The organism is Cupriavidus necator N-1 (genome assembly GCF_000219215.1).
GTDB lineage: Bacteria > Pseudomonadota > Gammaproteobacteria > Burkholderiales > Burkholderiaceae > Cupriavidus > Cupriavidus necator.
The window spans coordinates 565,872-677,993 of the sequence record NC_015723.1; the positions used below are offsets into that span (position 1 = coordinate 565,872).

Sequence of the window (112,122 nt, forward strand, 5' to 3'; positions counted from 1 at the left end):
CGCACCTGGCCGCAGGTGCTGCACGGCTACCAGCTGGCGGTCCAGCAGGGGCTGTACGAGGACCGCATGCGGCCCGGCCAGCTTGAGCGCGTGTCGAGCCTGGTCGGCGCCATCACGCGGGAAGTCGATGGCACCAGCACCGTGATCGACATGGCGCTGGCCTCGGTCACGCTGGAGCGGCTGGACCGCAGCAGCTTTGCGCCACACGGCATTGCCGACTGCGTGCATGCGGCGCTGGAGCGCTACCCGTTCCAGGGCGAGGAGCGCGGCTGCGTGCAGGTTCGCGGCATCGACCAGGACTGGCGCTTTGTCGGCTCCGACACGCTGCTGGTCTATGTGCTGTTCAATCTGCTGAAGAACGCGCTGCATGCGATCAGGGCGGCCGGCGGCGGCCACATCGACATCACCGGCGCGACCGAGGGCCAGTACCACGTGATCCGCTTTCGCGACACCGGCCCGGGCATTCCGGCCGACGTCATGCCGCGCATCTTTGATCCGTTCTTCTCCACCAAGGCGCATGGCACCGGTGCCGGCCTGGGCCTGGCCTTCTGCCGGCGCGTGATCGAGACCTTCGGCGGGCGCATTGAGTGCGAGTCGGTGCCGGCCGTGCATACCACCTTCACGCTCAGGCTGCCGCGCTTCACCGCCATGGCCGACAGCCGACTGCGCACCAGCACCGCCGGCTGACCCACGGCCGGCGGTGCCGGATTCAGACTCGCACGGGGTCAGCCGCCTGGCTCAGCTGGCCAGTGCCGGCAGCACCAGTTCATATTCCCTGACCCGCTCGATGATGCCCGCCGGAAAGCGCGTGATGCGCTTTTCCCGGTCGGCGAAGACGATCTGCTGGTAGCCCAGCGACACCGGCTTGCCCCCCACGCAGAACCGGAACAGCAGGTAGGCCGAGCATTGCCGGACCTGGAAGGTGTTCAGGTAGCAATCCACGCGCTGGAACGGGAACGTCTCCTCGACATACTCCTGGTGCGCACGCTTGGTCACGAAGACGCCGCCCGCGGCCAGCAGGTTGTCGTGGATGCATTCATGGAACCACCGCTCCCGGCAAATGCCCTGCCACTCGAAGTAGCGGGCGAAGTAGGTATTCATAAAGGCATTGGAATCCTTGAGATAAATGTCGATCGCATGGTGGAAGGTCTTGTGCGAAGCCGTCTCGAACGCGTCGGGTGCCAGTTGGGCCGTGCCGCGGTTCAGGATTTGGGGGATCACGTCTCGCATCAACATAAATTGACTCCTTGAGATGGCCGCAAGCGGCAGCCACGCCTGCCCCCGGGAAGGTTGGGGCATGGTGGCATTCTGTCCGCTTGGGCAGTGGCAGGGTGGGCGCTGAAGTGGGGGTTCCTGCACGTTTCGGCGCGTGACGCCCGGTCGACAAACGCCCGGAATGCATGCCCGGGCCTGGCAAAACCGGAGAGGCATGGATCGGCGTTAACCCGAGTAGTCTAGGTTTATAGACTTTCATATAGTCATCCGACTTGGCTGCCTTTGGGCGGTCACTGCATCGCCCGTTTCCCGACCTCCCTTGCCGCATGGCAGACACCACCTCCAGCGAACTCCTCTCGCGCAGCCGCCAGCCGGTCTACCTGCAGCTGGCCACCATCTTCCGCCGCCAGATCGAAAGCGGCGCCTGGCGCCAGGGCGAGCGCATTCCCTCCCTGGAGGAACTGTGCCGCCAGTACGGCGTGGCGCGCATGACCATGCACCATGCCTTGTCGATGCTCGACGAAGAAGGGCTGGTGGAGCGCGCGCGCGGGCGCGGCACTTTCGTCAGGGCACCGTGCCAGGCGCGGCGGCAGGTGTCGCTGTCGACCAGCTGGGACGAGGCGGTGGCGGTGGGCGCGCAGCTGGACACCGAAGCGATGGTCGAGTCGGCCGGCAACGTGCCGCTGCCCGCCGATCTCGGCATGCCGTGCCCCGGTGAGCGCGCCGCCGACTACCACTTCCTGCGCCGGCTGCACCGGCTGGAAGGACGGCCGTTCGCGGTGGGCGAGGTCTATATCGAAGCCGGCGTCTTTGCGCGCGAGCCCGAGGCCTTCCGCCAGGGCGCCTCGGTGCCGGTGCTGGACCGCTTCCCCGGCCTGTCGGTCAGCACCGCGCGCCAGCGCCTGTCGATCGTCGCGGCCGGGGCCGAATCCGCCGCAGCGCTGGCGCTTGCCGTGGGCGCGCCGGTGGCTGAGCTGCGCCGCTTTGCCTGTGTCCCGGGCGAGCGCGGCGAGCTGATCGTCTACTACGCACGCATCGAATTCCCGACCGAGTTTGTCTGCCTGGATTTCGACCTGCTGGCGGCGCGGCCGCGCCCGGCCTGACGCCCCCAGTGCAACCAATGCCAACCTGCTGACCCAGAACCTGAGCGGAACCCGAGACATGGAAACTACCCAACCGATGAACGGCGCCGAGAGCCTGGTCAAGACCCTGCTCGCCAACGGCGTGGACACCTGCTTTGCCAACCCGGGCACCAGCGAAATGCACTTCGTCGCGGCGCTGGACCGCATCCCGGGCATGCGCTGCGTGCTGGGCCTGTTCGAAGGCGTGGTCACCGGCGCGGCCGATGGCTATGCGCGCATGGCCGGCAAGCCCGCCGCCACGCTGCTGCATTGCGGCCCGGGACTGGCCAACGGCCTGGCCAACCTGCACAACGCGCGCCGCGCGCAGACGCCGGTGGTCAACATCATCGGCGACCAGGCCACCTACCACCGGCCGCTGGACGCACCGCTGACCGCGGATACCGAAGGCTGGGCCCGTCCTGTCTCCGTGTGGACGCGCACGGCCACGCAGGCTGCGTCCGTCGGCGCCGATGCCTCGTCCGCGGTGCAGGCCGCATGCGCCGCGCCGGGCGGGGTCGCCAGCCTGATCCTGCCGTCCGATGTGTGCTGGGATGCTGGCGGCGTGGTGGCCGCGCCGCTGCCGCCGCTGGCGGTGCCCAAGGTCTCGCCCGACGCCGTGCAGCAGGCCGCGCGCGTGCTGCGCTCGGGCCAGCCCACGCTGGTCGTGCTGGGGGGCAGCGCGCTGCGCGAGGCGCCGCTGGCCGATGCGCACCGCATTGCCGCAGCGACCGGCGCCCGGCTGATCTCGCCCATGTCCAATGCGCGAGTGTCGCGCGGCAGCGGCCGCCTCGCGGTGGACCGCGTGCCATATTCAGGCGACGTCGCGCGCGACAAGCTGGCCGGCATCCGCAACGTGATCCTGGTCGGCGCACCGGCGCCGGTGACGTTCTTTGCCTACCCGGGCAAGTCGCCGCGCCCGTATCCGGAAGATGCCGTGATCCATGTGCTGGCACGTCCGGAGGAAGACCTGGCCGAAGCGCTGTCCCGGCTGGCTGACGAGGTGGGCGCACGCAATGCGCCACTGCCGGCTGCCGCGGCGCCCGCATCGGTGGAGCCCGCGCGCGGCGCGGTCACGTCCGAGGCGGTGGCACGGACACTGACCGCCTTGCTGCCCGAACAAGCCATCGTGGTGGAAGAGAGCATCAGCTTCGGCCGCGCCTTCTATCCCGGCACGGTCCATGCGGCCCCGCACGACTGGCTGCAGCTGACCGGCGGCGCCATCGGCGAAGGCCTGCCGCTGGCCGTGGGCGCGGCGGTGGCGGCGCCGGACCGGCGCGTGGTGGCACTGCAGGCCGATGGCTCGGCCATGTACACGCTGCAGTCGCTATGGACCATGGCGCGCGAGCAGCTCGATGTCACCGTGGTGCTGCTGGCCAACCGGAAGTACGCCATCCTGCTGGGCGAGCTGGCGGGCGTGGGGGCCAACCCGGGCAAGACCGCCCTGGACATGCTGGACATTGGCAATCCCGACCTGGACTGGGTCAAGCTGGCCAACGGCATGGGCGTGGAGGGCGCGCAGGCCAGGGACATGGAAAGTTTTGCCGACCTGTTCCGCATGGCCAATGCGCGCAAGGGGCCGTTTGTGATCGAACTGGTGATCTGAGCGCGGCGCTTTCCGCATTCAAAAATCCAGCCTTTGGCAGATGTGAATTGTTGCAATGCACAGACTGCGGCAAGCTCATTGCCGTGCCATGGAAAGCCCATGGCGGCACCATCAAAAGTGAAGGAGACTCCATGCCCCAACAAGAAGCGGCGGTGGGTCCGGACAAGGCTTATGCGGAGCAGCTCGCCGCTGGCCAGTTCCGCATCCAGCATTGCCAGGACTGCAAGCGCCACGTGTTTTTCCCGCGCAATATCTGCCCGCACTGCGGCGGCGACACGCTCGCCTGGGTCGCGCCCAAGGGTAGCGGCACGGTCTATTCCACCAGCGTGATCCGCCGCAAGCCGGAAGCCGGCGGCGACTACAACGTGGTGCTGGTCGATCTGGATGAGGGCGTGCGCATGATGAGCCGCGTGGAAGGCATCGCGCCCGCCAGCGTGCGCATCGGCATGCGCGTGCAGGCGCGCGTGGCGCAGGGCAAGGAAGGCGAGGCCGCTCTCGTCGTGTTCGATCCGGTGGAGGGCTGAAGCCATGAGTTTGTCCAATTTGCGTGGCAGCGTCGCCATTGTCGGGGTCGGCCAGTCGGGCATGGGCGAGGCCCACGGCAAGACGGAAATGGAAATCCTGGTGGAGGCCGCCAAGGCCGCCGTCAGGGATGCGGGCCTGTCGATGCGCGACATCGACGGCATCGCCACTGCCAGCGTCGGCGCCAGCATGTGGGTGATGCCGGTGGCCGAGTACCTCGGCATCAAGCCCAAGTTTGTCGACAGCACCATGATCGGCGGCTCCAGCTTTGTCTCGCACATGCTGCCGGCGATGATGGCGCTCGAATCGGGCCAGTGCGATGCGGTGCTGGTCTGCTACGGCAGCAACCAGCGCACCTCCACCGTCGGCCGCGCCGGCATCTCCAAGGTGCGCGCGGTGCTGGACCCGCAGCCGTATGAGCACCCGTACAGCCCGCTGCAGCCGATCACGTCGTATGCACTCGCCGCGGCGCGCCATATGCACCAGTACGGCACCACGCGCGAGCACTTGGCCGAGGTCGCCGTGGCCGCGCGCAAGTGGGCGCAGCTCAATCCGGAAGCGATGATGCGGGACCCGCTCAGCATCGACGACGTGCTCAATGCGCGCATGGTTTCCGACCCGCTGTCAGTGCGTGACTGCTGCCTGGTCACCGATGGCGCCGGTGCCTATGTGATGGTGCGCGCGGACCGCGCCAGGGACCTGGCCAAGCCGCCGGTCTATGTGCTGGGCAATGCCACCGCCACGTGGCACCGCCAGATCTCGTGCATGCCGGACCTGACTGTCACGGCCGCCAAGGAATCCGGCGAGCGCGCCTTCGCCATGGCGGGCCTCAAGCCGTCTGATGTCGATGTGGCTGAGCTTTATGATGCGTTCACCATCAATACGCTGCTGTTCTTGGAAGACCTGGGGTTCTGCGCCAAGGGCGAGGGCGGTCAGTTTGTCAGCGGCGGCGGCATTGCGCCGGGTGGGCGGCTGCCGGTGAATACCAATGGCGGTGGGTTGTCATGCGTGCATCCTGGGATGTATGGGATGTTCATCACTATTGAGGCGGTGCGGCAGTTGCGGGGGGAATGTGGGGAGCGGCAGGTGGAGGGTGCCGAAGTTGCCGTGGTGCATGGGAATGGAGGGACGTTGTCTAGTCAGGCTACGGCGATTCTGGGGACTGCGGCGACGGTTTAATTGTGTTTTGGGCTTGGTGCCATTACGGTCGCTTGTCGCCCTTGGCGGGCGTGGCTGTTTCGCCGGCGTAGCCGGCGAGTCACTTTTTGTCCGAGCGACAAAAAGTAACCAAAAAACGCGTCGCCAGAGCGGCTGGCAATCAATTCCACGGTGGTGGTAGTTCGCACGGTGGTGCTTTCCGTTTGGGCGTGGGTGCCCGTTCGACCCTGCTACGCCATGTGAGTCAGTGACAGTGCCTACGTTAACCCACTATTGAACGATCCCCATGCAGGGCGTAGGCCGCCTGCTGCCGACGGCATCGCGGGGACGCCTACGGCTGCTGCGCAGGCTCAAAATGCGCTGACGGTCATTGGGCGCTTGCGCGGAGCGCAGCCGAAGGCGTTGATGCGATATCGCTGGAGAGCGCGGGCCACCGCCCGACTTGGGGATCGTTCAAAAGCCGGTTATCGCAGGCACTGGCACACACGGGCCTGTCAGTTTTTTTGTGTGCAGGGCAGTTAAAGGCTCATCGTCATTTCGACCGGTGAGCCAGTATTATCTCAACGATGTGGATGGGTGAAGCGCTCCTCGTAGAGGATTGCAAACTGGTTCATGGCAGCCTTCCAGTCATGCGTTGAACTGCCCCACTTCCCGGTGATGTTGCGCAGGGCCAGCCACAGCAGCTTGGTCGCCGCTTCATCGCTGGGGAAGTGACCCCGCGTCTTGATGATCTTGCGCAGTTGGGCGTTGACGCTCTCGATCGCGTTGGTCGTGTAGATGATCTTGCGGATCGCCGGCGGGAACGTAAAGAACGGGATCACCTGGTCCCACGCGCGACGCCAGGACGCGGCGATCGGGGTGTACCGCTTGCCCCATTCCCCTTGCTCGAAGGCCGCCAGCTCGGCCAGCGCAGCCTCCACGGTGGGCGCGGTGTACACGGGCTTGAGCGCCGCAGCCACGGCCCGGCGCTCCTTCCAACTGGCGTATTCCAAACTGTTCCGGATCAGATGCACGATGCAGGTCTGCAGCGTGGTGTTCGGGAACACCGCGGCCAGGGCCTGTTCCATGCCCTTAAGACCATCGGTCACCGCGATCAGTATGTCCTGGGTGCCACGGGTCTTCAGGTCGTTGAACACCTTCATCCAGAACTTGGCACCTTCGGTGGTCTCGATCCACAGGCCCAGGATGTCGCGCGTGCCGTCCGGCAGCACGCCCAAGGCCAGGTAGACGGCCTTGTTGCGCACCACGCCGTCCTCACGCATCTTGACCCGCAGCGCGTCGAAGAACACGACCGGATACATCACCTCAAGCGGGCGGGCCTGCCAGGCAGTGACTTCGTCCATCACTGCATCGGTCACCGAGCTGATGAACTCGGGCGAGACCTCGGTGCCGTACTGTTCGGCCAGAAACGCCTGGATCTCGCGCACGGTCATGCCACGGGCGTACATGGCGATGATCTTGTCGTCGAACCCGGTGAAGCGCCGTTCGTGCTTGGGAATCAGGATCGGATCGAAGCTGCCATCGCGGTCGCGCGGGATGTCCACCCTCAGCGGGCCATCCTCGGTCAGGACGGTCTTGGCGCTCTTGCCGTTGCGCTGGTTGGCCGTGCCGGCCGGGCGCTCCGCGCCCGGCTGGTAGCCCAGGTGATGGCCGAGCTCGGCGCCCAAGGCGCGCTCGATCAGGGCCTTCTTGAACGCCATCGAGGCGTCCTGAACCGCCTCGGCGGTCATGGGGCCCTTCACGAAATGGGCGATCAGGTCCTCGGGAATGGCCGGCAGCTCACGGTCTGCGGCTTGGCTGGTTTTCGTCTTGCGTGGCATACATGCTCCTTATCGACATGTTATGCCCTAAACACAAAATTTCTGACAGGTCCGCACACACTCACATGGCGTTAGCAGGGTCGAACCGCGACCACATCCAAACGGCAAGCACCGCCGCCCATATGACCGACGCCGCGTAATTGATTGCTAGCCGCATAGGCGACGCGTTTCTTGCTTACTTCTTGTCGCTTGGACAAGAAGTAAGTCGCCGGCTACGCCGGCGAAACAGCCACGCATGCCAAGGGCGACAAGCGACCGCATGGCGCACAACCCAAGCCCACCTCAATCCGCCAACTCACTCCACCCTTGCTCACCCCCCAACCCGGGCAATAGTCGCACCACATATTCATGCAACCGCGACAATTCAAACGCAATCCCATCCGGAAACCCCTGCCGCCCACCCCGCTTATCGATCAGCAACTCAACCAGGAAAGCATGCAGAGCCGCCGGATTGGCAGCAAGCGCAGCCAACTGGTTGCCGATGCGTGCATATCGGCGGCATAGCTCCACGGGGCGCGCCTCGGCCGGCAGCGACGCCAGCCACCGCATGGCGACATCTGAAAGCAAGGTATCTTCCGGCGACGGCGCTCGCCGCACGCCGCTCCAGTCAGGCTCGGCTTGCAATGGCGGCGCACCGTCCAGTACCTTCTTTGCTTCCTCAACGGTGACGAATTCAAAAGAGAGGGGTTCCATGCCGGCTCCGGAATCAGACCAACGCGCACCGCTGCGCATTAACTCGCATTCTAGCGATTACGGCGCCTCGCAGGCTATCTTGACAGCCATGCCAGCCTCAGCCTTCGTGCGCCTTCTTCGCTAGCGCCTGTCAGCGCGCGGGGCATCCGGTCTCCCATGCGGGGACGAGCGCGCCGTCGCGCGCGAAGCGGAACTGGCCGTCGAGGTAGCCCAGGCCGAACAGCGTCAGCACCTGCGTGTAGTAGCCGGGCTGGCCGGTCTGCGTATCCACGCGTTCGGGCGGGAAGCCCTTGGCCGCCACGTAGTCCGCCAGCGGCGTGAAGGCGCGCAGCAGAGCGGCGCGCTGGGGCGCGTCGCTGGCCAGCATGCCGGCCCACAGGTAGACGCGGATCGCGTTGTAGGCGCTTTCGGCTTGCGTTTGCGCATCGGGCAGGAAGCCCCGCCCGGTCTCGTATTCCACCCAGTCCGGCGAGAAGCCGCGCGGTGCGGTGTCCAGCATCAGCCTGGCCGAACTGGCCACCAGTTGCTGCCAGGCCGGTTCATCGGGCAGCAACGTGGCCAGCCGGCGCATGACCTGCATCGGCACGTAGCTTGGGTTGAGGCGCCAGCGGCGCTCGCTCAGCTTGAATCCCTGCGTTCCGGGCAACACGGTGCGGCCCAGGCCTGGCAGCACCGCCGTTTCCTCGCGCAGGATGCGCCGGGCCATCAGCGTGCCGAGCGCGGTGAAGCGCCGCTCCTGCCAGAGCCGGCCGGCCTCCAGCAGGGTGTAGGCGAGCCACAGGTCGGCGTCCGAGGCCGGGTTGGCATCGATCACGCCCCAGCTGTCCGCGGCCTTGCCGGCAGACCTGGCCTGCTCCGGCGGCAGCCGTCCCCAGATCCAGGCCGGCAGGTGCGCGATCAGGTCCCCCTGAGCGAGGTTGTTCTCGGTCCACGCAAGCAGCTTGTCGAAGCTGGCGCGGTCATTGGCGGCGAGGGCAAATAACAGGCCGTAGGCCTGGCCTTCAGACACCGTGGCCTGGTTCTCGGTACTGGCGTCGATCACGCGGCCGTCGGCGCTCAGCAGGGTTTGCCTGAAGGCATCCCAGTCCGCCCACTTGCAGACCGGGGCGCTGGCAGCCGGGGCGGCCAGCGAGGCACAGGCCAGCGCACCGGCGAGCAGCCATCGGGTCAGGCCCGTCAGCGTGCGCCGCATGTCAGCGCCCGTTGCGCCGTGCCGCCAGCCACGAGGCGGAAGGCAGTGCGCCGTGACGGCGACCAGGAGCGGAGCGGGGCGGATCATATGCAGGATGCGGGTTCTTAGCATGCGTCCGGTTACAGGTGCCGCGCCGGCGAGGGCGTGGTGGCTGCGCTGCGCACGGATTTACCGGGAATTTCGAGCCATGTCCCGGCTCCGCCCGGCAGATACCCTGATCGCCACCTGCACTGCAACTCGGAGCAATGTTCAAGCCTGTGCGGGGCAGTGTAGACCTAGAAAGCACCGCGCGAGCCACATTTCCACCGGGTCTAAAAAAAGATTCAGGGGTGATATAGAAAAGCAGAAACGCCGCCCCTGGCAAGGGGGCGGCGTTTGCGGTTGGCAAACCGGCCGCTTCAGGCTACCTGTTGGCGGCGCAGCGGCAACCGCCTCACCCGCAGGTTCCGTCGGCCACGCACACGCCGCGCGCCACCATCTCGCCCATGAAGTCCATGGAAGCCTGGTCGGCAATCGCGTCGCGCAGCGCATCCAGCGCGGCATCATGGGGATCGCTGGCATTGCCGGCCTCGAGCGGCGTGTCATGCCAGCGCCGAGGTACGGCAGCGGGGTCGATATCGACCCCGGCTCCTGTTGCCAGCGCCGCCAGCACGGAGGACTCCGCTTCGGCCATGGCGTCGGCAGACAGGTCCCTGGCGCGCCCCTGTCCGAAACTGTCGAATGCCTGGCCCGGCGGCCCGCCCAGCAGCTTCCACAACGCCAGTTCGGTCAGCGGCGAGCAGTTCACGGTGCGCCCGCCCAGCACCAGGCCATGCAGCCGCAGGGGGTTCGGCTCGCCCTGCGCGAGTCCGCCCTCGCAGCGCACCATCAGCGCCCCGCCCGGCACCCGGGCCAGGCGGAATGCGCCCTTTGCATCGGTGCTTGCGTTGCGTACTTGTCCTTGCGCATCACGCAACTGCACGGTAGCGCCTGCCAGCGCGGCCCCGACCGCAGCCGTGCCGCTCACTTCCGGCACATGGTCATCCCCGCATGCTGCGACAGCCGCGACCCCGCATGCGAGCACGAGGTGGCGCCAGGATCGAAGGTCCTTGCCCATGGTTGCTCCGCCTAAGGTGCCAGGGTGGCCAGCTCGCGGCGCGAGCGGTTGAACAGGCCGCGCGCCAGCGGCGTCGGGCGGAAGTCAACGTCAAGCGGCGAGATCGTGATGAACTTGGCCAGGAAGGCCGGCGTCTCGGCAATCCGCGCCAGCGCTGCCAGTTCGGTCTCCGGCGCGCCCACGTCGATCGATACCGTGTTGTCGGCATTGCGCTTGTAGGCGGTGGTAAAGGAATCCACCGTGCCAGGCGTGGTCAGGCGCACGCCGGCAGGGGTTCCGCCGGCGACGATCGGGTAGTTGATGCTCAGCGGGTGGGCCACCGGCAGCAATGGCTGGCCGGCAGTGCGCGTGGCTTCCAGGCTGGCAATTACGCGGGCCAGGAAGGCCCCGGCCTTGGGGAACGCAGCCACGGTGCTGCCGAAGCCGGTGCGTGCTTCGGCAAAGTCCACGCCGACGCTCAGCGCAATGCCGGGCACACCGCGGCGCGCGGCGAACAGCACGTTCATCACCGTGCCCGAGTGCGGGATGGAGTCCGACAGGTTCTCGCCGAAATTGGCCCCGGAGACGACCAGGTCCGGCACGAAGCTGCTTTCCGGTCCGACGATCTTCAGGCCCATGGCGGTGGCGTCCACCGGCGAGCCGCTGCCCAGGTAGTCCGGGTTGGTGGCATTGAGCGCGCTGCCCGCGACAAAGGTGGTCTTGACCCGGTGCACGCAGAACGTGTCGGCGCTGCCGGCGAGCGGATCGACCACCAGCCGGGTGCGCCCGTCGGGCACGGCATAGGCAGCGCCCGAGCCGCTCTGGTTGCTGGCCGGGCCTACCGTGATGACGCGGTGGCCGGCGTCCTGCAGGGCCTTGCGGACCGCGCTGATGCCAGGCGCGGCGCAGCCGTCGTCATTGGTCAGCAGCACATTGAGTGCCTGGGCGGGGCTGGCCGCGGCAGCCAGTGCGGCGGCCGCGATACCGAGGGAAGCGAGCCGCAGGCAGGCGCGAAGTCGAAGCATGGGAACCTGTCTCCTTATTCTTATGCGTGGTGCAAGCAGTGCCCGGCCGCGCAGCGGCGCCGCCAGGCTTGATGGAAGCCGGGGCGGCACCGTCACGGCACCAGCAGGCCCCGTTTGCGCGCCAGCGTGATCGCCGTATCCTCGATCATGTCCTCCTGCCCGCCCACCAGCCGCTGCCGGCCGAGCTCGACCAGGATCTCGCGCGCGGGAATGCGGTACTTGGCCTCGGCGCGCTTGGCGAACAGCAGGAAGGACGAATACACGCCGGCATAGCCCAGCGTGAGCGCGTCGCGGTCGATGCGGATGGGGTGGTCCATGATCGGCACCACCAGGTCCTCGGCCACGTCGGCGATGCGGTATACGTCGACGCCGGTCTCGATGCCCGTGCGCTCGCACACGGCCACCAGCACTTCCATCGGCGTATTGCCGGCACCGGCGCCCAGTCCCGCGGCGGCGGCGTCGATGCGGCTGGCGCCGCAGGCAATCGCGGCGAGCGAATTGGCCACGCCCATGGCAAGGTTGTGGTGGCCGTGGAAGCCCAGCTCGGTCTCGGGGCGCAGCGCCTGCCGCACGGCGCCCAGCTTCTCGGTTACATCGTGCGGCAGCATGTGCCCGGCCGAGTCGGTGATATACAGGCAGTTGGCACCATAGCTTTCCATCAGCAGCGCCTGCTGCACCAATGTCTGCACCGGTGCCATGTGCGCCATCATCAGAAAGCCCACGGTATCCATGCCCAGCTTGCGCGCCATGCCGATATGCTGCTCCGAGACATCGGCTTCGGTGCAGTGGGTGGCGACGCGGATGGTATGCACGCCGATCTCATGCGCCATGCGCAGGTGGTCGACGGTGCCGATGCCGGGCAGGAGCAGCGCGGAGACGCGCGCCTGCTTCAGTTCGCCCAGCACCGCGCGCAGGTATTCCTCATCGCTGTGCGCGGGGAAGCCGTAGTTGACCGAGGCGCCGCCCAGGCCATCGCCGTGGGTGACCTCGATCAGCGGCACGCCGGCGGCGTCCAGCCCGCGGGCGATGCCTTTCATCTGTTCCAGCGAGATCTGGTGGCGCTTCGGGTGCATGCCGTCGCGCAGGGTCATGTCGTGCAGGGTGATGCGTTGGACCATGGCTGGCTCCTCAGGCGTTGGCGGCTTCTTGCGCGCTGCCGGCGCGCATGGCGGCGGCGATGCACTCGGCGGTGCGGGCGGCCGAGGCGGTCATGATGTCCAGGTTGCCGGCATACTTGGGCAGATAGTCGCCCAGGCCCTCGACCTCCAGGAAGATCGAGACGCGCTTGCCGTCGAACACCGGGCCGTTCTTCAGCGTGTAGCCGGGCACGTACTTGCGCACTTCGGCAATCATGTCGTGCACCGAGGCGGTAATCGCGGCAACGTCGGGCGCATCGTCGGTCAGGCAGTGGATGGTGTCGCGCATGATCAGCGGCGGCTCGGCCGGGTTGATCACGATGATGGCCTTGCCCTGGCGCGCGCCGCCGACGGCTTCGATCGCGCCCGCCGTGGTGCGCGTGAACTCGTCGATATTGCGGCGCGTGCCGGGCCCGACCGAGCGCGACGACACCGTTGCCACGATCTCGCCATAGGCCACCGGCTGCACGCGCGATACCGCGTACACCATGGGGATGGTGGCCTGCCCGCCGCACGTGACCATATTGACGTTCATCTCGTTGCTGCCGATATGGGCGTCCAGGTTGACCGGCGGCACGCAGAACGGCCCGATCGCCGCCGGCGTCAGATCGATCACGCGCACGCCGCGCGCGGTCAGCTTGGCCGAGTGCTCGGCATGGACGTAGGCGGAGGTGGCATCGAAGGCGATGCGGATATCGTCGGCCTCCAGGTGCGGCAGCAGGCCGTCGATGCCGTCGCTGGTGGTCTTCAGCCCCAGCTCGCGCGCGCGCGCCAGGCCTTCGGAGGACGGCTCCACGCCGACCATCCAGACCGGTTCCAGGATGTCGCTGCGGCGCAGCTTGTAGAGCAGGTCGGTGCCGATATTGCCGGGCCCGATCAGGGCACATCGGATCTTGTTCATGGGGTCTCGCTTGGCAGAGTCAGGAAGTCAGGAAAGTCAGGAAAGTCAGGAAGTCAGCAGAACATGGCGCTGCAGCCGCCGATGCCGGTGATATGCATGGACAGCCGGTCGCCCGCCTGCACCGGAATCAGCGCCGCCAGCGAACCCGACAGGATGGTCTCGCCGGCCAGCAGGGGAATGCCGAAGCTGCCCAAGGTGTTGGCCAGCCACGCCACCGCGTCGGCGGGATGCCCCAGCGCGGCGCTGCCAAGCCCGGTGGCCACGCACTCGCCGTTCTTCTCGAGGGTCATCGCGCATGCGCCCAGGTCCAGCGCGTGCGGGCAGACGCGTTCCTCGCCGAGCACATAGACGCCGCAAGAGGCGTTGTCGGCGACGGTGTCCTCGATGCGGATGCGCCAGTCCCGGATGCGCGAATCCACGATCTCGAAGCAGGCTGCCACCGCTTCGGTGGCGTCGAGCACATCGTCGCGCGTCACGCCCGGGCCGCGCAGGTCGCGCCGCAGGAAGAAGGCAATCTCGCCCTCGGCGCGCGGCTGGATCAGGGTATCGGTGGGGATGGGCTGCCCGGCTGCGTACTGCATGCTCTGCAGCAGGATGCCGAAGTCCGGCTGGTGCACGTCCAGCATCTGCTGGACGGCCTCGCTGGTCACGCCGATCTTCTTGCCGGTGATGCAGTCGCCGGCCGCCAGCCGGTGGGCGATAAAGCCTTGCTGGATGCGATAGGCAGCGTGGACGTCGAGCCCCAGTCCGCGGCCGCTGAGTGGCGGCACCGGCGAGCGCGTGACCAGCGCATGGTGGAGTTCATTGCTGAGCGTGGTGATCAGGTCGGCGTTCATGGCAGGGGAGGTCGGGCCGCGCTGCCGCGGCGGCAGCGCGCCGCGGCAGTTCGGGTCAGGACAAAGGTCAGAACGAATACTTGGCGTTGAAGGCTACGTAGTCGCGGTCAGCCAGCGGACGGTTGGCGATGTTGGCCCCGCCGATGAACGCGGCGTAGGTCAGGTTGAGCTCCAGGTTGTTCAGGTACTTGAAGGTCAGCCCGACGCTGGCGCGCTTGTCGCCATAGCCCATCAGCGTGCCGAAGGCGCCGGCCACCGCAGACTGGCCGCTGAACTGCTGAGCGTAGGTGAGTGGCACTGACATGTCCCAGCCATCGAACACATTGTTGTAGGTCAGCGACCAGCCCACCTGGAACGCCGCCGAGTTGCGGGTGTTCGACAGCTTGCCGAAGCCCATCACCGGGTCCACGCCCAGCACGTGCAGGTAGGCGACTTCGCCCAGCAGCGTCTGCGAGTCGGCCAGGAAGGTCGGGCCCACCGAGTAGATGGCAGAGAGCTGGCCCTGCAGTGCCCGGCCGCGTGTCGCGGTGGGCGAGCCGGCCACGTCTACCAGCATCGGCACGCCGTCCTTGTAGCTGACTTCACCGGCAACGTTGGCGCCCAGCACCTGCGTGGAGAAGCTGGCGCCGGTCAGGTTGATGCCGCCGTAGAACTTCTGCTGGTACTGCAGCGTGGGGAAGAGCGAGGTGACCACGCTCGGGTTCTTGTCGTGATAGCGCAGCTGGTAGAGCCCGATCTCGGTGCTTTCAAATACGCGGAAGCGCGCGCCCACGCCCCATTGCCCCCAGTCGGAGGGGCGGATATCCGGGCCGCGCGGGATATTGAAGCCGGGTCCGATAATGAACTCCGCGCCCGGGCCGACCACGTCGGAGGTGCTGAAATAGCTGCCCGGCGCGAAGATCTGGTTCGGCTTGTAGGTGAACTGGTAATAGCCCATCACGCTGAATGCCGGCGTGACCTGCAGCTGCAGCGAAGCCTGTGGCACCGGCAGCAGGATGTCCTTGACCTCGGCCCCCGGCACGAAGGCCTTGGTCGCATCGGCAGGCCCTTGCGCGCCGGCGATATTGGCGAAGAACAGGCTCTCGCCCCAGGCGACCACCTGGTTGCCCAGCTTGAAGCTCAGCTGCGTGTCGCCGATCGGCGTCGCGCCATAGACATAGGCATCGAGCAGTTGCGCGCGGTGCTCGTGATAGTCCTGCGCGGAACCGGTGAACTGGTTGAACGGGCCGCTGTGGTTGACCGTGAACGGCGCATTGTTCGAGTTGGTGCCGCTATAGGCCCAGTCCTGGAACACGCTGCCGCGCACCAGTGCCCCGAAGGCATCGTGCTTGACATGCGCTTCGCCCAGCAGCGAGACGCGGTTGGCGATCATGTCGCCGCGCTTGAAGTTGCGGTTGCCGTCGTCGCCGTTGATATTGGCCGGGCTCAGCAGCGTGTTGCTCTGGTGGCCGGTGCGCACCGCCGCCCCGTAGGAGGCGGTGACGCTGTAGTCGAGCGTGGTGTCATGGCCAAGATCGATGGTTTCGCCCGCCCTGGCCGGCGTTGCAAGCAGCGCGGCCAGTGCCGCCGCGGCAGCGATTGGCCGCAGCCGGTTGCGGCGTTTCAGTGGGCCGGATGGTGGATGGTGCATGGTGGTCTCCCCGTGGTGTCGGTGTTGGTTCATTGCCTGGCACTTCGAATGGCGCTCGCCTGGTCGCAAGCGTAGAGAGGGGCGGCCATGCACAAATCGGCAGAACGGACTAGGCGGTTTCCCTACGGGCGGTAGCCGCTCAGCTGCGATTGAGCGAAGCCGCGTTGAGGAAGGCCGGGCGCTCGCCGCCACCGTCGATCACAAGGTTGGCGCCCGACACGTACGACGCCTGAGGCGATGCCAGGAACAGGCACGCGCCGGCGATGTCGTCCGGGTGCGCGAGCCGGCCCAGCGGCACCGTCGCGGCCATGGTGCGCAACGCCTCGGGGTCGCCGTAGTGCTGCTGCTGCGAGGTGTCGGTCAGCACCATGCCCGGGCTGACCGCGGCAACGCGCACCTTGGGCGCCCATTCCACCGCGAGCGTGCGCACCGCATTGAGGATGCCGGCCTTGGCGGCGCCGTAGGCCGCCGTGCCGGGCGAAGGACGCAGCGCGCTGACGCTGCCCACGAACAGCTGCGTGCCGCCGCCGGCCTGTTGCTGCATGCGTGCATTGGCGCGCTGCGCGAGCTGCAGCGGCGCCACCAGGTTGAGCCGGATCACCGATTCCAGCAGCCGTGGCGAGGCCTCCGCGACCAGCGCGAACGGCGAGCCGCCGGCGTTGTGGATGACCACGTCGAGCGTGGGGCTGGCCTGCGCGATCTGCGCCAGCATGGCATCGGCCTGTTCGATGTCGCGGATGTCCGCCGGGATGAAGCGGGCGCTGCGGCCATCCGCGGCCGGCAGTTCGCTGTCGTCAGCGGGCGCGGTGCGGCCGCATACGAAGACCTGCGCGCCGGCGCGCAGGAAGGCCTCGCCGATGGCGCGGCCGATGCCGCGCATGCCGCCCGTGACCAGCACAGTCTGGCCGGTGTAGTTGAATCCTGTCATGGGTCCCCCTTGATGCATGGAGCACCCATCGTAGGAGAAGTGGCAGTCCGGCTCGTAGTCCGAATGAACGATGCCCGCGCTGGCGGCGCTGCGCAATATGCTGGGCAAACCACGGGAGACGCCCTCATGTCCGCTACGTCACAGCACACGCCTTTGTCCCCACACCCGAACCTGCCGGTCGGGCGCTTCACCACCACGTCAACGGGCCTGCGCCTGCACTGCCTGGACTCCGGCAGCGGCGAGCCGCTGGTCTTTATCCACGGCAGCGGGCCGGGCGCGAGCGGGCACAGCAACTTCCGCCACAACGCGCCGGCCTTCGCCGAGGCGGGCTTTCGCACCGTGGTGGTGGACCTGCCCGGGTATGGCCTGTCGTCCAAGCCAGACGATGTCGAGTACACCCTGGACTTCTTCGTCGCCGCGCTGCGTGAGCAGTTGCTGGCACTGGAGCTGCCGCGCTGCGTGCTGGTGGGCAATTCGCTTGGCGGGGCCATCGCGCTGCAGTACGCGCTGGACTTCCCGGAGCATGTCAGCCGCCTGGTGATGATGGCGCCCGGCGGCGTGGAAGAGCGGGAGACCTATTTCCAGATGGAGGGAATCCAGCGCATGGTGTCGCTGTTTACCGGCGGCCACATGAACCCGGACACCATGCGGCAGCTGCTGCAACTGCTGGTGCATGACGCCAGCCTGGTCACCGACGCGCTGGTCGACGAGCGCATGGCGGTGTGCAGCGAGCAGCCGCGCGAGGTGCTGGCCACCATGAAGGTGCCCAACCTGACCGCGCGGCTGGGCGAGATCCGGTGCCCGGTGCTTGGCTTCTGGGGCACGGAGGATCATTTCAATCCTGCCTCGGGCGCCACCAAATTCCTGGCCGGCTGCGCCGACGCGCGCTTCGTCATGATCAACCGCTGCGGCCACTGGGTGATGGTTGAGCACGCCGCCTATTTCAACCGTGAATGTCTCGGCTTCCTGGCGGATACCGCCCAGGGCGGCGCGGCATAATTGGCTCGCACGCCCACACAACAAGACCCAGGAGACATCATGGAATACCCGTATAGCCTGTTCGACCTGCGTGGCGAGGTTGCAGCCATCACCGGTGCCGCGCGCGGCATCGGCGCGGAAACCGCCCGCGTGCTGGCAGCTGCCGGCGCGAAGGTCGCGGTGCTTGACGTACTAGAAGCCGACGGCAAGGCGACCGCGGAAGCCATCTGCGCCGAGGGCGGCGAGGCCGCGTTCTGGAAGCTCGACGTCACCAGCGAAAGCGACGTGGCGCGCGTGTTCGCGGAGATCGCGGCGTGCTTTGGCGGCCTTGGCATCCTTGTGAACAACGCCGGCATCGAAGGGCCCAATGCGCCGACCCATGAGCTGGCGCTGGAGCAATGGCAGCAGGTCATGGCAGTGAACGTGACCGGCACCTTCCTGTGCACCAAGCACGCCATCGGGCACATGGAGCGCACCGGCGGCGGCGCCATTGTCAACGTGTCGTCGATGTACGGCATCGCCGGTGGGCCGGACGTGCCGCCTTATCACGCGTCCAAGGCCGCGGTGCGGATGATGGCCAAGACCGATGCCATGCTCTACGCCGGCAAAGGAATTCGCGCCAACTCCATCCATCCCGGCTATATCCGCACGCCGATGCTCGAACACGTGGCCCAGGCCTCGGGGCAGAGCGAGGCGCTGTTTGACTACCTGGGCGGGCAGACTCCCGCGGGCAAGGTGGGCCAGCCGCGCGACATCGCCGCGGGCATCCTGTACCTCGTGTCCGACGCCGGGCGCTATGTCACCGGCGCCGAGCTGGTGATCGACGGCGGCTACACCGCACGCTAGAACCACAAGGAGAACTCCATGCCCGATAGCGCCGCGATGAAAGCCACGCTGCTCGCCTATGTCGATCGCTTCAATGCCGGTGACGCGCAGGGCGTTGCCGCGCTCTACGCCGACGATGCCACCGTCGAAGACCCGGTCGGCGCGCAGCCGATCGCCGGTAAGCCGGCCATCCTGGCCTTCTACCAGCACACCACCGCGCTGGGCGCGCGCCTGGAGGTGGTGGTGCCGCCGCGCGGCTCGCACGGCGACTCCGCCGCGCTGACCTTTGCCGTGCGCGCCCGCCTGGAAGGGCGGCCGGCCCGCATCGACGTGACCGACATCATGACGTTCGGCGCGGATGGCCGCATCCGCAGCATGCGCGCCCACTGGGGGCCGGACGACGTGCATTTCCTGTAGGCCGGCCGCGCCCATGGCCCGCCACACCCGCGAGGATGCCGCCGTCACGCGGGCGCGCATCCTGGCCAGCGCGCTGCAGCTGATCCGGCACCGCGGCCTGCATTGCGTCACCGTGGACGACGTGGCTCGCGCCATCGGCATGACGCGCGGGGCCGTCTATGGGCATTTCCATTCCCGCACCGAGTTGCTGGGCGCGCTGCTGTCGTGCGCCGAAGCCGACTTCACCGCCCGCCTCGCGCTGCTGGCGCAGGGCCGCGCCGGCAGCGGGCCAGGCACGCTGGAGCAAGCGCTGGCCGCCTTGCTCCATGGCGATGACCTGGCGCGCCACGTCAGCCTGCTGGCGGCGCTGCTGCAGCACAAGTGCGGCGACGACTGCGAGCTTTGCCCGCTGCGCGCCCGCGTGCTGACGGGCGTCGAGACGCTGCGCGCAACATTCGCTGGCCTGCTGCCGGCCCCCGGCCTGGCCAGCCTGCTGGTGGCGCACCTGTGGGGCCTGCTGAGCGCGCACGCCATGCACCTGGCCCCGTCCGGGCTGTCCGGCTGTGCCGCAGCGCTGGCCCGGCTGTATCAAGGACCTGATGTGCCGCCGCATCCGTCCCTGTCCGCTATCCCTTCCTGTCGACCCGACGCCACTTTCGATCCGGCGCTGCTGCGGGATACCCCCTAGTCTGCTCGGACGAAGAGTTTCGGGCCGGCGCTGACTACGATGCTTTCAAAAGTATGGGAACCCAGCAAGGGTGCGAAGGAGACAGCGATGAAGCGGCTCGGATTTCGTTGGGCGGCGGGCCTGGCCGGTGCCGGCGCCGCGATGGGCGCGGCCTGGGCGATTGCCGTGGGCGGCGACCTTGCCACCGCGCATGGCAGCCAGGGCGAGATGCCCGCTGTCAGCGTGGCCTCCGCCGACGCGGCGCAGGACCACTGCAACGACGCCTGCGTGCGCAGCCGCGGCACCGCGGCGTTGGTGGTGCTGAGCCAGAGACCTCCGCAATGACCGGTCGATCGGCCTGCAGATGCAGGCCGATCGACCAGCATCTGCCTGTCAGCGCCGGCCAGCCTGCCGTTGCGCATTCAGCGCTTCCGCGCGCGCCTTGACGTCCCGTGCCACCTGGTCGAAGCCCTGCTTCACCCAGGCACCGTGCTCGCGCATGATGGTCTCCGCGTTCAGCCCGAGGAACAGGTCAGTGGTGAAGTAGCGGGTGCGCCCGGGTCCGGCGGCTTCCAGGTACTGGTCGCGCCGGGCGGCATCCTTGTTCTCGTCGGTGGGGCGCTGCTCCCACGAGAGCAGGCGCTCCGGCTCCCACGCAACCAGGTACTCGTTGACCGGGATGACCTGGTCGGTGCCCGGGATACGCACCTGCATGTACACCATGTCGCCGAGACGACCGGTGGTCTCCAGCCCCGGGCAGAACGTATTCCATTCCGCGTAGCGCGCAAAGTCGGTCAGCACTTCCCACACCAGCGCTACCGGCGCGTCGATCTCCACCTGGATCGACGTCACGAGATTCTCCGCTTTGGCCATTGGCCCCTCCTTCATGAAAGTCATTGGGAAGGGACACACTAGAGCCGTGCATGTGGGCTTCGCATACCCCGAACGGACGAGTCCGGGTGGACGAAGGCGAAGTCGTCGAGGTCATGCAGATTGAGGCTTGCCCCGAGGGCGCGCTGTCCGGCGGCGGCGGCGCGCGGCGGGGTCTCAGTCTCCAACTGCTGTGAGCTTGGTGCCGGCCATCCGGGATGGCTGGCATTTTTTTTGGTTCAACGCCAAACTCCGGGGTGGCGGCGCGGACCTTGAGGAAGAGCCGTCTCTCGCAAACGTCGGGCCGCGCGCAGGCCTACATACTTCAGGAGAACTCATGTTTGACCACGTCAAATTCGGAGTCAGCGACTATGCAGCGAGCAAGGCGTTCTTCCTCAAGGCACTCGAACCGCTCGGCGTAGCTGTTGCCTCGGAGGGGCCGCCAACGTATGGTGTCGAGCTTTGCCCAAAGGGGAAGGCTTCATTGTGCTTGTTCCAGACCGAGGAGAAGCCGGCGCATCTACACCTGGCGTTCACGGCCGAGAATCGCCAGCAAGTCGAAGCTTTCCATCGCGCGGCCCTGGAGGCGGGTGCCAAAGACAATGGTGCGCCTGGTCTGCGCCCGCACTACCACGCCAACTACTACGCAGCGTTCGTCATTGGTCCGGACGGGCACAACATCGAAGTGGTTTGCCACCAACCCGAAGCCTGACCCTTCCATCGAGGGACGATTATTTCCCTTCCGGGTATCCCAGCTTCGGATACCAGTCCGCCCCCCGGCCTTCCGGCGTGGTGTCCAGCAGGGTCCACAGCGGATCCAGGTCCGGCGCGCCGCGCGGGTCCTGACCCGGGTCGGCCGAGAGGGCGTACATCTCGCTGCTCCAGAAATGGCGGATCTTGCCGTCCCGGCGCGTAAAGACCGAGTAGGCGGGGACGTCGGCATCCTCGGCGCTGACATAGTCGCGGGTGAAATCGCCATCCACGTCCGCATAGACCTTCAGCTTGGTCCAGCCTCGTGCCTTCTTGGCGGCGACAAGGCGATCGATGGGTGAGCGGGCGATCATCGCCAGCGCCACGCGCTGCTCGATGTCCGGAACCTTGTGATCCCACGACGCCATCACCGATGTGCACATGGGGCAAGGCTGTTCCCGCTGCGGTCCGAACATATAGCTGTAGATGACCAGGGTGTCCTTGTCGCCGAACAGTTCGGCCAGCGTGACCGGACCGCGTTCTCCCTGGAAGGTATAGCGCTTTGCGACCTCGCCGCCCGCGGGCAGGCCGCGGCGCTGTTCGGCCACGCGCTCGATGTGGCGCCGCAGCTCGATCTCCTCCGCAAGCAACGCATTGCGCGCCTTGCGGTACTCCGCGCTTTCATTGGGAAACCGGACGGGGTTTTGTTGCGCCAGCTCTGTTGAGGGAATGAGTTTTGCAGTGGTGTTCATTTCGGTCCCCCTGCCAGGATAGCTACCGCGAATGGCCAGGAAATGTGATGCCGTCGCGCTGCTACGACATTTCCGCGGCCCTCTCGTAGTTCGTGTCAGCCCGGGCCGAAATGTGCCGCGCCATGCAGGGCCGATGCTGCCTGTCCCTTTCCATTTGAGAAAGGACGGTGGAGAAAGCCGCGATTCCAGCCCGGCCTGCCTTCCCCTCATCATGTCTGTGGCGCAATAGCGCGGCAGATGCCTGCCGCCCTTCGACCGCAGCCCGTCCTTACGCGCCAGTGCGATGAGCCGTGCCTCACATCGGCACGCTGCGGCCGACCCGCAAACCTGGAAGCCATGCAATGAAGATCGTATTCCTGGACCGTTCCACCATCTCGCCGCAGACCACGCTGCGAGCGCTGCCGTTCCCGCATGAGCTTGAACTCTACGGGGAAACGGCTGACGAGGACGTCGCCGCGCGCATTGCCGCCGCGGACGTGGTCATCATCAACAAGGTGAAGCTGGATGCCCGGCAGCTTGAGCAGGCACCGAACCTGAAGCTCATCGCCATCGCGGCAACCGGCACCGATGTCGTCGACCTGCAAGCCTGTGCCGCCCGCGGCATCGTCGTCTCCAACATCCGCAACTATGCCGTCCATACGGTGCCGGAACATACCTTTGCCCTGATCTTCGCGCTGCGGCGAAGCCTGGCCGCCTACCACGATGCGGTCCGGCGCGGCCGCTGGCAGGAATCCGGATCCTTCTGCTTCTTTGACTACACGATCAAGGACTTGCACGGGTCGGTGCTTGGCATCATCGGCGACGGCGTGCTCGGCCAATCGGTGGCCAGGATGGCGAGTGCGCTGGGCATGCGACCGCTGTTTGCGGCCCACAAGGGACGCGAGGGCATGGGCCCGCTCTACACGCCTTTCGACGAGGTGCTGCGTCGTAGCGACATCATCACCTTGCATTGCCCGCTGGTGGCGCAGACACGCAACCTGATCGACGCCGCTGAGTTCTCGAAGATGGAACGGCGTCCGTTGCTGATCAACACCGCCCGAGGCGGGCTGGTCAATGAAGCGGCGCTGGTGGAAGCGCTGCAATCCGGAATGGTGGCCGGGGCCGGCTTTGACGTTGCGACGCAGGAGCCGCCCGGCGCGGAACACCCGTTCCATCAGTTGAAGGATGCGCCGAACTTCATCCTGACCCCGCACGTTGCATGGGCCAGCGACGAGGCCGTGCAAGGCCTGGCCGACCAGCTTATCGACAATATCTGTGCCTTCGCGCAAGGAGCGCCCAGGAACGTGGTGGGCGGATGAGGTGCCCCGCCAACGATGGATGGAGCCCAAAATGAAATCAGCAGGACTCAAGGTGCTGGTTGCGCCTGACTCGTTCAAAGGCAGCCTCTGCGCGACTGAGGTGGCGGATTGCATCCGCGCCGGCATCCGGCGCGCGGTGCCTGGTGCGGATGTCACCGTGGCACCGATTGCCGATGGCGGCGAAGGGACCGCCGAAGTCCTGGCGGCCTCGCTTGTGGGCGTGTGGCAGGAGGTGGTTGCCACCGATGCCAATGGCGTGCCAAAGCCGGTGCGGTACTTCCGCGGCCGGACGCAGGAGTTTGGCGAGCTCGCGATCGTCGAGGTGGCTGAGATTGTCGGCCTTCCGCACGCCCTGGTGGCGCCGGGGCAACGCACGACCAGGGGAATCGGTCATGTCATCCGCGGGATCGCTGAGCAGGGTGTCGATACCATCGTGATCACTGGGCGGATCTTCCACCAATGACGCAGGGGCCGGCCTGCTGGCGGAAACCGGTTTTTGCTTTACCGATGCGCAGGGCAACGCATTGTGGCCAACCCTGGATACGCTGGACGCGATCTGCGCCGCAACGTATCTGCAGCCTGCGCAGCTTGGCCGAGTCCGGCTGCTGGGCCTGTCCGACGTCAACAATCCGCTCTGCGGGCCAAACGGTGCGACCTTTGTCTTCGGCCCGCAGAAGGGCGTGCAAGACCTGGCCGCTGCGGATGCCCGGCTGGAGCGGTTTGCAAAGCGATGTGCGGCCGTCGTCGGGCAGGATGTTGCCGATGCGCAAGGCAGCGGCGCTGCCGGCGGCATCGGCTTTTCGTTGCGCCTGCTCGGCGCCGAGATCGTTCCCGGCGCGGACTTTGTGCTGGGAGCTGCCGGCCTCGATGCCGGACTCGGCGCCTTCGACTGGGTCATTACCGGCGAGGGACGGTCCGATGCGCAGACCATGATGGGAAAAGGTCCTGCCATGATCGCGCGCATGGCGCGCCAGGCGGGTGTGCCGGTGACGCTGCTCTCGGGGGCCGTCGAGCCCGATGCCGGGCTGGCCGACGCCTTCGACGGGTGCATCTCGATCCAGCAGGGGCCGGTATCGATCCGCTTTGCGATGGAGCATGCGGCGGCATTGCTTGAGGATGCTGCGTGCCAGCTTGCCCGCCTTTACCTCGCGGCCAGCCGCCAGGAAAACCGCCCGGGCGTATAGCAAAAAAGTCTCCCCACCTGGGGAGACCTTCCACGCATCGACGATACTTAGTCCGCGCGAATATTCGATGCCTTGACCACACGCGACCAGGATGCCAGTTCCTGATCGATGAACTTGCCCAGCTCCTGCGGCCCCATGTAGGCAGCGAAGGCGCCTTGTTCCTCGATCTTCTTCCTGTACGTGTCGCTGGCCACGATCTTCTTCACCTCCTGGGACAAGCGCTCGACGATGGCCGGCGGGGTATTCGCCGGCGCAAACAGTGCAAACCAGGACTCCACCTCATACCCTGGCAGGCCAGCCTCCGCGGTGGTCGGCACATTGGGCATGGAGGGATGGCGCTTCGGTCCGGCATAGGCAAGCGCCTTGATCTTGCCCGCTTGCACATGCCCGATCACGCTGGGCGGGGTCGTGATGAACATGTCGACCTGCCCGCTGATCAGGTCGGTGATCACGGGCCCGGCGCCCTTGTACGGTACGTGCGTCATCGGCACCCTGGTCTGCCGCGCCAGCATCTCGCCGGCGATATGCTGGATCGAACCATTGCCGGACGAGGCATAGAACAGGCCTTTGCCATTGCTTTTGCCGTAGGCGACCAGTTCGGCTATCGATGTCACGGGCAGCTTGCCGCTGACGGCGATGACGTGCGGCGCGCGCATGACCAGCGCCACCGGGACGAAGTTGGACGGCTTCCAGCGGATCTGCGGGAACAGCGCCGGATTGCCGACGTGGTAGCCGGAATACTGGAGCAGCAGCGTATAGCCGTCCGGCGCGGCCCGCGCCACGGCTTCGGTGCCGATATTGCCGCTGGCACCGGGCTTGTTGTCCACCACCACGGGTTGGCCAAGTGCGGCCTGCAGTTGTTCGCCAACCAGGCGGGCCACGATATCGGTGGATCCGGCCGGTGCGCTGGGCACCACCAGGGTGACCGGCTTGCTGGGGTAGGCGTTGGCGCTATGGGCCGGGGCGGCCGCAGCCAGGGCTGCCAGGGCGGCCGCGGCGATCGTCATGCGTTTCATGGGGGTCTCCTCCATCGATTTGTCGGGTTGGCCGATCTTCAGTCGACCAGTTCTGATATCTCGATCAGGTTCAGGTCCGGATCGCGCACGTAGACCGAGCGGATCTTCTGCGTGGCGCCGGTGCGCGCCACAGGTCCTTCGACAATGGGCCACTGGCATCGCTGAAGATGGGCGATGACGCCGTCGAGCGGGACCGAAGCGATAAAGCAGAGATCGAGTAGCCGGGAACGGGCAGGTGTGCCTTGGGCTCGAACTCGGCGCCGCGCTGGTGGAGATTGATCTTCTGGTTGCCGAAGCGGAAAGCCAGGCGACCGTTGCCGAAGGTTTCAGGCTGCATCTGCATGACTTCGGTATAGAAGTGCCGCGTGGCTTCGAGGTCAACACAGGTGAGCACCAGATGGTCAAGATGATCGATCAGGGACATGATGGTTTCCAGGCAGGTGTCAGGGTTGGAAAGCCCGCTGTTCGGGGATCGCGTCGGCGGCAGGCATCGGATGCAGGTCGAGGCGGCGGCCGGCCTTCAGCAGCTGGCTTGGGACGTCATGGCCGATCAGGCCTGGCAAGCGCGCGGCGGCATCGAGGATGGCCGCCAGGTCGACGCCGGTGTCATAGCCGTCCAGTTCAAGCATATGGACGAGTTCTTCGGTGCAGACATTGCCGGTCGCGCCCGGCGCATACGGGCAGCCACCGAGGCCGCCCAGCGAAGCGTCGAAGCGGTCGATGCCCTGGTCCAGCGCGGCGAGCGTGTTGGCCAGCGCCAGGCCCCGGGTATTGTGGAAATGCAGGGTCAGCGCCAGGCTGGGGAACTGCCGCCGCGCGGCTTCGCACAGCCTGGCGACCTGGGACGGAAACGCCATGCCGGTGGTGTCGCACAGCGTCACGCCGTGAGCCCCCAGGTCAGCGAAGCGCTGCATCCAGCCCAGCACGTTTTCCAGCGGCACGTCGCCTTCCATCGGGCAACCCATTGCGGTCGACAGCGAGATGTTGATCGCGGTCGGCGTCTCCCTCACCACGCGGATGACGTCGGCAAGCTGGGCAAACGATTGCTCGCGCGACATGCGCAGGTTGGTGCGGTTGTGGCTTTCGCTGACCGACATCACCAGGTTGACCTCGTCCACCTGGCAGGAAAGCGCGCGCTCGGCGCCGCGCACATTCGGCACCAGCACCGTGTAGACCACACCCTCGCGCCGCGCGATGCGATGCATCACCGCTTCTGCGTCGCGCAGCGCGGGAATCGCCCTAGGCGAGGTGAAGGAAGTCACCTCGATCCTGGCATAGCCGCATGCGCTCAGGGCGTCGATCAGGGCGACCTTGTCATCGGTCTCGACAAAGCGGGCCTCGTTCTGGAAGCCGTCTCGCGTGGCGACTTCATGTATGTAAACCTTTCTGGCAGTCATGCCGGTCTCCTTGTCAGATAATCCCTGCCGCGCGCCATGCCTCGCGCTGCGCCGCGCCGATGCCAAGGCCTTCCAGCACCGCGTCGGTATGCTGGCCAAGCGCGGGGGCGGGGTTGGGCAGTGCGCCGGGGGTGGCGCTCAGCTTCGGTACGATGCCGGGCAACTGGACGGGTGTGCCGTCCGGCAATTGCGCGTCCAGGATCATGTCGCGCGCGCGGTAGTGCGGATCGCTGGCGATATCGGCGATGTCGTAGATCTTGCCCGCGGGGATGCGGGCGCCATTGAGGGCGTCGAGGGCCGCTTCGAGGCTGCGCTGTGCCGCCCATTCGCCAATGGCGGCGTCGAGCATCGCAACCTGGCTGACCCGGCCGTCGTTGTGGGCCAGGGCCGGGTCGTCGCGCAGGTCGGGGCGCTCGATCATATCCATCAGCCGCCTGAAGATGCCATCGCCATTGCCGGCGATCAGCACGTACTTGCCGTCGGCACAGCGGTACGCATTGGTGGGCGCGATGCCGGGAAGACTGCTGCCGGCCGCTTGCCGCACGGTGCCGAACACCGAGTATTCCGGCAACAGGCTCTCCATCATGCTGAACACCGACTCGTACAAGGCCACATCCACGACCTGGCCCTGGCCGCCGTTCTGCTCCCGGTGCCGCAACGCCAGCAGGATGCCGATCACACCGTGCAGGGCGGACAGGGAGTCGCCGATCGATACCCCCACGCGCACCGGGGTGCGGCCCGGCTCGCCGCTCAGGTGGCGCAAGCCGCCCATCGCTTCGCCAATGACGCCGAAGCCCGGCCGGTCGCGATAGGGCCCGGTCTGGCCATAGCCGGACACGCGCAGCATCACCAGCCCGGGGTTGGCCGCCCGCAGGCTGTCCCAGCCCAGGCCCCAGTTTTCCAGCGTGCCCGGGCGGAAGTTCTCGATCAGCACGTCGCTTTGCGCGGCCAGCTTGCGCACGACTTCCTGGCCTTGCGCCGTGCGCAGGTCCAGCGTGACGGACTGCTTGTCGCGGGACTGTGCCTCCCACCAGACCGAGGTGCCTTCATGCAACAGCCGCCACTTGCGCAGCGGATCGCCCGTGCCGGGCGGCTCGACCTTGATGACTTCCGCGCCGAACGCCGCCAGCATGCGCGCGGCAAACGGCCCGGCGATCAGTTGCCCCAGTTCCAGGACGCGTACGCCGGCAAGGGGCTTTGACTTGCTTGTTTCCATCTCCATAGCTCCTGCTGTGTGCTGGAGATAGTGGGTCAAAAGCCGTTGCCTGGTAATCGATGGATTCTCAACCGTCCTTTCCTTGCAGGAAAAGGTGGCCCGTGTTGCCGCTAGGGAGCCCCGCGACCGGCACAACCCGCCGCTTTGCCAGCTATCCCAGGCGGATCAAGGCTTGCATTGAGATGCCGGGGGGCGGGCGTGCCATTTGACAAGGCGCGATCGGCTTACTAGCCTTTCCTGACTTTCAACCCGGTCAGCGCGCTTCGCCAGTGCAATACGATGATCAATCCTGCCCATTTCGATCTCCAGTCCCTGCGTGTCTTCCAGCTGGTGGCCCAGTGCGGCGGGCTGACGCAGGCGGCGAACAAGTCACACATGACGCTCTCGGCCCTGAGCAAACGGATCGCGGACCTTGAGCGCACGGTGGGATGCGCACTGTTCCTGCGCGTTCGGCGTGGGCTTGAGCTGACGCCCGCTGGCCATGAGCTGGTCCAGCATGCGCGCATGGTGCTCGACAAGGTCAACCAGATGGCGGGCGAGATGAGCGACTTCGCCACCGGCGTGCGCGGACACGTCAAGGTCTGGGCCAATACGTCAGCCGTGATCCAGTTTCTTCCGCACGACCTGGCAAGCTTCCTCGTCTCGCAGCCGCTGATCAGGATCAGCCTGGAGGAGCGCCTGAGCCAGGACGTGGTGGTGGCGCTACTGTCCGGTGAAACCGATATCGGCGTGTTCGCCGACAACGTGCCGGCTTATGACATCAGGAAGTCCGTCTATCGGCGCGACCGCCTGGTCGTCCTGGTGCCTGCCGGACATCCGCTGGCCGGGCGCTCGGAAGTGAGTTTCGACGAAACCCTGGAGTACGACTTTGTCGGCCTCAACCAGGGCAGCTCGCTGCTGCAGCGTCTGACCGCCGCTGCATCGGCACTGGACAAGGTCGTGCGGCTGAGGATCCAGGTCAGCAGCTTCGATGCGATCTGCCGGATGATCGAGGCGGGGTTGGGCATCGGCGTCCTGCCAGATGGCGCGGTCCGGCCCGAACTGCTGGGTGCCGGGCTGCATGCCGTCTACCTGTCCGACGCCTGGGCATCACGCATTCTCTGGCTGGGCGTGAGGGACGAAGCGGGTCTCCTGCCGGAGGCAAGGACGCTCCTGGAGCATCTGCGCGCAGCGGGGTCGGCCAGCGCGAGTTGTTGATGACATGGATGTGCCGTGATGCCGGTCACCGACGGCCCACAGGACGCATTTCACCGTCAGCACGGCCTGCCAGGAGATGACGGTGCGCCTAGCGGCGGCTAGTCACGCAAATGCTCGTCCATGAATTTCCGGAATATTTCCATGCTCGGTGCCTCGGTTCGCCCCGCCAGGGTGAAAAAGGCATAGCGGGGGCCGTCATCGACCGCTGGGGTAGTGTCCAGTTCGCATAGTTTTCCTGCGGCAATCTCCGCACGCACTGCCGCGACGATGCTGAACAGTATCGCGTCGGAATCCAGCACAGCTTCGACCAGGCTCCGGACATTCTCGCACCTGAGGCTCAGGCAATGCTCCGGATCGGCGCGCGGTCCGAAGCGCTTCACGAGGTTGCGCGCGACTTCCGTGCTGAGCGGGGCGGAAGCCAGCGGATAACGCATGACATCGTCAAACGTCACAGCGTCTCCGCCGGCGGCCTGTTGCACAAGCGGATGTCCTGTGCGGCAGATAAAGCGACCCTGCAACGCGTTCAGCAACTCGTGGCGAAGGTCCGTTGCTGGCGCCACGCTGCTCACCTCCACGACGACTGCATCAAGCGATCGCTGACGCAGTTGGATCATCAGCGCATCGGAAGTACCAAGCGACACGCTGACCTGTATGCCGGGATGGTGCCTGGCCATGAATCGCAGAAACGGCGTCGCCAGCACTGCGCCCGGCCCGGCGCCCAGGCCGACGCGGATGGCACCCAGGTGGTGGTGGTGGAACAGTTCGACGCTGCGATGCAGTTCCGCTTCCTCGAACACGATGCGCCGGGCCCGGTTGGCAATCAGCTCCCCCAATGGGGTCAGCACATTGCGCTTGCCGTGCCGGTCGATCAGGCGGCCTCCCAGTTCATCCTCCAACGTCTGGATGCTCCGGCTCAGCGCGGACTGGGTCAGGTGCAGGCGTTGCGCCGCCTGGCTGAAGGATGCCATATCCGCCACCATCAGCAGATGCTTGAGATGTTTAAGATGCATTGCGCACTTTGTAATGAGATTTTTGAATAAATTTTAGACTGATAATGCATTGGACGCATGATGGATGGCACTTTACGATCCGATTCCACAAGAACACGGATTGAGGAGACAGCCATGACCCGATTCAAGAACGTCGGCCGCCGTTGGCTCGGCGGCTTGGTTGCAGCACTGCTTTTTGCCGGCCTGGCGCCGGCACACGGCTTTCCTGACCGGCCGGTAACGCTGATGGTGCCGTTCCCGGCGGGCGGCCTCTCCGACGTTGTTGCCCGGAACCTGAACGGGCCCCTCGCCCGGCAGTTCGGGCAGCCGGTCATCGTCGAAAACCTCGGGGGAGCTGGTGGAGCAATTGCCGCGCAGAAGGTCCTTCACGCACCGGCCGACGGCCATTTGCTATTGCAGGCAGGGCCCGGCGAACTCATCACTACGCCGCTGGCCAATGCCGCAATCAAATTCAGGAGCGAGGATTTCCGGCTGGTGCATATGGTCGGCGCTGTCGATCTTGCCATCCTGGTGCGCAGGGATCTGCCGGTAAAGGATGTCGACGAACTGGCCGCCTATGCCGCGCAGGCAGCCAAGGCCGGCAAACCACTGACGTACGCGAGCGTCGGCATCGGCTCGCTCTATCACCTCCTGGGGGCGCATATGTCCCAAACCATCGGAGCGCCGATGACTCACGTGCCATACAAGGGCGGCGCGCCCGTGATCCAGGACCTCGTTGGCGGAATCGTCGATATCTTTATCTCGCCGTTTGGCAAGCCTGATATCGAACGCATGCGCACCGGCCAGGTCAGGATGCTGGCGGTCCTGTCGCCCACACGCGTGGATGCAGTGAAGTCGGTGCCCAGCGTCAATGAAAGCAAGGCGCTGCGGGGCTTCAACTATTCAACCTGGGCCGGGATCTTCGTGAAGAAGGACACTGCCGAGCCGGTTGTGCAAGCAGTGCACAACGCGATTGTGCATACGCTGGCCGACCCCTCGGTGCGTGCCAGCCTGGATACCGCGAACCTGCCTGCGTCCAAGCCGGTGTCGCTTGCAGAAAGTCAGAAGGCCTATCAGCAGAGCATCGAACAATACCGCGGCATTGCCCGCGCCATCGGCTTGCAGCCGCAATAAGGACGCCATGCATCCCATCCTGGCCGCGCTGCGGGACAGCGCCGAAGAGTTCGTAGCAGTTCGCCGTGACCTGCACCGGCATCCGGAACTCGGCTTCGAGGAACATCGCACCAGCGACATCGTGGCCAGCCTGCTCGCCGAATGGGGCTATGAGGTCGAGCGCGGGCTGGGGACAACGGGTGTCGTCGCCCGCCTTCGACGCGGTACGGGCAACCGCAGCCTTGGCATCCGCGCCGACATGGATGCCTTGCCGATAGAAGAGGCCACAGGGCTCCCCTATGCCAGCTGCCATCCCGGCGTAATGCACGCCTGCGGGCATGATGGGCATACCACCATGATACTTTGCGCAGCAAAGTATCTCGCCCGGCGCGGCGGTTTCAGTGGAACCCTGAACCTTATCTTCCAGCCGGCAGAGGAGGGGTTGGGCGGTGCAAAGAAGATGATGGAGGACGGACTGTTCAGGAAGTACCCTTGCGATGCCGTCTTCGCCATGCACAATGTACCGGGCACCGCATCGGGCCGTCTGCTCTTGCGTGAGGGCGCGGCGCAGGCTTCGGCCGACAACGTGACCATTACGCTGGAAGGCGTCGGTGGCCATGCAGCGATCCCACACCACGCGGCCGATCCTGTCGTGGCCGGCGCCTCCATCGTGATGGCCTTGCAGACCATCGTGGCGCGCAATGTCGATCCGCTGCAAGCGGCGGTCATTACCGTGGGCGCGTTCCAGGCCGGTACCGTCTCCAATATCATTCCCTCGCATGCCGTGCTCAGGCTGAGTGTCCGCGCACTGGACCGCGATGTGCGAGAGCAGATCGAACAGCGTGTCAGGGATCTGGTATCGGCGCAGGCGCAGAGCTATGGCGTCACGGCGCAGGTCGATTATCAGCGCGGGTACCCAGTCCTGGTGAATACGCCGGCTGAAACGGCGTTCGCGAGCCAGGTCGCCCTGGAGTTACTGGGCCCGAGCCACGTCAATTGCCAGGCGTCGCCCATTGCCGCCAGTGAGGACTTTGCCTTCATGCTGGATGCCGTGCCCGGCTGCTACCTGTGGATTGGAAACGGCGAAGGCGGAAAGGTCGGAGGCTGCTCGGTCCACAATCCCGGCTACGACTTCAATGACGGGAACATTGCTGTCGGTGCGGCGTATTGGGCCCTGCTATGCGAACGTTTCCTCGTGGACTAACGATCGGCCGGCGGGATGCACAGTCTTCCATCACCGGCTGGGCCGCCAGCGTTCGTCGTCCCAGCGCCACCTACGGTGATCAAATGTCGAAGTAGAGTTGGAATTCCCACGGGTGCGGCCGCACCTTCAATGTATCGATCTCGCGCGTGCGCTTGTAGTCAATCCAGGTGCTGATCAGGTCTTCAGTGAAAACATCACCTTTTCGCAGGAACGCTGAGTCGGCTTCCAGCGCACAAAGCGACTCTTCGAGGGAGCCTGGTACCTGCCGGATGCGGGCGGCTTCCTCCGGTGGCAGATCATAGATGTTCTTGTCGAGCGGGTCGCCGGGGTCCGTCTGGTTTTCAATGCCGTCCAGGCCGGCGAGCAGCATTGCCGAGAAGGCGAGGTAGGCATTGGCCGACGGGTCAGGACAGCGAAATTCAACGCGCCTGGCGCTCGGGGAATCCGAAACCATTGGAATCCTGGCCGCGGCGGATCGGTTGCGCTGCGACATGGCCAGATTGACAGGCGCCTCGTATCCGGGCACCAGTCGCTTATAGGAGTTTGTGCTCGGTGCGCAGAAAGCCATCAGCGCGGGGGCGTGGCTGAGCAAGCCGCCTATATACCAACGGCACATCTGGGACGTCTGCGCCCAACCGTTCTTGTCATAGAAGAGGTTCTCGGCGTCGCGCCAGAGGCTCTGGTGGCAATGCATGCCGCTCGCGTTGTCGGCAAACAGGGGCTTGGGCATGAAGGTGGCGACCTTGCCGTGGCGGCGCGCAACGTTCTTGCAGATGTACTTGTACATCATCACGTTGTCTGCCATGCGCATCAGTGGCGCAAAGCGCATGTCGATTTCGTTCTGGCCGGCCGTGGCGACCTCATGGTGATGCACCTCGACCTGGATGCCGGCCTGCATCAGCGCGAGCACGATTTCGGAGCGGATGTCCTGCAGCGTATCGCTCGGCGGCACGGGAAAATACCCTCCCTTGTAGCGCTGCTTGTAGCCGAGATTGCCGCCACCATAGGCGCCTTCGTCACGGCCCGAGGTCCATTCGCCTTCGGCGGATTCGACATGGTAGTAGCCAGAGTGCTGGTCCTGTCCGAAGCGGATGGAGTCGAAAATAAAGAATTCCAGTTCGGGGCCAAGGTAGCAAACCGTGGCAAGACCGGTTTGCCGGAGATACAACTCTGCCTTGCGTGCGATGTGGCGCGGATCGCGTGAGTACGGCTGGTGCAGGACAGGGTCCAGCACGTCGCAGATCAGCGCCAGCGTTGGTGCTGCGCAAAACGGATCGATGAATGCCGTGGCCGGGTCAGGCCTGACTAGCATGTCGGACTCATGGATTTCCTGGAACCCGCGAATGGAAGACCCGTCGAAGCCGATGCCGGCCGAGAACAAGTCGTCGTTGACTTCCGGCAGCGTGATCGAGAAGTGCTGCCACACGCCGGGCAAGTCGGTGAACCTGAGGTCAACGACCTGGATTGCGTGCGTCCGGATCAGATCGATGACTTCGCCGGGATTTTGCGGCGGCGCAACGTGATAGCTGCCGGGTTCTATTGAGACCATGCCCATATCCGCCTCCATCGTCCGCCAGCAACATCATTCAACATTAGCCTGTCAGATTCCGAATGGAAAGCGCCTCACCAACCTGCAGCCATTGCCGAATGGCTGTGGTCGCCAGCCTGACTCAAGCCGGCTTCCCCAGACTTTCGTTTGGTTCGCCTATTGTTCCCGCGCAGGCGATAGCACGAGTAGCGTAGACGTGCCATGGGCCAGGACGCGCCCGTCCCTCGCAAGCACGCGAGCTTCCGCGGTAATGATTTGACGGCCGTGGCTGACAACGCGGCCTTCGACACGGACCCTGCCTGTATCAGGCTTGATCGGCCGGGAGAAATTTCCCTTGGTTTCGACAGTGGTGTAACCAGTGCCGGCGGGAAGAAGGGAGTTGGCTGCGCACGCGGCTGCGCTGTCAATCAGCGTCAGAGGCCATCCGCCGTGCACCGAACCCATTGGATTGAGCAGTCTGGACGACGGCTCGCCTTCGAACGCGGCGAATCCGTCGCCGACCTCAACTAACCAGAAGTCGAGGACCTGTGAGATAGGCGGCTGTGGCAGGTGACCGTCCACAATGGCTTGAAGAATTGCCCGGCCGTTCATGTTTGCGACGTCGGCGGGTGAGGCAAGGCCATATCGATATTCCATCTCGTCAGATCTCCTCTTCGTTGGTATTATATGCAGATACAAACAATGCATCTGCATATAGTATCGACATGGAAAAGCGAAGGCAAGGAGCCAGGAGCCTGCGCGCAGACGCCGCTGCGGTTCTCGATGTCGATCTCGGCTGGTGGTCGCGCCTGTTGGCGCGCAGAATTACAGCGGAGCTGGATGAGGCCCTGGCTTCGTCTGGCCTGTCCAGCACGCAATTTGGATTGATGTGCCTGATCGCGTCAGCAACAGACGACACCCTTGGCTCGTTGGCGCAACGAGCCGGACTGAATCAATCGACAATGTCGAGGAATGTGGATCAGCTTGTCAGCACGGGGCTGGTGGAAGTCGTCACGTCCGAAGCGGATCGCCGCCGCCGCGCGGTGTGGTTGACAGAGGCCGGCGCCTTTAAGTTGCAGCAGGCTCTGGCGCTGTGGCAGCCCGCCCACCGCGCGTTGCGGCAAAAGCTGGGCTCAGAGTTGCACGACATGGTAGGCGAGGTCGCGGCAAGGCTGGCAGAGTAGCGGCAGGGCGCCTGACCGACAACGACGCTGTTGTGGCATCCTTCCATTTCCAAAAAGAAAAAGAAGGATAGGGGTCAACATGTATAAGGGCTTGCTGGTAGTTGCGACCGTCGCGGCCGCCTTCATCTATTACAAAACGCACGCGCCTCTGGTAAATCCCGTTGCCCAGGCCGAGCCACAGCAGATCGAGGTTTCAGCCGTGGCAGCCACGGCGGAACCGGCATTTCGCTGCGAGGGCAAACAGCACTGCAGCCAGATGGCATCCTGCGCGGAAGCGCGCTTCTATCTGAAAAACTGCCCGGCGGTAAAGATGGATGGGGATGGCGACGGTATTCCATGTGAGACGCCACCCCTCCAGTGTATGTTTTGACGCGCCGTTGCCGGGCCACGCTCTGCGGCTCACGCCTGCACGGCGACATTACTCATGAAGACAAGGGCAGGTCAGCGGTCGCATCAAGGCTGGGCTCATGCCAGGCAACGGCTAAACCGTTGCTCGGTGACCCGGGTTCCCCATTGCGTCCCCTCGGATTCGTCCACCAATTGAAAACCAAATGACTCGTATAGATGGCGTGCCGCATCCAATCCCTTGAACGTCCATAGGTAGGTCTCGCGATATCGCTCGTCGACAAATTTCATCGCGTGTGACATCAGTTGCCGTCCGACACCGGAACCACGCAATGTGTCATCCACAATGAACCAGCGCAAATGGGCGATGCCCTGTTCATCATCCCCGTCGATTGCGAGCGAGGCGAGCGACCGGCCGTTTTCGGCGTAGAGCCACAGCGCCTTATCATCGGCTGGCATCTTGCCGATAAACTCGGCAAGCTCTGTCGCTACCTTCTTTTCGAAGAACGCGCCGAAGCCCCAATGCTCCGAGTAAAACCGGGCGTGCAAGCTTGCCACGTCACCAATGCAGCCGGGTTGGTAGCCCTCCAGGATCCGTCCGGGCACGGCATCTGCGGGGGCGGTCTTGACCGCGTTGCCTTGCGTAAGTGCGTCGGCGTACAGCGCGAGAGAGCGGACCAGGGCCTGCTGGTCAGCCGGAACCATCCGCCGAAGCGCGTTGGACACCTGATCCGTTGCGAAGCGGTCGATCTTCTTTCTAAGCTTCTGCCCGGCCTCGGTCAGGTACAGCTCGGATGAACGTGCATCTTCGCTTGCGGTCTTGCGCTCCACGAGTCCGCCAGCCTCCAGCCTTGCGACCTGCCTGCTCGTGTTCGATTTGTCCAGGCGCAGGATGTTGCCCAAATCCTTTGCGCTGATCCCTGGCTGCGCCCCGATTTCCATGATCGCGTGAACCGCCGACGGGGCAAGGTCGCTATCGGCCAGGGTGGCTCGCATGAAACCGAGCTCGCGAACCAGTCTTCGGGAAAAGTCGCGAAGTTCGAGAATCGTCGCTTCTCGAGACTTGGCTGGAATATCGACAAGGTCCACCGGCGCCCTCCTATGAGTTGCGTTTCGCAACCAATATAGTTGTGAGTAGCAACTTAATCAAGGTCTTGGCTTGCCCGATCATCGATCACCTGCTGGAGCGCTTCAGGGAGACCCGGAACGGCCAACCGATTGGTCGTGGTAGAGTCGATCATCATTCCTTATCGCGCAGCCATATGTCGCCACCCGTTGAACATGGACCCGTCGGTTCAGCAGGCCATCAACAGGGCATGGAAAGCGCCGCTGATGCGCACAGCGTGACCATGCAGATTCCGGCAATCGTTCCAGCGAAAACTGCGCTGGTGGTCATGCATTACCAGACCGACATCCTGGCGTTATTTCCCTCGGTCGCGCCCGCTTTGCTCTCCAATACGCGCAAGCTGTGTGACGCTGCACGGGCCCGGGGCGTCAGCGTCTATTTCGCCAAGATCCACTTTGCTCCAGGCTATCCGGAAGTCAGTCCGTTGAACAGGAACGGGCAGGGAATCAAGCAGCTTGGTCTTTTCGTCGACGACCAGATCTCGCCGGAACTCGGCCAGCAGGCCACTGAGCCGCTCATCATCGCGCATCGTGCCAGCGTGTTCTTTGGTACCGACCTGCAGGTGCGGCTTTCCGCGCAGGGTATCGATACCCTGCTTATGGTGGGCATTGCGTCGACCGGTGTGGTGCTGTCGTCGGTCGCGTACGCGAGCGATGCGGACTTCCGTTTATTCACGGTCAAGGATTGCTGCTCCGACCCGGATCAGGTCGTGCACGATCATCTCTTTTCAACCGCGTTCGATTCGCGCACAACGGTGCTCTCGCTCGCTGATGCCTTGCGGTTGCTTGCCTAGCATTTGCTGGCATTTCGTCCTGCCCGGAATGCCGCCGTGCATCCCTCAGGCAGACGGCACGAGCAGATGATCGGTCAGGTTACCCCTCAGATCGAGCACCGCATAATTGCGGCGACTGAAGCGCCAGCGTCCCTCGACCTTTTCGAAGGCGTCATGATAGCGACCGGCCGCGATCACCTGCAGCGCGATACGGTCGGTTGCCTGAAGGACCGTATAGTACGATCTGACGGTCGCTGTCAGGCGGTCCGGAGCAATCTCAATGATCGGATTGCTGATGACATGCCTGGTTCTGGGCGTTCCATCTGCGTGCAATTTCACATAGGCTTGCCAGAGCTTCAGCATGGCCGCGGAACCTCGCTGCACGGCATCTCCGGTTTCGATCTCTGCGTGTTCGAACAGTGCAGCGACCCCGGGCAGATCACCGGCGTCCATGCGCTCGGCATAGATGTAGAGGAGATTGGCAAGCTGCACTGCATCGTCGGTCATCGACTTGTCTCCGGTAGATTGGGAGAATTAAAGCAGTCCGGCGATATTCCGGCATCGTCCGCTTGGAGTAAGAAGCCCTCACCCCATCCCCACCACACTGGACAGCAACATCTTCACCAGCACCGCCTGCCGCGTTGCCCCGGTCTTGGCAAAGATGCCCCGCAGGTGTGCCCGCGCCGTGTTCTTCTTGACGCCAAGCCGCATCGCGGCTTCATCCAGCGTTAGCCCGTCGACCATCAGTAAAGCCAGTTCGATCTCGGTCGGGGTCAGGTGGAACAGCTTGCGCAGGTTGGCGTGGGTGTTGCGCGGCGATCCTGCCGGGTCGCGGATGAACACCGCCACTGCGGGTCGGCGTGACTTGTCTTCGCTGCGATAGCTGAGCGGGATCGGCCGCACCAGCACGCTCAGGGGCGTGGGCGCGGCGGGCCGGCTCAGCGTGGTGACTTCGCTGCGCGGTGCGGCCAGCGCGTGGGCCTGGGCAGCGCCTTCCAGGATCTTGCGGAACCTGCGGTTTTCCACCGGGCAGTGCGCGTGCAGCGCGCCGTCTGACAGGTAGAGGCCGTCGCGCGCCTGCAGCAGGCGGCCGGCGACGTCGTTGGTCCGGATGGTCCTGCCGTGCTCGTCCAGGATCACAGTGCCGACCTGCAGCCGGTCGACGGCATCCGCGTACAGGGACCGTTCAGAAGCAAGAACGTCGAGCGCGGCATGCAGGTCCACTGCGCGCTTCAGGTGCGGCAGCAGGCCGTGCAGCAGTGCCTTGTCGGCCTCGCCGAAGTCCTGTCCCGCGTCGGTGCGGCTGATGAACAGCGCGCACTCCACGCCGTCGGGCGTGACCAGGTTGGCCGCCAGGATATAGCGCAGGCCCAGTGGTTGAAGGTATTGAGTGTAGAACGGATGCGCCAGCCAGCCGGCTTCGCCAAACAGTTCGTCGGCGCTGAAGAGCCGGTCCGGGTGCAGGTCCAGGAAGGGGCACAGCGCGTAGTACTGCTCGCTGTATGAGGGCTCGCCCGGCAGGTGCGGGCCGTAGTCGGAGGCATTGACGATCAGGCCCGGCCGGTCGGTGGCCGGGTGGCGCAGCACCAGCGTGACGAAGGTGGCGCCCAGGCGCTGGCGCACGCTTTCCAGGAAGCCGGCCCAGGGCACGGCTTCGGTCGGGCCCTGGTAGAGCTGGGCGAGCAGGGCGCTCAGCTCGGCGGCCGGCAGGGGGTCTGGCAGCATGATGGCGGTGCGACGGTTTGCTCCCCTCTCCCGCATGCGGGAGAGGGGCAGGGGGTGAGGGCCGGCGGTGGCATACCACCAGCCCGATCGTGGACATTCCCGCCCTCACCCCAACCCTCTCCCGCAAACGGGAGAGGGAGCATCCAATCGGTCATGCAAAGGCAATGACTTGCGCCAGACGTGGCGGCAGTCCAGGGCAGGAATCCCTGTCCCATCGTACCGACCCCGTCCGTCGCCTCATCGTCCGTTCGGCCTAGGGTTTCTCCCGCAGCCACGCCACGATCCGCTCCGCCGCCTGCTCCGCCGTGTCGACGGTGGTGTCGATGCGGATCTCGGGCCGCTCGGGCGGCTGGTACGGCGAGTCGATGCCGGTGAAGTTCTTCAGCTCGCCGCGCCGCGCCTTGCGATACAGGCCCTTGGGGTCGCGTTGCTCAGCCACCGCCAGCGGCGTGTCGATGAAGACTTCGACGAAATCGCCGTTGCCGGCGAGCGCGCGCGCCATGTCGCGCTCCGAGCGGAACGGCGAGATGAAGGACACCAGCACGATCAGGCCCGCATCGAGCATCAGCCTTGCCACTTCCGCCACGCGCCGGATATTCTCGACGCGGTCGGCCTCGGCGAAGCCCAGGTCCTTGTTCAGGCCGTGGCGCACGTTGTCGCCGTCGAGCAGGTAGGTGTGGTGGCCCAGCGTGTGCAGGCGCTTTTCCACCAGGTTGGCGATGGTGGACTTGCCTGCGCCGGAGAGCCCGGTGAACCAGACGATGCGCGGCGACTGGTGCTTGAGTGCGGCATGGGCGCGGCGGTCCACGTCGATGGCCTGCCAGTGCACGTTCTGCGCCCTGCGCAGCGCAAAGCGCAGCATGCCGGCGCCGACCGTGTTGTTGCTGAGGCGGTCGATGATGATGAAGCCGCCCAGCTCGCGGTTGCGCGCGTAGGGATCGAAGGCCACCGGCTGGTCCAGGTGCAGGTTGCACACGCCGATCTCGTTCAGCTCCAGCGTGCGCGCGGCCAGGTGTTCGAGCGTGTTGACATTGACCTTGTACTTGGGCTGCGCCACGGTCACGCCCACGGTGCGTGTGCCGAGCTTGAGCAGGTAGGGGCGCCCGGGCAGCATGGCGTCCTCGTTCATCCACACCAGCGTGGCCTCGAACTGGTCGGCCACCGCCGGCGGGTCTTCCGGGCAGGCCAGCACGTCGCCGCGGCTGATGTCGATCTCGTCCTCCAGCGTCAGCGTCACCGCCTGGCCGCGCATGGCGTGCTCGCACGCGCCGGCGGCGCCAACGATGCCGGCCACGCGGCTCTCGCGGCCCGAGGGCAGCGCGCGCACGCGGTCGCCGCGGCGGATCTCGCCGGCGCTGACGGTGCCGGCAAAACCGCGGAAGTCCAGGTTGGGCCGGTTGACCCACTGCACCGGCAGCCGGAACGATTCGCCCTGCACGGGCGCATTGTCGATCGGCACGTTCTCCAGGTGGGCCATCAGCGTCGGGCCGTGGTACCACGGGGTATTGGCGCTGGGCTCGGTGATGTTGTCGCCGCGCAGGGCCGACATCGGAATGCAGGTGATATCGGTCAGGCCGATCTGCCGGGCAAACTCCCGGTACTCGTTCTCGATGCGCGTATGGACCTCGCGCGAGTAGTCGACCATGTCCAGCTTGTTGACCGCCAGCACCACGCGGCGGATGCCAAGCGTCGCCACCAGGTAGCTGTGGCGGCGCGTCTGGGTCTGCACGCCGCGGCGCGCATCCACCAGCAGGATGGCCAGGTCGGCGGTGGAAGCGCCGGTGACCATGTTGCGCGTGTACTGTTCGTGCCCCGGCGTGTCGGCCACGATGAACTTGCGCTTGTCGGTGGCGAAGAAGCGGTAGGCCACGTCGATGGTGATGCCTTGTTCGCGCTCCGCGGCCAGGCCGTCCACCAGCAGCGCGAAGTCGAGGTTCTGGCCCTGCGTGCCCATCTTCTTCGAGTCGGCTTCCAGCTGGGCGAGCTGGTCTTCGAACAGCATCTTCGATTCATACAGCAGCCGGCCGATCAGCGTGCTCTTGCCGTCGTCGACGCTGCCGCAGGTGATGAAGCGCAGCAGGCTCTTGCTTTGCTGGGCGCGCAAGTAGTGGGCGATCTCGCCCGAGGTGCCGGTGGCTTGCGCGGCGTCTTGCGCAAGCGCGGGCGCGGTGTCGATCAGGGTTTCCATCAGAAGTATCCCTCCTGCTTCTTCTTTTCCATCGAACCGGCTGAGTCGCTGTCGATCAACCGTCCCTGGCGCTCCGAGGTGGTCGCCAGCAGCATTTCCTGGATGATGCCGCCGAGGGTGTCGGCCTCGCTCTCGATCGCGCCGGTGAGCGGGTAGCAGCCCAGCGTGCGGAAGCGCACCTTGCGCAGCTGCGGCGTTTCTCCAGGGCGCAGCGGCAGGCGCTCATCGTCGACCATGATCAGCGTGCCGTCTCGCTCCACCACCGGGCGCTCCTTGGCGTAGTAGAGCGGCACGATGGGGATGTCGTTCAGGTAGATGTATTGCCAGATGTCCAGCTCGGTCCAGTTGGACAGCGGGAACACGCGCAGGCTTTCGCCCTTGCGCTTGCGGGTGTTGTACTGGCGCCAGAGCTCGGGCCGCTGCATCTTCGGGTCCCAGCGGTGCTGGGCGGTGCGTACCGAGAACACGCGCTCCTTGGCACGCGACTTTTCCTCGTCGCGGCGCGCGCCGCCGAAGGCGGCGTCAAAGCCGTAGTGGTCCAGCGCCTGCTTCAGGCCCTGGGTCTTCCACACGTCGGTATGGACGGCGGAGCCGTGCTCGTGCGGGCTGATATTGCGTGCCAGCCCCTCGGGGTTGACATGCACGCGCAGGTCCAGGCCAAGGCGCGCGGCGGTCTGGTCGCGGAATGCGATCATCTCGCCGAACTTCCACGTGGTATCGACGTGCAGCAGCGGGAACGGCGGCCGCGCGGGGTGGAAGGCCTTCATGGCAAGGTGCAGCATCACGGCGCTGTCCTTGCCGATGGAATAGAGCATGACGGGGTTTTCGCATTCCGCCACCACCTCCCGCATGATGTGGATGCTCTCCGCCTCCAGTTGCTCCAGGTGGGTCAACATCGGGATCTCCTCTTGGTTTGCCGGCGCCGTGCAGGGATGTCGCGGCGGTCAGGCATGGACACAAGGTAGCGAGCCGGGGCCCTTCGCCACTTCGTCCGGGCGGACTAAGAAATGGCGGGACACGGCGCGCATTTCCTAGTCCACCCGGACGAGGCTGGGGCGGCCCCGCGCTGGGTATCGTTGCTTCGCCGACGAACCACGGGAGCAGGCAGATGGCGAACTCCGCCGAAGAACAATTGCTGTGCGGCCAGACCTGGGCCGAGTTTTGCGAGGTCCTCAAGCGCAGCGGGCAGCAGATCCTGCGCCCGGAGGCGCCGGCGGACGCGCTCACGCGCGCCGAGGGCTTCCGCTACCTGAGCCGCCTGCTGCGCATTGCGCTGGAGATGCATGTGGAATTCGCCGATCCGGCGTTTCCCGACTTCTTCTCACCGTCGCACGAAACCGCCAAGATCGGCGCAGACAATCCGGACAATCTCTATCGCTACGCACGCCTGGACGGCGGTGCCGAGTACCGCATCCGCGGCCGGCGCGGCACGGTGGCCTACCTGAGTTTCGGTACGCAGAAGGGCGGCTACGAAACCGACGGGCGCATGGTCCAGACCGGCTTTCTCGACAGCAACAAGCTGGCAGTGGCGGCGGATGGCAGTTTCGAAATCGTCCTCAGCGCGCGCCAGCACGAAGGCAACTGGGTGCGCATGGAGCCGGGCACCAATGCGCTGGTGGTGCGGCAGACCTTTATGGACCGCAAGGCTGAGACCCCGGCCGAACTGCACATCGAGCGCCTCAATGGCAGCGACAAGCCGCCCGTGCTCGATGCCGAGCGCCTGCACGGCGGCCTGCTGCGCGCCGCGGGCTTTGTCGAGGGCACCGCGCGCATCTTCGCCGACTGGGCGCAGGGCTATGGCGGCCATGTCAACGCACTGCCGCCCGCCGATCAGGCCGTATGCCAGGCCGCAGGCGGCGATCCCAACATCTTCTACTACCACTCCTGCTGGGCGCTGGCGGACGACGAAGCGCTGGTGGTCGAGGTGGACCGGGTGCCGGCCTGCGATTTCTGGAATTTCCAGATCAACAACTACTGGATGGAGTCGCTCGACTACCGCTACCACGACATCTGCCTGAACAAGCACAGTGCCCGGCTGGATGCCAGCGGCGGCGTCACCGTCATCCTCAGCGCGCGCGATCCTGGCCTGCCCAACTGGCTGGAGACCGCGGGCCACCGCAACGGCACCATGTGCTGGCGCTGGGTGGGGGCGGCGCAGCCGGTGCATCCACGCACGCGCGTGGTCAAGCTTGAATCGCTCAGGAATGAATGCAGGGAGAACGTATGAACACCATCGCATCCGAACACACCACGGTGCTTGACGTGGAGCGCTTGCTGGCACAGGCCAGCGAACAGGCCGGCGGACTGACTGACTTTGGCCCGGGCGACTACCGCGAGGCGCTGGAGGTGCTGTCCGACTCGCTTGCACGCGAAGCCGGGCTGTCGCCGCAGGGCGCGCAGATGCTGCAAGGCAAGCTGCAGGCGCAACTGGTGAATCGGCTGGTGATCCAGGACTACTGCCGGCGCCATCCCGAGATCCTGGAAGAGGGCGTCGACGATCCGCTGGTGATCGTCGGCCTGCCGCGCACCGGCACCACGCTGCTGCAGCGCATGCTGGCCACGGACGCGCGCTTCCACTCGGCGGCGTGGTGGGAAACGCGCTACCCGGCGCCGCTGCCCGGCGAGGACGTGCGCGACGCCGGCCGGCGCATCGGGCTGGCGCGCGAGGAAGTGGCGCAGATGATCCGCTTTATCCCGGACATCCTCGCCATCCATCCGCTCGACGCCATGGCGGCCGACGAGGAATTCATGCTGATGGAGCATTCCTTCCTGTGCGCGATGGATTCCTACGCCAACGTGCCGTCCTATACCGACTGGCTGGCGCGGCACGACCGCACCCAGGTCTATGCCTACCTGAAGACCATGCTGCAGTTCCTGCAGTGGCAGAAGCGGCAGCGCGGCGAGGCGCCGGCGCAGCGGTGGGTGCTGAAGACGCCGCAGCACCTGCATACGCTGGAAATCCTGTTCCGGGTCTTCCCCGGCGCGCAGGTCGTGCTGACCCATCGCGACCCCGCCCAGACCATTCCGTCGATGGCCAGCATGGCGCATACGCTGTGGAAGCTATACGCCGATGCGCCCGACGCCGTCACGGTGGGGCGGCAGTGGGGCGGGCAGATGCAGCGCGCCACCGCCCATGCCATGACGGTGCGCGACAGTCTGCCTGCCGACCGCTTCCTCGACGTGCGCTTCGAGGATACGGTGAGCGATCCCTTCGGCGTGGCGCAGGCGGTCTACCGCTTTGCCGGCATGCCGCTGACCGAGTCCGCCCGCGCCGGCATCTGGGCATGGATGGAGGGCAACCCGCGCAACCAGCGCGCGGCGCACGCTTATACGCTGGAGCAGTTCGGCCTGAGCCAGGAACAACTGGAACGCGATTTCGCCGGCTACCGCGCGCGGCACATCCTGAAGCAAAACTAAGACAGCGCACTGCGCATCACAGGAGACAACACCATGCTGTTGAAGGACAAGATCGTCATCGTATCCGGCATCGGCCCCGGGCTGGGCGTCAAGCTGGCCGTGGAGGCGGCGCGCGAAGGCGCCCGCGCCGTTGCCATCGCCGCGCGCACCGCGGCGAAACTGGACGACGCCCAGGCCCGCATCGACGCACTGGGCGCCGACTGCGAAGTGCTCAAGGTGGTGACCGACATCACCGACCGGGCCCAGTCCCGGCATCTGGCCAGCGAGACCATGCGCCGCTTCGGCCGCATCGACGCGCTGGTCAACAGCGCCTTCCAGCACGGCAACTTCCCCGAGCCGGTGGAAGCGGCCGACCTGGATGTCTGGCGCCAGGTGTTCGACACCAACGTGTTCGGCACCATGACCCTGACGCAGGAGGTGGCGGCGCTGATGAAGCCGCAGGGCGGCGGCGCCATTGTCATGATCAACACCCAGGCCACGCGCAAGCCGATGCCCGGCGAATCGGGCTACGCGGCGTCCAAGGGCGCGCTGGCAGTGGCGGTCAAGTACCTGGCGCGCGAACTGGGCCCGCATGGCATCCGCGCCAACAGCATCTTCATGGGCTGGATGTGGGGGGAGCCGGTGCAGGGCTATGTGCGCCACGCCGCGGCCGAGCAGGGCGTGAGCGAGGACACCGTGATCGCGCCGGTGGCCGCGCAGATTGCGCTGGGCCGCATGCCGACCGACGACGACTGCGCGCGCGCGGCGCTGTTTCTCGTGTCAGACTACGCTAGGGCCATCACCGGCGCTTCGCTGGATGCCAACGGCGGCGATTTCATGCCCTGAGTCCTGACCACACCTGCCATGACACGCTACTTTGCCTTCAACGGCGATGCCGACGGCCTGTGCGCCCTGCAGCAGCTGCGCCTGGCGGATGCCGGCGACGCCACGCTGGTCACCGGCGTCAAGCGCGATATCCGGCTGCTCGAGCGCATCGACGCCGGGCCGGGCGACACCGTGACCGCGCTGGACATCTCGCTCGAGCAGAACCGCGATGGCCTGATGCGGCTGCTCGGCGCCGGTGCGCGGGTGGACTACTTCGACCACCACCATGCCGGCGAACTGCCCGGGCATGCCGGCCTGCGCGCGCATATCGACGAGGGGCCGGAGGTCTGCACCAGTATCCTGGTCGACCGCCACCTGGACGGCTGCCACCGGCGCTGGGCGATCACCGCCGCGTTCGGCGACAACCTGGGCGGCGTGGCGCGCGCGCTGGCGGCGCAGGCGGGGTTGGGCGAGTGCGAAACCGCGGTGCTGGAACAGCTGGGCACGTGCCTGAACTACAACGCCTATGGCGAGTGCGTGGCGGACCTGCATTTCGATCCCGCCGAGCTGGCGCGGCACATGCTGCCGTTTGCCGACCCGCTGGCGTTCGCCGCGCAATGCGGGGCCTATGCGGTGCTGTGCGAGGGATATGAGGACGACATGGCCCGCGGGCGCTGCCTGGCGCCCGCGCACGAAGTGCCCGGCGCCGCGCTGCTGGTGCTGCCGGACGCGCCGTGGGCGCGGCGCGCGATCGGCGTGCTGGCCAATGAACTGGTGCGCGGCCGGCCCGGCGACGCCATCGGCCTGCTCTCGCCGAAGTCCGGCGGCGGCTTTGCCGTCAGCGTGCGGGTGCCCGCGCACAGCGCCACCGGGGCGGCCGATTTCTGCCGCGGCTTCGAGACCGGCGGCGGCCGGCGCCTGGCAGGCGGCATCAACCACCTGCCAGACGCCGAAGTGGAGCGCTTCACGCGCAGCTTTGCCGATTGCTTCGGCTGCCGTTCCTGACAGTTCAGCACGGCGGCACGAACTCGGTGACCTCCAGGTCGAAGCCGGTGACGGCGCGATACGGCACCGGATGGCTGAGCAGGCGCAGCTTGTGCGCCCCCACATCGCGCAGGATCTGCGCCCCGACCCCCAGCGCGCGTTGCGCGAAGGCCGGCGCCGGCGAGGCGCCGGCCGGCGCTGCCAGCCGGTCCAGCCGCTGCTGCGGCGATTCACGTTCATCCAGCAGCACCAGCACCCCGCAACCTTCGGCGCCGATGCGCGCGAGCGAGCGCTCCAGGTTCCACGCGGGCTGGGCCGGCGTGCCGAAGCCCAGCACGTCGCGCTGCATTTCCACGGTCTGAACGCGTGTCAGCACCGGCTGCCCAGGATCGGGCTGGCCCAGCACCAGCGCCAGATGGAGCGCATCGACCGGCGTGTCATGGTAGGCGTGCACGGTGAAGCATCCGTAGGGCGTGGCCAGTTCCGTCGAATGCGTGCGGCGCAGTGCGCTTTCGGTCAGCAGCCGGTGGTGGATCAGCCCGCTGATCGAAACCGCCGGCAGGCCATGGTGCCGCGCGAAGGCTAGCAGCGCGGGGCCGCGCAGCAGGTCGCCATCGTCATCGAGCAGCATCGCATAGGCGCCGGCGGCGACGCGCCCGGCCAGCGCCGGCAGGTCGGAGCAGGCCTCGGCAAAGCCCGCGCGGCGCAGCACGCCGTCGGGCTGCGCCACCACCGGGAAGATGTGGCCGGGCTGGACCAGGTCATGCGGCTGCGCGCGCGCTGCCGCCGCCACGCGCAGCGTGAGCGCGCGGTCGGCGGCGGAAATGCCGGTGCTGACGCCGCTGGCCGCTTCGATCGACACCGTGTAGCGCTCGCGCTGGCGGTGGTTTGCGGCCATCGGCGGCAACTGCAGCAGCGCGCGGCGCGCCTCGGTGATCGCCATGCAGACCAGGCCGCGCGCCTCGGCGGCCATGAAGTTGACATCGGCCTCGCTGGCGCGTTCCGCGGCAACCAGGACGCAGCCAGTGGCTTCGTCGGTCTCGTCTTCGATCACCAGCACACGCTGGCCCGCGACCAGCGCCGCGAGCACGTCGGCCATCGGCGGCAGGGGGGTGGCGGGGCTCATGCTGCCTCCTGTCGGGCGTTGCCACCAAAGGCCTGGCGCAGCGACGTAGCGGCAGCATCCAGCGCATCGCTGGCGGCATCGATCATCCCTTGCATGCTGATAAAACCGTGGAACTGGCCCGGCCAGCGGCGCACGGCGGCGCCGCCGCCCGCGCGCTGCAGGGCCTCGCCATAGGCCTCGCCCTGGTCGCGCAGCGGGTCGTATTCCGCGGTGATGATGGTGGCCGGCGGCAGGCCATGCAGCTCGCGCTGGTGCAGCGGGCTGGCGCGCACATCGGTGGCGTCGGCCGGGTTGGCCAGGTACTGGGCGCGATACCAGTCAAGTTCCGCGGCGCCGAGGAAGTAGCCCTGCGCGCATTCGCGATAGCTGGCGCTGGCGGCCGCGGCGTCGCTGCAGTCCAGGTAGGGGTAGAGCAGCAGCTGGTGCCGCAGCGCGATGCCGCTGCCGCGCAACTGCTGGCAGGCCACGGCGGCAAGGTTGCCGCCGGCACTGTCGCCAGCCACAGCCAGCCGGGCCGGGTCGGCGCCCAGTTGCGCCGCATGCGCGGCGGCCCAGCGCACGGCCGCGACGGCGTCGTCGGCGGCGGCGGGGAAGCGTGCTTCCGGCGCGAGCCGGTAGTCGACCGACAGCACCAGCGCGACGCTGCGGCGCGCCAGGCTGCGGCAGATGTTGTCGTGCGAATCGAGGCCGCAGAGGACAAAGCCGCCGCCATGGAAATAGACCACGAGCGGCAGTGCCGTGCTGTCGTCGGGCCGGTACAGGCGGGCCTGCAGCGGGCCTGCGGCGCCAACGATGGTGAGGTCCTGCTGCGTGGCGACGGTGTCGCCGGGCGCGAACGCGGGCATGGCCGCCAGCGCGGCGCGGTAGTCGGCGGCGCGCAGGGTGGAAAAGTCGGGGCTGGGCATGGCGGCCATGGCTTCAAGCACGGCGCGGGCCTGGGGATCGAGCGGCATGGGGTCTCCTGGATTGCAGTGGGGAAATCGGTGTCAGAGCGCGAACGCCGGCGGGGTGCCGGCGGCAATGCCTTGCGCGCGCGCCAGCGCCGCTTGCACGGCCTGCTCGTGCGGCAGGATCCAGAACCGGCCGGCCGAGACCCCGTCCAGAATGTAGCGCGCGACCGCGTCCGGCGTCATGCCGGCGGCAATGCCGCTGCGCAGCGCGCCGTTCATCTGGTCCACCTCCTGCGGCCCGCCGCCGTCCAGGCCGGCCGCGATGCCGGTGGCCACCGGACCGGGGCAGACCACGGACACGCCCAGCGGCAGGCCCGCAGCCTGCAGCTCCAGCGCGAGCCCTTCGCTGAGCGCCACCACCGCTTGCTTGGACAGCGTGTAGGGGGCCAGCCAAGGCCCCACGGCGAGGCCGGCCATCGAGGCCACGTTGACGATATGGCCGGCGCCTTGCGCCGCCATGCGCGGCACGAAGCAGCGCAGCGCGTGCAGCACGCTCCACAGGTTGACGCGCATCACGTGGTCGAACACCTCCGGCGGCAGCTCCCAGCAGCGGCCGGTGGCGAGCACGCCGGCGTTGTTGACCAGCAGGTCGACACGGCCCAGGCGCAGGAAACTTTCCTCGCACAGGTGCTCGATCTGCCGCACGTCGCAGACATCGGTAGGCACGGCGATGACGTTTGCCCCCTGGCCGGCAAGCGTCTCGCGCACCGCTTCAAGCGCGCGGGCGTCGATATCGGCCAGCGCCAGCGCGTAGCCTTGCGCTGCCAGGGCCTGCGCGAGCGCGCGGCCGATGCCGCTGGCCGCTCCGGTGATCACTGCGGCCTGCTGCCGCGGGTCTGCCGCCATGGTCATGGTTCTCCGTGAAAAGAAGGCGGCGGGGATCGCCGCGCATGGCTGACTTGTAACGGCAGCGCGGCGGCACGGCATCGTCTGTTTGGGTAGGAGGGCGGCGTCACATGGTGTCTAGGGGTTTGCCCTTGAACGCCCTGGATGGGTCTGTCCTTAGTCTGTTTGGAGTATGTGTTCGGCCCGCCGGCGCGTGAGGATTGGCCTGTCCCGCAAGACTAGTCCGGCCAGCGTTTGTAGCCGGTCTTGACTAGGGCAAACCATGAAGGCGGGGGCAAGCCGCGACCCCTATGCCGTCCCTATAATCAGGGCACAAAAAAGGGCCACAGAGCCCGTAGCAGGCCAGCGCCGACCCGGCAAGTCCGAAGCGCTGAGCACGCCACAATGGAGACAGAGGAAATGCTGATGGAGGTTAGCCAGAACCAGGCGACCGCACACCTGTTCGCACAGGCAACGGTGTCGCTGTCGGAGTTCAGCACATTGCTGGGCAATATCTACCAGGGCCCGATGGAGCAGGTGCCCTGGGGCAAGGCACTGGAACAGATCCGCCGCCAGCTCAACGCCAACTATTGCACCCTGATCCTGCGCTCGCCGGCCACGGACCGGCCCGGGCTGATGGTCAATGCGTCCGAGCATGGCTCGACCTTGCCCGGCGAGACCTCCTACAACAACTACTACTACGCGCTCGACCCGTTCATCGGCCTGCCGTCGGACCGGGTGGTGACCATCGATGAACATCTCGGGCCCGGCGCCTGGTGCCAGAGCGAGCTCTACCAGCAGTTCCTCAAGGACATCGGCATCCGCTACATCCTTGGCGCAGACCTGCGTACCGATGACGGCGTCGAATGCCGCTTCCGCGTGTGCCGCGAGCATGACGGGCGTGACTTCTCCGCCGCCGACAAGGCGCTGTGCACCGCGCTGCTGCCGCACCTGAAGCGCGCGGTGGACCTGCACTCGCGCATCGACGTGGTTGAATCGGAACGCACGGTGTATGCCAGCGCCATCGACCGCATGCTGGTCGGGATGGTGATCCTGGACGAGTCCGGCGCCATCATCAAGACCAATGCCGCCGCCGATGAAATCCTTGGCGCCAAGGATGGCATCCGCGTCGCCAAAGGCGGGCTGGACGTGGAATACGGCCAGGAGAACCGCAAGTTCCAGCGCCTGCTGCGCCAGGCCATGATGGGCCACCTCGGCACCACGCCGGCGCTGATGGAGGCGATGTCGATCACGCGCCCGTCCGGCAGCGCCAGGCTGGGCGTGCTGATCCGCACCATCCCGCTCAGCGAGTGGTCCGAGGACAACCGCAAGCGCCCCGCCTCCGTGGTGTTCATCCGCGACCCGGAGCGGCGCTCGCAGGCCTCGCACGAGGTGGTGCGCCAGCTCTTTGACTTCACGCCGGCGGAGACGCAGCTGGCGCTCCAGCTGGCCAACGGGCTCACGCTCGATGAGGCTGCGGACGAGCTCGGCATCAGCAAGAACACGGCGCGCGCGCACCTGCGGGCGATTTTCTCCAAGACCGGCGTGACCCGGCAGGCCACGCTGGTGCGTATGCTGCTGAGCAGCGTGATTTCGCTGGGCTAAGCGACGTAACGCACGTCAAGGCTTTGCGCTGAGCACCAGCGCAAAGCCTTCCGGCGTTTCCAGCACCGCACGCGTCTCATGCGGCCCCTGCGCCGCGGGCAGCGTCACGCTGGCGCCGGCACCGACCAGCCGCGCCATCGCCGCGGCGATATCGTCACCCTCATCCACCTTGAAGGCCAGCGCGGGCTGGTCCACCAGGCGTTCCTCGCCGGCCACCAGCGCCAGCGTCAGCGCGCCCGCGTCGAGCGCGCAATAGCGGCTTTCGTCGCGAAATTTCACCGGTAGTCCAAGTCCTTCCGTGAAGAACGGCAGCGCGGTGTCGATGTCCGCGACGGGGTAAAGCAGCAGCCTGGCTTGCATGATGTCCTGATCCTCCTGGTGAAAGCGGGCGTGATGCCCGTGGCCAATGATAGGGATGCTCCATGTCCTGCTCATAATCCAATCAGACGATGTTGCAACGCCTTGCGCCGACCACACTGCGATCACACAGGCCGCTTCGGGCCGGTGGCGCGGCAACCGGCGGCGCCCCGGCGGCGGTCCTGAACCATCAATGCCAGAGAAGGGGACTGCAATGCGTTTTTCACTGATCTATGAAGCCCAGACCGTCGATGCCTCGCGTGCCGGCGACCACAAGGTGTTCGATGAAATCATGGAACAGGTGGTGCTGGCCGAGGACATGGGCTTTGACGTGGTCTGGGCGGTCGAGCACACCGCACTGACCAACTATGCGCACATGAGCGCGCCGGAGACCTTCCTGGCCTTCGTTGCCGGGCGCACGCAGCGCATCGGCATCGGCCACGGCGTGGTGTGCCTGCCGCCGGCGATGAACCATCCGGTCAAGGTGGCCGAGCGCATCGCCACGCTGGACATCCTGTCCGGCGGCCGCGTGCACTTCGGCGTGGGCAAGGGCGGCACCCAGCAGGAGGCCGGCACCTTCGGCTACGACCTGAACAGCCTGCACCCGATGATCGACGAATCGATGTACCTGATCCCGAAGATCATGACGCAGGACGAGATCGAGCACGACGGCGAGTTCATCAAGATCCCGCGCCGCCCGATCCACCCCAAGCCGCGCCAGGACCCGCACCCGCTGATGTACCTGGCCTGCACCAATGCCGACACGCTGCAGCGCGCCGGCGCGCGCGGCATGGGCGCGCTGGTGCTCGGCTTTGGCGGCCCCGAGGATGTTGCCAGGAAGAACGAAATCTACCGTACCGCGTGGGAGACCCGCAAGCCGGAGGACCAGGTGGGCTTCCGCCCGCACCAGCACCTGGCCGCGCTGTGCCCGACCATCGTGCTGGAAGACGGCCTGGCCGCGCGCAAGATCGGCATCAAGGGCCAGCGCTATTTCATGGAGTCGCTGTCGTACTGGTATGCCGGCGGCGAGCGGCCGGACCCGTCCACCTGGGACGACGAGCATGTCACCGCCACGGACGCGCAGGGCAAGGCCGTCATCAACACGAAGTTCGCCTCCGAGAAGGTCTCGGTGGATTTCAGCGACCCGTCGATGATGATGCTCAACCCCAACCATGCCTACGGCACCGTCGAGGACTGCATCGGCTACGTGCAGCGCCTGATAGATTCCGGCGCCGACGAGATCCTGTTCATCTGCCAGATGGGCACGGTGCCGCAATGGGCGCAGCTGGAAACCATCCGCAATATCGGCGAGCACGTGATCCCGCACTTCCGCAAGCAGGGACGGAAGCTGCGCGCGCTGGCTTGATCACGGCTACGTAACGCTGCGGTTTTCTCCCCTCTCCCGCTTGCGGGAGAGGGGCAGGGGGTGAGGGTAGGCGGTGGCATACCGCAGGCCTTACTTCGCAGGACACGCCCGCCCTCACCCCAACCCTCTCCCGCAAGCGGGAGAGGGAGCACGCAAGCGGAAGCTGAAGGGCCTGAAGCACATAGCTAGTCCCAACAGACGATGGCACCCCGCCCCGCCGGTGCAAACATCGATGCCAGCCCAAGACAAAGCGACATAGCAACAAGGAGACCGCGGTGCATCACGACAACAATCCCAAGGAACTGGCGGCACGGCTGATCGCGCGTGCCGAACAGATGATTCCGGTGCTGGCCCAGCGCGCCGCGCAGGCCGAGGCCGAAGCGCGCATTCCCGCCGAGACCATTGCCGACATGCAGGCCGCGGGCTTCTTCAAGGTGCTGCAGCCCCGCCGCCACGGCGGCTACGAGCTCGATCCGCAGACCTTCTTCCGCATCCAGATGGCGCTGGCCAAGGGCTGCATGTCGACCGCCTGGGTCTATGGCGTGGTCGGTGTGCACAACTGGCAGCTGGCGCTGTTCGACGAGCGCGCGCAGCAGGAAGTGTGGGGCAGCAACCCTGCCACGCTGATCGCCTCGACCTATATGCCGGTGGGCAAGGTCACGCCGGTCGAAGGCGGCTATCGCTTCTCCGGCCACTGGAAGTTCTCCAGCGGCAGCGAGCTGTGCGACTGGATCTTCCTGGGCGGGCTGGTGCCGCCGGCCGAGCCGGGCGGCGCCTATGACTACCGCACCTTCCTGCTGCCGCGCTCCGACTACAAGATCGTGCGCAACTGGGATGTGCTGGGCCTGCGTGCGACCGGCAGCCACGATATCGTGGTCGAGGACGTGTTCGTGCCCGATTACCGCACCCACCGCGCCGTCGATGGCGCCATGGGCACCAGCCCGGGGCTGGCGGTCAATGACGCGCCGCTGTACCGGCTGCCGTTCGCGCAGATCTTTGTGCGCGCGGTGTGCACCGCCTGCATCGGGGCGCTGGAAGGCACGCTCGATGACTTTGTCGCCTATGCCGACGGCCGCGTCAGCAGCAACGGTGGCGGCAAGACTGCGGAAGACGGCGGCGCGCAGATGGCTTGCGCCAACGCGCAGGTGGCCATCGACGAGATGCGAACCATCCTTGAACGCAACTTCGACGAGCTGCTGGCCGTTGCGCGTGAAGGCGGCCAGGTGCAGACCCCGCGCCGCCTGCATTTCCGCTACCAGTCCGCGCAAGTGGCCGAGCGCTGCGCGCAACTGGCCAACGGCCTGCTGCGCTATGCCGGCGGCAACGGCATCTACCGCAGCAACCCGATGGTGCGCCGTTTCCTCGACCTGCATGCGGCCCGCGCCCACTACGCCAACAACCTGGACCGCTTCGGCCAGAACCTGGGCGGCGTGATGATGGGCCGCGCCAACACTGACTTCTTCATCTGAGCCGCGCGCCGGCACGGAGACCCAATATGAGCCAGAGCAGAGCGCGCATGCAGCCCAGCGAGTTTGACGTGGTGGTGGTCGGCTCGGGCGCCGGCGGCATGCTGGCCGCCTGCCGCGCCGCGGACCGCGGACTGTCGGTGGTGGTGCTGGAAAAGAGCAGCCAGTACGGCGGCACCTCGGCGGTGTCCGGCGGCGGCATCTGGATTCCGCTCAACCACCATATCGCGCCGGCAGGCGGGCGCGACGACTACGCCACGGCGCTGGAATACATCCTGGCGTGCGCCGGCGAGCACGGCGATCCGCAGCGCGTGCGCGCCTATCTTGAGCAGGCGCCCCGCATGCTCCAGTACCTGGAGCAGCAGGCCGGCGTGCGCTACTACACGCTGCCGCGCTACGCGGACTACTTCCAGAAGGTTCCGGGTGCGATGCCGGGTTACCGCGCGCTCGACCCGATGCCGTTCGATGGCGCGCAGCTGCGCGAGGAATTCTCGCGGCTGCGGCCGCCGTCGCCAGGCACGCTGGTGGGCGGGCGCGTGGCCGTGACCTCGGCCGAGGCGCATGCGCTGCTGTGCCGCGCGCCCGGCTGGCTGGGCCTGGCGGCGCGCCAGTTTTCCCGCTACTGGCTCGACCTGGGCTGGCGCCGCAAGACCCGGCGCGACCGCCGGCTCACGCTCGGCAACAGCCTGGTCGGTGGCCTGCGGCGGGCCATGATGGACCGCGCGATCCCGCTGTGGCTCGATACCGCGCTGCAGGACCTGATCGTCGAGGACGGCACCGTCCGCGGCGTGCGCGCGGTGCAGGACGGGCGCGTGGTGGAGATCCGCGCGCTGCGCGGCGTGATCCTGGCCGCCGGCGGCTTCGAGCGCAACCAGGCCATGCGCGAACAGTACCTGCCGCAACCGACCCAGGCCGCCTGGAGCGCGACGCCGCCCAACAACACCGGCGACGGCATCCGCGCCGCCCAGGCCGCCGGCGCCGGCGTGGCGCTGATGTCCCACGTCTGGGGCGCACCCACCGTGCATGTGCAGGGCGAGGAAAAGCAGCGCGCGCTCTTTATCGAGCGCGCCATGCCCGGCTGCCTGGTGGTGAACGGGCAGGGCCGGCGCTTCGTCAACGAGGCCGCGCCGTATTCCGAGTTCGTGCCCGCCATGTACCGCGACCACGAGAAGACCGGCAGCAGCGTGCCGGCGTGGATGGTGTTCGACGCCACCTTCCGCCACAAATACCCGTGCGGGCCGATCCTGCCCGGCTCGGTCATGCCGGACCGCAGCATTCCGGCAAGCCTGTCCGGCATCCTGGTGCGCGCCGACTCGCTGGCACAGCTGGCGCAGCGGATCGGTGTCGATGCCGGCGGCCTGGCCGACAGCGTGGCGCGCATGAACCGCTACGCGGCCACCGGCGTGGACGAGGAGTTCGGCAAGGGCGACAACCTGTTCGATACCTACTACAGCGACCCGGCAGTGCAGCCCAACCCGTGCCTGGCGCCGATCGGCAAGGCGCCGTTCTACGCCGTGCGGCTCGATGCCGGCGACATCGGCACCAAGGGCGGCCTGGTGACGGACGCCAGCGCGCGCGTGCTGCGCGACGACGGCACCGCCATTGCCGGGCTCTTCGCCATCGGCAATACCAGTGCCTCGATGATGGGCACCAGCTATCCCGGCGCGGGCTCCACCCTGGGCCCGGCCATGACCTTCGGCTTTATTGCTGCCGACGTGCTCTCCCAGAACGCGCGCCAGCCTGCCGCCGCGCCCCATGCTCAAACCGTACAGGAGGCCTTATGAGCGCCAACCTCGAACCCAGCACCGCGCTGCGCGATGACATGCTGATGGCGATGCGCCGCATGGCGCGCTCGGTGGCGGTGATCAGCTGCCGCCATGGCGAGCGCCGCTATTCGATGTCCGTGACCGCGGTCGATTCGCTGTCCGCGGACCCGCCTTCGCTGCTGATCTGCATCAACCGCAATTCGTCGATCTACCCGCCGCTGGACGCCGGCGCGGACTTCTGCATCAACCTGCTGGCAGCCGACCACCGCGATATCGCGGTGGATTGCAGCGGCCGGCTCAAGGGCGAGGAACGCTTCACCAGTGGCGAGTGGGAGGACGACCTGCTTGGCGTGCCGTGCCTGCGCGACGCGCAGGCGAATCTGGTGTGCCAGCAGGATGGCCGCTTCGACTACGGCACGCACGCAGTCTTCATCGGACGCCTGCGCGAGGTAAAGCTGGCTGGCGAGGTGTCGCCGCTGGTCTATGTCGACGGTGCCTATACCACGTCCGCGCCGCTTGGCGCACTGTGTTCGGCCTAAACCGGGAGCGCAAGCCAGCATGTACCCTCCGACCGATTCCGCCACGCCGGTCCACGCGCCGCTGCGCCTGGACGATCCGGCCGCACACCCGTGGCAGGCCGCCTGCGATGCCGTGGTGGTGGGCTTCGGCGCTGCCGGGGCCTGCGCCGCGCTGGAAGCCGCGCATGGCGGCGCGCGCGTGATCGTTGCGGAACGCTTCGAAGGCGGAGGCGCCAGCGCCAGGAGCGGCGGGGTGGTCTACGCCGGCGGCGGCACGCCCTACCAGTCCGCCGCGGGCTATGCCGATACACCGCAGGCGATGGCGGACTACCTGCGCCAGGAGACGGGCGGGGTCGTCAGCGATGCCACGCTGCAGGCGTTCTGCCAGCGCAGCCGCGAGATGATCGGCTGGCTGGAAGGCCTGGGCGTGCGCTTTGCCGCCACCGTGCCGCCGCGCAAGACCTCGTATCCGGCGCAGCCCTATTACCTCTACTACTCCGGCAACGAAGCGGTTGCCGCGTATGCGCAGCATGCCGCGCCCGCGCCGCGCGGCCACCGCGTGAAAGGCCCCGGCATGTCCGGCCGCATGCTGTATGGCGTGCTGCGCGCCGCCGTGCAGGCCCGGCCGGAGGTGACGGTGATGCGCCAGACCGCGGCACGGCGGCTGATTCTCGACCAGGACGGCGCGGTCGTCGGCATCGAGCTGTGGCAGCTGCCGCCGGGCCGCCACCAGAAGCGCCACGCCCGCCTGGCGCGCCTGGCCGAGCGCCTGCACAACGCAGCGCCTGCGCTGGCCGACCTGCTGCGCGAGCGCGTGCTGCAACTGGAACTGCGCCATGCGCGCCCGGTTGCGGTGCGCACCGGCGCGGTGGTGCTGGCCGCCGGGGGCTTTATCTTCAACCGCGCCATGGTGGCGCGCCACGCCGGCAAGTATCTGCAGACCTGGCGCCTTGGCGCGACCGGCTGCGACGGCAGCGGCATCCGCCTCGGCGAGTCGGCGGGCGCGGCCACGCGGCACCTGGAGCGGGTCTCGGCATGGCGCTTCATCAATCCGCCGTTCGACTGGGCGCGCGGCTGCGTGGTCGATGCGCAGGGTGCGCGCATCGGCAACGAGGAAACCTACGGCGCCACCCTTGGTCACGCCATCTGCGAACGGCACGGCGGGCGGGCCTGGCTGGTCCTGAACCGCGAACTGGCGCGCGCCGCTCTGCGCGAATGCCTGGGCGGCCGGCTGTGGGCCTTCCAGGCCTTGCCCGCGGCGCTGCTGATGTTGGCGGGGTCTCGGCGCGCCGCCAGCCTCGAGGCGCTTGCCAGCAAACTGGGCATGCCCGGCGCGGCGCTGCGGGCCACTGTCGATGCCTATAACGCCGCGGCCCGCGGCGAGATCCCCGATCCGGCCGGCAAGTCGGCGCCGATGTGCGCGTCGCTCGAAACCGGGCCGTGGCTTGCCATCGACATCTCGGCCAACAGCCGCGTCTTTCCGTGTCCTGCCATCACGCTGGGCGGCTTGTCAGTGGAAGAGTCCAGCGGCCGTGTATTGGCTGCCGCTGGCGGGGCACCCATTCCAGGGCTTTATGCCGTGGGCCGTACTGCCGTCGGCATCGCATCCAACCATTACGTAAGCGGCCTGTCGCTTGCCGACTGCATCTGGTCGGGGCGCAACGCGGGCCGCCACCTGACACGACAGCCTGCCGGCGACCGGCAGGCACACACCAACGAGGAGACTACCCATGAGCCAACGTACTGAAGGAAAGATCGCCATCATCACCGGGGCCGCCAGCGGCGTCGGCAAGGAAGACGCACTGCTGCTGGCGCGCGAAGGCGCGCGCGTGGTGCTGACCGACCTCAACGAGGAAGCGGGCCATGCCCTGGCGCGCGAGATCGGCGAGACCGCGCTGTTCGTGCCGCATGACATCGCCAGCGAAGCGGGCTGGCAGCAGGTGATGGCGCGCACCGAAAAGCAATTCGGCGCGCCCAGCGTGCTGGTCAACAATGCCGCCATCCTGATGCTGGGTTCGGTCGAGGACGCCACGCTGGAGCAATGGCAGCGCGTGATGCGCATCAATGCAGACGGCTACTTCCTCGGCTGCAAGTACGGCGTGGCCGCGATGAAGGCGGGCGGCGGCAGCATCGTCAATATGTCGTCGGTGGCGGCGCTGGGCGGCATGGGTGCGTTCTGCGCCTACAGCGCCAGCAAGGGCGCGGTGGCCGCGCTGACGCGCGCGGTGGCGGGACTCTGCAAGCAGAGCGGCTACCGGATCCGCTGCAACTCGATCCACCCGGACGGCATCCTCACGCCGATGACCGCGGCCTTCCTGCCGGGCGGTGCCACGGCCCTGCCGGAGGAGGTGGGCGGCGCCGAGCCGATGCAGCGCATGTGCCATCCGCGCGACGTGGCCAACCTGGTGCTGTTCCTGGCCTCCGACGAATCGCGCTTTATCAACGGTGCGGAACTGCGCATCGACAATGCGCAGACCATCATGGGCGTGGCCTGACCCCGCCCCGAGCAAGAGAAGGACATCATGGCGCCAGTGCAATTCCACCGGCTGCAGATCGCCGAAGTCGTCACGGAAACGGACCAGGCGCATTCGCTGGTATTCGCGCTGCCGGACGGCCTGCGCGATGCGTTTGCCTACCGTCCCGGGCAGTTCCTGACCCTGCGCGTGCCCGTGGACGGCGTGCCGCTGCAGCGCTGCTATTCGCTGTCGAGCACGCCTGAGGTGGACAACGCCCTGCGCGTGACGATCAAGCGCGTGCAGAGCGGGCGCGTGTCCAACTGGATCTGCGACCATCTGGGCGCGGGCGATACGGTCGAGGTGATGCCGCCCGCCGGGGTGTTCACCCCGCCTGCGCTGCATGGCGATTTCCTGCTGCTGGCCGGCGGCAGCGGCATCACCCCGGTGCTGTCGATCGCCAAGGCGGCGCTGCGCCACGGGCGCGGCGCGGTCACGCTGGTCTATGCCAACCGCGACGAACGCTCCATCATCTTCCGCGAGGCGCTTGCCGAACTGGTGCGCAGCCACCCAGGCCGGATGCGCGTGATCCACTGGCTCGACAGCGTGCAGGGGCCCCCGACGCAGCGCCAGATTGAGGAACTGGTGCGGCCGTGGAGTGTGGCACAGTGCTTTGTCTGCGGACCCGGCCCGTTCATGGACGGCGCCCAGGCCGCGCTGCAAGCACTGGGCGTGCCGCGCGGGCAGCTGCATGTGGAGCGCTTCGTGTCCTTGCCCGATGTGCCGGTGGCAAAGGCGCCGGCAAGCGGGCCGCCAGCGCGGGGGACACCCCCGGCGTCCCCCGCGCCCGCGATGCGCGGTGCCGCACTGACCGTGCAGCTCGACGGCGAGACCCACCATGTCAGCGTGGCGCCGGACGAAACCGTGCTCGACGCGCTGCAGCGCGCCGGCGTGGCCGCGCCCAACTCCTGCCGCGCCGGGCTGTGCGGCGCCTGCATGTGCCAGGTGACGCAGGGCGACGTGACGCTCGGCGAGAACCATGTGCTCGACCGCGCCGACCTGGAGGCGGGCTGGACCCTGGCTTGCCAGGCCCGCCCGTCCAGCGGCGAAATCCACCTGAAGTTCCCGGATTGACATGACCCCATCTGACATCATCGACGCCATTGCGGCACCGGCCGGCCTCGACCTCGACCTCGCCGCCGCCAACGACGACATTGCCGCGACCATTCCCGAGCTGGTGCGGCGCGCGGCCAGGCGCCACGGCGAGCGCATCGCCATCCAGGAAGACGGGCTGCGCCTCACCTACGCCGCGCTCGACGCCAGCCGGATACAGGCGGCCAGGGCGCTGATGGCGCTGGGCGTGCAGCCCTGCGACCGCGTTGCCGTCTGGGCGCCAAACTTCTCCGAATGGATCATCGCTGCGCTGGCCACGCACAGCATAGGCGCGGCGCTGGTGCCGCTCAACACGCGCATGAAGGGGGCCGAAGCCGGTGCCGTGCTGGCCGACAGCGGCGCGCGCCTGCTGTTCTGCGTCGACGGTTTCCTCGGCGAAAGCTATCCGCAGATGCTGGCGCCGCACCGCCCCGCCACGCTGGAACGGCTGGTGATCCTGCGCCCCGGGCAGGGCCGGGCGCCGGGCCCCGACGAGCTGGCATGGGAGGCCTTCCTCGCGCTGGCGCCACAGGCGGACATGGCGGCGTTCGCCAAGCGCGAGGAAGGCGTGCGCGGCGACACGCTGATGGACATCATGTTCACCTCGGGCACCACCGGGCGCCCCAAGGGCGTGATGACCGACCACGCGCAGAACCTGCGCGCCGTCGACGGCTGGGCCGCCATCACCGGGGTGCGGCCGGGCGACCGCTACCTGATCGTCAATCCGTTCTTCCATACCTTCGGCTACAAGGCCGGATGGCTCGCCGCGCTGTCGCGCGGGGCCACGGTGCTGCCCCACCTGGTGTTCGACGCCGAGGCCGTGATGACGCGCGTGGAGAACGAACGCATCACGGTGCTGCCCGGGCCGCCGACGCTCTACCAGACCCTGCTCAACGCGCCGCGCCTGCGTGAGTTCGACCTGTCATCACTGCGTGTCGCGGTGACCGGCGCCTCGGCGATTGCGCCCGCGCTGATCCAGCGCATGCGCGACGAACTGGGCTTCGACACCATCATCACCGGCTACGGCCTGACCGAGTCGTGCGGCTTTGCCACGCTGACCCGCGCCGGCGACGACGCCGAAACCGTCGCTGCCACCTCCGGCCGCGCCATGCGGGGCATCGAGATCCGCTGCATTGACGGGCAGGGGCAGCCGGTCGCCACCGGCGAGCCGGGCGAGGTGCTGGTGCGGGGCTACAACGTGATGCAGGGCTACTTCGGCCTGCCCGAAGCCACCGCCGAAGCCATCGACAGCGACGGCTGGCTGCATACCGGCGATGTCGGCACGCTCGATGCGCGCGGCTACCTGCGCATCACCGACCGCATCAAGGACATGTTTATCGTGGGCGGCTTCAACTGCTACCCGGCGGAGGTGGAGAAGCTGCTGGTGGCGCATCCGGCCGTGGCCCAGGTGGCGGTGGTGGGCATGCCGCACGAGCGGCTGGGTGAAGTGGGGCGTGCCTACGTGGTGCTGCGCCACGGCGCGCGCGTGGACGCCGAAACCCTGATCGCCTGGGCGCGCCGGCACATGGCCAACTACAAGGTGCCGCGCGAGGTGCTGTTCGTGACGTCGCTGCCGGTCAGCGCGGCAGGCAAGGTGCTGAAGTACCAGTTGCGCGAAGCCTGATGAACAAGGAACCGATCATGACCGACATTGCTGCCATTGCCGACCGCGTCGCGCGGCTTGAAGCCGCGGAGGCGATCCGCGCGCTCAAGCTACGCTACCTGCGCGCTTGCGATGACAAGGACCCGGACGCGATGCGTGCCTGCTTCGTGCCGGACAACGCGCATATCCACTATGACCGGATCGGCAGCTTTGCCGGCCGCGAGGCGCTGGTGCAGTGCTTTGCGGAGCTGGCGTGCCGGCCGACGTTGCGGGAGATGCATTTTGCGGGGCAGGCGGATATCCGTGTGCTGGATGACAACACGGCGCAGGGTAGCTGGGATCTGGCCTACCTGGCGCTGGATGATGCCAGTGGTTCGCGTACCTTCCTGACCGGGCGCTATGCGGATGAGTATGTGCGGGTTGATGGTGCCTGGCTGATCCGGTCGACGGGGTTCACGACGGGGTTGTTGTCGCAGGGAGGGTAGGAGGGCCGCGCTTGTTTGCTCCCCTCTCCCGCTTGCGGGAGAGGGGAGCGCATGCAAGAGGTGGTGGCAAGTTCCAACGCTCGCGCGCGCCCAATTCCTATTCCACAATCGCCGGATGCACCGGTGGCGGCCCGCCCAGTGCCTGCCGGTACGACGGCGGCTGCACCCCTTCGGCATCGACGATGCCATAGGCCAGCGCCGCCTCGGCGCCGATCAGCACGCGGCCGGATTTGTCCATCAACGTGGGATCGCGATACAGCGCATCGATAATGCGGCCCGTGAACTCCGGCGTCTCCGCCACCGGCGCGAAGCCCGCGTACTTGTCCGGATGCTTCTCCCATACCCGCAGCGTGCGGGCCGTGCGCAGTGGCCCCATCCACAGCGACACCGCCGCGACGCCGCAGGGCCGCAGGTCGACCGCCATGTCGTGCGCGAACTTGTCGATGCCCGCTTTTTGCGCCCCATAGGCCGGACCGTGCATATAGCAGTTGGCGCCGAATGACGAGGTGAACACGATCAGCCCGCGGCCCTGCGCGGCCATGATGGGCGCGGCATGCCAGCTGGCGACGTAGCCTGAGCGCAGGCCCACGTCGAGGATGCCGGCCATCTCCAGCGGCTTCTGCCAGAACGGCCCCGGCATGATGAGCTCGTCGTGCAGGAAGGTCGCATTGTTGACCAGGATGTCGATCCGACCGGATTCCTCGCGCACACGCCCGAACAGGCGCGCCACCTGCGCATCGTCGCGATGGTCGCACGCGACCGCGATGCCGCGCCCGCCCAGCGCATCGATCTCGCGCGCCGTGGCGTGGATGGTGCCGGGCAGCGGCGCGCTGCCTTCCTGCTCGGTGCGTCCGGTCACGTACACCGTAGCGCCTGCCGCGCCGAGCGCCAGCGCGATGCCCTTGCCGGCACCGCGCGAGCCGCCCGTGATGACGGCGACGATGGCCTGTTCCGCCTGCTTCATGTGTGTCTCCTGTGTCATTGATGTCATCGAAGCTTGGGGCGGGCGCGGCGTCGTTACATCCTTCGTTCGGACTACTCGGTACCCGGTCCGGATACTCCACGCGGACGATGGCCCCCGGCCCGGCAAGACCGACGATAGTCCCCATCCCAACGACTGCCCGCGCGGCGTATCGCGGCGCTGGCGGTCACAACAAGGAGTGAGACTGGCCATGTCCGAACTGGAGTGCAAAGAAGCCATCCATGCCCTGACCTGCCGCTATGCGCAGGCGGTGGACCGGCGCGATTTCCCGAAACTAGCGGCGCTGTTCACGGCGGACGCATGGCTGAGCGGGCCGGGCTTCCGCATGGACGGACCGCAGGCGATTGCTGACGGCATGGCATCGCTCGGGCAGTACAGCGCCACGCAGCATCACGTGCACCAGCAACTGGTCGAAGTCGATGGCGATACCGCGACCGGCGAGACCTATTGCGTGGCCAACCACCTGTACGAGCAGGACTGCGTGCCGCGCAAGCTGGACTGGGGCATCCGCTACCAGGACCGCTTCGTGCGGCGCGACGGCCAGTGGCGCATTGCCGCGCGCGAGCTGTTGGTGGACTGGACGCAGGACCTGCCGCTGCGGGGGGCATGATGACGACCCGTGTACTGGAAGGCAAGACGGCCCTCGTCACCGGCGGCGCCGGCGGCATCGGCGCGGCCAGCGCGCTGGCGCTGCTGCGCGACGGCGCGGCGGTGGTCCTCATGGGGCGGCGGCGCGAAGCGCTGGAGGCGGCACGGCGCAGCCTGCGCGCGCAGGTGGCCGGCGCCACCGTGGCAATCAGCGTCGGCGACGCTTGCCGCGAGGATGACGTGCAGGCCGCGCTGCAGCAGGCCTGGGAGCTGGAGCGGCGCCTCGACATCGTGGTCGCGACCGTTGGCGGCGGCGGTTTCCGTCCGCTGCTGATGCATGACGCGGCCTCGCTGATGGCGGAGCTGGAGCTGAACATCGCCAGCGCGTTCCTGGCGGTGCGCCACGCGTCGCCGCTGATGGCACCGCGTGGCGGCGCGATCGTCTGTATCTCGTCGAACGCGGCGCGCATGACCTGCCGCTGGCTGTCGGCATACTGCGCCGCCAAGGCGGGGCTGGAAGCGTTCGTGCGCGCCGCGGCCGAGGAGCTGGCGGGATGCGGCATCCGCGTCAATGCGGTGCGGCCGGGGCTCACCCGCTCCGGCGCGACCGGACCGATGTTCGACAACCCGGCCATCCTCGACAAGTTCGTCGCGCAGATGCCGCTGGGCCGCGCCGGCGAACCGGACGACATTGCCAGCGCGGTGCGCTACCTGGCGGGGCCGGAATCGGGCTGGGTGACCGGACAGAGCATCGCCGTGGACGGCGGCAGCGAGCTGCGCGGCAATCCCATCCTCGATGAAACCGTGGCGGCGGTGTATGGCGAAGCCGCGCTGCAGGCCGTGCTAGCCGGCAGGATTCCCGAAGCCGGCTGAAGCCGGCAACCCAAGGAGATAAGCAATGAATCAAGTCAGGGACAAGGTTGCGCTGGTCACCGGCGCGGCCAGCGGGGTAGGGCGCGCCGACGCGCTGCTGCTGGCGGCCGAAGGCGCGCGCGTGGTCATCAGCGATGTCAACCAGGAGGCCGGGCAGGCACTGGCCCGCGAGATCGGGGATGCGGCCATGTTCGTGCGCCACGACATTGCCAGCGAAGAGGACTGGCGCAAGGCCGTGGCCGCCACACAGGACCGCTTCGGCCGGCTCGACGTGCTGGTCAACAATGCGGCCATCTGTCCGCTCGGGTCGATCGAGGAAACCTCGCTCGACAGCTGGCGGCAGGTCATGCGCGTCAATGCCGACGGCTATTTCCTGGGCTGCAGGTTCGGTGTGCAGGCAATGAAGGGCAACCCCGCCGGGGGCTCCATCGTGGTGATGTCGTCGGTGGCGGCGCTGGGCGGGCTGCCGATGATGTGCGCATACAGCGGCGCCAAGGGCGCCGTTACCGCGCTGACGCGCAGCGTCGCCGTGCACTGCAAGCAAAGCGGCTACCGGATCCGCTGCAACTCGATCCATCCCGATGGCGTCTGGACGCCGATGACGCAGGCGCTGGTGCCGGACCTGGATCCGGCCGCGCTCGGCATCGGCACCGACCCGATGGCACGCATGTGCCAGCCGGAGGATGTGGCCAACCTAGTCCTGTTCCTGGCTTCGGACGCGTCGCGCTTTATCAATGGCGCCGAATTGCGCATCGATAACGCGCAGTTGATCTCGGGGCTGTAAGAGCCGCTGCGGCGGCCGGCGCAAGCAGGCCGCCGCAGCGCCGAGCTAGCTGTACTGCGCCACGATCTCGCCGACCGTGCGCAGGATGTCGCGGCGCCGATAGCCGAGCAGGGCGGTCTCGGCCGCATCCGGCTCGTAGTAGAGGGTGTTGCCCCTGCCGAAGCAGATGGCCGAGTCCGGCAGCAACGGGTGCTCCTGGTCGATGACAGGCGGCACCGGGCGGCCCGCGTCGCGGAAGAAGGCGCCGAAATAATCCTGGAACGACAGGTTCTCGTCACCTACCAGGTAAGCCTTGCCGTTTTCACCGCGCAACAGCGCGCCTTCGATCGCTTCCGAGAGCGAAGTGGCCGAGATGAAATTGACGCCGCCGGGCGGCGCGAAATCCGGCATCGGCGCAAAGTTGCCGCGGGCGTAGTCGGTATAGGCCTTGAACATCGGGACCATCAGGCCCGGCACCGTGCCCACGACGAACGGCGCGTTCACGCTGCTCACGCGGAAGGCATCGGTGGCCAGCGCGCGCACGCCTTCATCGGCCAGCTTGCGCGAGCGGATATAGGCGTTGTCCTCGGCCAGCTGCGGCTGCGCCTGCGGGTAGAAGCTGCCGACGTAGACGGCGACCCGGATCCCGGCAGCGCGCGCCGCGCGCAGGAAACGCGGCACGCCCTCGATGTTGGCGCGTTCCCAGTGTGCGGCTTCGTCGCCGCCAGGCGGCACGTGGCGCACGTCGTTGCCGGCGGCGAAGACCAGCGCGTCGAAGGCGCCGAGCTGCGCGGCCGGCACGTCGTTGGCGATGTAGTCGCAGCGCAGGAAGTCCAGCCCGCCCAGCGCCGTGCCAGCCGCGGGGCGGTTGCGCCCCGCGATGGTGACCTCGTGCCCGCGGCTGCGCAGGTGCAGGGCCGCGTGGCCCCCGATCATGCCGGTGCCGCCGACGATCAGTATCTTCATGCTTGTCTCCTTGGTGGGGTGGTGTGGCCGCGGTGCGCGGCCATCAGAGGTTCATGCCGTTGCCGCCGATGACCGGCATGTTGGTCCACGCGCCCTTGGGGTCGCGATACCAGCCGGCCGCGGCCAGCGCGCCGCCATTGACATGCAGCGCCGTGCCGGTGATCCAGGCCGCGCGCGGGCTGGCCAGGAACAGGATGCCGTCGGCAATGTCGCGCGGCGTGCCGAAGCGGCCCAGCGGAATCCAGCGCGGGATATGGTGCTGGTGTTCCGCCGCGACCATCTGCGACACCGGAACCTGCGGCGTTTCGGTGGTCTCGGGGGCGATCAGGTTGACGCGGATGCCCGCCGGCGCCAGCTCCAGCGCCAGGCTCTGCGTGAAGCCGGTGATGGCAGCCTTGAAGGCGCCGTAGACGCTGCAGTACGGAATGCCGCGGAAGGCCTCGATCGACGACACCGTGACGATGCTGCCGGCAGTACTGCGCCGCAGCAGTGGCAGCATGGCGCGCGTGACGGTGAAGACGTGGCCCAGGTTGGCGGCGTAGAGGCTGGCGATCTCGTCGTCGGCATAGAGCTCGAACGGCTTGGCGATGCGCAGGAAATCGCCGACGTTGTTGACCAGCACGTCCAGCACTCCGAAACGCTGTTCGACCTGCGCAGCCAGTTCGCGCACGATGCCGGCATCGGTGGCATCGCCCTGTACCACCAGCATTTCCGTGCCGGGCTTGTTCAGCAACTCCCGGGCCTGCTCGGCGCGCTGTTCGTCGATCTCGATCAGCGCCACGCGCGCACCCTGTTCCAGGAAGGCTTGCGCGGCGGCGAGCCCGATGCCGGCGCCGCCGCCGGTGACCAGCACGGTCTTGTCGGTGAAATCCATCTGAGTCGTTCTCCTTCGGTTGCACTGTGGTGTGCGGCCATTTGATCGGCGGCAGGCGCGATGGGCATCGTCCGATTGCAGGTCAGGGAAAACACTTAGATGGCGCGAACCAGGGCAAACAAGAGCGCCGCGTGACGGACATCGGCAGGCAGCCTCCCTATAATCTGCGCTGCCCAGGTGCCGCAGAGCACCGGTCAGTCCACGCATGGGGTGTGGAAACAGGAGACAGACAATGTTGATGGCGACCGTTGAGGCGCAAGGGGTGGCGTCGCCCTGGTTTGCGCAGTCCGGACTGAGCCTGCCGCATTTCAGCGCGCTGCTGGCGGCGGTCTATGAAGGGCCGATGGAACCCGTGCCCTGGGGCCGCGCGCTGGAAATGCTGCGCAAGCAACTTGGTGCCAGCTATGTGAGCTTCATCCTGCGCTCGCCCGCGAGCGACCGCAGTGGCATCGCGGTGCACGCGTCGCAGCACGGCACTTCGCTGGAGGCCGAGGCGTCGTACAACACCTACTACTACGCCATCGATCCCTTTATCAACCTGCCTACCGACCGGGCCGTGACGGTCGACGAAGCGATGGGCCCCGGCAACTGGTGCCGCAGCGAGATCTACCGGCAGTTCCTGCAGCCGCTTGGCGTGCGCTACCTGCTGGGCGCGGACATCCGCACCGAAGACGGGGTCGAGTGCCGGCTGCGCGTCTGCCGCCAGCACGACGCGCAGGACTTCTCCGAGGTGGACAAGGCGGCCTGCGCCACCATCCTGCCGCACCTGAGGCGCGCGGTCCGGCTGCATTCCAGGCTGGATGTGGTCGAATCGGAGCGCAGCCTCTATGCGGGCGCGATCGACCGCATGCTGGTGGGCATGGTCATCCTCGACGCAGCCGGCGCAATCCTGAAGAAAAATGCGGAAGCCGATGAGATCCTGGCGGAGAACGACGGCATCCGCCTCAATGGCGGCAACTTCGAGATCGCCTACGCACAGGAAAGCCGCAAGTTCCAGTACCTGCTGCGCCGCGCCCAGATGGGGCACCACGGCAGCGCGCCGGCGCTGGCCGAAGCCATGTCGATCACCCGCCCCTCGGGGCGCGGCAAGCTGGGCGTGCTGATCCGCACCATTCCGCTCAGCGAATGGTCGGAAGACCACCGGCATCGCCCGGCCTGCGCTGTCTTTATCCGCGATCCCGAGCGCAAGTCGCGCGCCTCGCACGAGGTGGTGCGCAAGCTGTTCGACCTCACGCCCGCCGAGACCGCACTGGCACTGGTGCTTGCCGACGGCATGACGCTTGACGAAGCCGCCGAGGCGCTGGGCACCAGCAAGAACACGGCGCGCGCCCACCTGCGCGCGATTTTCTCCAAGACCGGGGTCACGCGGCAGGCCACGCTGGTGCGCATGCTGCTGAGCAGCGTCGTGACGCTCGGCTGAGCGCCATGGCTTGATCCACGCACGCGTGTTCCAGGACGCGCGTAATGCCCTTATGGCCCGATGATCGGTCCTCCTAGTCCGAATGGAGGATGAGACCCGCCATCCGCGCCCCTAGCATGCATCCGACAAGCGGGCGCGGCACACGGACGGCACCTCAGACGGACGCAGCGGCGCGTGCTGTCCACGCCCGGTCCTGTTCTGCGCACGCATCAACCTGTCCGGCCCCGGCCGGCACCAGTACCAGGGAGCGTGGAGCATGGAAAAAGTCATCTATATCGTCTGGCGCGAATCTCAGACCGAGCCGGGGGAGTTCGCGCGCCGGCTGCGCACGACGCTTGCGGACAAGCTATTGGCGCTGGGCGCGCGCGGACTGCAGGTGAACGTGGCCGATGACGCGGTGTTGCCGGCCGCGGGCCTGCGCCAGGCGAATACCCGCCCGCAGATGGATGGGCTGGTCTCGGTCTGGATGGACAGCGCCATCGACTGCCTGCGGCAGCCGTTCGACCAGGCGATCGAGGCCGCCGTGGGCCGCATGGCCGGCTACCTTGTGACGGAGTCCCAGCCCATCCGCAATACACGTTTCCCGGCCGCGCCGGGCGAACGCACGCCCGGCTTCGCGCAGCTTGCCTTCCTTACCCGGCCGCCCCGGCTTACGCCGCAGGCCTGGCTGGACATCTGGCACAACCACCACACGCCGGTGGCGGTCGAGACCCAGGACAACTTCCTCTACGTGCAGAACGTGGTGGTGCGGCCGGTCACCTACGCCGCGCCGCACTACGACGCCATTGTCGAAGAGGGCTTCCCCGATGCGGCGATGACCGACCCGCAGGCGTTCTTCGACGCGGCCGGCGACGAAGGCAAGTTCCAGCGCAACCTGCAGGCCATGATGGAAAGCTGCCAGCGCTTCATCGACTTCGACAAGATCGACGTGATTCCCACCAGCCAGTACCTCGTGCGCCCGGCGGCGGCCTGACGCCCGCGCCGGACCGGCTAGTCCCACTGGACGATGTGCCGGGCCGCAGCGCACGGAAGAATGGTCCCATCAGCCAACAGTGGCAACGAACCTGAGGAGACCGGCATGTTGGATATCCGTGCGCTAGGCTACATCGTGGTCGAGTCCACCGACCTGGGGCAATGGCGGCACTATGCCGAACAGGTGCTGGGCATGGCCTGTTCCGGCGCCCCCGGCGGTGCGCTGTACGTGAAGATGGACGAGCGCGACTACCGCTACCTGGTGGTGCCGGGCGCGCGTGACCGCTACCTGGCATCGGGCTGGGAGCTGGCCGACGAGTCGGCCTACCGCCATGCGCTCGACACGCTGCGCCAGGCCAAGGTGGAGGTCGTGCACGCCAGCGCCGCGGAACTGGCACAGCGCCGCGTGCAGGCCATGGCCTGGTTTTCCGATCCCTCGGGCAACCGCCATGAGATCTCCTGGGGCATGCGCTCGGACTTCCTGCGCTTTGTCTCGCCGCTGGGCGTGCCGCGCTTCATCACGGACCCGATGGGGGCGGGCCATGCGGTCCTGCCCGCGCCGGCCTTCGACGAGACCTATGCCTTCCTGTGCGAGGTGATGGGTTTCGGCCTGTCCGACATCTTCCGCGTGCGCTTTACCAACGACCCGGCCGAACCGGAAAAGCGCATCCACTTCCTGCATTGCGGCAACGCCCGCCACCACAGTCTGGCGATCTTCGAGATGCCGTCGGAATCCGGCTGCATCCACGTGATGGCCGAGGTCCCCGACATGGCCGAGGTGGGCCGCGCGCTGGACCGCGTGCAGCAGCACGGCGTGACGCTCTCGGCCACGCTGGGCCAGCACTGCAATGACCGCATGACTTCCTTCTACATGAAGACCCCCGGCGGCTTCGACCTCGAATTCGGCCACGGCGGCCTGGTGGTGGACTGGAGCCACCACGCGGCCTACGAGGCCACGCGCGTCAGCCTGTGGGGACACGACTTCAGCATCGGATACCGCTAAACACACCATGACCAAGACAATCGACAAGACCATGAGCGCGGCCGACGTGGTCGGCCGGCTCGCCGATGGCATGACCATCGGCATCGGCGGCTGGGGCCCGCGCCGCAAGCCGATGGCGCTGGTGCGCGAGATCCTGCGCTCGCCGCTGAAGGACCTGAGCGTGGTCGCCTACGGCGGCCCCGAGGTGGGCATGCTGTGCGCGGCCGGCAAGGTGCGCCGGCTGGTGTTCGGCTTCGTCTCGCTCGACGTGATTCCGCTCGAGCCCTACTTCCGCCAGGCGCGCGAGCGCGGCGTGCTGGAAGTGACGGAGCTGGATGAAGGCATGCTGCAGTTGGGCCTGCGCGCGGCGGCCGCGCGCCTGCCGTTCCTGCCGACGCGCGCCGCGCTGGGCACCGACGTGCTGGACATGAACCCCCAGCTGAAGACGGTGCGCTCGCCCTATGCCGACGGCGAAGTGCTGGTGGCGATGCCGGCAATCAAGCTCGATGCCGCGCTGTTGCACGTGAACGACAGCGATGTGCTCGGCAACACCCGCATCGACGGGCCCGATCCGTTCTTCGATGAATGGTTCGCACGCGCCGCGCACCGCTGCTATGTGAGCTGCGAAACGCTGCACCCGCGCCTTGAGGATGAAGACCTGGCGCGCGCGCGCAACAACGCCTTCGAGCGCTCGCTGGTAAGCGGCGTGGTGCACGTGCCCGGCGGCGCCCATCCCACTTCCTGTGCGCCGGCCTACGGCTGGGACCTGCCCGCGCTGAAGGCGTACTGCGCCAGCGCCGAGGCCGAGGACGGCTTCCGCGCCTACCGCGACGAGGTGGTGGGCGCGAGCGAAGCGGCCTACCTGGAGCGCATCGGCGGCCTTGGCCATGTGCACGACCTGCCGCTGCCGGTACTTTGAACCCGCCAACCCAAGGAGCGACCGTGAGCGCCACTTATGAATTCACCCGCGCCGAGCTGATGATTGCCGCCGCCGCCCGCGAATGGCGCGACGACGGCGAGGTGCTGGCCACCGGCATCGGCACCGGCCCGCGCATCGCCGCCGGCCTGGCGCGGCTTGCGCACAATCCGGGCCTGCTGCTGACCGACGGCGAGGCCTACCTGGTGGAAACGCCGGTGCCGCTGGGCCCGCGCGAGCCGGGCTACAAGGTGCGCGCCAGCGGCTGGATGGGCTACTCGCGCGTGTTCGACTGCCTGTGGGGCGGGCGGCGCCACGCGCTGGTGATGCCGACGCAGATCGACCGCTTCGGCCAAACCAATATTTCCTGCTTGGGCGGCACGCATGCGCAGCCCAAGACCCAGCTGCTGGGCGCACGCGGCTTTCCCGGCAACAGCATCCACCACGCCAATTCCTTCTTCGTGCCGGCCCACGGCACGCGCGCGTTCGTCGCCGGTGAAGTCGACATGGTCTGCAGTGCCGGCTACAACCCGGCCCGCCAGTTGGAGGGCATGCGCAGCTTCGTTGACCTGCGCGTGATCGTCACCGACCTGTGCGTGATGGATTTCGGGGGGGCTGACCATGCCATCCGCGTGCGCTCGCTGCACCCGGGCGCGAGCTTTGACCAGGTGCAGGCGGCCACGGGCTTTGCGCTGGCGAATACACCCGGCGAGGCCCTGCCGGAGACGGCGCCGCCGACACCGGAAGAGCTGCGGCTGATCGCCCAGCTTGATCCGCACAACCTGCGCGCGGCAATCGTGCGCGGCAATCCTTCCGGACGCGTGTGAGGCCGACATGACAACGCCAGCTTTCGAAGCCATCAGTCTTGGCCCCAATGCCGAGGTGCTCTACCAGGTCGCGGACGGCATTGCCACCGTGACCATGAACCGGCCGCAGTTCCACAACGCGCAGAACTCCAAGATGACCTACGCGCTGGACGAGGCCTACCGGCGCGCCGCCGCGGACGACGCGGTCAAGGTGATCGTGCTGCGCGGGGCCGGCAAGCATTTTTCGGCCGGGCACGACATCGGCACGCCGGGACGCGACATCAATGTGTCGTTCGAGCGTGCCTCGCTCTGGTATGACCATGTCAACAAGCCGGGCGGCGAGTTCCTCTATGCCCGCGAGCAGGAGGTCTACCTGGGCATGTGCCGGCGCTGGCGCGAACTGCCCAAGCCGACCATCGCCATGGTGCATGGCGCCTGCATTGCCGGCGGGTTGATGCTGGCGTGGGTGTGCGACCTGATCGTGGCGTCGGACGATGCCTTCTTTGCCGATCCGGTGGTGCGCATGGGCATTCCCGGCGTGGAATACTTCGCGCATCCCTACGAGCTGCATCCGCGCATCGCCAAGGAGTTCCTGTTCCTGGGCGAGCGCATGGGCGCCGAACGCGCCGAGCGCATGGGCATGGTCAACCGCGTGGTGCCGCGTGACGCGCTGGAAGACACCGTCTACGGCATGGCCGCCAAGGTCGCGCAGATGCCGCGGCTGGGCCTGACGCTGACCAAGCAGGCGGTCAACCATGTGGAAGACCTGCAGGGCAAGCGCACCGCGATGGATGCCGTCTTTGCCTGGCACCACTTCGCCCATGCGCACAATGAACTGGTCAGCGGCGACAAGCTCGGCGGCTATGACGCGCGCGCCATGGCCGCTTCGCAACGCACCGGCGGCGAGGACAAGGCATGAGCACCGCGAGCCTGCACACCGTGCTGTGCGACCTGCTGGGCTGCCGCTACCCCATCGTGCAGACGGCGATGGGCTGGGTGGCGGATGCGAAGCTGGTGGCGGCCAGCGGCAATGCCGGGGCCTTCGGCTTCCTGGCCGGCGCCACCATTCCGCCCGGCGAAGTCGAGCGCGAGATCCTGCGCGTGAAGGCGCTCAGCGACCGGCCCTTCGGCATCAACTTCCACATGTTCCAGCCCAACGCGGATGAAGTGATCGAGATGGCGATCCGCCATCGCTTGCGCGCCGTCAGCTACGGGCGCGGCCCGGACGCGAAGATGATCGGCAAGCTCAAGGCGGCTGGGGTGGTCTGCATGCCGACCGTCGGCGCGGCCAAGCATGCGGCCAAGGCCGTGGCACTGGGCGCGGACGTGGTCACCGTGCAGGGCGGCGAGGGCGGCGGCCATACCGGCGGCACGCCGACGACGCTGCTGCTGCCGCAGGTGCTGGACAGCGTGAGCGTGCCGGTGGTGGCCGCCGGCGGCTTCTTCGACGGCCGCGGACTGGCTGCGGCACTGGCCTACGGCGCGGCCGGCGTGGCCATGGGCACGCGCTTCCTGATGTCGGCCGAATCGCCGGTGCCGGCGCCAACGCTGGAGCGCTACGTCAAGGTGCGCGACCCGGCCAGCATCCGCGTATCGCTGGCCATTGACGGCCTGCCGCAGCGAATGATCGACAACGACCTGCTGCTGGCCCTGGAGAAGGCCGGTCCGCTGCGGCGCACCTGGCTGGCGCTGGCGGCCGCGCGCAAATGGCAGGCGCGTACCGGCATGCGCAGCGCGCAGATGCTGGCCACCGCCTGGCGCGCGATGCGCGAGCAGGACTACAGCGCCGCCCAGACCCTGATGGCCGCCAACGCGCCGGTGCTGATCCAGCGCGCCATGGTGGAGGGATGCCCCGATGAAGGCGTGCTGCCCAGCGGCCAGGCAGCCGCGGCGATCCGGGCCATCGAATCCTGCGAGCAGATCGTGGCCGGCATGGCCGCGCAGGCGCAGGCGCGCCTTGCGGCGCTGGCTGGCGCCGCACTGGCTGCAGCGGCCTGACCCACAGACAGAGGAAACCATGCAAACGAACAAAAAGACCGGGCCGTTCCGCATCGACACCGCCGACGGCATCGCCGAACTGGTGATCGACCATGCGCCCGTCAATGCGCTCGACAGCGCCGGCTGGCATGCGCTGGCCGCCGCGATCGACCAACTCGGCACCGATCCCGCCGTGCGCGTGATCGTGCTGCGCGGCGAAGGCCGCGGCTTCTGCGCCGGCGTCGACATCAAGGAGCTGGCCGCGCACCCGCAGCGCATCGTCGATGTCAACGCCGGCAACTACGCCACCTTCCGCGCCGTGCACCGCAATCCCAAGCCGGTCATCGTGGCCGTGCACGGCTTCGTGCTGGGCGGCGGCATCGGCATCTGCGGCGCGGCCGACATCATCGTGGCCGCGGATTGCGCGCGCTTTGGCGTGCCGGAGATCGACCGCGGTGCCATGGGTGGCGGCGCCCACCTGCAGCGCATGTTCGGCGTGCAGAAGGTCAGGGCGATGTACTTCACGGGCGAGATGATCGATGCCGCCGAGGCGTACCGGCTGGGCGCGGTCGAGCGCGTGGTGCCGCGCAGCGAGTTGCGCGACGCCGCCATGACGCTGGCCCGCCAGATCGCCGCCAAGAGCCCGGCCATGCTGCAGCTGGCCAAGGAAGCGCTCAATGGCGTGGAAGACGGCAACCTGGAGGACAAGTACCGCTGGGAACAGGGTTTCACGCTGCAGGCCTATATGAGCGCCGATTCCGGCGAGGCGCGTGCCGCCTTCGTCGAAGGCCGCGAAGCCCGCTTTGCGCAGGGGGAGCGCGATGCAGCTTGAATACACCGACGCCCAGCGCGCCTTCCGCGCCGAGGTGCGCGACTGGATGGCCGCGCACGTGCCGCGCACGCCGCTGGCGAGCTTCGATACCGAAGCGGGCTTCGCCCAGCACCGCGCCTGGGAAGCCACGCTCAACCAGGGCCGCTGGAGCATGGTCACGTGGCCGGCCGAACTGGGCGGGCGCGGCTGCGACCTGATCGAGTGGCTGATCTTCGAGGAAGAGTACTGGCGTGCCGGCGCGCCGATGCGCGTCAACCAGAACGGCATCTTCCTGCTCGGGCCCACGCTGATGGAATTCGGCACCGAGGCGCAGAAGGCGCGCTTCCTGCCGCGCATGGCCTCGGGCGAGCATGTCTGGGCGCAGGGCTGGTCCGAGCCGAACGCAGGCTCGGACATGGCCGCGATCCGCTGCAGCGCGATCCGGCAGGGCGATGACTATGTGATCAACGGCCAGAAGATCTGGTCGACGCGGGCGGTGTGGGCGGACTGGCTGTTCGGCCTGTTCCGCACCGACCCGGCCTCGACGCGACACCATGGCCTGACCTTCATCCTGATGCCGCTGGACACGCCCGGCATCACCGTGCGCCCGATCCGCCAGCTCAACGGCCAGACCGGCTTTGCCGAGATCTTCTTCGACGACGTGCGCGTGCCGGTGGAAAACCGCCTGGCCGCCGAAGGCGCCGGCTGGCAGGTGGCCATGGCCACCGCCGGCTTCGAGCGCGGCCTGATGCTGCGCTCGCCGGCGCGCTTCCAGGAAACCGCACGCGCGCTGGTCAGGCTGTACCAGGCCAACCGCGAGGCGGCGGACCGCGACCCCTCGCTGCGCGAGGCAGTGCTGCGCGCCTGGATGGACGCCGAGGCCTACACGCTGTCCACCTACGCCACCGCGAGCCGCCTGGTGCGCGGCGGCCATATCGGCGCGGAGTCGAGCACGAACAAGGTGTTCTGGTCCGAGCTGGACATCCATATGCACGATACCGCGCTGGCCATCCTGGGGCAGGCGGCAGAGGTCGCGCCCGACGGCCAGCCGCCGGGTTCGCTCGGCCACTGGCTGGACGGCTTCCTGTTCTCGCAGGCCGGCCCGATCTATGCCGGCACCAACGAGATCCAGCGCAACATCGTCGCCGAGCGCCTGCTCGGCATGCCGCGCGCATGACGGCACCCCGGGGAAAACACCATGGATTTCGCATTGACCGAAGAACAAGAACAGTTTGCCGAGGCGATCCGGCGCTTCCTGATGACCGAGATGACGCCCGAGCTGACGCGCGAGCTGTGGGCCACCGAGTCCGGCCGCTCCGACGCGCTGTGGCGCCAGCTTGCCAACCAGGGCCTGACCGCGGTGATGGTGCCGCAGGAGCAGGGCGGACTGGGGCTGGGGGAGGTCGAATGGGCGCCGCTGGCGCAGGCCTGCGGCTACTTTGCGCTGCCCGAGCCTTTGCTCGACACTGCGCTGGTGGCGGCGGGGCTGCTGCGTGACGCGCTCGCGGCGGCGCCGAACGCCTCGGCGCGCGAGCGCTGCGCCACGCTGCTGGAGCGCATCGCCGCCGGCGATGCCCGCGTGGCGGTGGCGCATCCGCAAGAGCGGCTGGTCGCTGACGCCCATGTGGCCGACGCCATCCTGTGCGCGCACGAAGGTGCCGTGCACCTGCTGCGGCCCGACCAGGCCGTGCTGACGGCGCGCACCGGGCTCGATCCTTCGCGCCGTCTGTTCGAGCTGGCCTGGACGCCGGCCGCGGATAGCGGGCTGATTTCGTCCGGCAGTGGCCTGTGGGACAGCGCGCTGAACCGCGGCGCGCTCGGCGTGGCCGCGCAGCAGCTGGGCCTGACCCAGCGCATGCTGGACCTGGCGATCGACTACAGCGCGCAACGCAAGCAGTTCGGCAAGGCCATCGGCGCCTACCAGGCGGTCAAGCACCTGCTGGCCGACGTGGCGATCCAGCTTGAATTCGCCCGGCCGGTGCTGCTGCGCGCCGCCGCGGCGCTGGCGTATGGCCTGCCCGATGCGGGCCTGCATGTCTCGCACGCCCGCGTGGCAGCCGCGCGCTGCGCCTGGAGCGCGGCGCGCCAGGCCATCCAGGTGCATGGCGCAATGGGCTACACCTGGGAGCTGGACCTGCAGATCTTCACCAAGCGGGCCTGGGCCCTGGCGGGAAGCTGGGGCGACCGTGCCTTCCACAAGGCGCGCATTGGCGCGCACATCCTTGACGGCGCGCATGACATCGGCGCTGGCGCCACCTTCGCCTGAATCCAAAGAGAGCAAAGACCATGAAAGACGCCTATATCGTTGATGCCCTGCGCACGCCCACCGGGCGCCGCAAGGGCGGACTGTCGCACATGCACGGCGCCGACCTGGGCGGCTTCGTGCTGGCCGAGCTGGTGCGCCGCAACGGCATTCCCGCCGAGGACTATGACGACGTGGTGTTCGGCTGCGTCGACACCATCGGCCCGCTGGCCGGCAATATTGCCCGCAGCGCGTGGCTGGCTGCCGGCCTGCCGCTGACGGTGCCGGGCGTGACCGTGGACCGGCAGTGCGGCTCCTCGCAGCAGGCCGTGCACTTTGCCGCGCAGGCGGTGATGAGCGGCACGCAGGACGTGGTCATTGCCGGCGGCGTGCAGACCATGACCCAGATCCCGATCTCGTCGGCCATGCTGGCGGGGCAGGCGCTGGGTTTTGCCGACCCGTTCTCGGGCAGCAAGGGCTGGCAGGCACGCTTTGGCGATGCGCCGGTGTCGCAATTCCATGCTGCGCAGCGCATTGCCGATCACTGGAAGTTGTCGCGCGAGGCCATGGAAGTCTACGCGCTGGAAAGCCACCGGCGCGCCGCTGCGGCCATTGAAGGCGGCCGCTTTGCGCGCGAGATCGTGCCGTGCGAAGGCGTGAAGCATGACGAGACCCCGCGCCCTGATACCACGCTGGCCAGGATGGCTGCGCTGGAACCGCTGATGCCCGGCAGTTCGCTGACCGCGGCCGTGTCCAGCCAGACCGCCGATGCCGCCGCCGCGCTGCTGATCGTCTCGGAAGACGCGCTCAAGCGCTACCAGCTCAAACCGCGCGCGCGCATCGCGCATATGAGCGTGCTGGGAGATGACCCGCTGTGGATGCTGACCGCGCCGATCCCTGCGACCAAACGCGCACTGGAGCGCAGCGGCCTGCGCCTGGCCGATATCGACGTGGTCGAGATCAATGAAGCGTTCGCCTCGGTGGCGATGGCATGGCTGGCCGAGACCGGCTACGCGGCCGAGCGCACCAACCCCAACGGCGGCGCCATCGCACTGGGCCACCCGCTGGGCGCCACCGGCGCGCGCCTGATGACCACGCTGCTGCATGAGCTGGAACGAACCGGCGGGCGCTACGGCCTGCAGACCATGTGCGAAGGCGGTGGCCTGGCCAACGTCACCATCATCGAACGCTTGTAAGGAGACCGCCATGGGAATCTGCGACGCACGCACCGTCATCATCACCGGCGCCGGCGGCGGGCTGGGCCGTGCCTATGCGCTGGCCTTCGCCGCCGAGGGCGCCAATGTGGTCGTCAACGACATCCGGCTCGAGGCGGCCGAGGCCGTTTGCGCGGAGATCCGCGCGGCCGGCGGCAGCGCACTGGCCAGCGCTGACGACATCACGCAACTGGCCATCGCGCAGCGCATCGTCGATGCCGCGGTCGAGGCCTTCGGCGAGGTGCATGTGCTGGTCAACAACGCCGGCATCTGCCGCGACCGCATGTTTGTCAGCCTGACCGAAGCGGACTGGGACGACGTCATGCGCGTGCACCTGCGCGGCCACTTCTGCCTGGCCAACCTGCTCGCCAAACGGTGGCGCGATGCCGCCAAGGCCGGCCGCGCCGTCGATGCGCGCATCATCAACACCAGCTCCGGCGCAGGCCTGCAGGGTTCGGTCGGACAGTCGAACTACGCCGCCGCCAAGGCCGGCATTGCCGCGCTCACGCTGGTGCAGGCCGCCGAGCTGGGCCGCTATGGCATCACCGCCAATGCCCTGGCGCCGGCGGCGCGCACCGGCATGACCGAAGACGTGTTCGCCGACATGATGCGGGCGCCGGCCGCCGGCTTTGACTACTATGACCCGGCCAACGTCGCGCCGCTGGTGGTGTGGCTGGGCAGCGCCGCGTCCGCGCAGGTCAACGGGCGCATGTTCGAGGCGGCCGGTGGCATGGTCTCGGTGGCCGACGGCTGGCGCAGCGGACCCAAGACCGACAAGGGATCGCGCTGGCAGCCGGCCGAACTGGGCGCAGCCGTGGCGGAACTGCTGGCGCAGGCGCAGCCGCCCCAGCCGGTCTACGGCAGCTGAGCGCGACGGCCATGGACTTCTCCCTTAGCGTCGAACAGCAGATGGTCCGCGACAGCGCGCGCGACTACCTCGCCGCGCACAGCGATTCGGAGGCGGTGCGGCGCGTGACCGAGGTAGGCCCGGCGCACGACGAGGCCCTGTGGCAAGCGGTCGCGGGCGAACTCGGCTGGTGCGGCATCGCACTGCCCGAAGCCGTGGGCGGCGCCGGCCTGGGCGCGCCCGGGCTGGTGCTGCTGCAGGAACAACTGGGCCAGCGCCTGGCCTGCGTGCCGTTCTGGTCCGCCGTGTGCGTGGCCGCCCCCTGGCTGCAGGCCAGCCTGGGCCCGCGTGGCAGCGCGCAGTGGCTGGAACGGCTGGCCTGTGGCGAGCTTCGTGCCGCCGCGGTGCTGCCGGACGATGGCGGCTGGCAGTACGACGGCGCCGCGATTGGCGCGCAGGCAAGCACGGATGGCTTCGTGCTGCGTGGCTGCGCTGCCCAGGTGGCCGATGCCGTCGGCGCTGACTGGCTGCTGGTGCCGGCCCGACTCGAAGACGGCGTGCCTGCGCTGTTCCTGCTGGAACCGACAGCACTGGCACAGGATGCGCGATTCATGCTGGCGCCGCTCGATACGCTGGACCGCACGCGGCCGCTGGCCGCGCTGCGGCTGGACGGGCTGCCGGTGCCCGCCAGCGCCTGCCTGGCGCGCGCGGACGCGGCGGCCTCCGGCCTGGCCCATGCCTGGTGGCACGGCAAGCTGATGCTGGCGGCGGAGCAGCTTGGCGCGGCCCAGCAATGCCTGGACCTGACCGTGGCCTATGCCTCGGAACGGATCCAGTTCGGCCGCGCCATCGCTTCGTTCCAGGCGGTCAAGCACCGCTGCGCGCAGATGATGGTGCTGGTCGAGGCAGCGCGCTCGGCAGTGTATGGCGCGGCGCAGGCGTGGGAAATGAGCGATGTGGCCGATGGTACCGGCATCCGCCTCGACATCGCCGCCGCATCCGTGGCCGCCGACGATGCCCTGCGCTTCTGCGCGCAGGAGGCCATCCAGTTGCATGGCGGTGTCGGCTTCACTTGGGAGTACGACCCCCAGCTCTATTTCAAGCGCGCGCAGGCCGCCAGCCACTGGCTGGGCGGTGCCGGCGCGGCGCTGGCGTATCTCGCAGCAAATGGCCCGCACGCCTGGAGGACAGCATGACAGCGAATCACGAGGCGGCATTTCGCGCCGAAGTCGCGCAGTGGATGGCCGCCAACCTGGCCGGCGAGTTCGCCTGCCTGAAGAACCGCGGCGGCCCCGGCGACGAAGAGGCCTATCCCGAACTGCGCAAGGCATGGGAGCGCCGGCTGGCCGAAGGCGGCTGGACCGGCCTGGGCTGGCCGCGCGCGCATGGCGGGCGCGAGCTGCCGGTCATGCAGCAGGTGATCTTTCATGAGGAATATGCGCGGGCGGCGGGGCCGGGGCGCATGGGCCATATCGGCGAGGGGCTGATCGGCCCGACCCTGGTCGCCTTCGGCACCGAGGACCAGAAGGCGCGCCTGCTGCCCGGCATCCTGAATGGCACCGCGTTCTGGTGCCAGGGGTATTCGGAGCCTGGGGCGGGCTCGGACCTGGCCAATGTGCGCACGCGGGCGGAGCGCGATGCGGCCAGTGGCGACTGGCTGGTGAGCGGCCAGAAGGTGTGGACCTCGCTCGCGCACGATTCGGACTGGATCTTCGTGCTGGCGCGCTGCGAGCCCGGCTCGCGCGGCAGCAAGGGCCTGATCTTCCTGATGCTGCCGCTGGACCAGCCCGGCATCGAGATCCGGCCGATCCGCCAGATGGGCGGTGGCGCCGAATTCAATGAGGTGTTCTTCGACGGCGCGCGTGCCGCCGCCGCCGATGTGCTGGGCGCGCCCGGCGATGGCTGGCGCATCGCCATGGCGCTGCTGGGCTTCGAGCGCGGCATCTCCACGCTGGGCCAGCAGATGCAGTTCACGCATGAACTGGAATGGGTGGCGCAGACCGCGCGCGACAACGGCAGCAGCCGCGACGCGCTGGTGCGCCAGCGCATTGCGCGCGCCTGGGCCGGCCTGCGCGTGATGCGCGCCAATGCGCTGCGCATGCTGGCAGGCGCGGCGCAGGCAGGCCAGGACGGTGGCACCGCGCTGCAGCGCGAGGCGCTGATCTACAAGTACTACTGGTCAAACTGGCACCGCGACCTGGGCCAGCTGGCGCTGGACGTGCTGGGCCCGCTGGCCAATGTGCTGGACGCCGGCGACACGCGCCGCACGCGGCTGCAGCAGATGGCGCTGTTCTCGCGCGCCGACACCATCTACGCCGGCACCAACGAAATCCAGCTCAACATCATCGCCGAACGCGGCCTCGGCATGCCGCGCGAAGCACGAGGACAGCCATGACCCTGAACACCGAAATCCCCAGCGCCCCAGCCTATGTGCCGGGCCATCAGCTGCTCGCCGGCAAGAGCGTGCTCATCACCGCGGCGGCGGGCGCCGGCATCGGCTTTGCCGCCGCGCGCCGCTGCGCGGAGGAGGGCTGCCGCGCGCTGATGATCTCCGATGTTCACCAGAAGCGGCTGGACGAAGCGGTCGGGCGCCTGCGCGCGGAAACCGGCCTGCAGGCGATCCATGGCCAGCTTTGCGATGTGTCGGATGAAGCGCAGGTGCGCGCACTTGTGGCCGCCGCCGAAGAAGTTTTGGGCGGAACCGACGTACTGATCAACAACGCCGGCCTGGGCGGCTCGCGCCGCCTAGTTGATATGGACGATGCCGAGTGGTCGCGCGTGATCGATATTTCCCTCACGGGCACCTTCCGCATGACGCGCGCGATGTTGCCGCACATGCAGGCGCGCCGGCGCGGCGCCATCGTCAACAACGCCTCGGTGCTGGGCTGGCGTGCGCAGAAGGAGCAGTCGCACTACGCCGCGGCCAAGGCCGGGGTGATGGCGCTGACGCGCTGCAGCGCGATGGAGGCCGCCGAATTTGGCGTGCGCATCAATGCGGTGGCGCCCAGCATCGCGCTGCATGACTTCCTGAAGAAGTCGGCGCCGGCCGACCTGCTGCGCCAGCTCAGCGAGCGCGAAGCCTTCGGGCGCGCGGCCGAGGTGTGGGAGGTGGCCAATGTGATGGTGTTCCTGGCCAGCGACTATGCCTCGTACATGACGGGCGAGGTGCTGCCGGTGAGCAGCCAGCGGGCTTGAAGGGAAACAGTTGGGACCGGGAACAACGCAGGAACCAGACATGCCAAGAATCTTCCGTTCTGCCGAAGACATCCACGCCGCCGTCGGCCAGCGCCTCGGCGAAAGCGCCTGGACCCAGATCACCCAGGAACAGGTCAACCAGTTCGCCAATGCCACCGGCGACCACCAGTGGCTGCACGTGGACCCTGAGCGCGCCGCGCAGGGCCCATACGGCGCCTGCATCGCGCACGGCTACCTGACGCTGGCGCTGGTCAACCAGTTCCTGCCGGAACTGGTCACGGTCGAAGGCATGAAGTGGGGCGTCAACTACGGCTGCGACAAGGTGCGCTTCCCGGCGCCGGTGCGCGTGGGCGCGCGCGTGCGCGGCGTGGGCGAGCTGGTGCGGGCCGAGACCTTGCAGGGCGGCGTGCAGTCGGTGGTGCGCATGACCGTGGAAATCGAAGGCGGGGACAAGCCGGCCTGCGTGGCCGAGACCATCAGCCGCTATTACTTCTGAACAGGAATCCAGAATGAAAGAAGCAGTCATTGTCGCCGTCGCGCGCACACCGATCGGCAAGGCCTTCCGCGGTGCCTTCAACGACACCGAGGCCCCGGTGCTGGGCGGCCACGTGGTGCGCGCGGTGGTGGAGCGCGCCGGCGTGGATCCGTCCGAGGTGGAAGATGTGCTGATCGGCGCGGCCGCGCAGCAGGGCACCCAGGGCTACAACCTGGGCCGCCTGTGCGCGGTGGCGGCCGGTCTGCCGGACAGCGTGCCCGGCATGACCATGGACCGCATGTGCGGCTCGGGCCTGATGACGATCGCGGCGGGCGCCCGCGCGATCCAGTGCAGCGAGGCCGACATCATCGTGGCCGGCGGCGCGGAATCCATCTCGCTGACGCAGACCAAGCACAAGAACAGCTACCGCGCCCAGTCCGAAGCGGTGCTGGCGCGGCAGCCGGCAGCCTATATGGCAATGATCGAGACCGCCGAGGTGGTGGCACGCCGCTACGGCATCAGCCGCGCCGAGCAGGATGCCTACGCCTGGCGCAGCCAGCAGCGCACCGCCGAGGCACAGCGGCGCGGTGCCTTCGACGACGAGATCGTGCCGCTGGAAACGCGCCGCGCGCTGTTCGACAAGGCCGGCACGCTGACCGGCCACGAGACCGTGCGGCTTGCGCACGACGAGTGCAACCGGCCCGATACCACGGCCAGCAGCCTGGAGGCGCTGAAGCCGGTCTGGAGCGGCGGACAGGCTGTGGCCGCCGGCGAGCACATCACCGCCGGCAATGCTTCGCAACTGTCGGACGGCGCCGCCGCGGTGCTGCTGATGAGCGCCGACGAGGCCCGCCGCCGCGGCCTGCGCCCGCTGGGACGCTACCGCGGCATGGCGGTGGCGGGCTGCGCGCCGGACGAGATGGGGATTGGCCCGGTGTTCGCCGTGCCCAGGCTGCTCGAGCGCCATGACATGACGGTGGCGGATGTGGGCCTGTGGGAGCTGAACGAGGCCTTTGCCTGCCAGGTGCTGTACTGCCAGCAGAAGCTGGGCATCCCGGATGCGCGGCTGAACGTCAACGGCGGCGCGATCTCGATCGGCCATCCGTTCGGCATGTCGGGTGCGCGCATGACCGCGCACGCGCTGATTGAAGGCCGGCGCCGCGGCGTGCAGCAGGCGGTGGTGACCATGTGCATCGGCGGCGGCATGGGCGCCGCCGCGCTGTTCGACATCCTGTAATCACAAGCAGCCCCTGCAGGGACCGGCCCGCAACGAGGCCGCCTGCCATCACTCCAACCGGAGGAGACATCATGAAACGACTGATCGGCGTCGCCATGTCGCTGGCCGTGCTGGCCACCGCGGTATGGGCCTTCGCGCCGCGCCCGCTGCCGCCGTTCGCGGCTACGACGCTGCGCCCGGACGGCCTGCAGGTCAACGGCATCGCGCGCGCCGGCGAGCGCCTGGTGGCGGTGGGCGAGCGCGGCCAGATCCTGTTCAGCGACGACCAGGGCCGCAACTGGCGCACGGCCGTCGTGGATCATCCGCAAGGCGCCGCGCTGACCCAGGTGGTCTTTGCCGACAGCCGCCACGGCATGGCGGTCGGGCACAGCGGCTGGATCCTGCGCACCGAAGACGGCGGTGCCCACTGGCAGCAGGTGGCCTTCGACGCGCGCTCGTCCGATCCGCTGCTGGGCGCCTGGGCGCAGGCGGGCGGCCCGTGGTTCGCGGTCGGCAGCTTTGGCCGCTTCCTGGTCTCGCGCGACCAGGGCAGGCACTGGGAGGCGGCCGCAGACAAGGCCATGCAAGACCGCCACCTCAACGGCATTGCCGGCGATGGGCAGGGACGCCTGATGCTGGTCGGCGAAGCCGGCCTGGTGCTGCGCTCGCCCGACGGCGGCAGCCGCTGGGAGGTGGTGAAGTCCCCCTACGAGGGTTCGCTGTACGGCGTGCAGCCGCTGCGCGACGGCGCCTGGCTGGCTTTCGGCATGCGCGGCAACGCCTTGCGCAGCGAGGACTTCGGCGCCACCTGGCAGGCCGCGGACACTGGCCTCAAGACCTCGTTCTTCGGCGGCGTCGAGCTGCCCGATGGCCGCATCGTGCTGGCCGGGCAGGGTGGCACGCTGGTGATGTCCGCCGACGGCGGGCGCCAGTTCACCGCCTTGCCCGCCGGCAGCCCGCAGACCCTGGCCGCGCTGGCCCCTGCCGGCAAGGACACGCTGGCGCTGGGCGGCAATGGCGGCCTTGCCGGCGCCACGCTCGCCGCCAACCCCCGCTGACCCTGCCTGACCCTGGCTAACCGAATGCGAGAACGATCATGACCCGCCCCCATTCCTCCGGCCGCCTGGGCCGCCTTGTCGATGCCTGTGCCAGCCTGCTGATGCACCGGCGCCGCCTGCTGCTGGTGCTGTGCCTGGCCGTGACCGTGGCGCTGGGCGTCTCGGCCACGCGGCTGCGGCTCGATCCCGGCTTCAACAAGATGATCCCGCTGCAGCACCGGTACATGCAGGTGTTTACCAAATACGCGAGCACCTTCTCCGGTGCCAATACGGTGCTGCTGAGCCTGCGCTGGAAGGGCGACGGCGACATCTATAACGCGGCCTTCATGGACAAGCTGCGCCGCGCCACCGATGACGTGTTCTTCATTCCCGGCGTGGACCGGTCGCGCGTGTTCTCGCTGTTCACGCCCAATGTGCGCTACACCGAGGTGACGGAGGCGGGCTTTCGCGGCGACGTGGTGGTTCCGGGGCGCTTCTCCGGCACGCCGGCCGAGCTCGATAAGGTGCGCCGCAACGTGGCGCGCTCCGGCCAGATCGGCCGCCTCGTCAGCAACGACCTGAGGTCCGCGCTGATTCGCGCGGAGCTGCGTGAGACCGATCCGGCCACCGGCAAGACCATCGACTACGGTTCGGTCGCACGCCAGCTGGAGAAGATCCGCGGGGAATTCAGCGGCACCGACGTCGAGGTCAATATCGTCGGCTTTGCCAAGCTGGTGGGCGATGTGGAAGAGGGCATCGCCGGCGTGATGGGCTTCTTCGCGCTGGCCTTCGCCGTGACTGCGCTGCTGCTGTGGCTGTACACGCGCTCGCTGCGCATCACGCTGCTGTCGCTGGTGGTGGCGCTGCTGCCCGTGGCCTGGCTGCTGGGCCTGCTGCCGCTGCTGGGCTACGGCATCGACCCAATGTCGATCCTGGTGCCGTTCCTGATCTTCTCGATCGGGGTCTCGCACGCGGTGCAGATGACCAATGCCTGGAAGCAGGAAGTGGTGCAGGGGCATGGTGCGCTGGACAGCGCCAGCGCGGCCTTCCGCAAACTGTTCATCCCCGGCACGGTCGCGCTGCTGACCAACGCGCTCGGGTTCATGGTCATCATGCGCATCGAGATCGACATCGTGCGCGAGCTTGGCATCACGGCCTGCCTGGGTGTGCTGCTGATGATCGTGACCAACAAGGTGTTCCTGCCGATCCTGCTGTCGTACACGCGGCTGGAGCCGTCGGCGCTGGCATCGGCGCAGGCCCGGCGCGCGCAGGGAACCGGCGGGCTGTGGCAGAAGTTCGGCGCGCTGGCGCGCCCGGGACCGGCGCTGGGGGTGTTCGTGGCCGCGCTCGCGCTGCTGGCGGCCGGCGCCATCGATTCACGCGGCCTGAAGATCGGCGATGTCGGCAGCGGCGCACCGGAACTGCGCGCGGATTCGCGCTACAACCGCGATAGCGCCAGCATCGTGAGCCAGTACAACATCGGCTCGGATGCACTGACCGTGGTGGTGGAGCCCACCGGCTTCGACGACGGCTGCCTGCACTACCCGGTGATGAGTGCGGTGGAACGCTTCGAGATGCATATGCGCGGCGTGTCCGGCGTGCAGTCGGTAGTGAGCGTGTCATCGCTGGCCAAGGTGGTGATCGGCGCCTACAACGAGGGCAACCCGCGCTGGGAGGCGCTGCCGCGCAGCAGCGAGGGCCTGAGCCAGGGCGCCAAGGCCTTCGACCCGGACAACGGCATGAATACCTCGAACTGCCAGGCCATCCAGGTGCTGATCTACACGGCCAACCATGAGGGCGCCACCATCGCCCACATCATCCGCGAGATCCGCCGCTTCACCGCCGCCGACAAGACCCCCAACGTGGCGTTCCGCCTGGCCGGGGGCAATATCGGCGTGATGGCGGCCACCAATGAGGCCGTGGAGGAAGCCGAAGTGACCATGCTGCTGTCGATCTTCGGCGCGATCACGCTGCTGTGCCTGCTGACGTTCCGCTCGTGGCGCGCGGTGCTGTGCATCATCGTGCCGCTGACGCTGGTGTCGGTGCTGTGCAATGCGCTGATGGCGCGGCTTGGCATCGGGCTGAAGGTGTCGACGCTGCCGGTCATCACACTGGGCGTGGGCGTTGGCGTGGACTACGGCATCTACCTGTATGAGCGCATCCAGCACCAGATCCGCGAGGAAGGACAGGCCTTGCCGCAGGCCTTTGCCGAGGCCATGCGCCAGCGCGGTTCGGCGGCGCTGTTCACGGCGCTGACGATGTGCATCGGCGTGGGCACCTGGGCCTTTGCCGCGCTCAAGTTCCAGGCCGACATGGGGATCCTGCTGGCCTTCATGTTCCTGGTGAACCTGTTCGGTGCGGTGTCTTTGCTGCCGGCGCTGGCTGCGTGGCTGGGGGTGGAGGAAGAAGAGCGTGCACGCGTGGCCGCCGGTGGTGCCGGTGGCGCAGCGCGCGGCGAGACGGTGACGCCGGCGCACGCCTTGAAATCCGACGTGGTATAGGGCCGATGTCCCGGAGAAACAACATGCACGATAACCAGGCTTCCGCGGCGGCGGCATTCACGCCGGTCCGCATCGGCCCGCTCACGCTGCGCAACCGCTTGATCAAGGCCGGCGCCAACGAGGGCATGACGCCGCAGGGCCTGCCGACCCAGGCCCTGGTCAGGCACCACCGCGAGCTTGCCGCGGGCGGCGTGGGCATGACCACGGTAGCGTATGCGGCGGTGGCCGACGACGGCCTGACTTTTTCGCACCAGCTCAGCATGCGCCCGGAGCAGGTTGCGCCCCTGCGCGTGCTGACCGATGCCGTGCATCGCGAAGGCGCTGCGGCCTGCCTGCAGATCACCCATGCGGGCTCGTTCACCACCATGCGCCACGGCGGCAGCCGCGCGCCGGGCAGTGCTTCGGCCGGACTCAATGCCTTTGGCATGCTGCATGGCGTGTATTTCCAGCGTGCCATGCGCGAGGCGGACATGGCACGCGTTGCCGGCCAGTTCGCCGCGGCAGCGCGTCTGGCGCGCGAAGCCGGCTTCGATGCGGTGGAAATCCACATGGGGCACGGCTACCTGCTCAACCAGTTCCTGTCGCCGCTGAGCAACCGGCGGCGCGATGCGTTCGGCGGCGGCGTGGAGAACCGCACCCGCTTTCCGGCCGCGGTGCTGCGCCAGGTGAAGGACGCGGTCGGCGCCGAGCTGGCGGTCTGCTGCAAGCTGAGCGTCAGCGACGGCGTGCCGGGCGGCAACGAACCTGCGGATTCCGCCGTGACCGCGCGCCTGCTGGAGGCGGAAGGCGCCGACCTGCTGACCCTCAGCGGCGGGCGCAACGTGGAGAGCCCGTGGGCGCTGTTCGGCAGCCCCATGCCCACGGCGCAGATGAAGGCCGCCGCACCGACCGCGGTGGCGCGCTTCGGCATCACCATGCTGGAAAAGCGTACGCCGCGCGCGCTGGCCTTTCGCGAGCTGTATTTCCTGGAAGCGTCGCGCGTGGTGCGGCGGGCGGTGCGCATGCCGCTGGCCTATATCGGCGGCGTCAAGTCGATCGGCAATGTCGCGCAGCTGATGGAAGAGGGTTTCGACTGCGTCGCGCTGGCGCGCGCGCTGATCCACGATCCCGCGCTGGTCGCCAACTGGCGCAGCGGCGCGGTGGCGCATTCGGCCTGTGACAGCTGCAATGGCTGCGTGGCCCGGATCTACGATCCGGCCGGCGTCAGTTGCGTGCACGGCCCGGGCAATGATCCGGCTCTGACCAGGATTGCCGCGCTGCAGTAGTCCGATGGGACGATGAGCCGCCGGCCAGACGCTCTTATCTTGAAGGTCCCACGGGAATTCAAGGAGACAGACGCCATGACCGCTGACGGCAACCAGACTGGCTACAAGGCCGGCTACAAGATCGAATCACGCCCGCCCGAGGCCCGCTTCGCGCGGGGCTGGCATTGCCTCGGCCTGGCCGATGGCTACCGCGACGGCGTGCCGCACACGCTGAATATCTTCGGCCGGCGCCTGGCGGCATTTGCCGACTCGACCGGCGCGATTCGGGTGATCGACGGCTACTGTCCGCACATGGGGGCGGACCTGAGCACCGGCACCGTGCAGGGCGACAACCTGGTCTGCCCGTTCCACGGCTGGCAATGGGGCGGCGACGGCGGCTGCAAGTCCATCCCTTACTGCAAGCGCGTGCCGCCCAAGGCCCGCGTCGGCGCCTGGGAGACCTGCGAGCAGAACCGGCTGCTCTTCATCTGGCACGATCCCGAAGGCCGCCCGGCCCCCCCCGAGGTGGCGATCCCGCGCATCGAGGCCTGCTTCTCATCGGATTGGTCGGACTGGGCCATCGACGAGATGCTGATCCGCACCAACTGCCGCGAGCTGGTCGACAATATCTCTGACATGGCGCATTTCGGCACGGTCCATGGCGCGCCGGTGGACTACTTTGCCAACCTGTTCGAAGACCACAAGGCCACGCAGCTGATGATCGGACGCAGTGCTCGGCTCTCCGGCGATGCACAGCTGACGGCGCTGTCCACGTACTTCGGGCCCGCGTACCACATCACCGAGATGAGCGGACAGATGGGCGACCAGCAGATCCACTCGATCCTGCTCAACTGCCATGTGCCGATCGACCTCAACAGCTTCGCGCTGCGCTACGGCGTGCTGGTGAAGAAGATCCCGGGGCTGTCCGAGGAACAGAACCGTGCCATGGCGCAAGCCTATGTGGAGCAGGCCAAACAGGCCTTCTACGAGGACGTGGCGATCTGGGACAGCAAGATCCGCATCGACAACCCGCTGCTGTGCGAAGGCGACGGGCCCATCTACCAGATGCGTGACTGGTACCAGCAGTTCTACACCGACGTGGAACAGGTGCGGCCGTCCAGCGTGGCACGGCGCACGTTCGAGCTGAACCCGGGCGGCATCGAGCCGCCGGCGCTGCGGCATGTGTTCGAGGCCTGATCGACACCGTCATGGAACTCAACCACATGAAAACCGTAGTCATTACCGGAGCCGCGTCCGGCATGGGTGCGGCCGTGCGCCAGCGCATGCTCGCGGACGGCTGCCGGGTCATCGGCATCGACCTGCGCGATGCCGACATCCTTGCCGACCTGTCCAACCCGCAGGGCCGCGCTGCCGCCATCGACGCTGTACTGTCGCGGTCGGGTGGCCGCATCGATCAGCTGGTCTGCTGCGCCGGCCTGGGCCCGCATGTCGAACCCGCCACGCTGGTGGCATCGGTCAACTACTTCGGCGTGGTGGCGCTGCTGGATGGCCTGTTCGAGGCGCTGCGCCAGGGCTCGGATCCGTGCGCCGTGGTGGTGTCGTCCAATTCGGCCACGCTCCAGTCCTGGGAGGGCAGCCCGCTGCGTGATGCCTACCTTGCCGGCGACGAGTCCGGCGTGCGCGCGATGGTGGCAGCCGCCGCGGCGGCGGAAGCCACCCGGGACCAGGCTGGCTATATTGCCTATGCCAGCTCCAAGCATGCGGTGGCGGCGGCCGCGCGGCAACGTGCTGCCGCGTGGGGCCAGGCCGGCGTGCGCTTCAACGTGGTCGCGCCGGGCGCGGTGGAAACGCCGCTGCTGCAGGCAGGGCTGAAGGACCCGCGCTATGGCGACGCCATCCGCGATTTCCTGCCGCCGTTGGGCCGCCGTGCGCAGCCTGAAGAGGTGGCCGCGCTGATCGTCTTCCTGTGCGGGCCGCAGGCGGCCTACATCCATGGCAACGTGGTGTTCATCGACGGCGGCCTGGATGCCGCGCAGCGACCGCTGAACTTCTGATCTCCTGGTCAATGGGGCATCCGCCGCGGCTCGCGGCGGATGCCCCATTTTTATTTGATGGCGTTCCGGACTTACGCGACCACGACATCGTCCTGCATCCGGCGTTCGCGTTCGCCGGGATACAGGGCTTCCTTTTCGAGGTAGAAGCAACCGGCGCAGCCCGGGTTGCAATCGGAGCGGCTGGGCTTTGCCATGTAAAAACCCCCAAAAGTCGTCTCCGACTTCTGGGGGCAGTTCAGGGAGGGGAGGGGAGCGCGACCGGGCGCCAAAGGCTGCGCCCGGCCGGATATCACGATCGGATCAGGTACCCGACCCACGCGCGGCGTCCGGGGAGAAGAACGCCTCGTTGAATTCCGGACTGTTGTTCAGCGTTGCCATCGGGCCTTCGTTGGTCAGGCGGTCCGCCAGGTAGGCACCCGAAATCAGGTCATGGTAGAAGACCGTGGTCGGATAGTAGCGGCGTGCATCATAGGTGTACACCGAGGCCTGGAGATTGGTGCGCCACAACTGGCCGCGGCCATCGTAGTTGTCGGCCGCCAGGGCTAGCCAGCTGTCTTCGTCGAGATACAGGACGCGCTTCGCATACTGGTGCCGGAAACCGGACTTGAGCGTTGCTTCCAGTACCCATACCCGATGCGGTTCATAGCGCATGACGTCCGGATTAGCGTGGCCATTCGTGAGCAGCTCCTTGTACTTGACGGAAGTGCTCAGCAGCTTGTAGTTGTGGTACGGGACGAAGATCTCTTTCTTGCCGACGATCTTCCAGTTGTAGCGTTCGCCCGAGCCGTTGAAGAGCCGGTCGTCGTCCACGGTGCGGAAGCCGCCGGGGCCCTGGGGCTGGTCAAAGCCGAATTCCGGCGCCTGGCGCACCCGCCGCGTGCCCGGGTTGTAGATCCACGTGCGGTTGGTGTCAGAACCCTCCTGGTCCCAGACCGCGTAGCCAACGATCACCTGGCCGCGGTCACGCAACGGCAGGTCCGTGGCGGTGCGGAAGAAGGAGCGCTCGTTGATGGCGTTGTGCGGGTCGAACTTGCCGTTATTGCGCGGCGACAGGATGCTGTATGAGACGCGTCCCCACGCGATCGAGCCGTTCGGATAGACCACGGCCTGGTCGAACTGCGCCTTCTCGGTGCCGATGGCCGACGAGAAGCGCTGGTTCCACAACAGCTCCATCGCGGTTTTCGGAATCGGGTAGGGAACCTGGGGTCCCGCTTCCTTCAGGCCGTTGGCATCGCTCGTCATGCTGACGGTGGCGGCGTAGGTGCGGATGTCCTTGTAGACGGCGTCCTCATACCGGAAGTCGCGATGGCTGGGGTAGACCGGCATCTTGAAGGTGTCGGGGTACTTCTTGAACAGCGCCTTCTGCCCGTCGCTGAGCCGCTCGGCATACTGCGCCATGTTCTGCGCGGTGATGACGAACAGCGGCTTCTCATCGGCATACGGGTCCGGATAGCGTTCGCCGCGCTGGTATTTGACATGGGCCGGCGTGCCCAGCCACTTGCCGGACCATGCCGGGACCTCGCCGTCCTTGCTGGCGGCACGCTCGGCGCCCATCGGCGTGAGGGGGCCATCCAGTTGCTTGAGTTCCTCCGGGGTGACCTTCGCCCACGATGCCGCCGCCAGGGCCATGCTGGTGAGCAGCAGGCCACCGCGTATCAGTTGTCTTGTGCTGGATTTCATTGAAGTCTCGCTCCTTGTAAAGAGGAATTGCCGGCGCTGGCTGTGCCTGTGCCTGTGCCTGTGGTGACAGCGTAGTGATGGCGCGGCGGCGGGGAATCGTTGGAACGGACTAGTGGATTTCCCTAGCCTCCGGCGTGGCGGAGGGCTGGGTGTGGCGCGGGGGGCCAATCCGGGTGGCGTGCCAGCATCCCGCGAGGATTGCGGGAGCGTACCGGGGCGGTACGGGAAGGGGAGGGGGAGCGGGAGCTGAAACGGCGCGAGGCCGGGCAAGTGCCCGGCCTCGCGCCAGCGTGCGGCCAGCGGCCGCAGCCAGGGTCAGGCTTCCATCACTTCGCCGAAGCGCTGCAGATGGAAGTCGCTGTCGCCCAGCAACTGGTCCAGCATGGTCAGGCGCTTGAAGTAGTCGCCCACGGACAGCTCATCCGTCATGCCCATGCCGCCATGCAGCTGCACGGCCTGCTGGCCGACGAAGCGACCGGCACGGGCCAGCGTCACCTTGGCCGCGGACAGCATGCGGCGGCGCGTGGCGGGATCGGCCTCGTCCAGCGCCTGGACTGCGACGTAGGCCATCGACAGCGCCAGTTCCTTCTGCACCAGCATGTCGGCCATGCGGTGCTGCAGTGCCTGGAAGCTGGCCAGCGGCTTGCCGAACTGCTGGCGCGTGCCCAGGTACTCGGCGGTGATCTCGATCAGCTTTTCCATGGCGCCGGCGCCCTCGGCGCACAGCGCGGCAACGCCATGCTCCAGGCCCACGCCCAGCGCGGCCAGGCCGTCAGCGGGCTCGCCCACCAGCGCGCTGGCCGGCACGGTCACGTCCTGCAGCGACAGGTCGGCGGCGCGCAGGCCGTCGATGGTGGGATAGGCGGTGACGCCCAGGCCCTTGCTGTCGCGCGGCACCAGGAACAACGCAATCTCATTGCTGCCGGCCACGCGCGCGGTCAGCAGGTAGGCGTCGGCGGCACCGCCGTGCCAGACCACGCTCTTGATGCCGTTGAGCACGTAGCCGTCGCCGCTGCGCTCGGCGCTGGCGCGGGCCGATTCCGGGCGGTAGCGGGTGGTCGGCTCCAGGTAGGCCAGCGTGACGATGCGCTCGCCCGAGGCGATCGCGGGCAGCCATTCTTCCTTCTGCGCGGCGCTGCCGTGGGCGGCCAGGATGGCCGCGGCCATCACGCCGCTGGGCGTGACCGGCTCCAGCACCAGGCCGCGGCCCAGTTCGCGCTGCACCACCAGCTGGCTGGCGGGGCCTTCGCCGAAGCCGCCGAAGTCGGCCGGCACGGTCAGGCCCAGCACGCCCATTTCAGCGAGCTTGTTCCACATGCCGCGATCCAGGCTCTCGCCTGCGCGCGCGCTCTTGCGGCGGGCCTCGAACGTGTATTCGGTATCGATGAAGCGACGCAGGCTGTCCGCCAGCATCTGTTGCTCTTCGCTGTAGGTGAAGTCCATGTCAGCTATCCCTTCAGAAACCCAGGATCATCTTGGAGATGATGTTCTTCTGCACTTCGGTCGCGCCGCCGTAGATCGAGGTCTTGCGCATGTCGTAGTAGGTGGAGGCGGCAGGGGCGGCCCAGTCAGGGCCCGCCACCGGCTGCGTCGCGCCCGGCTCAAGCCAGTCCGGCGAATACGGCCAGGCGTTGGGGCCGGCCACTTCCATCATCAGCATGCCCAGGTCCTGCTGCACCTCGGAGCCGCGGATCTTGACGATTGATGCCTCGGGGCCGGGGGTGCCGGCGGCCTGCGTGGCGACGCGCAGCAGCAGCATTTCCAGCGCCATGATGTCCATCTCGACGCGGGCGATCTTGTCGCGCATGCGCACGTCTTCGATCAGCGGGCGGCCGGCGCCGTCGGTGGCCTGGCTGGCGTAGTGCTTGAGCAGGCGCAGCTCGCGGTGGCAGTGGCCGATGCCGGCAATGCCGGTGCGCTCATGGCCGAGCAGGTACTTGGCATAGGTCCAGGCGCGGTTCTCTTCGCCGACCAGGTTCTCGACCGGCACTTCCACGTCTTCGAACCAGGTCTCGTTGACGTCATGGCCGCCGTCGAGCGTCTTGATCGGGCGCACCGTCACGCCGGGCGACTTCATGTCGATCAGCAGCATCGAGATGCCTTCCTGGGCCTTGGCCTCCGGGTCGGTGCGCACCAGGCAGAAGATCCAATCGGCAAAGTGGGCCATGGTGGTCCAGGTCTTCTGGCCGTTGACGATGTACTTGTCGCCCTTGCGCACCGCGCGCGTCTTCAATGAGGCCAGGTCGGAACCCGAGCCCGGCTCGGAGTAGCCCTGGCACCAGAAGTCGTCGATATTGGGGATGCGCGGCAGGAAGCGCTGCTGCATCTCGGGGCTGGCGTACTTCATCAGCACCGGCCCGATCATGGTCAGACCGAACGGCAGCATGCGCGGCGCGCCGGCGCGGAAGGTCTCGATCTCGAAGATCAGGCGCTGCAGCGCGGTCCAGCCGGTGCCGCCCCATTGCCTGGGCCAGGTCGGCGCACCCCAGCCGCGGGCCTGCAGGATGCGGTGCCAGCGGATGTAGTCGTCCTTTTCCACGCGCTGGTGGTTGAGTACCTTGTTGCGGATGTCTTCCGGCAGGCTGGCCTGCGCGAATGTGCGGACCTCCTCGCGGAAGGCCTGTTCCTCGGCGGTGAAACGCAAATCCATCTGAATGTCCCCTGTGGTACGCGGGCCGCGCGGCGCTTTTGGCTCAGCCTGGTTGTGCAGTGCGTCAAAGCGGCGGCCCTCACTGTGCCGGCCGATTGTAGGGGCCGGGCGCGATTCCTTGCTTCATCAATGATAAAGCCGTCCTTCGTGGAGGCGGAACCACCTGCGCCGGGTGGTGGCGGGGCGGACGGCGGCTGGCCAGTGGCGTTGACGAACACGGCCTTAGTGAATTCCAAATGGCTCCGGCACGGGGCTTGCCGCAAACTGATGCAGCCAGTTTCATGTGGCCGGGTGCATTCCGCCGCATATCCGACTCAGCTTGCATCGAGAGACCCACCAGCACCATGTCTTCCTTCCGCCCCGAATATATCCACGACATCCCCCGCTACTGGGCCGCGCAGACGCCCGACGCGCCGTGCCTGCACGAGAACGGCGCCGTCATCAGCTACGGCGAGCTGTGGCGGCGCATCGAGGCCGCCCGCGACTGGCTGGCGGCGCAGGGCGTGGGCGAGGGCGACCGCGTGATGGTGGTCGGCGAGAACTGCAACGAGATGGTGGTCACGCTGTTCGCCAGCAGCCTGCTGCACGCCTGGCCGATCCAGGTCAACGCGCGCCTGTCCGCGCGCGAGATCGACAATATCCGCGATCATGCGCAGCCGGCGCTGGTGCTGTTCACCGGCCATGTGTCCGACGTGGCCGCGGCGCACGGCGAGCGGCTGGGCGCACAGGCCACCGGCTGCCCAGTGTTCGACGCTGGCATGCGGGTGGTGCGCGCGGCCACCCCGCCGCAGCGCGAGCCGGCCGGGCTGGCCCGCAGCGTCGCCACGCTGATTTATACCTCCGGCACCACCGGTGCGCCCAAGGGCGTGATGGTGCCGCATGCGGGCCTGACGCAGTTTGCGCGCATCTCCGCCACCTCGCGCGACATGGGCCCGGCCGACGTGGCCTACGGCGCCTTGCCGATGTCGCATATCTTCGGCATTGCCACGGTGCTGATGGCCACGCTGTATGCCGGCGCCAGCCTGTTCCTGCGCCCTCGCTTCGACGCCAATGAAGTGTTCGAGTCGCTGGCGTCGCCCGGCGTCACCATCCTGCAGGGCGTGCCGACCATGTTCACGCGCCTCATGGCGGTGGCGCCCACCGTCGGCGCGAAGCCCGGCGCCTATCCGCGCCTGCGCTACCTCTATACCGGCGGCGCGCCGCTGGACCCCACGCTTAAGCGCGAGGTCGAAACCCTGTTCGGGCAGGCGCTGCACCATGGCTACGGCATCACCGAATACGCCGGCTCGCTCTTCATCACGCGCATGGAAGCCCCGCGCGCCGACTGCTCGGCCGGCTATATCGTCGAAGGCGTGGAGATCGAGATCACCGATGCCGAAGGCAAGCCGCTGCCCGCCGGCGAGCGCGGCCAGATCCGCGTGCGCGGCCCGGGCGTGATGCTGGGCTATTACCACAACCCCGAGCAGACCGCCGAGGCGCTGCTGCCCGGCGGCTGGCTCAACACCGGCGACCTGGGCTACCTGGATGCCGACGGCGCGCTGTTTATCTCCGGCCGCTCCAAGGACCTGATCATCCGCTCCGGCTTCAACGTCTACCCGATCGAGGTCGAGTCGGTGATCAACGCCTTCCCCGGCGTGCGCCAGTCGGCCGTGGTGGGACGCACCACCGCCGACGGCAACGAGGAAGTGGTGGCCTTCATTGAAATGCAGGACGGCGCCGAGCTTGACCGCAAGGCGCTGGACACCTACCTGCGCGAGAGCCTGGCCCCGTACAAGCGCCCGGCCGAGGTCCGCACCGTCGAGGTGATTCCGACCACGGCGAGCGGCAAGCTGCTCAAGCAGCCGCTGCGCGCCTTGCTCGATTAAGCGCCCGCCGGGCATGCTGGCCCCGGGCAATATCAGCCATACCTGGAGGAGACAACAATGAAGACATGGACGACACTGGCAGCCCTGACCGCCACGCTGCTGCTGCAGGGCGCGGCGTGGGCCGCCGACGCCTACCCGTCGCGGCCGGTCAAGCTGCTGGTGGGCTACGCGCCCGGCGGCCCGGTCGACACCGCCGCGCGCATCTATGCCGAGCAGCTCGGGCGCGCGCTCAAGCAGCCGGTGGTGGTGGACAACCGTGCGGGCGCCAGCGGCGCGATCGCCGCCGACATGACCGCCAAGGCGGCGCCGGACGGCTACACGCTGTATTTCGTCGCCAGCCCGACCATGACCATGACCCCGCTGATCCAGCACTCGGTCAACTTTAACCCGGTCAAGGACTTTACCTATATCGGCCTGATCACCGATTACACCAACGTGTTGCTGGTGAACAAGGACTTCCCGGCGAAGAACGTGGGCGAGCTGGTCGACTATGCGCGCAAGCACCCTGAGGGGGTCTCGTTCGGCTCGGCCGGCATTGGGGCATCGAACCATCTGTCCGCGGAACTGCTGGCTCAGATGAACAACGTGAAGATGCTGCACGTGCCGTACAAGGGTAATGCGCCGGCCATGGCTGACGTGATGAGTGGCAAGGTGACGTTCATGTTCGACATTACCGGGACGGCCATCGGGCATATCAATGGCGGCAAGGTGCGTGCGCTGGCGGTTACGTCGAAGACCCGCAACCCGGCGCTGCCGAACGTGCCGACCATGATCGAGTCGGGGCAGAAGGACTATGACCTGACTGGCTGGTATGCGCTGGTGGGGCCGCAGAAGCTGCCGGCGGATGTTGTGGACAAGCTGGTCAAGGCGCAGAAGGCGGTTGGGGAGGATGCTGCTTTCCGGCAACGTATGACGGCGGGGGGGTATGACGTCAATATCAGCACGCCGAAGGCGCTGGGGGATCGGATTCAGCGGGAGCTGGCGCTTTGGGGTGGGGTGGTGAAGGCGGCGAAGATTCAGGCGGATTGAGGGGGGAGGGGCTGGATGGGGGTGGGGGTCTTGGCTGGCGTGTGGTTCTTGACTAGCGTGGGCTGTTTCGCCGGCGTAGCCGGCGACCTACTTTCTGTCCGAGCGACAGAAAGTAGGCAAAGAGCGCGTCGCCTGGGGGCGGCTGGCCATAAATTGCACGGTGTTGGTCATATGGCGGCGGTGCTTGCCGTTTTGCGTGGTTGCCCGTTGGGCCTGTCAGTTTTTTTGTGTGCAGGGCAGTTAAAGGCTCATCGTCATTTCGACCGGTGAGCCAGTATTATCTCAACGATGTGGATGGGTGAAGCGCTCCTCGTAGAGGATTGCAAACTGGTTCATGGCAGCCTTCCAGTCATGCGTTGAACTGCCCCACTTCCCGGTGATGTTGCGCAGGGCCAGCCACAGCAGCTTGGTCGCCGCTTCATCGCTGGGGAAGTGACCCCGCGTCTTGATGATCTTGCGCAGTTGGGCGTTGACGCTCTCGATCGCGTTGGTCGTGTAGATGATCTTGCGGATCGCCGGCGGGAACGTAAAGAACGGGATCACCTGGTCCCACGCGCGACGCCAGGACGCGGCGATCGGGGTGTACCGCTTGCCCCATTCCCCTTGCTCGAAGGCCGCCAGCTCGGCCAGCGCAGCCTCCACGGTGGGCGCGGTGTACACGGGCTTGAGCGCCGCAGCCACGGCCCGGCGCTCCTTCCAACTGGCGTATTCCAAACTGTTCCGGATCAGATGCACGATGCAGGTCTGCAGCGTGGTGTTCGGGAACACCGCGGCCAGGGCCTGTTCCATGCCCTTAAGACCATCGGTCACCGCGATCAGTATGTCCTGGGTGCCACGGGTCTTCAGGTCGTTGAACACCTTCATCCAGAACTTGGCACCTTCGGTGGTCTCGATCCACAGGCCCAGGATGTCGCGCGTGCCGTCCGGCAGCACGCCCAAGGCCAGGTAGACGGCCTTGTTGCGCACCACGCCGTCCTCACGCATCTTGACCCGCAGCGCGTCGAAGAACACGACCGGATACATCACCTCAAGCGGGCGGGCCTGCCAGGCAGTGACTTCGTCCATCACTGCATCGGTCACCGAGCTGATGAACTCGGGCGAGACCTCGGTGCCGTACTGTTCGGCCAGAAACGCCTGGATCTCGCGCACGGTCATGCCACGGGCGTACATGGCGATGATCTTGTCGTCGAACCCGGTGAAGCGCCGTTCGTGCTTGGGAATCAGGATCGGATCGAAGCTGCCATCGCGGTCGCGCGGGATGTCCACCCTCAGCGGGCCATCCTCGGTCAGGACGGTCTTGGCGCTCTTGCCGTTGCGCTGGTTGGCCGTGCCGGCCGGGCGCTCCGCGCCCGGCTGGTAGCCCAGGTGATGGCCGAGCTCGGCGCCCAAGGCGCGCTCGATCAGGGCCTTCTTGAACGCCATCGAGGCGTCCTGAACCGCCTCGGCGGTCATGGGGCCCTTCACGAAATGGGCGATCAGGTCCTCGGGAATGGCCGGCAGCTCACGGTCTGCGGCTTGGCTGGTTTTCGTCTTGCGTGGCATACATGCTCCTTATCGACATGTTATGCCCTAAACACAAAATTTCTGACAGGTCCTGCCCGTTCGACCCAGCTACGCTCCCTGTCTGGTGCCTACGTCCACGGACTATTGGACGAACCCGATTAGGCTATTGGCAACCTGCTAACCAGGTCATCGGTGGGACGCCTTCGACTGCGCTGCGCGCACTCAGTATCGCAGGTCGGGTGCCCAGGCACGGAATGCGTCGCTGCTGGCCCGCCACCTCAAGTGAGAATGAGCGGCGGGCCTCCACTTCTACGTTACAGAGGTCAGCAATGCACCAGTCCAGCATCGAACCCGATGCCTTCACCCCACCTCGACTTGATGATTCGCTTTCGCGGTTCAGTCCCGAAACCCGCCGCGCAGCGCGTGAAGACGCGCTGCCTGTTCCTCGGCAACTCTTGCTATTGAATCTGTTGGATCAGGCCGATGCGGTTGCGCGAGGCGCGGCCTGCGTGCTGACGTTGGTTACGCACAGCGAATGTGACGCACAGGAAGAGGGAAGCGTAGCCTTGCGGCCGGCTACGTTGGATGCCTTGCGAGGGCTCTGCCGGGCCTCCCTTGGATTGCTGGCCGACAGGGTAGAAGAAGTCGCGGAGGGAATTGAGGAGGCGATGGTCGGGTAACCAATCGCGGCCCATGATGTCGGGTCGGCGGAAGCAGTTGGCCAAAGTCCGACCTTTCCAAAGCCAGAGATGACTGCATGCGACGCATATCGCATGCAGTTGGCATTCAATGGGAATACCGACACCGCAAGAATCCATCCCGCGCCGTGCCGCCGGGCACGAAGCACGCCGAGGACTCGTCCGGGGAACTGACCTCCCGAAGGGACGGAAGGACCATCTGTGGCCGTGTCTGCATGGGTTCTGCTGGCCGCAATTTTGGTATAAAATTTTATACGGATTGTGGGATGGAGAAAGAGATTCGCTGGGTCGGGTCAGCCTACAACGACCTGCTCGCTTTCCCCGCGGAGGCCCGCCAGCAGGCGGGATTCCAGTTAGGCAAGGTCCAGGCGGGGCTGGAACCAGAAGACTGGAAGCCCTTTGACGACATAGGTACTGGCACTCGCGAGATTCGCCTGCGTGATGCGGGAGGGGCATTTCGAGTGATGTACGTCGCCAAGTTCGAGGAAGCCGTGTACGTCCTGCACTGCTTCCAGAAGAAGACGCAGGCGACGAACCTGAAGGACAAGCGCATCGCCGAGGCTCGCTATCGAGCTATCGCCAACGCGAGGAAAGGCAAGTCATGAAGATCGACACTGAGATCCGCCACGTAACCAAGCCAGGCGCCAATCTGTTCCTGGAACTGGGGTTTTCGCCCGAGGAAGCCAAGCGGCTGCAGGCGGCGTCGAAAAAGCAGATCAACGACACGAAGCTGCTCAAGGAACAGCTCATGGCCGAACTGGCGGCATGGATTGAGCAACACCACCTGAAACAGGCGGAGGCCGCCGAGATCCTGAGGGTGTCTCGTCCGCGCGTGTCGGACGTAGTGAACCGAAAGACGGCCAAATTCACCATCGACACGTTGGTTGAAATGTTGAGCCGCATTGGCAAGCCCGTCCGCTTGGCAATCGGCCGGTAAGCCAGGGGCGCGCAGTAGCGGCGCGCCGCAAACCTGGCAAACGTATGCATGAGCCCACTGATTCATTTAGATGGCAGGCGCTGGCCAGTCTCAGTGAATCAGTGGACTAGACCTCTCTCCGTCACCTCGCCCCTACTGCTAGCAGGAAACAGAAGGAAAGCAGCCGCCTGCAGCATCCGCGGCCCTTGCCTTTTACCCTTCCACCTCCGCCCACCCCTGCATCGCCTGCCCGCCAGCATTATCGCCAGTCCACAGCACCAGCCGCCCAGCCTGCGCCGGATCGGCTGCGCCGCCGACGATGATGGTGTCCTGGTCGAACAGCGGCGCCAGCCCGCGGAAGCCAAAGCGGCGCACGCGCGCCTGCGGTTGCTCGCGCGCCACCAGGTCCAGCATCAGCATGGCCTGCATCGGCCCGTGCACCACCAGGCCGGGGTAGCCCTCGACCTCGCGCGTGTACTGGCGGTCATAGTGGATGCGGTGGCCGTTGAAGGTCAGTGCCGAGTAGCGGAACAGCATCACCGGGTCTGCCTGCAGCGTGCGCTGCCACTGCGCGGTCTGCTCCAGGCGCGGGCGCGGCGGCTGCGGCTTGGACGGGTCGGGCATGGCGCGGTAGACGATATCGTGGCGCTCGTTGACGGCGGTCTTGCCGTTGACGGTCAGTTCGTGATCGACGGCGACAAACCACAGTTCACCGGTGCGCCCGGTCTTGTACTGCACGTCCTTGATGGTGGAGGTACGCGTGACGGTATCGCCGATATGCAGCGGATGGCCGAAGGTCAGTTCGCTGCCGGCCCACATGCGGCGCGGCAGCGGCACCGGCGGCATGAAGCCGCCCAGGGTGGGATGGCCGTCGCGTCCCAGTTCATGCTGCGGCGCGCGCGGCAGGAAGTAGAGCCAGTGCCACAGCGGCGGCAGCGGGCCGGCGGCAACGGCCTCGGGGTCGAGGTCGAAGGTGGCGGCGAGGCCGGTCACCGGTTCCGGCGACAGCGTTTCGGTGCGCGATTCGCTGCGGCCGATCCAGCCGCGCAGGCGTTCGAGTTCAGGAGTGGCGTCAGTCATGACAGTAGTCCTTGTAATGCGTGAAGGTTGTCGGGCGGCGGGTTATTGCGCTAGTGCCAGCAGCCGGCGAGCCTGCTCGATCACGGGCCGGTCCACCATCTTGCCATCGACCTGCACCGCATGGCTGCCGCTGGCGGTAGCTTCCAGCACGCGGCGGGCCCAGTCGAGCTGCTCGGGGCTGGGCAAGAAGCCTGCGCGTACCGCGCCCAGCTGGGCCGGGTGGATGCAGAGCTTGCCGGCAAAGCCGAGTTCGCGCGCATAGGCAACGTCGCTGGCCAGCACGGCTTCATCCTTCAGCGCGGTGGTCACGCCGTCGACCGGCGGCGGCAGCCCTGCCACGCGTGAGGCCAGCACGATGCGCGCGCGTGCAAAGGCGAGCGCGTCGCGCGTGTGGCTGCAGCCCAGGTCGACCGCATAGTCGAGCGAGCCGAAGGCAAGACGTGCGACGCCGGTGGCCACGGCGTCGATCTGATGCAGACCGAGCGCGGTTTCGATGATCGCGACAAGCTCGCCCTGCGGGTTGATCGCATGCAGGGCCTGCGCGATGGTGGCCAGCGCTGCGGCATCTTCTGCCTTGGGCACCAGCAGGCCGGCCAGCGCGGTGCCCGGCGGCAGCGCGCGCAGCCAGGCCAGGTCGGCGGCAAAGGATTGCGAGGCGCTGTCGTTGATGCGGACAAAGGCGTTGGCCGCGGGCCGTCCGGCCAGCCAGGCAGCGATGGCTTCGCGCGCGGCGGGCTTGGCGTCCGGATGGACCGCGTCCTCGAGGTCCAGGATCATCACATCGGGGCCGGCGGCCGCGGCCTTGTCGAAGCGTTCCGGCCGGTCGCCCGGCACGAACAGGTAGGTGACTGCAGTGGACATGTCTTGGTTCTCAGCCTGCGGCGGGCAGCCAGTCGTTGACGTTCGGGGCCTGTTCCAGCGCCCACACGCGCTGGATGATGGCACGCATTTCGGCATCGCTTGCGCCGTGGCGGAACGCGCCCAGCTGCAGCGCTTTCGCTTCCAGTTCCGGGCGCGACAGGGTGTTGTCGGGATCGCCCTTCGGTACGTCGACGCGCGCCGCCAGCGTGCGGCCGTCGGTGGTCCTGACGGTCACGCGGCCGATCCACTGGCGCGGGTAGGCGGCGTTGATCTCGGCATCCAGTTCCATGCCGACCTTGCCGCGGAAGGCGGTCACCTTCGGGTCCTGCAGCGCATGCTGCTCGAACTCGCCCAGGCCCGCATGGCCGTGCACGGCCACCAGCCCCAGCACCGTGCCCATCGAGAACTTGGCCTGGTGGATGGTGGTGGGGTTGACCACGGGGCCTAGCACGTCGATGGCGCCCTGGTGCACGTGCGTGGTGACGCTGGCGACCTGGTCGGCGCTGATGCCTTCGCGCTCCATCAGCGCCTTGAGCGCATCGGCGGCCGGGTGCGTGTGGCGGCATGAGGCGAAGAACTTGAACGAGGTCTCGGCGGTGGCCCAGCGCGTGCCCAGGCCGTCGGTCAGGCAGGCGGGGTTGGCATCGCTCGACATGCCGGCAGCCATGCCCTGCGCGCCTTCCAGGATCTGCTTCGCGCCGGTGAAGCCGGCCCGCGCGAGCCACGCCGACTGCAGGCCATCGGCCGCGGCCTTGGCGGTATGCAGCTGCTTGGAGTCGGCGGCGTCGCGCAGGAATTCCCACAGGCCCGCGGCCTGCGTGCCGGCCGAGCCCAGTGCCTGGTTGATGCCTTCTGCATCCAGGCCGTAGAGCTTGGCCACGGCGGCGGCGGCGGCCAGGGTGCCCACCGTGCCGGTGGTGTGGAACACGCGGTAGTGCGAACGGCCCATGAATTCGCCGATGCGGATCCCGGCCTCATAACCGGCGATCGAAGCCAGCAGCACTTCGGCGCCGGTCTTGCCCTCGGCCTGCGCGGCTGCCACCACGGCGGGGAACACCACCGCGGCCGGGTGCAGCACCGAGCCGTTGTGCACGTCGTCCTGCTCGACCACGTGCGAGGAGGCGCCGTTGATCAGCGCGGCAAAGTAGGGCGAGGTGCGGCGGCGGTCCACCAGCACTTCGGCGCCGCCTTGCGCCGGACCCATGGCCGCGGCGAACTCCTGCAGCTTGCGCACGGCGGGCGCGTCCTTGCCGGCGATGGCCGAGGCGATCCAGTCCAGGAACAGGTCCTTGGTGCGCTCGATCACGGGCGCGGGCACGTCGGCCAGCTTGAGGTCGGCCAGGAAGTCGCAAAGCTGGCGGGTCGGGTAGGTGGTGTCTGCGGGTTGGCTCATGCCGGCTCCGGAGATTGAGTAGGGGCTTGCGGAAAGGAAAAATGGCGCCCGGTCTTCCCGGGCGCCGGCATTGGCTCAGATGGTCTGCTTGTCCGCCAGCGCGGCGATGTCGCTGTCGGCGTAGCCTAGCTCGGCCAGGATCTGGCGGCTGTGCGCGCCCAGCGCGGGCACATCGCCCATCACCGGCTCCACGCCCGACAGGTTGGCCGGCGGCAGCAGCGCGCCGATGGTGCCGCCGGGCACCGCGACTTCGCGCCAGCGGTTGCGGGCGGCCAGTTGCGGGTGGTTCCAGACGGCTTCGATGTCGTTCATCGGCGCGTTGGCGATCTGGGCGGCGTCCAGCAGTGCCTCCGCCTGCGACACGGTCATCGCGGCAAAGCGATGCTCGATGATCTCGGTCATCGCGGGGCGGTTCTTGACGCGGCCGGAGTTGGTGGCGAAGCGCTCGTCCTGCAGCAGCTCGGGCTGCTCCAGCACCTTCTCGCAGAAGGCACGCCATTCACGCTCGTTCTGCAGGCCGAAGATCACGCTGCCGCCGTCGCCGGTGCGGTGCACGCCGTACGGCGCGATGGCCGGGTGCGAGGCGCCGAAGCGCGCCGGCGGCGTGCCGCCGTAGTGGCCGAAGTAGAGCGCATAGCCCATCCATTCAGACAGCGCTTCGAGCATGGTGACTTCCACGCGCACGCCCTCACCGGTGCGCCCGCGCTGCAGCAGCGCCGACAGTATGCCGGTGTAGGCGTACATGCCGGCGGCGATGTCGGCAATCGAGATGCCCGCGCGCGACGGCTCGTCGGGGCCGCCGGTGATGCCGATCAGGCCGGCCGCGGCCTGGATCAGCAGGTCATAGGCCTTCTTGTCGCGATAGGGTCCGGCATCGCCATAGCCCGAGATATCGCACACGACCAGCTTGCCGTAGCGGGCGTGCAGGGTGTCGAAATCCAGGCCCATGCGCGCGGCGGCGCCGGGGGCCAGGTTCTGCACCAGCACGTCGGCGTCGGCCAGCAGCTGGTGCAGGACCTTCTGCGCCTCGTCCTGCTTCAGGTCCAGCGTCAGGCTTTCCTTGCCGCGGTTGAGCCAGACGAAGTGCGAGGCCTGGCCATGCACGGTCTCGTCATAGCCGCGGGCAAAGTCGCCCGCGCCGGGGCGCTCGACCTTGATCACGCGCGCGCCCAGGTCGGCCAGCTGGCGCGTGGCGAAGGGCGCGGCCACGGCGTGCTCGAGCGAGACCACGCGGATGCCGTCGAGCGGGCGGATACCTTTGGGGGAATGGGACATGCAGGGGCCTTAGAACGAACGCGGCAGCTCAAGCACATGCTCGGCCACGTAGGACAGGATCAGGTTGGTCGAGATCGGCGCCACCTGGTACAGGCGTGTCTCGCGGAACTTGCGTTCGATGTCGTACTCGGCGGCAAAGCCGAAGCCGCCGTGCGTCTGCAGGCAGACGTTGGCCGCTTCCCACGAGGCGTCGGCGGCCAGCAGCTTCGAGATATTGGCTTCCTTGCCGCACGGCTTGCCGGCGTCGAACAATTGCGACGCCTTGTAGCGCATCAGGCTGGCGGCCTCGACATTGATGTAGGAGCGCGCGATCGGGAACTGCACGGCCTGGTTCTGGCCGATCGGACGGTCGAACACGATGCGGTCGCGCGCATAGTTGCTGGCGCGCTCGACAAACCAGTAGCCGTCGCCGATGCACTCGGCGGCGATCAGGATGCGCTCGGCGTTGAGGCCGTCAAGGATGTACTTCAGGCCCTTGCCTTCCTCGCCGATCAGGTTTTCTGCGGGGACTTCCAGGTTGTCGAAGAACAGCTCGTTGGTCTCGTGGTTGACCATGTTACGGATCGGCTTGACTGTCAGGCCCTTGCCGATGGCATCGCGCAGGTCCACCACAAACACCGACAGGCCTTCGGATTTGCGCTTGACCTGATCCAGCGGCGTGGTGCGCGCCAGCAGCAGCATCAGGTCCGAATGCTGCACGCGCGAAATCCATACCTTCTGGCCATTGACGATGTACTTGTCGCCCTGGCGCACCGCGGTGGTCTTGAGCTTGGTGGTATCGGTGCCGGTGGTGGGTTCGGTCACGGCCATCGACTGCATGCGCAGCTCGCCCGAGGCGATGCCCGGCAGCCAGCGCTGTTTCTGCGCTTCGGAGCCGTGGCGCAGCAGGCAGCCCATCACGTACATCTGGCCGTGGCAGGCGCCGGAATTGCCGCCGCTGCGGTTGATTTCTTCCATGATGACCGAGGCCGCGGTCAACGACAGGCCCGAGCCGCCATAGGCTTCGGGGATCAGCGCCGACAGCCAGCCTGCCTGGGTCAGCGCCTGGACAAAGGTCTCAGGAAAGGCGTTCTGCTCTTCCACCCGTTGCCAGTACGCCGAATCGAAGCCGGCGCAGAGGTCGCGCACCGCTTCGCGGATTTCGGGGTACAGCTGGTCTGGATCCTGATGTGCGTGCATGGGGTAGCCCCGCTCAGATTGAATGGGGCCATTATTCCCGAGCCCCCGGCACGCTGAAATTCGGATTTGCGAAAGAGCGGCTTAGGTGGGCCGGAAGCGGGGGCGGCGGAAGCTGCATGCGGCGCCGGGCGCCTGTAGATGCGCAAGAGGCCGGCGCAGCGGCCTCTTGCGAAGGGATGGCAGGCAGGCCGGGCCTGGGAATCAGTGCATAAACAGCCAGATCAGGACGAGGATGAAGGCCGGGACGCCAAGCAGCCAGGCGAGTAGATAGGGCATGATGCAACTCCTGTTGATGACGGTAATCAGTGATTCCAATATAGGAACGCCGCCATGGCGGCACTGTCGGGGAGCTTCCGCTTGCGGTGTAGGACGCAGCCGCGCGCACCTGGCGGGCGGCCCGAACGATGTGGCGCCAGCGCCTTGCGGCCCGCCGGCCCGGTTGCCGGCGGGCCATCCCGTGCTACGCTCAGGTCTGCACCAAAGCACCCGGAGGCGAGCCATGGACGGGGTCTGGTCTGAGATTTTCAGGGTCTTGCGCGCCGAGTTCGCCGATGTGCCGGACGCTGCCGAGGCCACCCGCATCCTGACGCGCCTGTTCATGGCGATGCTGCTGGGCGGCCTGATCGGCTATCAGCGCGAGGTCTCCGGCAAGGCAGCGGGGCTGCGCACCCATATGCTGGTGGCGCTGGGCTCGGCGCTGTTCGTGCTGGTGCCGCTGCAGGCCGGGGTGCCGCTGGGCGACATCAGCCGCGTGCTGCAGGGGCTGATTGCCGGCATCGGCTTCCTTGGCGCCGGCGCGATCCTGAAGCACAGCGACGAAGCCCACATCGAGGGCCTGACCACCGCGGCCAGCATCTGGATGGTCGCGGCCATCGGCGTGGCTGCTGGCCTGGGGCGCGATACCACTGCGCTGATCGCCACCATCTTCACGCTGGTCATCCTGCAGGTCCTGCATCGCTGGAAATAGCGCACCCGCACCCGGCGCATCCGGCACCCGTGCCGCCTCGCGTGCGCCGGTCTGTTCGCTTGCCCGCCAATTTGCGCCATTTGCCACGGCAATGCGCGCCAGCGCACGCTGCCCGCGCGCGGCGCGCCCTATGCTGTGGCACAGGTTGCGCCGCGATCCACAGGCGCAGCCGTGGCAGAGCAGGGGGAGGTAGCGATGAAATCATCGATTCGTGACGACGCGGCGCTGGCCGCATTCGTGGGGCCGCGCTATGCGTACTACAGCCAGCGCTGGTCCCTGGCCGAGACGCGCGGCGGCATGTCGTGGAACTGGGCGGCGTGCCTGCTGGGACCGTTCTGGATGGCCTACCGGCGCATGTACTGGCAGGTGGGGGTCTTTGCGCTGATCGTCTGCGCCGAGCCTGTGCTGCACGCGCTGTTCGGGCTGAAGATGCCGCTGGCAGTCCGGCCGATGCTGTATGCCATGGCGCTGCTGCTGGGCATGTATGGCAACCAGATCTACCGCTGGCATGCCGAGGCGACCATCCGGCACCTGCGCGAGTACCATTTTTCACCGGAACTGGTGTACGACTCGCTGGCGCGCAGTGGCCGCACCAGCTGGCCCGGTGTGTTCGCCATGGCCCTGCTGCTGGTGGTGATGGCGGTGTCGCTGAGCCCGCTGGCGGGGCTGGTGGTGCAGGGCAGCGGGCTGGCCTCCGGCTGAACGGCCGACGACTTACCCGTCTTACACTGGCTCGCGCGCCGCGTCGACCAGATACTGGATCAGCGTTTCGGCAAACTGGGGCAGTTCGCGCCCCGGGCGGCGCACCAGGCGCAGCTCGCGCTTGGCCCATTCGTCTTCCAGCTGGATAAAGCGCAGCACCTTGCGGCTGGCGTAGCGGCGCGCGCAGCTGTTGGGCACGATGGCGATGCCCGCGCCGGCCTCGACCATGCGGCATACGGCATCGAAGCTGCCCACCTGGATGCGCAGGCTGATGCGCTTGCCCATGCCGCCGGCGATGCGGTCCAGGAACGACTGGATCGCGCTGAACTGGTTCAGGCCGACAAAACGGCAGGTATCGAGCAGGTCGGCGAAATGCAGCCGCTTGAAGGCGGGCAGCGGGTGGTTGACCGGTGCGATCACGATCAGTTCGTCGCTGCACAGGTGCATCGCGTCCAGGTCCTGGGTGGCGACTTCACCGGCCACGATGCCCAGGTCGGCGGCGCCGGCGCTGATCGCCGAGACGATTTCCTGCGACAGGTGCTCTTCCAGCTCGATGTCCACGTCCGGGTTCTCGCTCAGGAAGCGCGATACGCCGGTGGCCAGGAACGAGTTGGTGGCGGTGGTGTTGGCCAGCAGCCGCACGCGGCCCTTGACGCCCTTGGCATAGGGCCGCAGGTCGGCGTGCAGGCATTCCAGTTCGCGGAAGACCTCGCGCGCGTGGCGCAGCAGCGCATCGCCCGCCGGCGTCAGGCGCACGCCCTTGACCTGGCGGATCAGCAATTGTGTCTGGAACGCCTCTTCCAGCTGCTTGATCCGGGTGCTGGCCGCGGGCAGCGACAGGAAGCTGCGTTCGGCCGCGCGGGTCAGGTTCTCCGTCTCGCCGACGTTCAGGAAGAGGCGGAGGTCGGTCAGGTCGTAATGCATGGGCTTCCGTCAGGCCAAAGGCCAGTTTTGTGATTCGTGAATTCCAAAGTCTCGGCCGTCAATTTATCGTATCCACTGCGGCGTGGACATCCGGATTGACCGCATCGGCGGGCGATGCCCGCGGCGCAGGGGTGTTTCGCCGGGTTTGCGGTCGGTGACCGCACAAAAAAGTATTCAGAGGAGCAGCGCAATGAGCGGTTTGATGGCAGGCAAGGTCGCCCTGGTGACGGGCGCAGGTGGTGGAATCGGGCGCGGCATCGCGCTGGAACTGGCCGCCGCCGGCGCCAAGGTGGTGGTGAATGACCTCGGCGTGTCGATGACCGGCGAGGGCGGCGACGCTGGCCCCGCGCAGCGCGTGGTGGAGGAAATCCGCGCCGCCGGCGGCGAGGCCGTGGCCAATACCGACAGCGTGTCGACCTGGAACGGCGCCAATGCCATCGTGCAATGCGCGCTGGACAACTTCGGCCGCATCGACGCCGTGGTCAACAACGCCGGCAACCTGCGCGACCGCATGTTCTTCAAGATGAATGAAGAAGAATGGCGCTCGGTGATCGACGTGCACCTGCACGGCACCTTCTTCGTCAGCCGCGCCGCGGCCAACTACTTCAAGGACCAGGAGAGCGGCGCCTACGTGCACATGACCTCCACCTCCGGCCTGATCGGCAACCTGGGCCAGGCCAACTATTCGGCGGCCAAGCTGGGCATTGCCGCGTTGTCCAAGTCGATCGCGCTGGACATGCAGCGCTTCAACGTGCGCTCGAACTGCATCGCGCCGTTCGCCTGGAGCCGCATGACCAGCTCGATTCCGGCCGAAACGCCGGAAGAAAAGGCACGCGTGGCCAAGCTGCAGAAGATGGAAGCCGGCAAGATCGCGCCGGTGGCGGTCTACCTTGCCAGCCCGGCCGCCAGCGAAGTCAACGGCCAGATCTTCGCGGTGCGCGCCAACGAAATCATCCTGATGAGCCAGCCGCGCCCGGTGCGCTCGGTGCATATGAGCGATGGCTGGACGCCTGAGACCGTGGGCGAGATCGCCATGCCGGCCATGCGCTCCAGCTTCTTCAAGCTGGAGCGTTCGCCCGACGTGATCAGCTGGGACCCGATCTGATGGCGGGCAGCCAGGCCCCGACGCACGGCGCGCTTGCCGGCGTGCGGGTGCTGGACCTGTCGCGCATCCTGGCCGGTCCCTGGTGCGCGCAGAACCTGGCGGACCTGGGCGCCGAGGTCATCAAGGTGGAGCGGCCCGGCGCGGGCGACGACACCCGTTCGTGGGGGCCGCCCTGGCTGCCCGGCGCGGACGGGCAGCCGTCGCGCGACGCCACCTACTTTGCCGGTGCCAACCGCGGCAAGCAGTCGGTGACGCTCGATATCGCCAGCCCGCAAGGGCAGGAGATCGCGCGGCAACTGGCGGCGAAGTCGCAGATCGTGCTGGAGAACTACAAGGTCGGCGACCTGAAGCGTTACGGGCTGGACTATGACAGCCTCAAGGCGATCAACCCGTCCATCGTCTACTGCTCGATCACGGGCTACGGCCAGACCGGGCCGAGCGCGCACAAGCCCGGCTATGACTTCATCTTCCAGGGCCTGGGCGGCCTGATGAGCGTCACCGGCGAGCGCGACGACCTGCCCGGCGGCGGGCCGCAGAAGGTGGGCGTGGCGGTGGTCGACATGCTGACCGGCATGTATGCCACCGTGGCCGTGCTGGCCGCCTTGCGCCATGCCGAACGCACCGGCGAGGCCAGCATATCGACATGGCCCTGCTCGATGCGGTGGTGGCGGTCGGCGCCACGCCGATCATCGCCCAGCGCGTGACCGGCAAGGCCATGCCGCGCTACGGCAACGCGCACGCCAATATGGTGCCCTACCATGTGTTCGCCACCGCCGACGGCTACATGATCGTCGCGGCCGGCAACGACGGGCAGTGGCAGGCGTATTGCCGCGGCGTCGAGCGTCCCGACCTGGCCGCCGACGAGCGCTTTGCCACCGGCCCCGGCCGCATCATCCATCGCGACACGCTGGTGCCGCTGCTTGAGGCGCATATGCGCACGCGGCCGACGGCGCACTGGGTGCAGGCGCTGGAAGCGCAGGGCATCCC

General features: G+C 67.4%; 107 protein-coding genes and 3 pseudogenes (2 of these 110 running past the window's edge). 67 read left to right on the top strand and 43 right to left on the bottom strand.

Features of this window, described 5'->3' with window-relative positions; all coding sequences use genetic code 11:
* Positions 1–687, top strand: partial view of a sensor histidine kinase gene (locus CNE_RS20695; RefSeq protein ID WP_013952227.1) — the 3' portion only. It extends 732 nt beyond the left edge of the window; only the last 687 of its 1,419 coding nucleotides appear in the window; its start codon lies off the left edge, out of view; its stop codon occupies positions 685–687.
* A gap of 51 nt (positions 688–738) precedes the next feature.
* Here the strand turns inward: CNE_RS20695 and CNE_RS20700 are convergent, their stop codons facing one another.
* Entirely contained in the window at positions 739–1,236 is a 498-nt protein-coding gene (locus tag CNE_RS20700) for an acyl-CoA thioesterase (RefSeq protein ID WP_041228551.1), read from the bottom strand.
* A 305-nt stretch (positions 1,237–1,541) separates the two neighbouring features.
* On the opposite strand from CNE_RS20700, the gene CNE_RS20705 reads away from it, so the two are divergent.
* The 4 genes from CNE_RS20705 to CNE_RS20720 all read left to right on the top strand — a co-directional run bounded on the left by CNE_RS20705 (position 1,542) and on the right by CNE_RS20720 (position 5,640).
* A complete protein-coding gene (locus CNE_RS20705; RefSeq protein ID WP_013952229.1) occupies positions 1,542–2,318 on the top strand; it encodes a GntR family transcriptional regulator in 777 nt (258 codons plus the stop codon).
* Positions 2,319–2,394: 76 nt separating this feature from the next.
* Entirely contained in the window at positions 2,395–3,939 is a 1,545-nt protein-coding gene (locus tag CNE_RS20710) for an acetolactate synthase large subunit (protein ID WP_013952230.1), read from the top strand.
* A gap of 131 nt (positions 3,940–4,070) precedes the next feature.
* The gene (locus tag CNE_RS20715; RefSeq protein WP_013952231.1) at positions 4,071–4,463 is read left to right on the top strand and encodes a Zn-ribbon domain-containing OB-fold protein; all 393 of its coding nucleotides are present in this window, start codon (positions 4,071–4,073) and stop codon (positions 4,461–4,463) included.
* A gap of 4 nt (positions 4,464–4,467) precedes the next feature.
* Positions 4,468–5,640 carry a thiolase gene (locus CNE_RS20720; RefSeq protein WP_013952232.1) on the top strand — a complete coding sequence of 391 codons (1,173 nt, stop codon included), beginning with the start codon at positions 4,468–4,470 and terminating at the stop codon, positions 5,638–5,640.
* 539 nt (positions 5,641–6,179) lie between these two features.
* Here CNE_RS20720 and CNE_RS20725 read toward each other — a convergent pair.
* The 10 genes from CNE_RS20725 to CNE_RS20770 form a co-directional block, all read right to left on the bottom strand.
* Positions 6,180–7,439: an IS256 family transposase gene (locus tag CNE_RS20725; RefSeq protein WP_013952233.1), complete on the bottom strand. Its 1,260-nt coding sequence runs from the start codon at positions 7,437–7,439 to the stop codon at positions 6,180–6,182.
* A gap of 282 nt (positions 7,440–7,721) precedes the next feature.
* Positions 7,722–8,132, bottom strand: coding sequence for a hypothetical protein (locus CNE_RS20730; RefSeq protein ID WP_013952234.1), 411 nt, complete (start codon positions 8,130–8,132; stop codon positions 7,722–7,724).
* Positions 8,133–8,262: 130 nt separating this feature from the next.
* Positions 8,263–9,324 (bottom strand): cellulose synthase complex periplasmic endoglucanase BcsZ, encoded by a 1,062-nt coding sequence (gene bcsZ, locus CNE_RS20735; protein ID WP_041228552.1) that lies wholly within the window; start codon positions 9,322–9,324, stop codon positions 8,263–8,265.
* Between the two features lie 433 nt (positions 9,325–9,757).
* Entirely contained in the window at positions 9,758–10,420 is a 663-nt protein-coding gene (locus CNE_RS20740; RefSeq protein ID WP_013952236.1) for a hypothetical protein, read from the bottom strand.
* 11 nt (positions 10,421–10,431) lie between these two features.
* A complete protein-coding gene (gene surE, locus CNE_RS20745; protein WP_013952237.1) occupies positions 10,432–11,424 on the bottom strand; it encodes a 5'/3'-nucleotidase SurE in 993 nt (330 codons plus the stop codon).
* Between the two features lie 92 nt (positions 11,425–11,516).
* Positions 11,517–12,542: a 4-hydroxy-2-oxovalerate aldolase gene (dmpG, locus tag CNE_RS20750; protein ID WP_013952238.1), complete on the bottom strand. Its 1,026-nt coding sequence runs from the start codon at positions 12,540–12,542 to the stop codon at positions 11,517–11,519.
* A gap of 10 nt (positions 12,543–12,552) precedes the next feature.
* Entirely contained in the window at positions 12,553–13,461 is a 909-nt protein-coding gene (locus tag CNE_RS20755; protein WP_013952239.1) for an acetaldehyde dehydrogenase (acetylating), read from the bottom strand.
* A gap of 53 nt (positions 13,462–13,514) precedes the next feature.
* A complete protein-coding gene (gene dmpE, locus CNE_RS20760; RefSeq protein WP_013952240.1) occupies positions 13,515–14,297 on the bottom strand; it encodes a 2-oxopent-4-enoate hydratase in 783 nt (260 codons plus the stop codon).
* Between the two features lie 67 nt (positions 14,298–14,364).
* Positions 14,365–15,927: a DUF1302 domain-containing protein gene (locus CNE_RS20765; RefSeq protein ID WP_013952241.1), complete on the bottom strand. Its 1,563-nt coding sequence runs from the start codon at positions 15,925–15,927 to the stop codon at positions 14,365–14,367.
* A gap of 139 nt (positions 15,928–16,066) precedes the next feature.
* Positions 16,067–16,855 (bottom strand): SDR family oxidoreductase, encoded by a 789-nt coding sequence (locus CNE_RS20770; protein WP_041228553.1) that lies wholly within the window; start codon positions 16,853–16,855, stop codon positions 16,067–16,069.
* Positions 16,856–16,981: 126 nt separating this feature from the next.
* Here CNE_RS20770 and CNE_RS20775 point away from each other — a divergent pair, with 126 nt between their 5' ends.
* The 5 genes from CNE_RS20775 (at position 16,982) to CNE_RS20795 (ending at position 20,066) form a co-directional block, all read left to right on the top strand.
* Positions 16,982–17,854, top strand: coding sequence for an alpha/beta fold hydrolase (locus CNE_RS20775; protein WP_041228801.1), 873 nt, complete (start codon positions 16,982–16,984; stop codon positions 17,852–17,854).
* Between the two features lie 39 nt (positions 17,855–17,893).
* Complete coding sequence (locus tag CNE_RS20780; protein WP_013952244.1) at positions 17,894–18,679, top strand: SDR family NAD(P)-dependent oxidoreductase; 786 nt, start codon at positions 17,894–17,896, stop codon at positions 18,677–18,679.
* A gap of 18 nt (positions 18,680–18,697) precedes the next feature.
* Positions 18,698–19,075, top strand: coding sequence for a nuclear transport factor 2 family protein (locus tag CNE_RS20785; RefSeq protein WP_013952245.1), 378 nt, complete (start codon positions 18,698–18,700; stop codon positions 19,073–19,075).
* Between the two features lie 13 nt (positions 19,076–19,088).
* A complete protein-coding gene (locus CNE_RS20790) occupies positions 19,089–19,742 on the top strand; it encodes a TetR/AcrR family transcriptional regulator (RefSeq protein ID WP_013952246.1) in 654 nt (217 codons plus the stop codon).
* Positions 19,743–19,829: 87 nt separating this feature from the next.
* Positions 19,830–20,066 carry a hypothetical protein gene (locus tag CNE_RS20795; protein ID WP_013952247.1) on the top strand — a complete coding sequence of 79 codons (237 nt, stop codon included), beginning with the start codon at positions 19,830–19,832 and terminating at the stop codon, positions 20,064–20,066.
* Positions 20,067–20,114: 48 nt separating this feature from the next.
* Here CNE_RS20795 and CNE_RS20800 read toward each other — a convergent pair whose 3' ends face one another.
* Positions 20,115–20,594 carry an SRPBCC domain-containing protein gene (locus CNE_RS20800; protein ID WP_013952248.1) on the bottom strand — a complete coding sequence of 160 codons (480 nt, stop codon included), beginning with the start codon at positions 20,592–20,594 and terminating at the stop codon, positions 20,115–20,117.
* A 334-nt stretch (positions 20,595–20,928) separates the two neighbouring features.
* Here CNE_RS20800 and CNE_RS20805 point away from each other — a divergent pair, with 334 nt between their 5' ends.
* A complete protein-coding gene (locus CNE_RS20805; protein WP_013952250.1) occupies positions 20,929–21,303 on the top strand; it encodes a VOC family protein in 375 nt (124 codons plus the stop codon).
* Positions 21,304–21,322: 19 nt separating this feature from the next.
* On the opposite strand, the gene CNE_RS20810 is transcribed toward CNE_RS20805, so the two are convergent.
* Positions 21,323–22,033 (bottom strand): DUF899 domain-containing protein, encoded by a 711-nt coding sequence (locus CNE_RS20810; protein WP_013952251.1) that lies wholly within the window; start codon positions 22,031–22,033, stop codon positions 21,323–21,325.
* 341 nt (positions 22,034–22,374) lie between these two features.
* Between CNE_RS20810 and CNE_RS20815 the strand changes: the two genes are divergently transcribed.
* A complete protein-coding gene (locus CNE_RS20815) occupies positions 22,375–23,331 on the top strand; it encodes a D-2-hydroxyacid dehydrogenase (RefSeq protein ID WP_013952252.1) in 957 nt (318 codons plus the stop codon).
* Positions 23,332–23,362: 31 nt separating this feature from the next.
* Positions 23,363–24,515 (top strand): annotated as a pseudogene (locus CNE_RS20820) (glycerate kinase).
* Between the two features lie 47 nt (positions 24,516–24,562).
* On the opposite strand, the gene CNE_RS20825 reads toward CNE_RS20820, so the two are convergent.
* The 4 genes and pseudogenes from CNE_RS20825 to CNE_RS20840 form a co-directional block, all read right to left on the bottom strand.
* Positions 24,563–25,531 (bottom strand): Bug family tripartite tricarboxylate transporter substrate binding protein, encoded by a 969-nt coding sequence (locus CNE_RS20825; protein WP_013952255.1) that lies wholly within the window; start codon positions 25,529–25,531, stop codon positions 24,563–24,565.
* A 38-nt stretch (positions 25,532–25,569) separates the two neighbouring features.
* Positions 25,570–25,955, bottom strand: a pseudogene (locus CNE_RS20830) (VOC family protein).
* Between the two features lie 19 nt (positions 25,956–25,974).
* The gene (locus tag CNE_RS20835) at positions 25,975–26,928 is read right to left on the bottom strand and encodes a hydroxymethylglutaryl-CoA lyase (protein ID WP_013952257.1); all 954 of its coding nucleotides are present in this window, start codon (positions 26,926–26,928) and stop codon (positions 25,975–25,977) included.
* A gap of 13 nt (positions 26,929–26,941) precedes the next feature.
* Positions 26,942–28,144, bottom strand: coding sequence for a CaiB/BaiF CoA transferase family protein (locus tag CNE_RS20840; RefSeq protein ID WP_013952258.1), 1,203 nt, complete (start codon positions 28,142–28,144; stop codon positions 26,942–26,944).
* A gap of 279 nt (positions 28,145–28,423) precedes the next feature.
* Between CNE_RS20840 and CNE_RS20845 the strand changes: the two genes are divergently transcribed.
* Complete coding sequence (locus CNE_RS20845) at positions 28,424–29,341, top strand: LysR family transcriptional regulator (RefSeq protein ID WP_013952259.1); 918 nt, start codon at positions 28,424–28,426, stop codon at positions 29,339–29,341.
* A 98-nt stretch (positions 29,342–29,439) separates the two neighbouring features.
* On the opposite strand, the gene CNE_RS20850 is transcribed toward CNE_RS20845, so the two are convergent.
* Complete coding sequence (locus CNE_RS20850) at positions 29,440–30,351, bottom strand: LysR family transcriptional regulator (protein ID WP_013952260.1); 912 nt, start codon at positions 30,349–30,351, stop codon at positions 29,440–29,442.
* 114 nt (positions 30,352–30,465) lie between these two features.
* Here CNE_RS20850 and CNE_RS20855 point away from each other — a divergent pair, with 114 nt between their 5' ends.
* Entirely contained in the window at positions 30,466–31,464 is a 999-nt protein-coding gene (locus tag CNE_RS20855) for a Bug family tripartite tricarboxylate transporter substrate binding protein (protein ID WP_013952261.1), read from the top strand.
* A gap of 7 nt (positions 31,465–31,471) precedes the next feature.
* Entirely contained in the window at positions 31,472–32,647 is a 1,176-nt protein-coding gene (locus CNE_RS20860; protein ID WP_013952262.1) for a M20 aminoacylase family protein, read from the top strand.
* A 79-nt stretch (positions 32,648–32,726) separates the two neighbouring features.
* Here CNE_RS20860 and glnA read toward each other — a convergent pair whose 3' ends face one another.
* Positions 32,727–34,202: a type I glutamate--ammonia ligase gene (glnA, locus tag CNE_RS20865; protein WP_013952263.1), complete on the bottom strand. Its 1,476-nt coding sequence runs from the start codon at positions 34,200–34,202 to the stop codon at positions 32,727–32,729.
* A gap of 150 nt (positions 34,203–34,352) precedes the next feature.
* Complete coding sequence (locus CNE_RS20870; RefSeq protein ID WP_041228554.1) at positions 34,353–34,832, bottom strand: PaaI family thioesterase; 480 nt, start codon at positions 34,830–34,832, stop codon at positions 34,353–34,355.
* A gap of 68 nt (positions 34,833–34,900) precedes the next feature.
* Between CNE_RS20870 and CNE_RS20875 the strand changes: the two genes are divergently transcribed.
* Together CNE_RS20875 and CNE_RS20880 are read left to right on the top strand one after the other, a co-directional pair.
* Positions 34,901–35,359 (top strand): MarR family winged helix-turn-helix transcriptional regulator, encoded by a 459-nt coding sequence (locus CNE_RS20875; protein ID WP_013952264.1) that lies wholly within the window; start codon positions 34,901–34,903, stop codon positions 35,357–35,359.
* Between the two features lie 79 nt (positions 35,360–35,438).
* Entirely contained in the window at positions 35,439–35,729 is a 291-nt protein-coding gene (locus CNE_RS20880; RefSeq protein WP_041228555.1) for an excalibur calcium-binding domain-containing protein, read from the top strand.
* Positions 35,730–35,824: 95 nt separating this feature from the next.
* On the opposite strand, the gene CNE_RS20885 is transcribed toward CNE_RS20880, so the two are convergent.
* Positions 35,825–36,793 carry a bifunctional helix-turn-helix transcriptional regulator/GNAT family N-acetyltransferase gene (locus CNE_RS20885; protein ID WP_013952265.1) on the bottom strand — a complete coding sequence of 323 codons (969 nt, stop codon included), beginning with the start codon at positions 36,791–36,793 and terminating at the stop codon, positions 35,825–35,827.
* Positions 36,794–37,020: 227 nt separating this feature from the next.
* On the opposite strand from CNE_RS20885, the gene CNE_RS20890 reads away from it, so the two are divergent.
* On the top strand, positions 37,021–37,623 hold the full coding sequence (locus CNE_RS20890; protein ID WP_041228556.1) for an isochorismatase family cysteine hydrolase: 603 nt from the start codon (positions 37,021–37,023) through the stop codon (positions 37,621–37,623).
* A gap of 45 nt (positions 37,624–37,668) precedes the next feature.
* Here CNE_RS20890 and CNE_RS20895 read toward each other — a convergent pair whose 3' ends face one another.
* From CNE_RS20895 to cysD, 4 genes are all read right to left on the bottom strand, one after another.
* The gene (locus CNE_RS20895) at positions 37,669–38,109 is read right to left on the bottom strand and encodes a nuclear transport factor 2 family protein (protein ID WP_013952267.1); all 441 of its coding nucleotides are present in this window, start codon (positions 38,107–38,109) and stop codon (positions 37,669–37,671) included.
* A gap of 78 nt (positions 38,110–38,187) precedes the next feature.
* Positions 38,188–39,327, bottom strand: coding sequence for a helix-turn-helix transcriptional regulator (locus tag CNE_RS20900; protein WP_041228557.1), 1,140 nt, complete (start codon positions 39,325–39,327; stop codon positions 38,188–38,190).
* 253 nt (positions 39,328–39,580) lie between these two features.
* Complete coding sequence (cysN, locus tag CNE_RS20905) at positions 39,581–41,515, bottom strand: sulfate adenylyltransferase subunit CysN (protein ID WP_013952269.1); 1,935 nt, start codon at positions 41,513–41,515, stop codon at positions 39,581–39,583.
* Positions 41,515–42,411: a sulfate adenylyltransferase subunit CysD gene (gene cysD / locus CNE_RS20910; RefSeq protein ID WP_010814009.1), complete on the bottom strand. Its 897-nt coding sequence runs from the start codon at positions 42,409–42,411 to the stop codon at positions 41,515–41,517. Before cysD ends, cysN begins: the two co-directional genes overlap by 1 nt.
* 212 nt (positions 42,412–42,623) lie before the next feature.
* Between cysD and CNE_RS20915 the strand changes: the two genes are divergently transcribed.
* The 4 genes from CNE_RS20915 to CNE_RS20930 are packed head-to-tail and all read left to right on the top strand — an operon-like array spanning position 42,624 to position 46,741.
* Positions 42,624–43,742 carry a DUF1214 domain-containing protein gene (locus CNE_RS20915; RefSeq protein WP_013952270.1) on the top strand — a complete coding sequence of 373 codons (1,119 nt, stop codon included), beginning with the start codon at positions 42,624–42,626 and terminating at the stop codon, positions 43,740–43,742.
* A complete protein-coding gene (locus tag CNE_RS20920; protein WP_013952271.1) occupies positions 43,739–44,932 on the top strand; it encodes a sulfotransferase family protein in 1,194 nt (397 codons plus the stop codon). Before CNE_RS20915 ends, CNE_RS20920 begins: the two co-directional genes overlap by 4 nt.
* Positions 44,933–44,965: 33 nt before the next feature.
* Positions 44,966–45,757 (top strand): SDR family oxidoreductase, encoded by a 792-nt coding sequence (locus CNE_RS20925; RefSeq protein WP_013952272.1) that lies wholly within the window; start codon positions 44,966–44,968, stop codon positions 45,755–45,757.
* Between the two features lie 18 nt (positions 45,758–45,775).
* Positions 45,776–46,741 carry a hypothetical protein gene (locus tag CNE_RS20930; RefSeq protein ID WP_013952273.1) on the top strand — a complete coding sequence of 322 codons (966 nt, stop codon included), beginning with the start codon at positions 45,776–45,778 and terminating at the stop codon, positions 46,739–46,741.
* Positions 46,742–46,745: 4 nt separating this feature from the next.
* On the opposite strand, the gene CNE_RS20935 is transcribed toward CNE_RS20930, so the two are convergent.
* Genes CNE_RS20935 through CNE_RS20945 form a run of 3 tightly spaced genes read right to left on the bottom strand, consistent with a single transcriptional unit; the run spans position 46,746 to position 49,642 of the window.
* On the bottom strand, positions 46,746–47,846 hold the full coding sequence (locus tag CNE_RS20935; RefSeq protein WP_013952274.1) for a 3,4-dihydroxy-2-butanone-4-phosphate synthase: 1,101 nt from the start codon (positions 47,844–47,846) through the stop codon (positions 46,746–46,748).
* Positions 47,843–48,799 carry an alpha/beta hydrolase gene (locus CNE_RS20940; protein WP_013952275.1) on the bottom strand — a complete coding sequence of 319 codons (957 nt, stop codon included), beginning with the start codon at positions 48,797–48,799 and terminating at the stop codon, positions 47,843–47,845. Before CNE_RS20940 ends, CNE_RS20935 begins: the two co-directional genes overlap by 4 nt.
* Before the next feature lie 33 nt (positions 48,800–48,832).
* Entirely contained in the window at positions 48,833–49,642 is an 810-nt protein-coding gene (locus tag CNE_RS20945) for an SDR family NAD(P)-dependent oxidoreductase (RefSeq protein WP_041228802.1), read from the bottom strand.
* A gap of 399 nt (positions 49,643–50,041) precedes the next feature.
* Here CNE_RS20945 and CNE_RS20950 point away from each other — a divergent pair, with 399 nt between their 5' ends.
* Positions 50,042–51,226 carry a helix-turn-helix transcriptional regulator gene (locus tag CNE_RS20950; RefSeq protein ID WP_013952277.1) on the top strand — a complete coding sequence of 395 codons (1,185 nt, stop codon included), beginning with the start codon at positions 50,042–50,044 and terminating at the stop codon, positions 51,224–51,226.
* A gap of 15 nt (positions 51,227–51,241) precedes the next feature.
* Here the strand turns inward: CNE_RS20950 and CNE_RS20955 are convergent, their stop codons facing one another.
* Positions 51,242–51,586: a VOC family protein gene (locus CNE_RS20955; protein WP_013952278.1), complete on the bottom strand. Its 345-nt coding sequence runs from the start codon at positions 51,584–51,586 to the stop codon at positions 51,242–51,244.
* A gap of 211 nt (positions 51,587–51,797) precedes the next feature.
* Here CNE_RS20955 and CNE_RS20960 point away from each other — a divergent pair, with 211 nt between their 5' ends.
* The 9 genes from CNE_RS20960 (at position 51,798) to CNE_RS21000 (ending at position 62,392) form a co-directional block, all read left to right on the top strand.
* Positions 51,798–52,949 carry an LLM class flavin-dependent oxidoreductase gene (locus CNE_RS20960; protein ID WP_013952279.1) on the top strand — a complete coding sequence of 384 codons (1,152 nt, stop codon included), beginning with the start codon at positions 51,798–51,800 and terminating at the stop codon, positions 52,947–52,949.
* 275 nt (positions 52,950–53,224) lie between these two features.
* A complete protein-coding gene (locus tag CNE_RS20965; RefSeq protein ID WP_013952280.1) occupies positions 53,225–54,418 on the top strand; it encodes an acyl-CoA dehydrogenase family protein in 1,194 nt (397 codons plus the stop codon).
* A 26-nt stretch (positions 54,419–54,444) separates the two neighbouring features.
* Positions 54,445–56,199 carry an FAD-dependent oxidoreductase gene (locus tag CNE_RS20970; protein ID WP_013952281.1) on the top strand — a complete coding sequence of 585 codons (1,755 nt, stop codon included), beginning with the start codon at positions 54,445–54,447 and terminating at the stop codon, positions 56,197–56,199.
* On the top strand, positions 56,196–56,720 hold the full coding sequence (locus tag CNE_RS20975) for a flavin reductase family protein (protein WP_013952282.1): 525 nt from the start codon (positions 56,196–56,198) through the stop codon (positions 56,718–56,720). The genes CNE_RS20970 and CNE_RS20975 overlap by 4 nt, the downstream gene beginning before the upstream one ends.
* Positions 56,721–56,739: 19 nt before the next feature.
* Positions 56,740–58,446 (top strand): FAD-binding protein, encoded by a 1,707-nt coding sequence (locus tag CNE_RS20980; protein WP_013952283.1) that lies wholly within the window; start codon positions 56,740–56,742, stop codon positions 58,444–58,446.
* Positions 58,430–59,194 carry an SDR family oxidoreductase gene (locus tag CNE_RS20985; RefSeq protein WP_013952284.1) on the top strand — a complete coding sequence of 255 codons (765 nt, stop codon included), beginning with the start codon at positions 58,430–58,432 and terminating at the stop codon, positions 59,192–59,194. The genes CNE_RS20980 and CNE_RS20985 overlap by 17 nt, the downstream gene beginning before the upstream one ends.
* Before the next feature lie 27 nt (positions 59,195–59,221).
* Positions 59,222–60,286 (top strand): ferredoxin--NADP reductase, encoded by a 1,065-nt coding sequence (locus CNE_RS20990; RefSeq protein WP_013952285.1) that lies wholly within the window; start codon positions 59,222–59,224, stop codon positions 60,284–60,286.
* Between the two features lies 1 nt (position 60,287).
* Positions 60,288–61,928: a FadD3 family acyl-CoA ligase gene (locus CNE_RS20995; protein ID WP_013952286.1), complete on the top strand. Its 1,641-nt coding sequence runs from the start codon at positions 60,288–60,290 to the stop codon at positions 61,926–61,928.
* On the top strand, positions 61,928–62,392 hold the full coding sequence (locus CNE_RS21000; RefSeq protein ID WP_013952287.1) for a nuclear transport factor 2 family protein: 465 nt from the start codon (positions 61,928–61,930) through the stop codon (positions 62,390–62,392). The genes CNE_RS20995 and CNE_RS21000 overlap by 1 nt, the downstream gene beginning before the upstream one ends.
* Before the next feature lie 97 nt (positions 62,393–62,489).
* On the opposite strand, the gene CNE_RS21005 is transcribed toward CNE_RS21000, so the two are convergent.
* Positions 62,490–63,356, bottom strand: a complete 867-nt coding sequence (locus CNE_RS21005) for an SDR family NAD(P)-dependent oxidoreductase (protein ID WP_041228558.1) — start codon at positions 63,354–63,356, stop codon at positions 62,490–62,492.
* A 208-nt stretch (positions 63,357–63,564) separates the two neighbouring features.
* Between CNE_RS21005 and CNE_RS21010 the strand changes: the two genes are divergently transcribed.
* The 3 genes from CNE_RS21010 to CNE_RS21020 are packed head-to-tail and all read left to right on the top strand — an operon-like array spanning position 63,565 to position 65,619.
* A complete protein-coding gene (locus CNE_RS21010; RefSeq protein WP_013952288.1) occupies positions 63,565–63,984 on the top strand; it encodes a nuclear transport factor 2 family protein in 420 nt (139 codons plus the stop codon).
* Positions 63,981–64,835 carry an SDR family NAD(P)-dependent oxidoreductase gene (locus CNE_RS21015; RefSeq protein WP_041228559.1) on the top strand — a complete coding sequence of 285 codons (855 nt, stop codon included), beginning with the start codon at positions 63,981–63,983 and terminating at the stop codon, positions 64,833–64,835. The genes CNE_RS21010 and CNE_RS21015 overlap by 4 nt, the downstream gene beginning before the upstream one ends.
* Positions 64,836–64,860: 25 nt before the next feature.
* Positions 64,861–65,619: a glucose 1-dehydrogenase gene (locus tag CNE_RS21020; RefSeq protein ID WP_013952291.1), complete on the top strand. Its 759-nt coding sequence runs from the start codon at positions 64,861–64,863 to the stop codon at positions 65,617–65,619.
* A 45-nt stretch (positions 65,620–65,664) separates the two neighbouring features.
* Here CNE_RS21020 and CNE_RS21025 read toward each other — a convergent pair whose 3' ends face one another.
* Together CNE_RS21025 and CNE_RS21030 are read right to left on the bottom strand one after the other, a co-directional pair.
* Positions 65,665–66,564 carry an NAD-dependent epimerase/dehydratase family protein gene (locus CNE_RS21025; protein WP_013952292.1) on the bottom strand — a complete coding sequence of 300 codons (900 nt, stop codon included), beginning with the start codon at positions 66,562–66,564 and terminating at the stop codon, positions 65,665–65,667.
* 43 nt (positions 66,565–66,607) lie between these two features.
* On the bottom strand, positions 66,608–67,438 hold the full coding sequence (locus tag CNE_RS21030; protein WP_013952293.1) for an SDR family NAD(P)-dependent oxidoreductase: 831 nt from the start codon (positions 67,436–67,438) through the stop codon (positions 66,608–66,610).
* A gap of 232 nt (positions 67,439–67,670) precedes the next feature.
* Here CNE_RS21030 and CNE_RS21035 point away from each other — a divergent pair, with 232 nt between their 5' ends.
* From CNE_RS21035 to CNE_RS21140, 22 genes are all read left to right on the top strand, one after another.
* The gene (locus CNE_RS21035; protein ID WP_013952294.1) at positions 67,671–68,858 is read left to right on the top strand and encodes a helix-turn-helix transcriptional regulator; all 1,188 of its coding nucleotides are present in this window, start codon (positions 67,671–67,673) and stop codon (positions 68,856–68,858) included.
* Positions 68,859–69,114: 256 nt separating this feature from the next.
* Positions 69,115–69,831, top strand: coding sequence for an EthD domain-containing protein (locus CNE_RS21040; RefSeq protein ID WP_013952295.1), 717 nt, complete (start codon positions 69,115–69,117; stop codon positions 69,829–69,831).
* 105 nt (positions 69,832–69,936) lie between these two features.
* Positions 69,937–70,833 carry a VOC family protein gene (locus CNE_RS21045; RefSeq protein WP_013952296.1) on the top strand — a complete coding sequence of 299 codons (897 nt, stop codon included), beginning with the start codon at positions 69,937–69,939 and terminating at the stop codon, positions 70,831–70,833.
* A gap of 7 nt (positions 70,834–70,840) precedes the next feature.
* Complete coding sequence (locus CNE_RS21050) at positions 70,841–71,731, top strand: CoA transferase subunit A (protein WP_013952297.1); 891 nt, start codon at positions 70,841–70,843, stop codon at positions 71,729–71,731.
* Between the two features lie 23 nt (positions 71,732–71,754).
* Positions 71,755–72,555, top strand: coding sequence for an acyl CoA--acetate/3-ketoacid CoA transferase subunit beta (locus CNE_RS21055; RefSeq protein ID WP_013952298.1), 801 nt, complete (start codon positions 71,755–71,757; stop codon positions 72,553–72,555).
* A 7-nt stretch (positions 72,556–72,562) separates the two neighbouring features.
* Positions 72,563–73,453, top strand: coding sequence for an enoyl-CoA hydratase (locus tag CNE_RS21060; RefSeq protein WP_013952299.1), 891 nt, complete (start codon positions 72,563–72,565; stop codon positions 73,451–73,453).
* On the top strand, positions 73,450–74,532 hold the full coding sequence (locus CNE_RS21065) for an NAD(P)H-dependent flavin oxidoreductase (RefSeq protein ID WP_013952300.1): 1,083 nt from the start codon (positions 73,450–73,452) through the stop codon (positions 74,530–74,532). The genes CNE_RS21060 and CNE_RS21065 overlap by 4 nt, the downstream gene beginning before the upstream one ends.
* Before the next feature lie 19 nt (positions 74,533–74,551).
* Entirely contained in the window at positions 74,552–75,343 is a 792-nt protein-coding gene (locus CNE_RS21070) for an enoyl-CoA hydratase family protein (protein ID WP_013952301.1), read from the top strand.
* A complete protein-coding gene (locus CNE_RS21075) occupies positions 75,333–76,499 on the top strand; it encodes an acyl-CoA dehydrogenase family protein (RefSeq protein WP_013952302.1) in 1,167 nt (388 codons plus the stop codon). The genes CNE_RS21070 and CNE_RS21075 overlap by 11 nt, the downstream gene beginning before the upstream one ends.
* A gap of 21 nt (positions 76,500–76,520) precedes the next feature.
* A complete protein-coding gene (locus CNE_RS21080; RefSeq protein ID WP_013952303.1) occupies positions 76,521–77,588 on the top strand; it encodes an acyl-CoA dehydrogenase family protein in 1,068 nt (355 codons plus the stop codon).
* 20 nt (positions 77,589–77,608) lie between these two features.
* The gene (locus CNE_RS21085; RefSeq protein ID WP_013952304.1) at positions 77,609–78,760 is read left to right on the top strand and encodes an acetyl-CoA C-acetyltransferase; all 1,152 of its coding nucleotides are present in this window, start codon (positions 77,609–77,611) and stop codon (positions 78,758–78,760) included.
* A 10-nt stretch (positions 78,761–78,770) separates the two neighbouring features.
* Positions 78,771–79,646: an SDR family oxidoreductase gene (locus tag CNE_RS21090; RefSeq protein WP_013952305.1), complete on the top strand. Its 876-nt coding sequence runs from the start codon at positions 78,771–78,773 to the stop codon at positions 79,644–79,646.
* An 11-nt stretch (positions 79,647–79,657) separates the two neighbouring features.
* Positions 79,658–80,821 (top strand): acyl-CoA dehydrogenase family protein, encoded by a 1,164-nt coding sequence (locus CNE_RS21095; RefSeq protein WP_013952306.1) that lies wholly within the window; start codon positions 79,658–79,660, stop codon positions 80,819–80,821.
* Positions 80,818–82,020, top strand: coding sequence for an acyl-CoA dehydrogenase family protein (locus CNE_RS21100; RefSeq protein ID WP_013952307.1), 1,203 nt, complete (start codon positions 80,818–80,820; stop codon positions 82,018–82,020). Before CNE_RS21095 ends, CNE_RS21100 begins: the two co-directional genes overlap by 4 nt.
* Entirely contained in the window at positions 82,017–82,820 is an 804-nt protein-coding gene (locus CNE_RS21105) for an SDR family oxidoreductase (protein WP_013952308.1), read from the top strand. Before CNE_RS21100 ends, CNE_RS21105 begins: the two co-directional genes overlap by 4 nt.
* Positions 82,821–82,860: 40 nt before the next feature.
* Complete coding sequence (locus CNE_RS21110) at positions 82,861–83,316, top strand: MaoC family dehydratase (RefSeq protein WP_010813969.1); 456 nt, start codon at positions 82,861–82,863, stop codon at positions 83,314–83,316.
* Positions 83,317–83,329: 13 nt separating this feature from the next.
* The gene (locus CNE_RS21115; protein ID WP_013952309.1) at positions 83,330–84,532 is read left to right on the top strand and encodes an acetyl-CoA C-acyltransferase; all 1,203 of its coding nucleotides are present in this window, start codon (positions 83,330–83,332) and stop codon (positions 84,530–84,532) included.
* A 71-nt stretch (positions 84,533–84,603) separates the two neighbouring features.
* The gene (locus CNE_RS21120) at positions 84,604–85,569 is read left to right on the top strand and encodes a WD40/YVTN/BNR-like repeat-containing protein (protein ID WP_013952310.1); all 966 of its coding nucleotides are present in this window, start codon (positions 84,604–84,606) and stop codon (positions 85,567–85,569) included.
* Positions 85,570–85,607: 38 nt separating this feature from the next.
* Positions 85,608–88,049: an efflux RND transporter permease subunit gene (locus CNE_RS21125; protein ID WP_013952311.1), complete on the top strand. Its 2,442-nt coding sequence runs from the start codon at positions 85,608–85,610 to the stop codon at positions 88,047–88,049.
* An 86-nt stretch (positions 88,050–88,135) separates the two neighbouring features.
* A complete protein-coding gene (locus tag CNE_RS21130) occupies positions 88,136–89,314 on the top strand; it encodes an NADH:flavin oxidoreductase (RefSeq protein ID WP_407919950.1) in 1,179 nt (392 codons plus the stop codon).
* A gap of 75 nt (positions 89,315–89,389) precedes the next feature.
* Complete coding sequence (locus CNE_RS21135) at positions 89,390–90,490, top strand: Rieske 2Fe-2S domain-containing protein (protein ID WP_013952313.1); 1,101 nt, start codon at positions 89,390–89,392, stop codon at positions 90,488–90,490.
* A gap of 26 nt (positions 90,491–90,516) precedes the next feature.
* Positions 90,517–91,308, top strand: a complete 792-nt coding sequence (locus CNE_RS21140; protein ID WP_041228560.1) for an SDR family oxidoreductase — start codon at positions 90,517–90,519, stop codon at positions 91,306–91,308.
* 71 nt (positions 91,309–91,379) lie between these two features.
* Here the strand turns inward: CNE_RS21140 and CNE_RS42740 are convergent, their stop codons facing one another.
* From CNE_RS42740 to CNE_RS21155, 4 genes are all read right to left on the bottom strand, one after another.
* The gene (locus CNE_RS42740) at positions 91,380–91,502 is read right to left on the bottom strand and encodes a hypothetical protein (protein ID WP_013952315.1); all 123 of its coding nucleotides are present in this window, start codon (positions 91,500–91,502) and stop codon (positions 91,380–91,382) included.
* A gap of 106 nt (positions 91,503–91,608) precedes the next feature.
* Positions 91,609–92,988, bottom strand: coding sequence for a DUF1329 domain-containing protein (locus CNE_RS21145; RefSeq protein ID WP_013952316.1), 1,380 nt, complete (start codon positions 92,986–92,988; stop codon positions 91,609–91,611).
* A gap of 315 nt (positions 92,989–93,303) precedes the next feature.
* The gene (locus tag CNE_RS21150) at positions 93,304–94,431 is read right to left on the bottom strand and encodes an acyl-CoA dehydrogenase family protein (protein ID WP_013952317.1); all 1,128 of its coding nucleotides are present in this window, start codon (positions 94,429–94,431) and stop codon (positions 93,304–93,306) included.
* A gap of 13 nt (positions 94,432–94,444) precedes the next feature.
* Complete coding sequence (locus CNE_RS21155; RefSeq protein ID WP_013952318.1) at positions 94,445–95,638, bottom strand: acyl-CoA dehydrogenase family protein; 1,194 nt, start codon at positions 95,636–95,638, stop codon at positions 94,445–94,447.
* Positions 95,639–95,982: 344 nt separating this feature from the next.
* On the opposite strand from CNE_RS21155, the gene CNE_RS21160 reads away from it, so the two are divergent.
* Together CNE_RS21160 and CNE_RS21165 are read left to right on the top strand one after the other, a co-directional pair.
* Entirely contained in the window at positions 95,983–97,503 is a 1,521-nt protein-coding gene (locus CNE_RS21160) for a class I adenylate-forming enzyme family protein (RefSeq protein WP_013952319.1), read from the top strand.
* A 57-nt stretch (positions 97,504–97,560) separates the two neighbouring features.
* Positions 97,561–98,532: a Bug family tripartite tricarboxylate transporter substrate binding protein gene (locus CNE_RS21165; protein ID WP_013952320.1), complete on the top strand. Its 972-nt coding sequence runs from the start codon at positions 97,561–97,563 to the stop codon at positions 98,530–98,532.
* Positions 98,533–98,814: 282 nt separating this feature from the next.
* Here CNE_RS21165 and CNE_RS21170 read toward each other — a convergent pair whose 3' ends face one another.
* Positions 98,815–100,074: an IS256 family transposase gene (locus tag CNE_RS21170; protein ID WP_013952233.1), complete on the bottom strand. Its 1,260-nt coding sequence runs from the start codon at positions 100,072–100,074 to the stop codon at positions 98,815–98,817.
* 290 nt (positions 100,075–100,364) lie between these two features.
* Here CNE_RS21170 and CNE_RS41055 point away from each other — a divergent pair, with 290 nt between their 5' ends.
* The 3 genes from CNE_RS41055 (at position 100,365) to CNE_RS21185 (ending at position 101,670) form a co-directional block, all read left to right on the top strand.
* Positions 100,365–100,715, top strand: coding sequence for a hypothetical protein (locus CNE_RS41055; RefSeq protein ID WP_148271646.1), 351 nt, complete (start codon positions 100,365–100,367; stop codon positions 100,713–100,715).
* 284 nt (positions 100,716–100,999) lie between these two features.
* Positions 101,000–101,338 (top strand): type II toxin-antitoxin system RelE/ParE family toxin, encoded by a 339-nt coding sequence (locus tag CNE_RS21180; protein WP_041228562.1) that lies wholly within the window; start codon positions 101,000–101,002, stop codon positions 101,336–101,338.
* On the top strand, positions 101,335–101,670 hold the full coding sequence (locus CNE_RS21185; protein WP_013952323.1) for a helix-turn-helix domain-containing protein: 336 nt from the start codon (positions 101,335–101,337) through the stop codon (positions 101,668–101,670). The genes CNE_RS21180 and CNE_RS21185 overlap by 4 nt, the downstream gene beginning before the upstream one ends.
* Positions 101,671–101,862: 192 nt before the next feature.
* On the opposite strand, the gene CNE_RS21190 is transcribed toward CNE_RS21185, so the two are convergent.
* The 5 genes from CNE_RS21190 to CNE_RS21210 all read right to left on the bottom strand — a co-directional run bounded on the left by CNE_RS21190 (position 101,863) and on the right by CNE_RS21210 (position 107,437).
* Positions 101,863–102,729 carry an FAS1-like dehydratase domain-containing protein gene (locus tag CNE_RS21190; RefSeq protein WP_013952324.1) on the bottom strand — a complete coding sequence of 289 codons (867 nt, stop codon included), beginning with the start codon at positions 102,727–102,729 and terminating at the stop codon, positions 101,863–101,865.
* Between the two features lie 42 nt (positions 102,730–102,771).
* The gene (locus CNE_RS21195) at positions 102,772–103,590 is read right to left on the bottom strand and encodes an HpcH/HpaI aldolase/citrate lyase family protein (protein WP_013952325.1); all 819 of its coding nucleotides are present in this window, start codon (positions 103,588–103,590) and stop codon (positions 102,772–102,774) included.
* 10 nt (positions 103,591–103,600) lie between these two features.
* Positions 103,601–104,983, bottom strand: a complete 1,383-nt coding sequence (locus tag CNE_RS21200; RefSeq protein WP_013952326.1) for an MmgE/PrpD family protein — start codon at positions 104,981–104,983, stop codon at positions 103,601–103,603.
* 75 nt (positions 104,984–105,058) lie between these two features.
* Positions 105,059–106,258 (bottom strand): CaiB/BaiF CoA transferase family protein, encoded by a 1,200-nt coding sequence (locus CNE_RS21205; RefSeq protein WP_013952327.1) that lies wholly within the window; start codon positions 106,256–106,258, stop codon positions 105,059–105,061.
* Between the two features lie 9 nt (positions 106,259–106,267).
* On the bottom strand, positions 106,268–107,437 hold the full coding sequence (locus tag CNE_RS21210) for an acyl-CoA dehydrogenase family protein (protein ID WP_013952328.1): 1,170 nt from the start codon (positions 107,435–107,437) through the stop codon (positions 106,268–106,270).
* Between the two features lie 499 nt (positions 107,438–107,936).
* Between CNE_RS21210 and CNE_RS21215 the strand changes: the two genes are divergently transcribed.
* Positions 107,937–108,404 (top strand): MgtC/SapB family protein, encoded by a 468-nt coding sequence (locus CNE_RS21215; protein ID WP_041228563.1) that lies wholly within the window; start codon positions 107,937–107,939, stop codon positions 108,402–108,404.
* Positions 108,405–108,599: 195 nt separating this feature from the next.
* Entirely contained in the window at positions 108,600–109,106 is a 507-nt protein-coding gene (locus CNE_RS21220) for a DUF2628 domain-containing protein (protein WP_013952330.1), read from the top strand.
* A 21-nt stretch (positions 109,107–109,127) separates the two neighbouring features.
* On the opposite strand, the gene CNE_RS21225 is transcribed toward CNE_RS21220, so the two are convergent.
* Positions 109,128–110,030, bottom strand: a complete 903-nt coding sequence (locus CNE_RS21225) for a LysR substrate-binding domain-containing protein (protein ID WP_010813949.1) — start codon at positions 110,028–110,030, stop codon at positions 109,128–109,130.
* A gap of 190 nt (positions 110,031–110,220) precedes the next feature.
* Between CNE_RS21225 and CNE_RS21230 the strand changes: the two genes are divergently transcribed.
* Entirely contained in the window at positions 110,221–111,135 is a 915-nt protein-coding gene (locus CNE_RS21230; RefSeq protein WP_013952331.1) for an SDR family NAD(P)-dependent oxidoreductase, read from the top strand.
* Positions 111,135–112,122 (top strand): annotated as a pseudogene (locus tag CNE_RS21235) (CaiB/BaiF CoA transferase family protein) (it continues 256 nt past the right edge of the window). Before CNE_RS21230 ends, CNE_RS21235 begins: the two are co-directional and overlap by 1 nt.

Bases quoted from the DNA above. Each gene is read 5' to 3' on its own strand.
- CNE_RS20730 (WP_013952234.1), bottom strand. From the start codon at position 8,132: ATGGAACCCCTCTCTTTTGAATTCGTCACCGTTGAGGAAGCAAAGAAG.
- CNE_RS21020 (WP_013952291.1), top strand. From the start codon at position 64,861: ATGAATCAAGTCAGGGACAAGGTTGCGCTGGTCACCGGCGCGGCCAGC.
- CNE_RS20940 (WP_013952275.1), bottom strand. From the start codon at position 48,799: ATGCCGCTCGATCCCCAGGCCCGCGCCGTGCTTGAAGCCATGGCCGCC.
- CNE_RS21095 (WP_013952306.1), top strand. From the start codon at position 79,658: ATGGACTTCTCCCTTAGCGTCGAACAGCAGATGGTCCGCGACAGCGCG.
- CNE_RS20995 (WP_013952286.1), top strand. From the start codon at position 60,288: ATGACCCCATCTGACATCATCGACGCCATTGCGGCACCGGCCGGCCTC.
- CNE_RS20710 (WP_013952230.1), top strand. From the start codon at position 2,395: ATGAACGGCGCCGAGAGCCTGGTCAAGACCCTGCTCGCCAACGGCGTG.
- CNE_RS20870 (WP_041228554.1), bottom strand. From the start codon at position 34,832: ATGGAATATCGATATGGCCTTGCCTCACCCGCCGACGTCGCAAACATG.
- CNE_RS20985 (WP_013952284.1), top strand. From the start codon at position 58,430: ATGAGCCAACGTACTGAAGGAAAGATCGCCATCATCACCGGGGCCGCC.
- CNE_RS21190 (WP_013952324.1), bottom strand. From the start codon at position 102,729: ATGACTGACGCCACTCCTGAACTCGAACGCCTGCGCGGCTGGATCGGC.
- CNE_RS21060 (WP_013952299.1), top strand. From the start codon at position 72,563: ATGACAACGCCAGCTTTCGAAGCCATCAGTCTTGGCCCCAATGCCGAG.
- CNE_RS21145 (WP_013952316.1), bottom strand. From the start codon at position 92,988: ATGAAATCCAGCACAAGACAACTGATACGCGGTGGCCTGCTGCTCACC.
- CNE_RS20860 (WP_013952262.1), top strand. From the start codon at position 31,472: ATGCATCCCATCCTGGCCGCGCTGCGGGACAGCGCCGAAGAGTTCGTA.
- surE (WP_013952237.1), bottom strand. From the start codon at position 11,424: ATGCTTCGACTTCGCGCCTGCCTGCGGCTCGCTTCCCTCGGTATCGCG.
- CNE_RS21065 (WP_013952300.1), top strand. From the start codon at position 73,450: ATGAGCACCGCGAGCCTGCACACCGTGCTGTGCGACCTGCTGGGCTGC.
- CNE_RS20815 (WP_013952252.1), top strand. From the start codon at position 22,375: ATGAAGATCGTATTCCTGGACCGTTCCACCATCTCGCCGCAGACCACG.
- CNE_RS21070 (WP_013952301.1), top strand. From the start codon at position 74,552: ATGCAAACGAACAAAAAGACCGGGCCGTTCCGCATCGACACCGCCGAC.
- CNE_RS20705 (WP_013952229.1), top strand. From the start codon at position 1,542: ATGGCAGACACCACCTCCAGCGAACTCCTCTCGCGCAGCCGCCAGCCG.
- CNE_RS21165 (WP_013952320.1), top strand. From the start codon at position 97,561: ATGAAGACATGGACGACACTGGCAGCCCTGACCGCCACGCTGCTGCTG.
- CNE_RS20770 (WP_041228553.1), bottom strand. From the start codon at position 16,855: ATGACAGGATTCAACTACACCGGCCAGACTGTGCTGGTCACGGGCGGC.
- CNE_RS20715 (WP_013952231.1), top strand. From the start codon at position 4,071: ATGCCCCAACAAGAAGCGGCGGTGGGTCCGGACAAGGCTTATGCGGAG.
- CNE_RS21230 (WP_013952331.1), top strand. From the start codon at position 110,221: ATGAGCGGTTTGATGGCAGGCAAGGTCGCCCTGGTGACGGGCGCAGGT.
- CNE_RS20900 (WP_041228557.1), bottom strand. From the start codon at position 39,327: ATGCTGCCAGACCCCCTGCCGGCCGCCGAGCTGAGCGCCCTGCTCGCC.
- CNE_RS21185 (WP_013952323.1), top strand. From the start codon at position 101,335: ATGAAGATCGACACTGAGATCCGCCACGTAACCAAGCCAGGCGCCAAT.
- CNE_RS21125 (WP_013952311.1), top strand. From the start codon at position 85,608: ATGACCCGCCCCCATTCCTCCGGCCGCCTGGGCCGCCTTGTCGATGCC.
- CNE_RS20800 (WP_013952248.1), bottom strand. From the start codon at position 20,594: ATGGCCAAAGCGGAGAATCTCGTGACGTCGATCCAGGTGGAGATCGAC.
- CNE_RS20990 (WP_013952285.1), top strand. From the start codon at position 59,222: ATGGCGCCAGTGCAATTCCACCGGCTGCAGATCGCCGAAGTCGTCACG.
- CNE_RS20935 (WP_013952274.1), bottom strand. From the start codon at position 47,846: ATGAGCCCCGCCACCCCCCTGCCGCCGATGGCCGACGTGCTCGCGGCG.
- CNE_RS20775 (WP_041228801.1), top strand. From the start codon at position 16,982: ATGTCCGCTACGTCACAGCACACGCCTTTGTCCCCACACCCGAACCTG.
- CNE_RS20755 (WP_013952239.1), bottom strand. From the start codon at position 13,461: ATGAACAAGATCCGATGTGCCCTGATCGGGCCCGGCAATATCGGCACC.
- CNE_RS21090 (WP_013952305.1), top strand. From the start codon at position 78,771: ATGGGAATCTGCGACGCACGCACCGTCATCATCACCGGCGCCGGCGGC.
- CNE_RS21155 (WP_013952318.1), bottom strand. From the start codon at position 95,638: ATGGATTTGCGTTTCACCGCCGAGGAACAGGCCTTCCGCGAGGAGGTC.
- CNE_RS21110 (WP_010813969.1), top strand. From the start codon at position 82,861: ATGCCAAGAATCTTCCGTTCTGCCGAAGACATCCACGCCGCCGTCGGC.
- CNE_RS21100 (WP_013952307.1), top strand. From the start codon at position 80,818: ATGACAGCGAATCACGAGGCGGCATTTCGCGCCGAAGTCGCGCAGTGG.
- CNE_RS21040 (WP_013952295.1), top strand. From the start codon at position 69,115: ATGGAAAAAGTCATCTATATCGTCTGGCGCGAATCTCAGACCGAGCCG.
- CNE_RS21075 (WP_013952302.1), top strand. From the start codon at position 75,333: ATGCAGCTTGAATACACCGACGCCCAGCGCGCCTTCCGCGCCGAGGTG.
- CNE_RS21045 (WP_013952296.1), top strand. From the start codon at position 69,937: ATGTTGGATATCCGTGCGCTAGGCTACATCGTGGTCGAGTCCACCGAC.
- CNE_RS21225 (WP_010813949.1), bottom strand. From the start codon at position 110,030: ATGCATTACGACCTGACCGACCTCCGCCTCTTCCTGAACGTCGGCGAG.
- CNE_RS21080 (WP_013952303.1), top strand. From the start codon at position 76,521: ATGGATTTCGCATTGACCGAAGAACAAGAACAGTTTGCCGAGGCGATC.
- CNE_RS20955 (WP_013952278.1), bottom strand. From the start codon at position 51,586: ATGCAAGCCAGGCTGCTGCTTTACCCCGTCGCGGACATCGACACCGCG.
- CNE_RS20930 (WP_013952273.1), top strand. From the start codon at position 45,776: ATGACACGCTACTTTGCCTTCAACGGCGATGCCGACGGCCTGTGCGCC.
- CNE_RS21150 (WP_013952317.1), bottom strand. From the start codon at position 94,431: ATGGACTTCACCTACAGCGAAGAGCAACAGATGCTGGCGGACAGCCTG.
- CNE_RS20725 (WP_013952233.1), bottom strand. From the start codon at position 7,439: ATGCCACGCAAGACGAAAACCAGCCAAGCCGCAGACCGTGAGCTGCCG.
- cysD (WP_010814009.1), bottom strand. From the start codon at position 42,411: ATGTTGACCCACCTGGAGCAACTGGAGGCGGAGAGCATCCACATCATG.
- CNE_RS21170 (WP_013952233.1), bottom strand. From the start codon at position 100,074: ATGCCACGCAAGACGAAAACCAGCCAAGCCGCAGACCGTGAGCTGCCG.
- dmpG (WP_013952238.1), bottom strand. From the start codon at position 12,542: ATGGTCCAACGCATCACCCTGCACGACATGACCCTGCGCGACGGCATG.
- CNE_RS21180 (WP_041228562.1), top strand. From the start codon at position 101,000: ATGGAGAAAGAGATTCGCTGGGTCGGGTCAGCCTACAACGACCTGCTC.
- CNE_RS20970 (WP_013952281.1), top strand. From the start codon at position 54,445: ATGAGCCAGAGCAGAGCGCGCATGCAGCCCAGCGAGTTTGACGTGGTG.
- CNE_RS20835 (WP_013952257.1), bottom strand. From the start codon at position 26,928: ATGACTGCCAGAAAGGTTTACATACATGAAGTCGCCACGCGAGACGGC.
- CNE_RS21030 (WP_013952293.1), bottom strand. From the start codon at position 67,438: ATGGATTTCACCGACAAGACCGTGCTGGTCACCGGCGGCGGCGCCGGC.
- dmpE (WP_013952240.1), bottom strand. From the start codon at position 14,297: ATGAACGCCGACCTGATCACCACGCTCAGCAATGAACTCCACCATGCG.
- CNE_RS20975 (WP_013952282.1), top strand. From the start codon at position 56,196: ATGAGCGCCAACCTCGAACCCAGCACCGCGCTGCGCGATGACATGCTG.
- CNE_RS21135 (WP_013952313.1), top strand. From the start codon at position 89,390: ATGACCGCTGACGGCAACCAGACTGGCTACAAGGCCGGCTACAAGATC.
- CNE_RS20785 (WP_013952245.1), top strand. From the start codon at position 18,698: ATGCCCGATAGCGCCGCGATGAAAGCCACGCTGCTCGCCTATGTCGAT.
- CNE_RS20920 (WP_013952271.1), top strand. From the start codon at position 43,739: ATGAACACCATCGCATCCGAACACACCACGGTGCTTGACGTGGAGCGC.
- CNE_RS20925 (WP_013952272.1), top strand. From the start codon at position 44,966: ATGCTGTTGAAGGACAAGATCGTCATCGTATCCGGCATCGGCCCCGGG.
- CNE_RS20805 (WP_013952250.1), top strand. From the start codon at position 20,929: ATGTTTGACCACGTCAAATTCGGAGTCAGCGACTATGCAGCGAGCAAG.
- CNE_RS20780 (WP_013952244.1), top strand. From the start codon at position 17,894: ATGGAATACCCGTATAGCCTGTTCGACCTGCGTGGCGAGGTTGCAGCC.
- glnA (WP_013952263.1), bottom strand. From the start codon at position 34,202: ATGGGCATGGTCTCAATAGAACCCGGCAGCTATCACGTTGCGCCGCCG.
- CNE_RS21010 (WP_013952288.1), top strand. From the start codon at position 63,565: ATGTCCGAACTGGAGTGCAAAGAAGCCATCCATGCCCTGACCTGCCGC.
- CNE_RS20850 (WP_013952260.1), bottom strand. From the start codon at position 30,351: ATGCATCTTAAACATCTCAAGCATCTGCTGATGGTGGCGGATATGGCA.
- CNE_RS20790 (WP_013952246.1), top strand. From the start codon at position 19,089: ATGGCCCGCCACACCCGCGAGGATGCCGCCGTCACGCGGGCGCGCATC.
- CNE_RS20840 (WP_013952258.1), bottom strand. From the start codon at position 28,144: ATGGAAACAAGCAAGTCAAAGCCCCTTGCCGGCGTACGCGTCCTGGAA.
- CNE_RS21085 (WP_013952304.1), top strand. From the start codon at position 77,609: ATGAAAGACGCCTATATCGTTGATGCCCTGCGCACGCCCACCGGGCGC.
- CNE_RS20875 (WP_013952264.1), top strand. From the start codon at position 34,901: ATGGAAAAGCGAAGGCAAGGAGCCAGGAGCCTGCGCGCAGACGCCGCT.
- CNE_RS21205 (WP_013952327.1), bottom strand. From the start codon at position 106,258: ATGTCCCATTCCCCCAAAGGTATCCGCCCGCTCGACGGCATCCGCGTG.
- CNE_RS21195 (WP_013952325.1), bottom strand. From the start codon at position 103,590: ATGTCCACTGCAGTCACCTACCTGTTCGTGCCGGGCGACCGGCCGGAA.
- CNE_RS20945 (WP_041228802.1), bottom strand. From the start codon at position 49,642: ATGGCGGCAGACCCGCGGCAGCAGGCCGCAGTGATCACCGGAGCGGCC.
- CNE_RS20915 (WP_013952270.1), top strand. From the start codon at position 42,624: ATGGCGAACTCCGCCGAAGAACAATTGCTGTGCGGCCAGACCTGGGCC.
- CNE_RS41055 (WP_148271646.1), top strand. From the start codon at position 100,365: ATGCACCAGTCCAGCATCGAACCCGATGCCTTCACCCCACCTCGACTT.
- CNE_RS21000 (WP_013952287.1), top strand. From the start codon at position 61,928: ATGAACAAGGAACCGATCATGACCGACATTGCTGCCATTGCCGACCGC.
- CNE_RS21200 (WP_013952326.1), bottom strand. From the start codon at position 104,983: ATGAGCCAACCCGCAGACACCACCTACCCGACCCGCCAGCTTTGCGAC.
- CNE_RS21120 (WP_013952310.1), top strand. From the start codon at position 84,604: ATGAAACGACTGATCGGCGTCGCCATGTCGCTGGCCGTGCTGGCCACC.
- CNE_RS20895 (WP_013952267.1), bottom strand. From the start codon at position 38,109: ATGACCGACGATGCAGTGCAGCTTGCCAATCTCCTCTACATCTATGCC.
- CNE_RS20845 (WP_013952259.1), top strand. From the start codon at position 28,424: ATGATCAATCCTGCCCATTTCGATCTCCAGTCCCTGCGTGTCTTCCAG.
- CNE_RS21115 (WP_013952309.1), top strand. From the start codon at position 83,330: ATGAAAGAAGCAGTCATTGTCGCCGTCGCGCGCACACCGATCGGCAAG.
- CNE_RS20700 (WP_041228551.1), bottom strand. From the start codon at position 1,236: ATGTTGATGCGAGACGTGATCCCCCAAATCCTGAACCGCGGCACGGCC.
- CNE_RS20980 (WP_013952283.1), top strand. From the start codon at position 56,740: ATGTACCCTCCGACCGATTCCGCCACGCCGGTCCACGCGCCGCTGCGC.
- CNE_RS20765 (WP_013952241.1), bottom strand. From the start codon at position 15,927: ATGCACCATCCACCATCCGGCCCACTGAAACGCCGCAACCGGCTGCGG.
- CNE_RS21220 (WP_013952330.1), top strand. From the start codon at position 108,600: ATGAAATCATCGATTCGTGACGACGCGGCGCTGGCCGCATTCGTGGGG.
- CNE_RS21105 (WP_013952308.1), top strand. From the start codon at position 82,017: ATGACCCTGAACACCGAAATCCCCAGCGCCCCAGCCTATGTGCCGGGC.
- bcsZ (WP_041228552.1), bottom strand. From the start codon at position 9,324: ATGCGGCGCACGCTGACGGGCCTGACCCGATGGCTGCTCGCCGGTGCG.
- CNE_RS21140 (WP_041228560.1), top strand. From the start codon at position 90,517: ATGAAAACCGTAGTCATTACCGGAGCCGCGTCCGGCATGGGTGCGGCC.
- CNE_RS21015 (WP_041228559.1), top strand. From the start codon at position 63,981: ATGATGACGACCCGTGTACTGGAAGGCAAGACGGCCCTCGTCACCGGC.
- cysN (WP_013952269.1), bottom strand. From the start codon at position 41,515: ATGGAAACCCTGATCGACACCGCGCCCGCGCTTGCGCAAGACGCCGCG.
- CNE_RS20855 (WP_013952261.1), top strand. From the start codon at position 30,466: ATGACCCGATTCAAGAACGTCGGCCGCCGTTGGCTCGGCGGCTTGGTT.
- CNE_RS21050 (WP_013952297.1), top strand. From the start codon at position 70,841: ATGACCAAGACAATCGACAAGACCATGAGCGCGGCCGACGTGGTCGGC.
- CNE_RS21210 (WP_013952328.1), bottom strand. From the start codon at position 107,437: ATGCACGCACATCAGGATCCAGACCAGCTGTACCCCGAAATCCGCGAA.
- CNE_RS20740 (WP_013952236.1), bottom strand. From the start codon at position 10,420: ATGGGCAAGGACCTTCGATCCTGGCGCCACCTCGTGCTCGCATGCGGG.
- CNE_RS20890 (WP_041228556.1), top strand. From the start codon at position 37,021: ATGGAAAGCGCCGCTGATGCGCACAGCGTGACCATGCAGATTCCGGCA.
- CNE_RS20810 (WP_013952251.1), bottom strand. From the start codon at position 22,033: ATGAACACCACTGCAAAACTCATTCCCTCAACAGAGCTGGCGCAACAA.
- CNE_RS20720 (WP_013952232.1), top strand. From the start codon at position 4,468: ATGAGTTTGTCCAATTTGCGTGGCAGCGTCGCCATTGTCGGGGTCGGC.
- CNE_RS42740 (WP_013952315.1), bottom strand. From the start codon at position 91,502: ATGGCAAAGCCCAGCCGCTCCGATTGCAACCCGGGCTGCGCCGGTTGC.
- CNE_RS20960 (WP_013952279.1), top strand. From the start codon at position 51,798: ATGCGTTTTTCACTGATCTATGAAGCCCAGACCGTCGATGCCTCGCGT.
- CNE_RS21005 (WP_041228558.1), bottom strand. From the start codon at position 63,356: ATGAAGCAGGCGGAACAGGCCATCGTCGCCGTCATCACGGGCGGCTCG.
- CNE_RS21035 (WP_013952294.1), top strand. From the start codon at position 67,671: ATGTTGATGGCGACCGTTGAGGCGCAAGGGGTGGCGTCGCCCTGGTTT.
- CNE_RS20825 (WP_013952255.1), bottom strand. From the start codon at position 25,531: ATGAAACGCATGACGATCGCCGCGGCCGCCCTGGCAGCCCTGGCTGCG.
- CNE_RS20880 (WP_041228555.1), top strand. From the start codon at position 35,439: ATGTATAAGGGCTTGCTGGTAGTTGCGACCGTCGCGGCCGCCTTCATC.
- CNE_RS21025 (WP_013952292.1), bottom strand. From the start codon at position 66,564: ATGAAGATACTGATCGTCGGCGGCACCGGCATGATCGGGGGCCACGCG.
- CNE_RS21160 (WP_013952319.1), top strand. From the start codon at position 95,983: ATGTCTTCCTTCCGCCCCGAATATATCCACGACATCCCCCGCTACTGG.
- CNE_RS21215 (WP_041228563.1), top strand. From the start codon at position 107,937: ATGGACGGGGTCTGGTCTGAGATTTTCAGGGTCTTGCGCGCCGAGTTC.
- CNE_RS20795 (WP_013952247.1), top strand. From the start codon at position 19,830: ATGAAGCGGCTCGGATTTCGTTGGGCGGCGGGCCTGGCCGGTGCCGGC.
- CNE_RS20950 (WP_013952277.1), top strand. From the start codon at position 50,042: ATGCTGATGGAGGTTAGCCAGAACCAGGCGACCGCACACCTGTTCGCA.